At 67.3% G+C, this 115,343-nt stretch carries 74 protein-coding genes (2 of these 74 running past the window's edge); 44 read left to right on the top strand and 30 right to left on the bottom strand.

The annotated features are described in order from the left end of the window. Window positions 1-45, top strand: partial view of a DNA polymerase I gene (gene polA, locus KME82_RS23810; protein WP_215496224.1) — the 3' end only. The gene continues 2,739 nt to the left of window position 1, outside the view; the window shows 45 of its 2,784 coding nt (coding positions 2,740-2,784); the start codon falls outside the window, past its left edge; its stop codon occupies window positions 43-45. Between the two features lie 708 nt (window positions 46-753). On the opposite strand, the gene KME82_RS23805 is transcribed toward polA, so the two are convergent. After that, complete coding sequence (locus KME82_RS23805; RefSeq protein WP_215496223.1) at window positions 754-2,766, bottom strand: TonB-dependent receptor domain-containing protein; 2,013 nt, start codon at window positions 2,764-2,766, stop codon at window positions 754-756. Between the two features lie 344 nt (window positions 2,767-3,110). Here KME82_RS23805 and KME82_RS23800 point away from each other — a divergent pair, with 344 nt between their 5' ends. Beyond that, the gene (locus tag KME82_RS23800) at window positions 3,111-3,587 is read left to right on the top strand and encodes a DUF421 domain-containing protein (protein WP_215496222.1); all 477 of its coding nucleotides are present in this window, start codon (window positions 3,111-3,113) and stop codon (window positions 3,585-3,587) included. Window positions 3,588-3,765: 178 nt separating this feature from the next. On the opposite strand, the gene hemF is transcribed toward KME82_RS23800, so the two are convergent. Continuing rightward, window positions 3,766-4,680, bottom strand: a complete 915-nt coding sequence (gene hemF / locus KME82_RS23795; protein WP_215496221.1) for an oxygen-dependent coproporphyrinogen oxidase — start codon at window positions 4,678-4,680, stop codon at window positions 3,766-3,768. 809 nt (window positions 4,681-5,489) lie between these two features. Beyond that, window positions 5,490-7,883, bottom strand: a complete 2,394-nt coding sequence (locus KME82_RS23790; protein WP_215496220.1) for a S9 family peptidase — start codon at window positions 7,881-7,883, stop codon at window positions 5,490-5,492. 649 nt (window positions 7,884-8,532) lie between these two features. Between KME82_RS23790 and KME82_RS23785 the strand changes: the two genes are divergently transcribed. From KME82_RS23785 to KME82_RS23770, 4 genes are all read left to right on the top strand, one after another. Next, window positions 8,533-9,933, top strand: a complete 1,401-nt coding sequence (locus KME82_RS23785) for a cytochrome ubiquinol oxidase subunit I (RefSeq protein WP_215496219.1) — start codon at window positions 8,533-8,535, stop codon at window positions 9,931-9,933. Between the two features lie 117 nt (window positions 9,934-10,050). Continuing rightward, entirely contained in the window at window positions 10,051-11,055 is a 1,005-nt protein-coding gene (gene cydB / locus KME82_RS23780; protein ID WP_215496218.1) for a cytochrome d ubiquinol oxidase subunit II, read from the top strand. Window positions 11,056-11,304: 249 nt separating this feature from the next. Then, the gene (locus tag KME82_RS23775) at window positions 11,305-11,577 is read left to right on the top strand and encodes a YcgL domain-containing protein (RefSeq protein ID WP_215496217.1); all 273 of its coding nucleotides are present in this window, start codon (window positions 11,305-11,307) and stop codon (window positions 11,575-11,577) included. Then, on the top strand, window positions 11,570-14,920 hold the full coding sequence (locus KME82_RS23770; protein WP_215496216.1) for an ankyrin repeat domain-containing protein: 3,351 nt from the start codon (window positions 11,570-11,572) through the stop codon (window positions 14,918-14,920). Before KME82_RS23775 ends, KME82_RS23770 begins: the two co-directional genes overlap by 8 nt. A gap of 259 nt (window positions 14,921-15,179) precedes the next feature. Here KME82_RS23770 and KME82_RS23765 read toward each other — a convergent pair whose 3' ends face one another. Beyond that, window positions 15,180-17,015 carry a monovalent cation:proton antiporter-2 (CPA2) family protein gene (locus KME82_RS23765; RefSeq protein ID WP_215496215.1) on the bottom strand — a complete coding sequence of 612 codons (1,836 nt, stop codon included), beginning with the start codon at window positions 17,013-17,015 and terminating at the stop codon, window positions 15,180-15,182. 216 nt (window positions 17,016-17,231) lie between these two features. Between KME82_RS23765 and KME82_RS23760 the strand changes: the two genes are divergently transcribed. From KME82_RS23760 to KME82_RS23750, 3 genes are all read left to right on the top strand, one after another. Further along, complete coding sequence (locus KME82_RS23760) at window positions 17,232-18,113, top strand: energy transducer TonB (RefSeq protein WP_215496214.1); 882 nt, start codon at window positions 17,232-17,234, stop codon at window positions 18,111-18,113. Window positions 18,114-18,467: 354 nt separating this feature from the next. Beyond that, a complete protein-coding gene (locus tag KME82_RS23755) occupies window positions 18,468-18,659 on the top strand; it encodes a hypothetical protein (RefSeq protein ID WP_215496213.1) in 192 nt (63 codons plus the stop codon). 202 nt (window positions 18,660-18,861) lie between these two features. Then, window positions 18,862-20,664: an XVIPCD domain-containing protein gene (locus KME82_RS23750; protein WP_215496212.1), complete on the top strand. Its 1,803-nt coding sequence runs from the start codon at window positions 18,862-18,864 to the stop codon at window positions 20,662-20,664. Between the two features lie 126 nt (window positions 20,665-20,790). On the opposite strand, the gene rho is transcribed toward KME82_RS23750, so the two are convergent. Both rho and trxA read right to left on the bottom strand, forming a co-directional pair. Beyond that, window positions 20,791-22,584 carry a transcription termination factor Rho gene (rho, locus tag KME82_RS23745; RefSeq protein WP_430538868.1) on the bottom strand — a complete coding sequence of 598 codons (1,794 nt, stop codon included), beginning with the start codon at window positions 22,582-22,584 and terminating at the stop codon, window positions 20,791-20,793. Between the two features lie 294 nt (window positions 22,585-22,878). Beyond that, window positions 22,879-23,211 (bottom strand): thioredoxin, encoded by a 333-nt coding sequence (gene trxA, locus KME82_RS23740; protein WP_036113311.1) that lies wholly within the window; start codon window positions 23,209-23,211, stop codon window positions 22,879-22,881. Between the two features lie 257 nt (window positions 23,212-23,468). Between trxA and rhlB the strand changes: the two genes are divergently transcribed. Beyond that, window positions 23,469-25,274 carry an ATP-dependent RNA helicase RhlB gene (rhlB, locus tag KME82_RS23735; RefSeq protein ID WP_215496210.1) on the top strand — a complete coding sequence of 602 codons (1,806 nt, stop codon included), beginning with the start codon at window positions 23,469-23,471 and terminating at the stop codon, window positions 25,272-25,274. Window positions 25,275-25,812: 538 nt separating this feature from the next. On the opposite strand, the gene KME82_RS23730 is transcribed toward rhlB, so the two are convergent. Beyond that, entirely contained in the window at window positions 25,813-26,253 is a 441-nt protein-coding gene (locus tag KME82_RS23730; RefSeq protein WP_215496209.1) for a hypothetical protein, read from the bottom strand. Window positions 26,254-26,578: 325 nt separating this feature from the next. On the opposite strand from KME82_RS23730, the gene ftsE reads away from it, so the two are divergent. The 4 genes from ftsE (at window position 26,579) to ung (ending at window position 30,223) form a co-directional block, all read left to right on the top strand. Then, window positions 26,579-27,265, top strand: a complete 687-nt coding sequence (ftsE, locus tag KME82_RS23725; RefSeq protein ID WP_036113185.1) for a cell division ATP-binding protein FtsE — start codon at window positions 26,579-26,581, stop codon at window positions 27,263-27,265. Next, on the top strand, window positions 27,262-28,260 hold the full coding sequence (ftsX, locus tag KME82_RS23720; protein ID WP_215496208.1) for a permease-like cell division protein FtsX: 999 nt from the start codon (window positions 27,262-27,264) through the stop codon (window positions 28,258-28,260). The genes ftsE and ftsX overlap by 4 nt, the downstream gene beginning before the upstream one ends. A 404-nt stretch (window positions 28,261-28,664) precedes the next feature. Then, window positions 28,665-29,522: a response regulator gene (locus KME82_RS23715; protein WP_215499186.1), complete on the top strand. Its 858-nt coding sequence runs from the start codon at window positions 28,665-28,667 to the stop codon at window positions 29,520-29,522. Continuing rightward, a complete protein-coding gene (gene ung, locus KME82_RS23710; protein WP_215496207.1) occupies window positions 29,519-30,223 on the top strand; it encodes a uracil-DNA glycosylase in 705 nt (234 codons plus the stop codon). The genes KME82_RS23715 and ung overlap by 4 nt, the downstream gene beginning before the upstream one ends. Window positions 30,224-30,335: 112 nt before the next feature. Here ung and KME82_RS23705 read toward each other — a convergent pair whose 3' ends face one another. Beyond that, entirely contained in the window at window positions 30,336-30,962 is a 627-nt protein-coding gene (locus KME82_RS23705) for a helix-turn-helix domain-containing protein (protein ID WP_215496206.1), read from the bottom strand. A gap of 635 nt (window positions 30,963-31,597) precedes the next feature. Here KME82_RS23705 and KME82_RS23700 point away from each other — a divergent pair. The 3 genes from KME82_RS23700 to KME82_RS23690 all read left to right on the top strand — a co-directional run bounded on the left by KME82_RS23700 (window position 31,598) and on the right by KME82_RS23690 (window position 52,556). Then, window positions 31,598-48,319, top strand: a complete 16,722-nt coding sequence (locus KME82_RS23700; RefSeq protein ID WP_215496205.1) for a DUF7507 domain-containing protein — start codon at window positions 31,598-31,600, stop codon at window positions 48,317-48,319. A gap of 11 nt (window positions 48,320-48,330) precedes the next feature. After that, window positions 48,331-52,074 carry a hypothetical protein gene (locus KME82_RS23695; RefSeq protein ID WP_215496204.1) on the top strand — a complete coding sequence of 1,248 codons (3,744 nt, stop codon included), beginning with the start codon at window positions 48,331-48,333 and terminating at the stop codon, window positions 52,072-52,074. A 266-nt stretch (window positions 52,075-52,340) separates the two neighbouring features. Beyond that, window positions 52,341-52,556: a transcriptional regulator gene (locus KME82_RS23690; protein ID WP_036110112.1), complete on the top strand. Its 216-nt coding sequence runs from the start codon at window positions 52,341-52,343 to the stop codon at window positions 52,554-52,556. A gap of 407 nt (window positions 52,557-52,963) precedes the next feature. Here KME82_RS23690 and KME82_RS23685 read toward each other — a convergent pair whose 3' ends face one another. Then, window positions 52,964-53,827, bottom strand: coding sequence for a LysR family transcriptional regulator (locus tag KME82_RS23685; protein WP_215496203.1), 864 nt, complete (start codon window positions 53,825-53,827; stop codon window positions 52,964-52,966). A 131-nt stretch (window positions 53,828-53,958) separates the two neighbouring features. Here KME82_RS23685 and KME82_RS23680 point away from each other — a divergent pair, with 131 nt between their 5' ends. Further along, window positions 53,959-54,369, top strand: coding sequence for a tautomerase family protein (locus KME82_RS23680; RefSeq protein WP_215496202.1), 411 nt, complete (start codon window positions 53,959-53,961; stop codon window positions 54,367-54,369). 270 nt (window positions 54,370-54,639) lie between these two features. On the opposite strand, the gene gcvA is transcribed toward KME82_RS23680, so the two are convergent. Continuing rightward, a complete protein-coding gene (gene gcvA, locus KME82_RS23675) occupies window positions 54,640-55,536 on the bottom strand; it encodes a transcriptional regulator GcvA (protein ID WP_215496201.1) in 897 nt (298 codons plus the stop codon). A 171-nt stretch (window positions 55,537-55,707) separates the two neighbouring features. Here gcvA and KME82_RS23670 point away from each other — a divergent pair, with 171 nt between their 5' ends. The 4 genes from KME82_RS23670 to KME82_RS23655 all read left to right on the top strand — a co-directional run bounded on the left by KME82_RS23670 (window position 55,708) and on the right by KME82_RS23655 (window position 58,892). Next, the gene (locus KME82_RS23670; RefSeq protein WP_215496200.1) at window positions 55,708-56,400 is read left to right on the top strand and encodes an FMN-dependent NADH-azoreductase; all 693 of its coding nucleotides are present in this window, start codon (window positions 55,708-55,710) and stop codon (window positions 56,398-56,400) included. A 175-nt stretch (window positions 56,401-56,575) separates the two neighbouring features. After that, a complete protein-coding gene (locus tag KME82_RS23665) occupies window positions 56,576-57,352 on the top strand; it encodes a HipA family kinase (RefSeq protein ID WP_215499185.1) in 777 nt (258 codons plus the stop codon). After that, window positions 57,330-57,731, top strand: coding sequence for a DUF3037 domain-containing protein (locus KME82_RS23660; RefSeq protein ID WP_215496199.1), 402 nt, complete (start codon window positions 57,330-57,332; stop codon window positions 57,729-57,731). The genes KME82_RS23665 and KME82_RS23660 overlap by 23 nt, the downstream gene beginning before the upstream one ends. Window positions 57,732-57,995: 264 nt before the next feature. Further along, the gene (locus KME82_RS23655) at window positions 57,996-58,892 is read left to right on the top strand and encodes an EcsC family protein (protein WP_215496198.1); all 897 of its coding nucleotides are present in this window, start codon (window positions 57,996-57,998) and stop codon (window positions 58,890-58,892) included. A gap of 30 nt (window positions 58,893-58,922) precedes the next feature. Here the strand turns inward: KME82_RS23655 and KME82_RS27285 are convergent, their stop codons facing one another. From KME82_RS27285 to KME82_RS23645, 3 genes are all read right to left on the bottom strand, one after another. Then, window positions 58,923-59,147 carry a hypothetical protein gene (locus tag KME82_RS27285; protein ID WP_430538867.1) on the bottom strand — a complete coding sequence of 75 codons (225 nt, stop codon included), beginning with the start codon at window positions 59,145-59,147 and terminating at the stop codon, window positions 58,923-58,925. 87 nt (window positions 59,148-59,234) lie between these two features. After that, complete coding sequence (locus KME82_RS23650; protein ID WP_215496197.1) at window positions 59,235-60,557, bottom strand: sensor histidine kinase; 1,323 nt, start codon at window positions 60,555-60,557, stop codon at window positions 59,235-59,237. Continuing rightward, window positions 60,541-61,251, bottom strand: a complete 711-nt coding sequence (locus KME82_RS23645; RefSeq protein WP_215496196.1) for a response regulator transcription factor — start codon at window positions 61,249-61,251, stop codon at window positions 60,541-60,543. Before KME82_RS23645 ends, KME82_RS23650 begins: the two co-directional genes overlap by 17 nt. A gap of 369 nt (window positions 61,252-61,620) precedes the next feature. Between KME82_RS23645 and KME82_RS23640 the strand changes: the two genes are divergently transcribed. Together KME82_RS23640 and KME82_RS23635 are read left to right on the top strand one after the other, a co-directional pair. After that, window positions 61,621-62,421, top strand: coding sequence for a phosphatase PAP2 family protein (locus KME82_RS23640; protein WP_252255503.1), 801 nt, complete (start codon window positions 61,621-61,623; stop codon window positions 62,419-62,421). Beyond that, the gene (locus tag KME82_RS23635) at window positions 62,418-64,091 is read left to right on the top strand and encodes a phosphoethanolamine transferase (protein WP_215496195.1); all 1,674 of its coding nucleotides are present in this window, start codon (window positions 62,418-62,420) and stop codon (window positions 64,089-64,091) included. Before KME82_RS23640 ends, KME82_RS23635 begins: the two co-directional genes overlap by 4 nt. Window positions 64,092-64,368: 277 nt before the next feature. On the opposite strand, the gene KME82_RS23630 is transcribed toward KME82_RS23635, so the two are convergent. From KME82_RS23630 to KME82_RS23620, 3 genes are all read right to left on the bottom strand, one after another. After that, entirely contained in the window at window positions 64,369-65,640 is a 1,272-nt protein-coding gene (locus KME82_RS23630; protein ID WP_215496194.1) for a patatin-like phospholipase family protein, read from the bottom strand. 425 nt (window positions 65,641-66,065) lie between these two features. Continuing rightward, window positions 66,066-67,460, bottom strand: a complete 1,395-nt coding sequence (locus KME82_RS23625) for a glycosyltransferase (RefSeq protein ID WP_215496193.1) — start codon at window positions 67,458-67,460, stop codon at window positions 66,066-66,068. 31 nt (window positions 67,461-67,491) lie between these two features. Continuing rightward, a complete protein-coding gene (locus tag KME82_RS23620; protein WP_215496192.1) occupies window positions 67,492-71,508 on the bottom strand; it encodes a non-ribosomal peptide synthetase in 4,017 nt (1,338 codons plus the stop codon). Window positions 71,509-72,390: 882 nt separating this feature from the next. Here KME82_RS23620 and KME82_RS23615 point away from each other — a divergent pair. After that, entirely contained in the window at window positions 72,391-73,011 is a 621-nt protein-coding gene (locus tag KME82_RS23615; protein WP_215496191.1) for a TetR/AcrR family transcriptional regulator, read from the top strand. A 66-nt stretch (window positions 73,012-73,077) separates the two neighbouring features. Here KME82_RS23615 and KME82_RS23610 read toward each other — a convergent pair whose 3' ends face one another. From KME82_RS23610 to KME82_RS23600, 3 genes are all read right to left on the bottom strand, one after another. Beyond that, a complete protein-coding gene (locus KME82_RS23610) occupies window positions 73,078-73,569 on the bottom strand; it encodes a hypothetical protein (RefSeq protein WP_215496190.1) in 492 nt (163 codons plus the stop codon). An 89-nt stretch (window positions 73,570-73,658) separates the two neighbouring features. Further along, window positions 73,659-75,023, bottom strand: coding sequence for an ATP-binding protein (locus KME82_RS23605; protein WP_215496189.1), 1,365 nt, complete (start codon window positions 75,021-75,023; stop codon window positions 73,659-73,661). Beyond that, entirely contained in the window at window positions 75,024-75,722 is a 699-nt protein-coding gene (locus KME82_RS23600) for a response regulator (RefSeq protein ID WP_215496188.1), read from the bottom strand. Between the two features lie 1,035 nt (window positions 75,723-76,757). Here KME82_RS23600 and KME82_RS23595 point away from each other — a divergent pair. From KME82_RS23595 to KME82_RS23585, 3 genes are all read left to right on the top strand, one after another. After that, complete coding sequence (locus tag KME82_RS23595) at window positions 76,758-76,976, top strand: hypothetical protein (protein WP_215496187.1); 219 nt, start codon at window positions 76,758-76,760, stop codon at window positions 76,974-76,976. 126 nt (window positions 76,977-77,102) lie between these two features. After that, a complete protein-coding gene (locus tag KME82_RS23590) occupies window positions 77,103-77,561 on the top strand; it encodes an SRPBCC family protein (RefSeq protein ID WP_215496186.1) in 459 nt (152 codons plus the stop codon). Window positions 77,562-77,571: 10 nt separating this feature from the next. Further along, on the top strand, window positions 77,572-77,898 hold the full coding sequence (locus KME82_RS23585; protein WP_252255501.1) for an ArsR/SmtB family transcription factor: 327 nt from the start codon (window positions 77,572-77,574) through the stop codon (window positions 77,896-77,898). A 248-nt stretch (window positions 77,899-78,146) separates the two neighbouring features. Here the strand turns inward: KME82_RS23585 and KME82_RS23580 are convergent, their stop codons facing one another. The 3 genes from KME82_RS23580 to KME82_RS23570 all read right to left on the bottom strand — a co-directional run bounded on the left by KME82_RS23580 (window position 78,147) and on the right by KME82_RS23570 (window position 80,448). Beyond that, window positions 78,147-78,620: a cupin domain-containing protein gene (locus KME82_RS23580; RefSeq protein WP_215496184.1), complete on the bottom strand. Its 474-nt coding sequence runs from the start codon at window positions 78,618-78,620 to the stop codon at window positions 78,147-78,149. Between the two features lie 120 nt (window positions 78,621-78,740). Next, a complete protein-coding gene (locus tag KME82_RS23575; RefSeq protein ID WP_215496183.1) occupies window positions 78,741-79,544 on the bottom strand; it encodes an MBL fold metallo-hydrolase in 804 nt (267 codons plus the stop codon). 208 nt (window positions 79,545-79,752) lie between these two features. Beyond that, window positions 79,753-80,448: a glutathione binding-like protein gene (locus KME82_RS23570; RefSeq protein WP_215496182.1), complete on the bottom strand. Its 696-nt coding sequence runs from the start codon at window positions 80,446-80,448 to the stop codon at window positions 79,753-79,755. 88 nt (window positions 80,449-80,536) lie between these two features. Here KME82_RS23570 and KME82_RS23565 point away from each other — a divergent pair, with 88 nt between their 5' ends. After that, window positions 80,537-81,991 (top strand): PLP-dependent aminotransferase family protein, encoded by a 1,455-nt coding sequence (locus tag KME82_RS23565; RefSeq protein ID WP_215496181.1) that lies wholly within the window; start codon window positions 80,537-80,539, stop codon window positions 81,989-81,991. Between the two features lie 32 nt (window positions 81,992-82,023). Here the strand turns inward: KME82_RS23565 and KME82_RS23560 are convergent, their stop codons facing one another. The 8 genes from KME82_RS23560 to KME82_RS23525 all read right to left on the bottom strand — a co-directional run bounded on the left by KME82_RS23560 (window position 82,024) and on the right by KME82_RS23525 (window position 98,045). Continuing rightward, window positions 82,024-82,476 carry a hypothetical protein gene (locus KME82_RS23560; protein WP_215496180.1) on the bottom strand — a complete coding sequence of 151 codons (453 nt, stop codon included), beginning with the start codon at window positions 82,474-82,476 and terminating at the stop codon, window positions 82,024-82,026. A 65-nt stretch (window positions 82,477-82,541) separates the two neighbouring features. Then, window positions 82,542-82,895: a hypothetical protein gene (locus tag KME82_RS23555; RefSeq protein WP_215496179.1), complete on the bottom strand. Its 354-nt coding sequence runs from the start codon at window positions 82,893-82,895 to the stop codon at window positions 82,542-82,544. A 75-nt stretch (window positions 82,896-82,970) separates the two neighbouring features. Beyond that, window positions 82,971-84,314, bottom strand: coding sequence for an FAD-dependent oxidoreductase (locus tag KME82_RS23550; protein ID WP_215496178.1), 1,344 nt, complete (start codon window positions 84,312-84,314; stop codon window positions 82,971-82,973). A gap of 40 nt (window positions 84,315-84,354) precedes the next feature. After that, window positions 84,355-85,170, bottom strand: coding sequence for a DUF6875 domain-containing protein (locus KME82_RS23545; RefSeq protein WP_215496177.1), 816 nt, complete (start codon window positions 85,168-85,170; stop codon window positions 84,355-84,357). Between the two features lie 252 nt (window positions 85,171-85,422). Continuing rightward, complete coding sequence (locus KME82_RS23540) at window positions 85,423-86,766, bottom strand: MFS transporter (RefSeq protein ID WP_215496176.1); 1,344 nt, start codon at window positions 86,764-86,766, stop codon at window positions 85,423-85,425. After that, a complete protein-coding gene (locus tag KME82_RS23535) occupies window positions 86,763-91,322 on the bottom strand; it encodes a non-ribosomal peptide synthetase (RefSeq protein ID WP_215496175.1) in 4,560 nt (1,519 codons plus the stop codon). The genes KME82_RS23540 and KME82_RS23535 overlap by 4 nt, the downstream gene beginning before the upstream one ends. 28 nt (window positions 91,323-91,350) lie before the next feature. Then, a complete protein-coding gene (locus KME82_RS23530) occupies window positions 91,351-94,695 on the bottom strand; it encodes a non-ribosomal peptide synthetase (RefSeq protein ID WP_215496174.1) in 3,345 nt (1,114 codons plus the stop codon). After that, window positions 94,692-98,045, bottom strand: a complete 3,354-nt coding sequence (locus KME82_RS23525) for a non-ribosomal peptide synthetase (protein ID WP_215496173.1) — start codon at window positions 98,043-98,045, stop codon at window positions 94,692-94,694. The genes KME82_RS23530 and KME82_RS23525 overlap by 4 nt, the downstream gene beginning before the upstream one ends. Here KME82_RS23525 and KME82_RS23520 point away from each other — a divergent pair. The 15 genes from KME82_RS23520 to KME82_RS23450 form a co-directional block, all read left to right on the top strand. After that, entirely contained in the window at window positions 98,028-99,485 is a 1,458-nt protein-coding gene (locus KME82_RS23520; RefSeq protein WP_345777955.1) for a class II aldolase/adducin family protein, read from the top strand. The two genes, KME82_RS23525 and KME82_RS23520, sit on opposite strands and share 18 nt — an antisense overlap. A 35-nt stretch (window positions 99,486-99,520) precedes the next feature. Then, a complete protein-coding gene (locus tag KME82_RS23515; RefSeq protein ID WP_215496171.1) occupies window positions 99,521-101,179 on the top strand; it encodes an NTP transferase domain-containing protein in 1,659 nt (552 codons plus the stop codon). Beyond that, entirely contained in the window at window positions 101,176-102,366 is a 1,191-nt protein-coding gene (locus tag KME82_RS23510; RefSeq protein WP_215496170.1) for a glycosyltransferase, read from the top strand. Before KME82_RS23515 ends, KME82_RS23510 begins: the two co-directional genes overlap by 4 nt. Next, window positions 102,363-102,947 carry a phosphatidylinositol-specific phospholipase C/glycerophosphodiester phosphodiesterase family protein gene (locus KME82_RS23505; protein WP_215496169.1) on the top strand — a complete coding sequence of 195 codons (585 nt, stop codon included), beginning with the start codon at window positions 102,363-102,365 and terminating at the stop codon, window positions 102,945-102,947. Before KME82_RS23510 ends, KME82_RS23505 begins: the two co-directional genes overlap by 4 nt. Then, window positions 102,944-105,022, top strand: a complete 2,079-nt coding sequence (locus tag KME82_RS23500) for a glycosyltransferase 87 family protein (RefSeq protein ID WP_215496168.1) — start codon at window positions 102,944-102,946, stop codon at window positions 105,020-105,022. Before KME82_RS23505 ends, KME82_RS23500 begins: the two co-directional genes overlap by 4 nt. After that, a complete protein-coding gene (locus tag KME82_RS23495) occupies window positions 105,019-105,777 on the top strand; it encodes an HAD family hydrolase (protein ID WP_215496167.1) in 759 nt (252 codons plus the stop codon). Before KME82_RS23500 ends, KME82_RS23495 begins: the two co-directional genes overlap by 4 nt. 87 nt (window positions 105,778-105,864) lie before the next feature. Then, window positions 105,865-107,430 (top strand): glycosyltransferase family 87 protein, encoded by a 1,566-nt coding sequence (locus KME82_RS23490; RefSeq protein WP_215496166.1) that lies wholly within the window; start codon window positions 105,865-105,867, stop codon window positions 107,428-107,430. Further along, window positions 107,430-109,652: a carbohydrate binding family 9 domain-containing protein gene (locus KME82_RS23485; RefSeq protein ID WP_215496165.1), complete on the top strand. Its 2,223-nt coding sequence runs from the start codon at window positions 107,430-107,432 to the stop codon at window positions 109,650-109,652. The genes KME82_RS23490 and KME82_RS23485 overlap by 1 nt, the downstream gene beginning before the upstream one ends. A gap of 263 nt (window positions 109,653-109,915) precedes the next feature. After that, window positions 109,916-110,668 (top strand): class I SAM-dependent methyltransferase, encoded by a 753-nt coding sequence (locus KME82_RS23480; RefSeq protein ID WP_215496164.1) that lies wholly within the window; start codon window positions 109,916-109,918, stop codon window positions 110,666-110,668. 4 nt (window positions 110,669-110,672) lie between these two features. After that, on the top strand, window positions 110,673-111,845 hold the full coding sequence (locus KME82_RS23475) for a peptidogalycan biosysnthesis protein (protein ID WP_215496163.1): 1,173 nt from the start codon (window positions 110,673-110,675) through the stop codon (window positions 111,843-111,845). Between the two features lie 20 nt (window positions 111,846-111,865). Next, on the top strand, window positions 111,866-112,216 hold the full coding sequence (locus KME82_RS23470; RefSeq protein WP_215496162.1) for a hypothetical protein: 351 nt from the start codon (window positions 111,866-111,868) through the stop codon (window positions 112,214-112,216). After that, window positions 112,213-112,908, top strand: coding sequence for an N-acetylmannosamine-6-phosphate 2-epimerase (locus tag KME82_RS23465; protein ID WP_215496161.1), 696 nt, complete (start codon window positions 112,213-112,215; stop codon window positions 112,906-112,908). The genes KME82_RS23470 and KME82_RS23465 overlap by 4 nt, the downstream gene beginning before the upstream one ends. A 521-nt stretch (window positions 112,909-113,429) precedes the next feature. Beyond that, entirely contained in the window at window positions 113,430-114,308 is an 879-nt protein-coding gene (rpoH, locus tag KME82_RS23460) for an RNA polymerase sigma factor RpoH (RefSeq protein WP_056106881.1), read from the top strand. Window positions 114,309-114,494: 186 nt separating this feature from the next. Beyond that, complete coding sequence (locus KME82_RS23455) at window positions 114,495-114,962, top strand: DUF1203 domain-containing protein (RefSeq protein WP_036110214.1); 468 nt, start codon at window positions 114,495-114,497, stop codon at window positions 114,960-114,962. 267 nt (window positions 114,963-115,229) lie between these two features. After that, window positions 115,230-115,343, top strand: the beginning of a protein-coding gene (locus KME82_RS23450) for a hypothetical protein (RefSeq protein WP_215496160.1). It continues 315 nt past the right edge of the window; the window shows 114 of its 429 coding nt (coding positions 1-114); its start codon is at window positions 115,230-115,232; the stop codon falls past the right edge of the window.

Genomic DNA, 115,343 nt, shown 5'->3' with positions numbered 1-115,343 from the left:
GTTGTTGACACCGGTATCGGTATTAACTGGGACGAAGCGCATTAAATATCGTGAAAGCCTTGATTTTGCTGGGTTTGGTAGAATGAATCGGTCCTGAATCCAACAATTTATTAACTCTGATCTTCACGAACTATCCATGTGCCAGGTGGTCATATAGGTCGCGACAGATGCAACGTCTGTCGCCGATCTCTCCCTCCCCTGGAGTGATCCCCCGGAGCGAACGCCCCCTCCCCAGGGCACGCTCCACCAGCCCCGCCGGCCCCCCCTGCCTGCGGGGCTTTTTATTTGTGTCGCCGAAAGCCGCCTTGCTGTGCAGGGCGGCTTTTTGTTTGGGTTGTGTGTTTGGAGCGACGACGTGTCGTTCTGGTGCGTGCATGCGGCCGCATAGGCTGCACAGGGGGCTCGATGCTTGAGCGCTGTAGATGGGCGCACTCGTGATCTCCCAAATCGTCATTCCCGCGAACGCGGGAATCCAGTGACTTTGCTCTATGAGTGCGAAGGCTTTCGCGAGACTTCGTGCGCTTTCGCGAAAGTCGCTGGATTCCCGCGTTCGCGGGAATGACGGTGGGTGGGGTCGTCGATGCGGGTAGTCCGTCGCTTCGGGTGCCAAGCGAATGACCAAATCAGGTAAGTAATGACATCAGACAAGTAACGACATCAGGCAAGCAACGACATCAAGCGAGTAACGAGATAAACAAACCGGATGCCCGGAAGATCTCCGGACATCGGCGACTACGCAAAATTTAGAATTACTTAGAACCGATACGTCACCGACAGCGACAACTCGCGCCCCGGCGACGGAAAACCGATATACGTGCCCGAGCCGGCCTGATAACCGTAGGTGCCGTGGTCGTAATAGAACCGGTCGAACAGGTTGTTGACCGCCGCGCCCAGCTTGATCCGGTCGTCGCCGAGCAGGTTCCAGTTGGCCATCACGTCCACCACCGCGTAGCCGGGCTTGTCCGGCGCGTTCGGCGCGATCGAGTTGCGCTCGTCCTCGACCAGACGCGCGCGCACCGCGTAGTTGGCCTGCTGTGACGCGGGCTGCCAGTCCAAGCGCGCGGTCCAGGTGCGGCCGATGCGGGTGCCCAGGCCGAGGTCGGCGTCGTTGAGCGGGCGGTCGTTGAACGTGTTGTCCGAATTCCACACGCCGACGCTGACGCCCATGCGCTGCCAGCGCTTGCCGATCTCGGCTTCGTAGCCGTCGACCTTGGCGGTGCCGATGTTCTCCCAGTAACCCCAGGCGGCGCCGCCGTCGTAGACCGCGGAAATGTAGTGCTCGATGCGCTGGCGGTAGGCGGTGGCGCGGGCGAAGTAGCCGTCCTTTTCCCAGGACACGCCGAATTCGACGTTGTCGGCCTGCTCGCCGTCCAGATCGCCGCGATGGGTGTACAGCGCGCTGAAGAAGGCTTCGCGGATGGTGACGCCGCGGAAGGCTTCCGAATAGGCCAGGCGGAAGGTCAGCGGCTCGATCGGGGTCCATTCGATCGAGGCATTGGGGCTGGCCTTGGCCTGGCTGTTCTTCGCGCCGGCGCTGACCCCGGACTTGCCTTCGTGGCGGTAGTCGTCGTAACGCAGGCCGGCCGACAGCTTCCATTGCGGCGACAGCGCCCAGTCGCCCTGCGCGTACGCGCCGAACACCCGCGCGGTCTGTTCGGTGCGGCCCCAGAACGGCGGCGGCGTGGCCTGCTGGCGCGCGTGCAGGCGGTCGCTGCGGTAATCGATGCCGTAGGTCAGCGACAGCGCGTCCCAGGTCGAGGTGTTGCGCAGGTCCATGCCGGTGCTGGTCTGCTCGCCCCAGCTGTACAGGAGGCCGGTGGTGTTGCGGCGGTTCTCGTAGCTGCTGCGGGTGCGGTAGGCGGTGAAGCGCGCGTCGACCGCGTCGCCTTCGGGATCGAAACGGTGTTCGTAAGACACCGTGTCGCGACGCATCTGGTGATCGGACAGGATGTAGCGACCGGTGAAGTTGGTCATGTGCGGCCGTTCGTAGTACGTGCCGGTGTCGTCGAGGTGTTCGGCCGACAGGTCGAAGCGGTGGGCGTCGAACACGCCGCTGAGCTTGAACTGGGCGCGCTCGTGCTCGAACGCGGTCGGCCTGACCCGGTCGCCGTGGCCGTCTTCGTAGTCGCCGCCGTCCTGGTAGACGTAGGTCGCCAGCACGCCGAGATGATCGGACAGGCGGCCGTACCCGGCGAGCACGCCCTTGCTGCTGTTGCCGCCGTTGAGGCCGGCCGCGCCCTTGATCAGGAAACCGGCGTCCTGGCCCGGACGCAGCAGGTCGAAGGCGTCGCGGGTGCGCACGCGCATCGCGCCGACCAGCGCGCCGGCGCCCTGGGTGGCCGCGCCGGCACCGGCGTCGAGTTCGATCGACTTGATGAATTCGGGTTCGATCTGCACCCGGGTCTGGTGGTGATACAGCTCGGCCGGTTCCTGCGCGCCGTCGATGGTCACGTTGAGCATCGTGTCTTCGAAGCCGCGTACGTAGACCTTCTGCGCCACCGGCGAACCGCCGCCGACCGCGACGCCCGATTCGTTCGACAGCAGGTCGCTCAGGTCCGAGGCCTGGGTGAGTTCGATCTCGCCGCGGTCGAGGTCGAAGTTGCCCGGCTCGCGCTGCGCGACGACGGTGATCGAATCCAGGGTGCGCGCGGTGTCTCCGAGGTCGGGCGCATCGGCGGCATGGACGGCGCCGGCGAACGGCGCGCAGGCGAGCAAGGCGCAGGCGAGGGCGGCCGGGCGGAGCGGACGGGAGACGGAAACGGACATGGGCGGGCGATCCTTCGGGTCAGGCGCAGCGCGGCGCGGCCGGGCCGTGAGAGGCCGGTCGGGGGCGGGTGCGATAAGGGGAAGGCTTCCGCTGGCTGCTGGTGCGCGGGGCGCTGGGGCGGGCGAAGCGTGCGCATTCTGCGGGCGCCGGGCCGATGTTGCAAATGCGAGCGGCTATCAACTCGGCGGGCGTGCGGAAGGGTAACGGTGGCCGCTCCAGCTTCCGCGCTTCGTCGTCCGCGCTCGCGCAGGCCTGCATCGGAACGAACGCCTCGGCCGTAACGCGCGTTGCACGCGCGCACGCGCCACAATCGCCTTCACTACCCGCCCCTGGAGCCCGCCCGATGTCCGACGCCTTTCATCTGTCGATGCCGTGGTGGGAGTACCTGGTACGCGCCTGCATCGTCTACTTCGTGCTGCTGGGCATGATCCGGGCGTCGGGCAAACGCTCGATGGGCCAGTTCACCTCGTTCGACATGCTGCTGGTGGTGCTGCTCGGCAACGCGGTGCAGAACGCCTTGCTCGGTTCCGACAATTCGGTCACCGGCGGATTGATCCTGGCGGCGACCTTGATCGTGCTGAACTGGACGGTCGGCTACGTCGCCTCGCGCAGCGCGCGCGCCGAGCGGGTGCTGGAGGGCGAGCCGGTGGTGCTGGCGCGCGACGGCCATGTGTTCCGCAACGTGCTGCGCCGCGAGCTGGTCAGCCGGGCCGATTTCGAGAAGGCGATGCGCGAGAACGATTGCGACGAGATCGACCACATCGGTCTGGCGATGCTGGAGACCAATGGGCATATCACGATCTTGACGAAGGCCAAGTAGCCGGGCGGAAAGCTTTCGTATCCGCAAGTCGCGACGTCGCTGCGATAGCGCCCTGTAGGAGCTGCGCAAGCTGCGACCGCGACATCAGGCTTGCGACGTCGCTGCGATGTCGCGGTCGCAGCTTGCGCAGCTCCTACAGGGAGATACGAAACGGTGCGGCGTTGGGTGAGCTACGAACTCAGGCTTCGGTTTCGCCCAGCCAATCGCGCGGAACCAGATACCGCGCCAGCTTCGCCTCGTCGCTGTCGGCCTGCGGGCTGAAGCCGTATTCCCAGCGCACCAGCGGCGGCAGGCTCATCAGGATCGATTCGGTGCGGCCGCCCGATTGCAGGCCGAACAAGGTGCCGCGGTCGAACACCAGATTGAATTCGACGTAGCGGCCGCGGCGGTACAACTGGAATTGACGTTCGCGTTCGCCGTACGGGGTGTCGCGGCGACGTTCGACCAGCGGCAGATAGGCATCTAGGAAACCGTCGCCGACCGCGCGCTGATAGGCGAAGTCGCGTTCGAAATCGCCGTGCAGGTCGTCGAAGAACAGGCCGCCGACGCCGCGGGTTTCGTTGCGGTGCTTGAGGAAGAAGTACTCGTCGCACCAGCGCTTGTGCGCCTGGTAGCGTTCCTCGCCGCCGAACGGTTCGCACAGCGCGCGCGCGGTGCGATGCCAGTGGCGGACGTCTTCGTCGAACGGGTAGAACGGGGTCAGATCGAACCCGCCGCCGAACCACCACGCCACCGTCTCGCCGTCGCGCATCGCGCGGAAGTGGCGCACGTTGGCGTGGGTGGTGGGCAGGTAGGGATTGTTAGGATGAAACACCAGCGACACGCCGACTGCGCGCCACGAGGCGCCGGCCAGCTCCGGCCGAGCGGCCGTCGCCGAGGGCGGCAGTTTCGTGCCCGATACATCGGAGAAGCCGATGCCGGCCTGTTCGAACACCTTGCCGCCGCGCAGGATGCGGGTGCGTCCGCCGCCGCCTTCGGGGCGTTGCCAGAGGTCTTCGGCGAAGCGCGCTTCGCCGTCGGCGTGTTCGATGGCGGCGCACAGGCGGTCCTGCAAGCCGGATAGATATTCGCGTACGCGGTCGAAGTCGCTCATGGGCGCATTCTAGCGGGGGTGGGTATTGCTTGGCAGGGCTTTCGGGTGGCGTGATTGCGCGGTTGGCGCAATCTGGAGGCGGTGGGCGTGCGCTCGCCTTCGCAGGACCTTCGTCGTAGTCGCGATGGCGCGGTCGCGGCTTGCGCCGCTCCTACAGGGAGGCAATGTCGCTTTCGCTTGAGTTTGAAGCCGCGCAGTTCATCCAGCGCCGCGAGGCCTGAACTCGCGTTAGCAACAGCACACCCGGAGGGCGGCGCACATGGATGTGCGCCGTGCGCCACCGAGACAGGATGTCTCGTGTGGCGCATGCCTGCGTCGGCACCGATCGTGCGGCTTTTGACTCGAAACAGGAACGCCTTTTTCTTTGGTGACTTTCTTTTGTGGCTCTGGACAAAAGAAAGTTACCCGCCGCTTCAGTGGCGGAAGCTTTTGATCCTGCTTGCAGCTTTCAAAGCTTTGAAGCTTTAGAGCCTTTGAGGCAAAGGCAAAGGCTTTCGTCCGCAAGCGGCCGAGTTACTTTCTTTTGTCAAAAGCGACAAAAGAAAGGTAACCAAAGAAAAACGCTTTTCTTTGAATCAAAGGCCCGCAAGTGCGGTGCTTACGCGGGCACGCGCCACACGGGACATCCATGTCCCGGTGGCGCGCGACGCGCATCCATGCGCGTCGCCCTCCGGGTGTGCGTTTGCTAACGCTAGTTACAGGCTTCGCAGCGCTGGTGGATCAGCAGTGGAGCGCTAGAGCGTTAGCGATAGTCTTCGGTGCGGCATAAGTGACAAAAACGTTGCGAGCGGTCTTCGTCACCGATGCGCTCACTTCAACGTCCGCTCAAACAACTCATAGATACGCCGATACTCGTCGTACCACGCATCGGCATGCACGAAACTGTGGCGTTCCAGCGGATACGGCGCGATCTCCCACTTGTCCTTGCGCAGCTCGATCAGCTTCTGGGTCATCATCACCGAGTCCTTGAAGAACACGTTGTCGTCGATCATGCCGTGGGCAATCAGCAGATTGTCCTTGAGGCCGGCGGCGTACTCGATCGGCGAAGACTTCTTGTAGGCCTCCGGATCGAGCTCGGGCGTGTTGAGGATGTTGGCGGTGTATTCGTGGTTGTACTGCGACCAGTCCGAGACCGGGCGCAGCGCGGCGCCGGCCTTGAACAGGCCCGGGGCGCGGTACAGCGCCATGAAGGTCATGAAACCGCCGTAGGAGCCGCCGTAGATGCCGGCGCGGTCGCGGTCGCCGTGCTTGTTGGCGACCAGCCAATCCAGGCCGTCCTGGTAATCCTCGAGTTCGGGATGGCCCATCTGCCGGTAGATCGCGGTGCGCCAGTCGCGGCCGTAGCCTTCGGAGGCCCGGTAGTCGAGGTCGAGCACCACGTAGCCCTTGTCGACCAGCAGGTTGTGGAACATCTGCTCGCGGAAGTAGTTCGGGTAGCGCGTGCTGACGTTCTGCAGGTAACCGGCGCCATGCACGAACATCACGATCGGGTACTTCTTGTTCGGGTCGTAGTTCTTCGGACCGTAGAACTTGCCCCACACCGTGCCGGCGCCGTGCTTGGACGGGACCTGCACGTACTCGGGTTGAATCCACTCGCGGTTCTTGAACTCGGGCTTGCGTGTGTCGGTGAGCTTGACCGCGTCGCCGCCGGCGGCATCGACCACCGCCAGTTGCGGCGGCAGGTAGCTTTCCGAATAACGCGCCAGCACCTTGCGGCCGTCGGGCGAGAGGGTGAAGCTCTCCACGCCGTCGAGCGCGGTGACTTCGCGCACCGCGCCGCCGTTGCGGTCGACCGCGCAGACTTCGTAATCGCCCGGCCACTTGCGATTGCACAGGAAGAAGAAGGTCTTGCCGTCGGCGGCCAGTTCGGGTTCGGAGACTTCCCACTTGCCCGAGGTGAGCGCGCGCGGCGCGGCGCCGTCCTGGCTGAGGTACAGGTGCGAGTAGCCGCTTTGTTCCGACAGCAGCCACAGGTCGCCCGCGCCGCCCTTGCCGCTGTCGGGCAGCCAGCCGAAATCGTTGAAATTCCAGTTGATCCAGGCCTTGTCGGTCAGGCGGTGGCGGGTCTCCAGGCGGGTCTTGGCCAGGTCGACCGAGGTCAGCCAGCGGTCCTTGTTGTCGATCGCGCGCACCAGCACCGCGGCATGGCGGCCGTCGTCGCTCCAGCGGATCGACACGCCGCCGCCGTCGCCGTCGGATTCGATCCGCACCGGGCGCTCGCCCTTGAGCGGGTCCTGCTTGGCGGCCTTGCGCAAGGCGGCGAGCGGGTCGTCCTTGATGCCCGGCAGGCCGTCGAAGCCGAGTTCGGTGACCTTGGCGTTGGCCACGTCGACCAGCCACAGCTTCTGCGGCAACGGGTCGTTGCGGCCGACGCGGGTGCGGACTTCCTCGAATTCCTCGTAACCCGATTCGGTCACGTACTTGGGCATCTTGCCGCCGGTGCCGGCGTCGCCTTTCTTTTCCTGGGTCACGACCAGCAGCCAGCGCGCGTCGGGCGACAGGGCGCTGTCGATGATCTCGACTTCGTCGCCGAGGTACACCGGCTTGGGCGCGCGGCTGCCGTCGCCGCGGCGCCAGGCCTCGTCCTGTTCGCGCGCGGCGTCGCGCTGGGCGCGGACGTTGCGCAGGGTGTCGATGGTGGCGAGCTGATAGTCGCGCAGTGCGTCGGCCTTGGGCGGCTGCGCCGGGTCTTTCTCGGCGCGGACCTGCGCGGCCTGGCTCAGGCCCTGGCCGGCGCGCCACTGGTACCACTGGTTGTCGACCCGGAACACCAGGTTGCCGTCGCGGCTGAATTGCGGACGCGATTCGGTGTCGTTGCTGCGGGTGACCTGGGTCAGCGCGCCGCTGCGCAGATCGCGCACGAACACGTCGCCGTTGCGCACGAACGCCATGCGCGTGCGCTGCGCGTCGAACGCCGGGTTGACCGCGTCGAGTTCGTTGCGCGCCGCGCCGTCCAGGCGCTGCGGCGTGCCGCCGGCGACGCCGGTCTGCCAGGTGTCGCGGATGATCCCGTCGTCGCGTTTGATCTGGTACTGCACGCGCTGGCCGTCCCAGGCCCACCAGGCGCGCTCGACCGGCGGTCCGATCCAGTCGGGATTGGCCATGGTGTCGGCGAGGGTCAGCGGCGCGGCGGTCTGCGCGAACGCAGCGGTGGACAACAGCGCCAGGGGCAGCGCGGCGAGCGTGGCAAAGGAGATGCGCATCGAGCGGGCTCTAGGACAAAAGTGGGCGCAGGTTAACAGTCCGGGGCCGGGCGCCGGGCCGGCCGTTGGTCATGGGCGTGGGGATGGGCGATGTATTGCGCGGCGAGAACCTGCGGGTTTTGCCGGATCGGTGATTTCAAGGCGGTCGCGGCGGACCCGCCACGGCATGTGTATCGCTGCGATCGGCGTAGAGCCCCTCTCCCGCTTGCGGGAGAGGGGTTGGGGTGAGGGCAAGGATGCAGCGGCCCCTCATCCGCCCTTCGGGCACCTTCTCCCGCTCGCGGGAGAAGGGAAAATCCCATTGGACAAATCGTCTCAGGTGAGCGGAGGTGAGCGACACGGGTGGTTGCGGCGAGCGATAAAACGCTTCATCGCCTTGCCGCGTTTTGTCGCAGTCCGCATGCTGCGTCGAACCACGGAACACGAGGCGATCATGAGACAGTGATGCCCGCGGTCGCCGTCCAAGTGCTTGTTCCAACAAACCCGCGCGCCGATACGGCGCCGAAAACCGAGCCGCTGAACGCCACCACCACGTCACGCTCACCGCCTTTGCGGTTTATGTGATTCCACCGAGCCGCCGCTGCGCGTGCATGTTGCGGCGCAAAATGAACCCGCTGGCGCGATGTTCCGTGCCATGGAGGCAATGCACGTGGACGCCCTGTTGCTGTCGCGGATCCAGTTCGGCTTCGTGATCTCGTTCCATATCCTGTTCCCGGCCTTCACCATCGGCCTGGCGAGTTGGCTGGCCTTCGTCGAATGGCGCTGGCTGCGCACCCGCGACACGCTGTGGCGCGATCTGTATTTCTTCTGGACCAAGGTCTTCGCCGTGTCGTTCGGCATGGGCGTGGTCTCGGGCATCGTGATGAGTTTCCAGTTCGGCACCAACTGGGCGGTGCTCAGCGAGCAGGCCGGCAACATCCTCGGCCCGCTGCTGTCGTACGAGGTGCTGACCGCGTTCTTCCTGGAAGCGACCTTCCTCGGCGTGATGCTGTTCGGCTGGAGCCGGGTCGACGAGCGCATGCATTTCCTCGCGACCTGCATGGTCGCGCTGGGGACGCTGATCTCGACGTTCTGGATCATCTCGGCCAACAGCTGGATGCAGACGCCGACCGGTTACAAGATCGTAAACGGCGTGTTCGAACCCGCCGACTGGTGGGCGATCATCTTCAATCCCTCGTTCCCGTACCGGCTCGCGCACATGGTGCTGGCCGCGTTCATCACCACCTGTTTCGTGATCGGCGGCGTCGGCGCCTCGTACCTGCTGCGCGGGGTGCATGTCGAAGCGGGCAAGCGGATGCTGCGCGCGGCGGTGATCTTCGCCGCGATCACCGTGCCGATGCAGGTGTTCGTCGGCGATCTGCATGGCCTCAACGTGCGCGAGCATCAACCGATCAAAGTCGCGGCGATGGAAGCGCATTGGGAGTCGGGCGAACCGGGCGAGGGCGTGCCGCTGATCCTGTTCGCGATACCCAACGAGAAGGCCGAGCGCAACGACTATGAGCTCGCGGTTCCCAAGCTCGGCAGCGTGATCCTCACCCACACGCTCGACGGCGATATCCAGCCGCTCAAGTCGGTGCCGGCCAGCGAGCGCCCGCCGGTCAAGCCGGTGTTCTACGCGTTCCGGGTGATGGTCGGCCTGGGCATGGCGATGCTCGCGTTGGTGCTGGTGTCGCTGTTGCTGCTATGGCGCAAGCGGCTGTATGAATCGCGCGCGGTGCTGTGGGGTTGGCGAGTGCTGACCATGAGCGGCTTCGTCGCGATTCTCGCCGGTTGGTACGTGGTCGAGATCGGCCGCCAGCCGTATGTGATCTACGGGTTGCTGCGCACCGCCGATGCGGTCAGTCCGATCGCGGCGGCCAGCGTGATGACCTCGCTGATCGTGTTCGCGCTGGTGTATTTCACCGTGTTCGGCGCGGGTTTCCGCTATCTGGTCAAGCTGATCCGCAAGGGCCCGCATCCGCACGAACCGCCGCCGCGCGCCGGCTTGGGCGACAAGACCCCGGCGCGGCCGCTGTCGGTGCCGGACGAATCCAGCGAGACCGGCGCATGAACCTGACGGTCCGACGCGCACTGGCAACCATCGCACTGGGCGCGCGTGTTCGCGCCGGCGCAAACGCACGCAACGGTCGCTCGATCGCGACCTTGCCCAGCAAGACGGAGTAGGACGATGGAATACTGGCTGCCGGTGATCTGGTTCGGCGTGATCGGTTTCGGCGTGTTGATGTACGTGCTGCTCGACGGCTTCGTGCTCGGCCTGGGCATCCTGGCGCCGTTCGCCGAGGACGAGGCGCAGCTCGACCACATGATGAACACCGCCGCGCCGATCTGGGACGGCAACGAAACCTGGCTGGTGCTCGGCGGCGCGGGCCTGCTCGCGGCGTTTCCCAAGGCGTATGCGCTGGTGTTGTCGGCGTTGTACCTGCCGGTGTTGTTGATGCTGATCGCGCTGGTGTTCCGCGGCGTCGCATTCGAGTTCCGGTTCAAGGCCAGGCGCGCCAAATCGGCCTGGGGCGCGGCGTTTTCGCTCGGTTCGCTGCTGTGCGCGTTCGCCCAGGGGGTGATCCTCGGCGCGATCATGGAAGGCATGCCGCTGCAGGGCGGCAAGTACGTCGGCGGCATCTTCGACTGGTTCAGCCCGTTCTCGATGCTGACCGGCGCGGCGGTGGTGTTCGGCTACGCCCTGCTCGGTTCGACCTGGCTGATCCTCAAGACCGAGGGGCGCATGCAGTTGATCGCGCGGACCTTGGCGCGGCCGCTGGTGTTGGTGGTGGCGGTGTTCATTGGCTTGGTCAGCGCGTGGCTGCCGTTTTTGGATTCGCGGATCATGGCGCGCTGGTTCGAGGACGGGAATTTCTACTGGCTGTTCCCGGTGCCGCTGCTGGTCGTCGCCAACGCCTGGGCGCTGTGGCGCTCGGTGATGCGAGAGGGCCGCGACGGGCATCCGTTCGTGTACGCGCTGCTGTTCTTCGTGCTCGGCTTCGCCGGACTGGTGCTGGGCATCTGGCCCAACATCGTGCCGGGGCTGACGATCTGGGACGCGGCCTCGCCGCCGTCCTCGCAGGGCTTCGTGCTGGCCGGGCTGGTGGTGCTGTTGCCGGCGATCCTGGGCTACACCTACTGGTCGTACCGGGTGTTCAGCGGGAAGATCGCGGCCGACGCGGGGTATCACTGAGGGGCGGCGGCGGTCGAATGCGGGCAGGGGACATCGGTGGCTCGGCCCGGGTGCCGCGCCCTGGCAGCGGCCGCGAATCACGGAGGCGGACAGGCGTCCCCCGATCGCCGCACAGGCCGGCGGGCCTTACCACCCCCGTCCGGGCCTTGCGCTGAATATGAAAGTTCGCGTAGCGCGAGTGGGCAGGTATGCTGTGCATCACATCTGCGACGCAGAAAAACAGTCTCCCCCGGCTGTATCGCCCGCCCCATGCAAGCCTACGTATACAAAAGTCTCCGCAAGGCAGACACCTACGTTTTTCTGAGCGCGCGCGACGATTTCGCGCGCCTGCCCGACTCGCTGCGCGCGCAGTTGGGTTCGTTGCAGTTCGTGCTGGATCTGGAGCTGAGCGAGCAGCGCAAGCTGGCCCGCGCCGACGCCGCCCAGGTGCGGCAGAACCTGATCGCCAACGGCTTCCATCTCCAGCTGCCGCCGTCGGTGGACGCGCCGTATTTCGCCGAGGCGCCGACGCCCGATGCCTGACGCCCCCATTGCGCGCGGCGGTGCCCGCAACCTCGGCCTGGCCCTGGCCGCCGGCCTGGTGCTGGCGCTGGCGACCGGTTTCGGCGGCAGCATCGGCGGCGCGGCGATCGCGCTGATCGGCGGCGCCCTGGCCCAGCCCGCGTTCGCGCTGGCCGCGCGGCTGTGGCGGCGCCGCGACGCGGCGATCGACTGGAAACCCGAACTGGGCGCGCTGGCCGTGCTGTGGTGCGGCGCGACCGCGGCCACCGCGGCGCTGGTCGCCTGGCCGCTGAGCGCGCTGTTGCAAAGCGGTTCGTTGCTGGCGGTGCTCGGCCTGAGCGTGGTCGCCGGCCTGATCCTGCTCGGCCTGTGGCGGCTGTGGCCGCTGTGGCAGGCGGCCGAGCGCGACGGCGCGGCGCTGGCGCCGCAGTGGGCGCGCCTGGGCGATCTCGACGTCGGCGCCTGGCGCGGCCTGGGCGTGGCGGCGATCGTCGCCGGCCTGTCCGGGCTGGCGCTGGTGCTGGCCTGGCCGGGATTGTTGAGCGAGACGGTGCGCTGGGCGCTCGCGGCCGTGTTCGCGCTGGCCTCGCCGGTCTTGCACGTGCTGCTGCAGACGATCGCCCCGGCGCAGGCGCTGCCGGGCGTGGAGTTCGACCCCGAGCTCGACACCGTCCAAAACGCCGACGAACTGCTCGGCGAGGACGACCCGCTGGAGCCGGCGCTGTACGCCGCCGCCCGCGCCGGCAAGGTCGAGCGCGCGCTGGAACTGATCGAGCAGGGCGCCGATGTCGACGCCGCGCCGGTCGGTGACGAGCGCGACCGCCGCAGCCTGCCGGTGCTGGCCGCGGTGTTGCCGGACCTGCGCCTGCTGCGCGAATTGATCGCCCGCGGCGTCGATCTCAACGCCGCCACCGCCGGCATGACCCCGCTGCTGGCCGCGACTCGCGACAGCTGGCACGGCCGCCCCGACGCGGTCATGACCCTGCTCGCCAACGGCGCCGATCCGCGCCTGGCCGACCTCGACGGCAACACGCCGCTGCACCACGCCGCGCGCAGCTCCGACCCGGGCGTGGCCGCGCTGCTGCGCGACGCCCAGGCCGACCTGGACCCGCTCAACCGCGACGGCCTGTCGCCGCTCGGCGTGGCCTGCGCCAGCGGCAATTGGCGCCTGGCCAAGTTCCTGCTCGAGCGCGGCGCCAAGACCGAACAGGCCGACGGCGTGCCGGCGCTGCTGGCCGCGGCCGGCGGCGAAGAGGACGATCCGGCCGGCGCGCTGCTGCTGCTCAAGCACAAGGCGCGGATCGACGCGCGCGACGGCCAGCGCCGCAGCGCCTTGCATGCGGCCTCGTTCGCCGGCCATCTCGACATCGTCACCGCCCTGCTGGCGGCCGGCGCCGACGCCAACGCGATCGACCGGTTGCAGCGCACGCCGCTGCTCGAGGCCGCGCGCGGCGGCCGCGCGGCGGTGCTGGAACGTCTGCTCGAACATCTTCCGCAGGGCGGCGCGGCCGAGGCCAAGGCGCTCGACGCCGACGGCGCCAGCGCGCTGATCCTGGCCTGCCAGGCCGAAACCGCCTCGCCGCCGTTGGTGGTGCGTCTGCTCGACCTGGGCATCGACCCGGAACTGCGCGACCGCACCGGCAAGCGCGCGGTCGATCGCGCCGCCGAGGCCGGTCGCTGGTCGCTGGTCGCCGCGCTCGATCGCGCTTATCCGCTGCCGACCGCGGTCAGCGGCGAGGGCGACAGCGACGCGCCCGACGGCGAGCGGGTGATCGTCGATCGCATGCCGGCCGCGCTGCTGCGCGACGGCCTGCGCGACGGCCGCGCTTCGGAACTGACCGGGCTGGCCAAGCTGCTGAGCCCGGCCGAACTGGGCGCGCAGTTGTTCGAAGAAGACGGCCACGTGCCGACCGCCGAACGCATCGACTGGCTGCTCGGCCAGGGCGCCGACGCCAATGTCTACGACGCCCACGGCGATACCGTGCTGTTCGCGCTGCTCGGCCAGGCCCCGGCCTCGTTGCCGGCGCTGCAGGCGTTGCTGCGCCACGGCGTGTCGCCGGCCGGCCGCGGCGGCCTGGGTCGGTTCCTGGCGACCTGCTCGGCCGGCGATCAGGCCGCGCGCGGGCTGGAACAGTTCGCGCTCGATCTGCTCGAACGCGGCGCCGATGCGTTTTCGCGCACCCCGGTCGGCGATCCGCCGCTGGCGATCGCGGTGCGGCTGGGTTGGTCGCGCCTGCTCGATCGCCTGCTCGCCGCCGGCGTCGACCTCAACACCCGCGACAGCCACGGCATGAGCGCGCTGCATCTGGCCGCCGCGCTCGGCCGCGAGGGCATGCTCAAGCGGCTGGTCGCGCACGGCGCCGACCCCAATCTGCTCGCCGCCGACGGCCAGACCCCGCTCGGCGTGGCCCTGGCCTCGGGCCGGCGCGACCTGGCCGACTGGCTGGACTGGCGCGGCTGGGCGCTGCCGCGGCGTCCGCTGCAGGCCGCCGACGTGCCGGCCGCGGCGATCGTCGGCGATGCCGACGCGGTGCGGCGCTTGCTCGACCTGGGCCTGTCGGTCGATTCGCCCGACAGCCAGGGCTGCACCGCGCTGCTGCGCGCCGCCGGTGGCGGCCATCGCGCGGTGGTCGACCTGCTGCTCGCGCGCGGCGCCGACCCGCAGCGCGCGGCCAATTCCGGCGCGACCCCGCTGTCGGCGGCGGTCAGCATGCGCCACGGCGAAATCGTCGACCGGCTGGTGTCGGCCGGCGCCTCGCTGGAACAGCGACTGCCCGGCGACCTGACCGTGCTGATGGTCGCGTGCGCGCTCGGCCTCACCGACCTGGCCGCGCGCCTGCTCGCCGCCGGCGCCGACGTCCAGGCGCGCGACGCGCAAGGCCGCATGGCCCTGCATTGCGCGGCGATGTTCGGTTTCACCGCGCGCGAGCGCAGCCGCCTGGTCGCCTTGTTCGACACCTTGCTGCTGGCCGGCGTCGACGCCGACCAGTCTGCCGCCGGCGCGACCCCGCTGCTGCTGCTGCTCGGCGCGCGCGCCGAACCGGGCACCGCGGCCGACGAGGACGTGCTGATCGCCGGCCTGGAACTGCTGCTCGACCACGAAGCCTCGCTCGACGTGCAGGACCCGCGCGGGTTCGGCCCGCTGCACCTGGCCGCGCTGCATGGCCTGTTGCGGGTGGTGCAGCGCCTGCTGCGCAACGGCGCCAACCCGGACCTGCGCGATGCGCTCAACCGCACTCCGCGCGAGATTGCGGTGATGCGCGGTTTCGTCGATATCGCCGCCGAATTCGCGCCGAGCACGCCGTCGGGCAATGCCGGCAACGGGGTGTCGATGGCGCGGTTCTTGCGCGGGCCAGGGAATTGAGGGTTTGGTGCGAAGCGATCGGGTGTGAGCGGGCGCGTCGCGGCTGAGTTCGCGGCGGCTGTCGAGGCTTGCGCAGGCGTTTGAAGTTTCGTGGTCGCGGCTTGCGCCGCTCCTACAGGGGTTGCGTGATAGGACGAAGCGACTGTAGGAGCGGCGCAAGCCGCGACCGCGACACCTCGCCGACCGACGCAACGATCAGGCCGTCAACCGCACCCGCCGATCACGACCGCCGCAACCAAACCCACGTGCCACCCGTCCCTCAATGCCGCGTCGCATTCTCCGGCGCCGGCGTCGCCCGCTTGTCGACCATGTCGGCCAACATGCCCTCGCCGCGATCGGCGTTGAACAACTCCTCCAGTTCCTTGCGCGCATCGCGCGCGGTCTGGATCAACGCGTCTTCGTCGTCGTGGACCAGGTACTGCGCCTCGAGCATGCGTTCGTCGAGTTCGCGGAACCGCTCGACATGGTCGCGCGCGGTCTCGGCCTCCACGCCCAGCTCGATCAGCACGTCCTCGCCCAGTTTCAGGCTGGAATGGAAGGTCTCGCGCATCGGTTCGGCGCCCAGGTCCATCAGGTCCCAGGCATGCCGGCGATCGCGCGCGCGGGCGAACACCTTGGCCTTCGGGTACAGGCGCCGGATCGTGCGCACCGTGCGGATGCCGCTGTCGCGGTCGTCGATCGCGATCACGAAGATCTTGACCTGGGCCGCGCCGGCCGAACGCAACAGCTCGGGCCGGGCCGGGTCGCCGTAGTAGATCGCATTGCCGAAGCGGCGCATGAAATCGACCTGCTCGGCGCTGTTCTCGATCGCGATGAACGGGGTGCGGTGTGCGACCAGCAGGCGCGCGATGATCTGGCCGAAGCGGCCCATGCCGGCGATCAGCACCTGCGGGTGATGATCGGGAATCTCGTCGAACGGCCGCTTGGGCTTGGCCGCGGGCGCGGCGTCGAGCATGCGTTGCGCGCCGATCACCAGCAGGGGGGTCAGCGCCATCGACACGCCGACCGCGGCGATCAGGCGGTCGCGGGTCGGATCGTCGAGCAGATTCGCCTTGACCGCTTCGTTGAACACGATGAAGGCGAACTCGCCGCCCAGCGACATCACCGTGGCCAGCTGGAACGCGCCGCGCTTGTCCAGGCCGCCGGCGCTGATGCCCACGCCGAACAGCAACAGGAACTTCACCGTCAGCAACGCGGCCACGATCGAACCGATCAGCAGCGGCTCGTTGAGCACGCGCTGCAGGTCGATGCTCATGCCCACGGCCATGAAGAACAGGCCCAGCAGCAGGCCCTTGAACGGTTCGATCTGCGATTCCAGCTCGTGGCGGAATTCCGAATCGGCCAGCAGCACGCCGGCCAGGAACGCGCCCAGGCCGGCCGACAGCCCGGCGGTCTGCAGGATCCAGGCCGACCCCAGCACGGTCAGCAGCGCCGCGCCGGTGAACACCTCGGGCATCTGGGTGCGCGCGACGATCCGGAACACCTGGCGCAGCAGCACCCGGCCGCCGAACACGACCGCCGCGATCGCGCCGACCGCCTTGGCCACCGCGATCCAGTTCAGGCCCTCGACCGCCGCGGCCTTGCCGAGCAGCGGAATCGCCGCCAGCAGCGGGATCGCCGCCAAATCCTGGAACAGCAGGATCGCGAACGCGAGCCGGCCGTAATCGGCGGCCAGGCCTTTGCGTTCGGACAACAATTGCAGGCACACCGCAGTCGACGACAGCGCCAGGCCCAGGCCGACCACGGTCGCCGCCTTCCAGCCCAGGTTGCCGCCGAACATCGCCAGCGCGCCCAGGGCCAGGCCGCTGAGCAGCACCTGCAGGCCGCCGGCGCCGAACACCGGCTTGCGCATCACCCGCAAGCGCGCCGGCGACAGCTCCAGGCCGATCACGAACAGCATCATGACCACGCCGATTTCCGAGGCCGCGAGCACCGGTTCGGCGTCGCTGATGACTTTCACGCCATACGGACCGAGCACCACGCCCGCGGCCAGATAGCCGAGCACCGCGCCGAGCCCGAACTTGCGGAACACCGGCACCGCGATGACCGCGGCGAGCAGAAACAACAATGCGAGTTCTAGACCGCCACCGTGCATGGGCACCTCCTGGGGGGATTATGGCGTGCTGCGCCGAGGCTGAGGTGGCGGAACGGACGCTGTGGATGCAACGCATCGTAACGAGGGCGGATGACGCCGGTGGTTTGCTATGGTTGCCGGCTCGGCGGATTTCAATCGCCGGCGACGTAATCGCGCCGCGAGAGGTGCTGAATTTGCACGCTGGTAAATGGCGTTGGCACAACCAAGGACACAAGCATGATCCATCACAGGATGTGGAATTGCGTTGCGATGGGGCTGGCGATGGCGTTGGTGTTCGCGCCGTCGGCGTTCGCGGCCGGCAAGGGCCCCGGCGCGGTGCGCAAGCAGGCCGAAATGAGCATGGTGGTGACCGGCCAGGTCCGCATCGCCGCCGACGGTCGGGTCGAGGGCGTTCGGATCGATCGCGAAAGCGAGATCCCCACGGCGGTTGCCGACCTGATCCGGCAGAACGTTCCGCAATGGCGGTTCGAGCCGCTCGCATCGCCTGGCGCTGTGGTTGATGCCGATACGCCGATGAACCTGCGCGTGGTCGCGCGCCGGCTGTACGAGCAGGCCGGCGAGGCCTTTGAGCTGCGCGTGGGCAGCGCCCATTTCGGCCGCGACGAGCCCTCGCATCTGCCCCGTCAGGCGCAGATGCGGCCGCCGGCGTATCCGGAGCAGGCCGCGCGCTCCAACGTGTCGGGCCTGGTCTACGTGGTGGCGCGGATCGGCCGCGACGGTCGGGTCGAAGACGCCTTCGCCGAACAGGTCAATCTCCATGCGGTCGGCAGCGAAACCCAGATGAAGCGGTTCCGCGAACAACTGGCCCGGTCCACGCTGGCCACCGCCCGGCAGTGGCAGTTCGCGCCGCCGACCCAGGGCCCGTATGCCGGCGAAGCGTCCTGGCTGGTCCGGGTGCCGGTGGCCTATCAGCTCGAGCGCGACAGACCGACGGCTTACGGGCAATGGGATATCTACATCCCCGGCCCGCGCCAGCGCGCGCCGTGGGTCGACGCCGATCGCGATACGACCGCCGGCGTCGATGCCTTCGGCGACGAGCGCCTGCAATCGGTCGGTCGGGGCCGGCGCCTGCTCACGCCGATCGACCGCAACGGCTGAGGCTGGCGCCGTCGCGACGACGGCTGCGCAACGGGCAATGTCGATACGCGCAGCGCGTCATACCGGCCATCGTCCGGTAACTCGCGGCTTTGCGATCTTCGATGCGCTGCGCATGAAACAAGCGCCTCCTTCGGGAGGCGTTTGTTGTTGCGCGATATGAATCGGGCAGCGACGCACGGCGCCGATCACGCGCGATGGCGACACGAACCACTGCATCCCAGTAACGCAATCGCATCGCCGCCATTCGCAGGCTGAGCGACGACGTCGCAGCAAAATAACAGGCGAGCCACCGGTCGCCACGGCGATGCCGGTGAAGCGCAGGAGCGCGGTATCTCGTCTACAGGGAGGTTCACCATGAAGAAGCTGGCGTTGGTGTTGGCGATATCGATGTTGAGCGGTTGCAATCCGGCGATGGACGAATATTCGCCGCGGGACTTTCCTTTCGCGGGCGTGCGCGCGGCGATGGATGCGCCGCGCACGGTCGAGGTCCAGGCGTTGCGGCGGACCGAGACATGCCGGCCCGCGACGCCGGACTGGTTCGACTGACACCTAGGCCTCGCACGTCGCGGTGCGTTCGATTCGCCCGCGGCGTGCGGCCCAGGCGCCGTACGGAAAAGCCAAAAACTGCATGGAAATCAGCGCGGAATTGCTCTCGTTCAGCGACGGGGGCATCATGCGAGTCCGCCCGCGGACCTGCCGCCGGCGCTCGGGGTCATGGGGATGACCCCTCCGACATGGAGCCGTGCATATGAATGCAGCAGTCGATTCGATCCTGGACGCCCACCTGCCGCGCAGCGATGCCGCCGCCCAGCCGCGTCATTACGCCGGGCAAGGCGCCGCGCAGGAACACGCGCAAACCTACACCGCGCTGCTGCCCGCCGACGCCGAGTGGTCGCGCGACACCGTGCTGCGCGCGTTCGTCGCCGATGCGCTGCAACGCAACGGCCAGGTGGTCGACGAGGACACGCTCGAAGCGACCATCGCCTCGGCGTCCGCGCCCGGCGGCGCGCTGGCCGATGTCGACCTGACCTGGAAACTGCATCCAGGCGAAACCCGCGCCGACGGCCGCGCCGCGCCGCCGTTCCACGGCTACGAAGTGGAGCTGCCGGCGAACGCGCAGAACGCGCTGGTCGAATATTCCAAGACCTGGTCCGCGGAGCGCGATGCCAAGGGGCCGGCGCCGGTCGACGAGCACCTGCGCGAACTCAAGCAACTCGCGGTCAACGGCGGCCACGGCGACATCACCCAGACCCTGGAAGCGCTGGACGCGGCGATCAAGTCCGGCAACGCCGCCCATCTCAACGGCCAGCCGCTCGATGCGGCGGCGATGGCCGCGGTGCTGGAGTTCGCCAACCGCACCGGCCGCGAACGCGAAGCGGCGAAGATCCTCGAGCGCTACAGCGCGATCAAGGACGTGGCGCACGACGTCAGGGACATCGGCCAGAACGCCGGCCGCGTGTTCAACGGCCGCGACCCGCTGACCGGCATGCCGCTGACCACCAACCAGCGCGTGGATTCCGCGTTCGACCTGCTCAACGGCGGCTTCAAGACCGTCGGCAACATCGGCAACATCGCCACGATGTTCGGCGCGCGCAACGCCGGGCTGGTCGGCGGCCTGATCGGCATCGCGCCGATCGGCATCGCGGTGGTGGCGTTCGCCGCCGGCGCCTTCGAATTGATCAAGCACGCGCGCGAAGCGCTGCTCAAGCCGCGCTGGGACGAGTTCCGCGAGCGGTTCCCGTTCGGCGAGGGCCTGGAACCCAAGCAGGCGATCAACGGGGTGATGCGCAACATCGCCGGCATGCCGACCGATGGCGCCAACGCGTTGTCCACCGCCACGCGCGTGCTCGAAGGCCTGGGCCAGAACCCGGAAACGCGCGAGCGCTTCCTGTCCTTCCTCAAGCAGAAAGTGCATCCCGAATCGCTGGTCGACGCCTTGGCTTCGGGTCAGGGCCTGGACAAGCTGACCACGCCGCAGGCGGTGCAACTGGCGCAGTCGGCCAAGGGTTCGGCGAAGGAGTTCCTCGATCTGGAGCTCAACGACGTCAAGCGCTACGTGCGCGATCGCGATGGCGAGCGCGAGCGCGGCACCTACCTGCTGCCGCCGGAACTGCGCGATGCGGCCAACCGCAACACCAACAAGGTCGGCGGCACGCTCGAGGAAGGCCTGCGCGTGGCCGGCATTCTCAGCAGCAGCGCGAACGCCTTGAACGGCCAGTACCGCGACATGCTCGACAAGGTCAAAGGCACCGAGATCCCGCAGAACCGGCTCAGCGAGCAGCAGCAGAAGAACCTGGCCGCGGCGCTGGTCCCGGCCGCGCGCGACGGCGGCCTGACCCAGGTCGACCATCTGCTCGCGAGCAAGGACGGCAGCAAGCTGTTCGCGGTGCAGGGCGACCTGCAATCGCCGGCGCGGCGCATGGTGGCGCTCGATGTCGCCAGCGCTTCGCATCAGAGCGTGGAGACGAGCAGCCAGCTCGCCGCGCGCCACACCGCCGCGACCGAAACGCCGACGCAGCAGCAGGCGACGCCGGGCGGCCGCGGGTTCTGATCGCGGGTCGCAGGTCGGACGTGCGTATCGATCGGTACGCACGTTCCCGGCCCGAGCGATCGCCGCAAACAAAAACGCCCCGCGATGCGGGGCGTTTTCTTTGCGGTCTTCGTCGATCCCGCGCGGTCAGCGCTTCATCGAACTGAAGAACTCGTCGTTCGACTTGGTGGTCTTCATCTTGTCGAGCAGGAACTCCATCGCGCCGATTTCGTCCATGCCGTGCAGCAGCTTGCGCAAGATCCAGATCTTCTGCAGCAGTTCGGGCTCGATCAGCAAATCTTCGCGACGGGTGCCCGAACGGTTGATGTCGATCGCCGGGTACACGCGCTTCTCGGCGATACGACGGTTCAAGTGGACTTCCGAGTTGCCGGTGCCCTTGAACTCTTCGTAGATCACCTCGTCCATCTTGCTGCCGGTGTCGATCAGGGCCGTGGCGATGATCGTCAGCGAACCGCCTTCCTCGACGTTGCGCGCGGCGCCGAAGAACCGCTTCGGACGGTGCAGGGCGTTGGCGTCGACGCCGCCCGACAGCACCTTGCCCGAACTCGGCACGACGTTGTTGTAGGCGCGGGCCAGGCGGGTGATCGAGTCGAGCAGGATCACCACGTCCTTCTTGTGTTCGACCAGGCGCTTGGCGCGCTCGATCACCATCTCGGCGACCTGCACGTGGCGCGCGGCCGGTTCGTCGAAGGTCGAGGAGACCACTTCGCCGCGCACGGTGCGCTGCATTTCGGTCACTTCTTCCGGACGCTCGTCGACCAGCAGCACGATCAGGTGCACGTCGGGATGATTGTGGGTGATCGCGGTGGCGACCTGCTGCATCATCATCGTCTTGCCGGCCTTGGGCGGCGAGACGATCAGCGCGCGCTGGCCTTTGCCTTGCGGCGCCATCAGGTCGAGGATGCGGCCGGTGATGTCTTCGGTCGAACCGTCGGCGCGCTCAAGCTTGAACTTGCGGCGCGGGAACAGCGGGGTCAGGTTCTCGAACAGGACCTTGTTCTTCGACGCTTCCAGCGGCTCGCCGTTGATGCTGTCGACGACCGACAGGGCGAAGTAGCGTTCGCCGTCCTTCGGGAAGCGGATGCGGCCGGACAGATGATCGCCGGTGCGCAGGTTGAAGCGGCGGATCTGGCTGGGCGAGATGTAGGTGTCGTCCGGGCCGGCGAGGTAGCTCGCCTCGGCCGCGCGCAGGAAGCCGAAGCCGTCGGGCAGGATTTCCAGCACGCCGTCGGCGGCGACGCCTTCGCCGTGGCGGGTCAGCACTTTCAGCAGGGCGAAGATCACGTCCTGCTTGCGCGCGCGGGCGACGCCTTCCTGGATGCTCAGCTGGTCGGCCAGATCCATCAGCTTCGGCGCGGGCATGCGCTTGAGGTCGCCCAGCGAGTACTGCGGGAAGCCCTCGGGCACCTGCGGGTGCGGACGCGGGACGAAGTTCTCGCCGTTGTCGAAATCGTCATTGCCGCCGCGCTGCTGCGGACGATTGTTGCCGCCACCACCGCCACCGCCACCACCGCCATTGCGATCGCGGTCGCGGCGGTTGCGGAAGCGGTCGCGGCGGTTGTTGCCGCCGCGGTTGGCGTCGTAGGCGCCGTCGCGCTGCTGGCCCTGCTGGTTTTGGCCTTGCTGGCCGCCGTTGCCGTCCTGGCCGTGCGAGGCGGACGAATCGCTGGCGCCGGAGGCGGCCGGAGCGGAGTCGCCGCCGGCATGCGCGGCCGGAGCAGGGGCTTTGGGCGCGACGGGCGCGCTGGAGGATTCGGGTGCGGCGGCGGCCGGAGCCGGGGCGGCGGGTGCGGGTTTGGCCGGCGCGGGCACGACAGGCGCTGGCGCGACGGGGGCCGGTTTGGCCGGAATCAGTGGGCTGGCATCGCTCACGACGGCCGGAGCGGCGTCGGCGGTTTTGCTGGCGCGCGGTTTACGCACGCGCTTCTCGGCGGTATCGCCAGCGTCGGGGGTCTTATCGGACAAGCGGAGGTTCCTCGCTAAGCGGCGAGCGCTCGCATCGGGCGAGCGGGACGTCAGGGACGTGGGTTGATGATGAGTATCTAGACGGGGTGCGGCGTGGGGACGCGAAGTCCGACGCCGGGTATTGCGAAACTAGCACTGCCGCCGCGTGGCGGCAAGCTTCCCGGGCTATACCGTTCACGTTGCCGGGCCGGGCCCGGAACGCACGCGCCCGGGGCGGGCGCATGCGTCACGCGGTTCAGATCACGCGCTTCAGATGGCCTTGTCGATCATCTGGGTGAGCAGCGACTTGATGTTCGGCGGCGCGCCCAGCTGGCTGGAATGGACCTGGCCGTCCTTGAACATCAACAGCATGGGAATGCTGCGCACGTTGTAGCGAACGCCCAGCGAGGGGAATTCCTGCACGTCGACCTTCACCACCTTGGCCTTGCCCTGGTACTGGTCGGCCAGTTGCTCGACGATCGGGCCGATCGCCTTGCACGGGCCGCACCACGGGGCCCAGAAATCGACCAGGACGGGTTCGGACGACTGCAGCACGGTGGCGTCGAAGTCGGAATCGCCAGCATGCAGAACTTTTTCGCTCACGGGGGTCTCCTGCGGGGGCGCGAGATCCATACGGATCAAGCTATTCTAGAATGGATCCCCGGGCGGCCCATGCCGGGCGGGGGCTTACGCTAAACTGGGGCGTTTCGCGGCACCTTCAAGGGCTGCGCCACGGCCTCATCGAGCCTGCCTTCAGAGTTCAACTCGGGCGCCGGCTCGGCCCCGGCAGTCTGCTTCGCCGACGCCACCCACGCAAGCGACACTCTACGGCGCCTGATCGGCGCGGACTTCTGAAACGCATGAGCGACAAGCCTTTAACCGATATCACTTTCTCCTCGTTCGACCTGCACCCGACCCTGTTGGCCGGCCTCGAAGCCGCCGGGTTCTCGCGCTGCACGCCGATCCAGGCCCTGACCCTGCCGCTGGCGCTGACCGGGCGCGATGTCGCCGGCCAGGCGCAGACCGGCACCGGCAAGACGCTGGCGTTCCTGGTCGCGGTGATCAACCGCCTGCTGACCAGCCCGGCCCTGGCCGAGCGCAAGCCCGAGGACCCGCGCGCGCTGATCCTGGCGCCGACCCGCGAACTGGCGATCCAGATCCACAAGGACGCGGTCAAGTTCGGCTCCGACCTCGGCCTGAAATTCGCCCTGGTCTACGGCGGCGTGGACTACGACAAGCAGCGCGAAATCCTGCAAAGCGGCGCCGACGTCATCATCGCCACGCCGGGCCGCCTGATCGACTACGTCAAGCAGCACAAGGTCGTGTCGCTGCACGCCTGCGAGATCTGCGTGCTCGACGAAGCCGACCGCATGTTCGACCTGGGCTTCATCAAGGACATCCGCTTCCTGCTGCGGCGCATGCCGATCCGCACCGAGCGGCAGACCCTGCTGTTCTCGGCCACGCTGAGCCATCGCGTGCTGGAGCTGGCCTACGAGCACATGAACGAGCCCGAGAAGCTCGTGGTCGAGACCGAGTTCATCACCGCGGCCAAGGTCCGGCAGAAGGTGTACTTCCCGTCCGACGAGGAAAAGATCCCGCTGCTGCTGGGCCTGCTGTCGCGCAGCGAAGGCGCGCGCACCATGGTGTTCGTCAACACCAAGGTGTGGGTCGAGCGCGTGGCGCGTTCGCTGGAGCGCGGCGGTTATCGCGTCGGCGTGCTGTCGGGCGACGTGCCGCAGAAGAAGCGCGAATCGCTGCTCAACAAGTTCCAGAAGGGCCAGCTCGAAATCCTGGTCGCCACCGACGTGGCCGCGCGCGGCCTGCACATCGACGGCGTCAGTCATGTCTACAACTACGATCTGCCGTTCGACGCGGAAGATTACGTGCATCGCATCGGCCGCACCGCGCGCCTGGGCGCCGAGGGCGACGCGATCAGCTTCGCCTGCGAACGCTATGCGATGAGCCTGCCCGACATCGAGGCCTACATCGAGCAGAAGCTGCCGACCGCGCCGGTCGACGCCGAACTGCTGGTGTCGCTGCCGCGCACGCCGCGCGAAGTGCCGGCGGGCGAGGAAGGCGAGGAAAACGAAAGCATCGGCGCGATCTTCAAGGAAGCGCGCGAACAGCGCGCGGCCGATGAAGAACGCCGTGGCGGCGGCCGCAGCCGCAGCGGTTCGGGCGGTCCCGGCGCCGGCCGTGGCGGGCGCAGCGAAGGTCGCCGCGATGGCGCGCCGCCGCGGCGTCCGCGCAGCGAAGGCGGCCCGGCCAGGAGCGCCGACGCCAAGCCGGTCGAAGGCGTTCCCGCGCAAGACGGCGCGCCGGCCGCGCCGCGTCCGCCGCGCAAGCCGCGGGTCGAAGGTGCGGCGGTCAATCCCGATGCCGCAACCGCCAACCCCACTGCCGCCGAAGGCGAACGCGCGCCGCGCAAGCGTCGTCGCCGTCGTGGCGGTCGCCGGATCGAAGGCGCCGAAGGCGCGCAGGCACCCGCGGCCGCGAATGCGGCGGCGCCGACGGCCAAGCCGGTTGCCGCCAACAAGCCGGCCGCGGCCAAGCCTGCGGCGGCGTCGGCACCGGCGGCGTCGGGCGACGGCAAGCCGTCGTTGCTGGGCCGGATCGGTCGCAAGCTCAAGTCGCTGGTCGCGCGTCCGCCGCGTACGCAGCACTGATCGGCGACGAATGCCTCGGTCGCTTTTATGCGGCCGGGGCTTCGGTTTCTCATCGGATGATTGCGATTGCGTCAGCTTTATAGCGCAGCAAAGTCAAACACCTAAAGCTTCCGCCACTAAAGCGGCGGGTAACTTTCTTTTGTCCGAAGCGACAACAGTACGTCTGGATTCCCTTCGGTCAAAAGTCACCGAAGAAAAACGCATTTCGCCAGAGCTCCCTTGCGAGTTCGGTGCGCGCGCAGGGATTTTTCGATAAGACATCCCTGTCTTATCGAAAAACGGCGCACGTCCTGTGCGCCGCCCTTCGGGCCTGCCTTGGTCTCGCGAGCTCGGTTCTGCGCTGGGCAAGAGCTAAGGTTGAAAGCGTGGCTTTTGGCTACAACCGTACAGAGTCAGGATCGGCCAAGAGCTGGATGGTTGCGCTTAGCTGTGCCGCAAACGCCGCGACAGTGAGGCACGCTGACTCGCCACTGCCGCCGCATTCGGCCAGCGAGGCTTGAACGAGGCTTGCGCCATCGCTGCGAGCTCATCGCCGGACTTATTGGGTGCGGCTCAAGAACACCGACCAGGTATTCGGCGAGGTTTCCAGCAACTGGAACACGTCCAGGTCGCCGTCGCTGTCGACGTCCAGCAACTGGTACTGGTTGCTGTGATTGGGCGAAGCCGGCCAGCCCACGCCGAACGAACCGCCTGCGTACGGCCAGGCCACGAACACGCCGCCGACGCCGGGTTCGAAATGGCCGCGGCGGCCGCTGCCAGCGGCGCTGCACCAGATCGTCATGCGGTAGTTCGGCACGGCGTTGGTGAAGAACGGAAACACGATGAAACGGGCGTTGCCGTAACCGGTGGAACCGGCCGGGCAGGCCAGGGTGCCGATGTTGATCGGCGCGTCGTACTGTTCGGCGCGCGCGCCGCCGCTGGGCAGCAGGCCCAGGGCGAGCAGGGCGGCGAGGGCGAGCGAGGTCTTGGTCGTGAGCATGGCGTCTGACTCCGTTGAAGGATGGCAAGCGGTTCCGATCGGCCCGGCGGGCCGAGGGCGTGCATTCCAATGTCGGACGTCTGCGGTGTTGCGAGTGCCGCGCGGGCAGGGCGTCGCGCGCGGCGGCGCGGCCCGTTGCGGTGTGGCCGTAACGGCAATGTCGCGGTCGTGAAGCGGGTGCCGGCCTGTGGCGCCCGCGAGGGCGGCCGGTCGATGTCGTCGATGCGCGTCCGCGTGGCTGCGACGACCGCAGCGCGAACATAGGCCAAACGCAAAAGCCGAAACGTGATGATTTCCGGCGATTCGCTCTGCGATACTCCCGTCCATGACCGTATTGCGCTTCGACAACGTCAGCAAACGCTACAGCAGCGGCCACGAGGCCTTGAGCGAAGTCAGCTTCGAGGTGGCCCCGGGCGAAATGCTGTTCGTGACCGGCCACTCCGGCGCGGGCAAGAGCACCTTGCTCAAGCTGATCCACCTCAGCGAGCGGCCCAGCCGCGGCGCGGTGCTGTTCGGCGAGCGCAATCTGCTCAAGGTCGGCGGGCGCCGCATCGCCCTGCACCGGCGCGAGGTCGGCGTGGTGTTCCAGGACCACCGCCTGCTCGCCGATCGCAGCGTCGCCGACAACGTGGCCCTGCCGCTGTTGCTGCGCGGCCTGCGCCGCGCCGACATCGGCCGGCGCGTGCGCACGACCCTGGAGAAAGTCGGCCTGGGCGCGCGCGCGACCGCGCTGCCGGGCGAGTTGTCGGCGGGCGAGCAGCAGCGGGTGGGGATTGCGCGGGCGATCATCGGCGAACCTCGCCTGTTGGTCGCCGACGAGCCCACCGGCAACCTCGACCCGACCCTGTCGGCCGAGATCATGACCTTGTTCCAGTCCTTGCCCGAGCGCGGCACCAGCGTGCTGGTCGCCAGCCACGATCTCGCGTTGGTCAAGCGCATGCGCAAGCGCGTGCTGGTGTTGAACCACGGCCGCCTGGTCGACGATATCGCGCCCGAGGACCTGGCCGAATGAGCAGCGTGAATCCTTCCGGGGCGAATTCAGATCCGGTTGCCGGCGCCGACCGCGAGATCGACATCGCGATCGATGCCGCGCCGCAGTCGCGTTTCGGCGCGTGGCTCGATCACCATCTCTACAGCCTGGTCGCCAGCCTCGGCCGCCTGCTGCGCAAGCCGTGGGCGGCGCTGCTGACCATCGGCGTGATGGCGGTCGCGCTGGCCCTGCCGCTGGGCCTGTGGGCGGCGTTGAACAACGTCGAACGCTTCGCCGGCGACGTCCAGCGCTCGCGCCAGATCAGCGTGTTCCTCAAGCCCGAGGTCAAGCTCGATCGTGCCCGCGCCCTGGCTGAGGAATTGCGCGCGCGGCCGCAGGTCGGCGCGGTCGATCTGCGCACGCCCGAACAAGGCCTGGCCGATCTGCGCGAGAAGAGCGGCCTGGGCGACACGCTGTCGGCGATCGAGGGCAACCCGCTGCCGAGTCTGCTGGTGGTGACGCCCAAGGGCGACGAACTGGCCCTGGCGCAATCGCTGGAGCAACTGGCCGAGGCCGATCAGGTCCAGCACGACGCCGGCTGGCGCCAGCGCCTGGACGGCTGGCTGCGGTTCGGCAGCCGCCTGGCCTGGGTACTCGCGGCGATGCTCGGCCTGGGCGCCTTGCTGGTGGTCGGCAACACCGTGCGCCTGGACATCCAGTCGCGGCGCGACGAAATCGGCGTGCTGCAATTGCTCGGCGCCACCGACGGCTTCATCCGCCGTCCGTTCCTGTACCTGGGCGCCTGCTACGGCCTGGCCGCCGGCGCGGTCGCGCTGGCCCTGCTGACCGTGGCCGACCACAGCCTGCGCGAGCCCTTGACCGCGCTGGCGCTCAGCTACGGCAGTCACTTCCAGTTGCAGGGCTTCGACCTGGGACCGGCGCTGGCGATCCTGACCGGCGCCGCCGCGCTGGGTTGGCTGGGCGCGGGGCTGGTGACCGGGCATTACTTGCGTCAAACCCGCGCCGGGCAGGGCTGAGCCGGCCGCGGAGCCCGCCGAGTTTTTCGTGGGAGGGGCTTGAGCCCCGACGCTCTTCGCTCAGGTCGCCATGGCAATGGGGCGAGATCGGGCCGAAACCATCGGCTTGAAGCGCTTGCCGCAAACGCCGTAGCCACCCAAGCGCGACCCGCGCGCGTTTCGAAGCGCCGTCGGCGCATCCGGCCGAGCGCGGCCCGGCCATGGCATCGCCGCGGCACCGCGTGCCGCAACTCGACACAAGGCCGGTTTCGCCGACACACGGTTGCCATGATGCTGCGCAAGGCTCGGAATCGAACCCCGCTTGCGCCTAGAATCGTGCTCCCCCGCATGATCCTCACTCGGTTCCGCGCCGGCGTCCCGCGCCCCGCCTGTTCCGCGTCGCCGAGACGGTATTGTCCACACGTATGCACAGCCAGAATCTTCGCCACTTCGATAACACCTCGCCCCGCGTGATGGTGGTCGACGGTTCCAAACTGGTCCGCAAGCTCATCGCCGATGTGTTGCTGCGCGAATTGCCCAACGCGCGCATCGTCCAGTGCGGCAGCATCATCGAGGCGCGGGTCGCGCTCGATCACGGCGAAGTCGATCTGGTCACCACCGCGCTGGTCCTGCCCGACGGCGACGGCATCGCACTCGCGCGCGCGGTGCGCGAGGCGGCCACCCAGGCCTACGTGCCGGTGATCGTGGTGTCCGGCGACGCCCAGTCGCACCTGGAAGCGCGCCGTTTCACCGAAGACGTCACCGACTATTTCGACAAATCGCTCGGCCCCAGCGCGCTGGCCGAATTCATCCGCGGCTACGTGCAGCCGCAGGCGATTCCGGGCGCGCGGGTGTTGTACGTCGAAGACAGCCGGGTGGTCGCGGTCGCGACCAAGCGCATGCTCGAACGCCATTCGCTGCAGGTGCTGCATTTCATCGGCGTGGAGGAAGCGCTGGAGCATCTGGAGGCGCACCGCGCCAGCGGCACGCAGGGCGGCGACGCCGGCGCCGATCTGGTGCTGACCGACGTGTATCTGAAGGGCGAGCTGGGCGGCAAGGACCTGCTCGCTCGGCTGCGCAACGACTTCGCCTACGGCAAGCGCCGTCTGCCGGTGCTGGTGATGACCGGCGACGCCAACCGCGACAACCAGAGCGAATTGCTGCGCGCCGGCGCCAACGACCTGGTGCTCAAGCCGATCGAGGAGCGTCTGCTGGTGACCAAGACCTTGTTCCAACTGCGTCTGGCGCGCCTGTCCGAACCGGTCGCGGCGGTGACCGCATGAGCGACGGCGATCGCGGCATCAAACTCGAACCCTCGTGGAAGCAGCGCGTCGGCGACTGGTTCGCGCGCGACGACATGCAGGCGCTGTCGGCCTTCCTGCGCGAGCGCAAGGCCGCGGGCGCGCGGATCTTCCCGCCGGGGCCGCAGATCTTCGCCGCGTTCGACGCCACGCCGTTCGAGCAGGTGAAGGTGGTGATCCTCGGTCAGGACCCGTACCACGGTTACGGCCAGGCCCACGGCCTGTGCTTCTCGGTGCTGCCCGGCGTGTCGGTGCCGCCGTCGCTCGACAACATCTTCAAGGAAATCCACCGCGACCTCGGCATCGCCCGGCCCGATCACGGCTATCTGATGCCGTGGGCCCATCGCGGCGTGCTGTTGCTCAACGCGGTGCTGACGGTCGAGGAAGGCCGCGCCGGCGCGCACCAGGGCAAGGGCTGGGAAGGCTTCACCGATCACGTGGTCGACGTGCTCAATCGCGAACGCGAAGGGCTGGTGTTCCTGTTATGGGGCAGCTACGCCCAGGCCAAGGGCAAGGTCATCGACCCGCGCCGGCATCGGGTGCTCAAGGCGCCGCATCCCTCGCCGCTGTCGGCGCACCGCGGGTTCATCGGCTGCGGGCATTTCTCCGCCGCCAACGAGTACCTGTCCAAGCAGGGCCAGCCCGCGATCGACTGGACCCTGCCGCCGCGCAGCGCGCTATAGCCCCGCGCTCGCTCAGGCGCGCTTTCGCCGCCTGGCGCATGCGCCTGCGTAGCGCCGAACGACGCGGAGCCGCGCGCCGGCAGCGGCGTTGCCCGCGCCGCCCGCGCTTTTTTCAGGCTTCGTCCTGACTGGCCATCAACGACGCCAGCAGTTCCTCGTTGTCGTCCGACGAGCACACCGCCAGCACCGTGGCCGCGTCGCAGCCCTCGGCCAGCACATAGGCCTGGCCCATGTTCGAGTCGATGTAGCTGCCTTCGCCGGTCTGCAGCACCGTGGTGTCGTAGTACTCGGTGTGCAAGGCGACCGCGCCTTCGAGCACGTACACGAACTCCTCGCCCGAGCGGCGCACGAAGCCGCCGAATTCCTTGAGGTTGCGCGCGCGGATGTGGCTGATCACCGGCGTCATGCGTTTGCGCCGCAGTTCCGAGCACAGGTAATAGGAGTCGTAGTTCTTCCCGGTCACCCGCATCGCGTCGCGGATGCGGCCGATGCTGCGGCGGGCGGTGACCGTGCGGCGTGGCGGCGTGGGGGTTTCGGCGAACAGCTCGGACATGCTGATGTCCAGCCGCTGGCTCAGTTGCAGCAGCTTGTCGTAGGTGAGCGACAGCCGGTCGTGCTCGATCTTGGACAGGGTCGACAGCGGGATTCCCGAGTGGTGGCTCATCTGTTTCAACGTCCACTGGTTGCGGGCGCGCAGCGAGCGCAGCAGGCCGCCGATGGTCGGTTGTTGCGACGTCATCCTTATCTCCGGGTTGGCGGCGAGATCTGGACTGTCGGTCGGGACGAGGCCAACGGATATCGCCGGGACATCTGGGCGGTTTGAAGACATCAGCAAGTCATGCGATGTCCGCAGATAAAACGTACGCGGATCCGACTTGTTAAGTCTCTGTAGGAGAACTTTCTCACATTTAGTGATGCCTTGCTCCGTATGGCCTCGTTGGCTCCCTCTGTCTTCGGTGGCGTTGAGATAGGACCGCTGCTTTGCATCCTTGCGCAAGGGCCGTGGCGATCGATCGGCAAAGTCTTTCTTGACGCGAAAAATCGCTTCGGATTTGTCTGAATTTCCGGGGACGATCTGGGCCGTGCAGGCCCGAAATCTCGCTTTCGTCTCCATTTTCACGACATTTATTGTCAATAAATGACGTTATGCGTCATTTATATCGGGCCGTCGCGACTTTTTCGTCCGGAAAGAGACCGGCCTCCTTTTCTCGAAATTGGCACGAGATTTGCGCGAATGTCCTGTGCGGGGATAATTCTCCGATCAGGAGTATTGTGAGCAATGGCGACGCAAACGCGTCTGCCGCGGCTGCGCACTAGTCGATTTCAGTTTTAGGGGGCGTTGTGACCGCTGATTCCAAACGAGCCGTTCGGGCATTGCTGTGCCGTGTCAGCCAGTCGCTGTTGCTGGTGATGGCGACGGCCTTCGCATTGCCGGCGCTGTCACAGAACGCGGTCAACCGAGCCTCCGTCGCCCCGCCGACCGGGGTGACCAACACCGGAACGAGCTGCAACAACCCCGGCCAGATCTTCAGCGGTGGGGTATGCACCGCGGTGGACAGCGATCCGATCCAGCCCCGCCTGACCCTGATCAAGACCGTCACCAACGACAATGGCGGCACCGCGGCAGCCACGGCGTGGACGCTGGCGGCGGCAGGTCCGAGCAACATCAGCGGCGTCACGGGGACGCCGGCAGTGACCGCGGCGTCGGTCAACGTCGGCACCTACACCTTGTCCGAATCCGGCGGCCCGACCGGTTACACGGCCGGCACCTATAGCTGCGTCCTCAACGGTGGCTCGGCGGTCGTTGCCAATTCGATCACCCTCGCGGCAGGCGACAACGCGACCTGCACGATCAACAACAACGACCAGGCGGCGACGCTGACCTTGGTCAAGACGGTGACCAACGACAACGGCGGCACCGCGGTGGCTGCCGCGTGGACGCTGGAAGCCGCAGGTCCGACGAATATCACCGGCGCTACGGGTTCGGCCGCGGTGACCAATGCCTCGGTCAACCCGGGCAGCTACACCCTGTCCGAGACGGGCGGCCCGACCGGTTACACGGCCGGCACCTACAGCTGTGTGATCAACGGTGGCGCAGCGGTCGTCGCCAATTCGATCACTCTTGCGGCAGGCGATAACGCGACCTGCACGATCAACAACAACGACCAGGCGGCGACACTGACCCTGGTCAAGACGGTGACCAACGATAACGGCGGCACCGCGGTGGCGACGGCGTGGACGTTGGGGGCCGCGGGTCCGACCAACATCACGGGCGCCACGGGTTCGGCTGCAGTGACTAATGCCTCGGTCAACCCGGGCAGCTACACCCTGTCCGAGACGGGCGGCCCGACCGGTTACACGGCCGGCACCTACAGCTGCGTGATCAACGGTGGCTCCGCGGTCGTCGCTAATTCGATCACTCTTGCGGCAGGCGATAACGCGACCTGCACGATCAACAACAACGATCAGGCAGCGACGCTGACCCTGGTCAAGACGGTGACCAACGACAACGGCGGCACCGCGGTGGCGACGGCGTGGACGTTGGCGGCCGCGGGCCCGACCAACATCACGGGTGCCACGGGTTCGGCCGCGGTGACCAATGCCTCGGTCAACCCGGGTAGCTACACCTTGTCCGAGACCGGCGGTCCGGCCGGTTACACGGCGAGCACCTATAGCTGCGTCCTCAACGGTGGCTCAGCAGTCGCTGCCAATTCGATCACTCTTGCGGCAGGCGACAACGCAACCTGCACGATCAACAACAACGACCAGGCAGCGACGCTGACCTTGGTCAAGACGGTGACCAACGACAACGGCGGCACTGCGGTGGCGACGGCGTGGACGCTAGAGGCGGCCGGTCCGACCACCATTACGGGCGCCACGGGTTCGGCTGCAGTGACCAATGCATCGGTCAATCCGGGTAGCTACACCTTGTCCGAGACGGGTGGTCCGACCGGTTATACAGCGGGGACTTATAGCTGCGTGATCAACGGCGGCGCAGCTGCGGTGAGCAACACCGTGGTCCTGGTCGCAGGCGACAACGCAACCTGCACGATCAACAACAACGACCAGTCGGCGACGCTGACCCTGGTCAAGACAGTGACCAACGACAACGGCGGCACCGCGGTAGCCACGGCATGGACGCTGGAGGCGGCCGGTCCGACCAACATCGCGGGCGCCACGGGTTCGGCTGCAGTGACCAATGCATCGGTTAATCCGGGCAGCTACACCCTGTCCGAGACCAGCGGTCCGACGGGCTACACGGCGGGCACCTACAGCTGCGCGATCAACGGTGGCTCAGCGGTCGTCGCCAATTCAATCACCCTCGCTGCGGGCGACAACGCCACCTGCACGATCAACAACAACGACCAGTCGGCGACCCTGACCCTGGTCAAGACGGTGACCAACGACAACGGCGGCACCGCGGTAGCCACGGCGTGGACGCTGGAGGCGGCCGGCCCGACGAATATCACGGGCACCACGGGTTCGGCCGCAGTGACTAATGCATCGGTCAACCCGGGCAGCTACACCCTGTCCGAGACGGGTGGGCCGGCCGGTTACACGGCGGGCACTTATAGCTGCGTGATCAACGGTGGCTCAGCCGCGGGGGGCAACACCGTGGCCCTGGTCGCGGGTGATGCGGCGACCTGCACGATCAACAACAACGATCAGGCAGCGACGCTGACTTTGGTCAAGACGGTGACCAACGATAATGGCGGCACTGCGGTGGCGACGGCGTGGACTTTGGAGGCGGCCGGCCCAACCACCATCACAGGCGCCACGGGCGCCGCTGCAGTGACCAATGCATCGGTCAATCCGGGCAGCTACACCTTGTCCGAGACCGGTGGCCCGATCGGTTACACGGCGGGCACTTACAGCTGCGTGATCAACGGCGGCGCAGCTGCGGTGAGCAACATCGTGGCCCTGGTCGCAGGCGATAACGCGACCTGCACGATCAACAACAACGACCAGTCAGCAACGCTGACCCTGGTCAAGACCGTGACCAACGACAACGGCGGCACCGCGGTAGCCACGGCATGGACGCTGGAGGCGGCCGGTCCGACCAACATCGCGGGCGCCACGGGTTCGGCTGCAGTGACCAATGCCGCGGTCAACCCGGGCAGCTACACCTTGTCCGAGACCGGCGGTCCGACGGGATACACGGCGGGCACCTACAGCTGCGTCCTCAACGGTGGCTCCGCGGTCGTCGCCAATTCAATCACCCTCGCTGCGGGCGACAACGCGACCTGCACGATCAACAACAACGACCAGGCGGCGACGCTGACCTTGGTCAAGACCGTGACCAACGACAACGGTGGCACCGCAATGGCCACGGCGTGGACGCTGGAAGCGGCCGGCCCGACCAACATCACGGGCGCTACGGGTTCGGCTGCAGTGACCAATGCCTCGGTCAATCCGGGTAGCTACACCTTGTCCGAGGCGGGTGGTCCGACCGGTTATACAGCGGGGACTTATAGCTGCGTGATCAACGGCGGCGCAGCTGCGGTGAGCAACACCGTGGTGCTGGTCGCAGGCGACAACGCAACCTGCACGATCAACAACAACGACCAGTCGGCGACGTTGACCTTGGTCAAGACGGTGACCAACGACAACGGCGGCACCGCGGTGGCGACGGCGTGGACGCTGGAGGCGGCCGGTCCGACCAACATCGCGGGCGCCACGGGTTCGGCTGCAGTGACCAATGCATCGGTCAACCCTGGCAGCTACACCCTGTCCGAGACCGGCGGTCCGGCGGGTTACACGGCCGGTACTTACAGCTGTGTGATCAACGGCGGCGGAGCCGCGGTAAGCAACACCGTGACATTGGCGGCAGGCGACACCGCGACCTGCACCATCAACAACAACGACCAGGCAGCGATGCTGACTTTGGTCAAGACCGTGACCAACGACAACGGTGGCACGGCAATGGCCACAGCGTGGACGTTGGAGGCGGCCGGTCCGACCAACATCGCGGGCGCCACGGGTTCGGCTGCAGTGACCAATGCATCGGTCAACCCGGGCAGCTACACCTTGTCGGAGACCGGCGGTCCGACGGGCTACACTGCGGGCACCTACAGCTGTGTAATCAATGGCGGCGCAGCTGCGGTGAGCAACACCGTGGCCCTGGCCGCAGGCGACAACGCGACCTGCACGATCAACAACAACGACCAGTCGGCGACGCTGACCTTGGTCAAGACCGTAACCAACGACAACGGCGGCATCGCGGTGGCGGCCGCCTGGACGCTGGAGGCTGCTGGTCCGACGAATATCACCGGCGCCACGGGTTCAGCCGCGGTGACCGACGCATCGGTCAATCCGGGCAGCTACACCTTGTCCGAGACCGGCGGTCCGGTGGGTTACACGGCCGGTACCTACAGCTGCGTCCTCAACGGTGGCGCAGCCGCGGTGAGCAACACCGTGGTTCTGGTCGCAGGCGACAACGCCACCTGCACGATCAACAACAACGACCAGTCGGCGACGCTGACCTTGGTCAAGACGGTGACCAACGACAACGGCGGCATCGCGGTAGCGACGGCGTGGACGCTGGAAGCGGCCGGTCCGACCACCATCACGGGCGCCACGGGTTCGGCCGCAGTGACCAACGCATCGGTCAACCCGGGCAGCTACACCTTGTCCGAGACGGGCGGTCCGGCCGGTTACACGGCCGGCACCTATAGCTGCGTGATCAACGGTGGCTCAGCGGTCGTCGCCAATTCGATCACGCTCGCGGCAGGCGACAACGCGACCTGCACCATCAACAACAACGACCAGGCAGCGACCCTGACCTTGGTCAAGACAGTGACCAACGACAACGGCGGCACCGCGGTGGCCAACGCCTGGACGCTGGAGGCGGCCGGCCCGACAAATATCACGGGCGCCACGGGTTCGGCCGCAGTGACCAATGCATCGGTCAACCCGGGCAGCTACACCTTGTCCGAGACGGGCGGTCCGACCGGTTACACGGCCGGCACCTACAGCTGCGTGATCAACGGTGGCTCAGCGGTCGTCGCCAATTCGATCACCCTCGCGGCAGGCGACAACGCGACCTGCACCATCAACAACAACGACCAGGCAGCGACGCTGACCTTGGTCAAGACAGTGACCAACGACAACGGTGGCACCGCGGTGGCGACGGCGTGGACGCTGGAGGCCGCGGGTCCGACCACCATTACAGGCGCCACGGGTTCGGCTGCAGTGACCAATGCATCGGTCAACCCGGGCAGCTACACCCTGTCCGAGACGGGCGGTCCAGCCGGTTACTCGGCCGGTACTTACAGCTGTGTGATCAACGGCGGCGCAGCCGCGGTGAGCAACACCGTGGCCCTGGTCGCAGGCGACAACGCAACCTGCACCATCCACAACAACGACCAGTCGGCGACCCTGACCCTGGTCAAGACGGTGACCAACGACAACGGCGGCACCGCAGTGGCCACGGCGTGGACGCTGGAGGCGGCCGGCCCAACCAACATCACGGGTGCTACGGGCTCGGCCGCGGTGACCAACGCATCGATCAACCCGGGCAGCTACACCCTGTCCGAGACGGGCGGTCCGGCCGGTTACACGGCCGGCACCTACAGCTGCGTCATCAACGGCGGATCAGCTGCGGTGAGTAACACCGTGGCCCTGGTCGCCGGCGACAACGCGATCTGCACCATCAACAACAACGACCAGGCGGCGACACTGACCCTGGTCAAGACGGTGACCAACGATAACGGCGGTACCGCGGTGGCGACGGCGTGGACGCTGGAGGCCGCGGGTCCGACCACTATTACGGGCGCCACGGGTTCGGCTGCAGTGACCAATGCATCGGTCAACCCGGGCAGCTATACCTTGTCCGAGACCGGCGGTCCGGTGGGTTATACGGCCGGCACTTACAGTTGTGTAATCAACGGCGGCGCAGCTGCGGTGAGTAACACCGTGGCCCTGGTCGCAGGCGACAACGCCACCTGCACCATCAACAACAACGACCAGTCGGCGACGCTGACCTTGGTCAAGACCGTGACCAACGACAACGGTGGCACCGCAGTGGCGACGGCGTGGACGCTGGAGGCCGCCGGTCCGACCAACATCACCGGCGCCACGGGTTCGGCTGCAGTGACCGATGCATCGGTCAATCCGGGCAGCTATACATTGTCCGAGACCGGTGGTCCGGCGGGTTACACGGCCGGCACTTACAGTTGTGTAATCAACGGCAGCGCAGCTGCGGTGAGTAACACCGTAGCCCTGGTCGCAGGCGACAACGCCACCTGCACGATCAACAACAACGACCAGTCGGCGACGTTGACCTTGGTTAAGACGGTGACCAACGACAACGGCGGCACCGCAGTGGCGACGGCGTGGACGCTGGAGGCCGCCGGTCCGACTAACATCACCGGTGCCACGGGTTCGGCTGCAGTGACCAACGCATCGGTCAATCCGGGCAGCTACACCTTGTCCGAGACCGGCGGTCCGACGGGATACACGGCGGGCACCTACAGCTGCGTCCTCAACGGTGGCTCCGCGGTCGTCGCCAATTCAATCACCCTCGCTGCGGGCGACAACGCGACCTGCACGATCAACAACAACGACCAGGCAGCGACGCTGACTTTGGTCAAGACGGTGACCAACGACAACGGCGGCACCGCAGTGGCCACGGCGTGGACGCTACAGGCCGCGGGTCCGACCAACATCACGGGCATCACGGGCTCGGCTGCAGTGACCAATGCATCGGTCAACCCGGGCAGCTACACCTTGTCCGAGACCGGCGGTCCGGCGGGTTACACGGCCGGAACCTACAGCTGTGTGATCAACGGCGGCGCAGCGGTGGTGAGCAACACGATGGCCTTGGCCGCGGGTGATGCAGCAACTTGCACGATCAACAACAACGACCAGGCAGCGACGCTGACCTTGGTCAAAACGGTGACCAACGATAACCGCGGCACAGCAACGACAGCGGATTTCACGCTGACCGCTGCGGGGCCGACGTCGATCAGTGGTACGAGCGGTGCGCCAGCCGTGACCGATGCGCCGGTGAGTTCGGGTACTTACACGCTCACTGAGACCAATCTGGCCGGTTACGCCGCCGGTGCATGGTCGTGTACGGGCGGTACGTTGACTGGAAACAGCTTGGTACTGTCCAACGGTGATGACGCAGAGTGCGGCATTACCAACGATGACATTGCTGGACCTGAGGTAAGCAGCAGCAAATCGTCCGATCCGGCGACCGGCACCACGGTCAATCCGGGCACAACGATCACCTACACCTTGTCGACAACGGTGACTACGGCGGCATTGACGTCGGTCTACACCTTGACCGACACGATCAGCGGTGACCAGACGTTTGGTTCGGTGACCAATGCCGGTGCGTACACCTGTGCGGGCACTGGTCCGCTGGCTTGCACCCTGCCGGCCGGCACGTTGCCGGGCACCTATACGCTGACCTATACGACTACCGTCGACGCCGATGCCGCCGGTACGGTCGGCAACAGCGTGACCGGTACTGGCGGTGGCGATCCGGACCCGGAGTGCACCAACTGCACCACGACCCACACGGTTGCGGCGCCGGTGATCAGCAGCAGCAAATCCTCCGATCCGGCGACCGGTACCACGGTCAATCCGGGCACAACGATCACGTACACCCTGAGTACTACGATCAGCACGGCAGCGCTGACGTCGGTCTACACCCTGACCGACACGATCAGTGGCGATCAGACGTTCGGTTCGGTGACCAATGCGGGCAGCTACACCTGTGCGGGCGCCGGTCCGCTGGCCTGCACCTTGCCGGCTGGCACCTTGCCAGGCACCTACACGTTGACCTACACGACCACCGTCGACGCCGATGCGGCCGGCACGGTCGACAACAGCGTCGTCGGCAATGGCGGCGGCGATCCCAATCCGGAGTGCACGTCCTGCACCACGACCCATACGGTGGCGTTGCCGGTGATCAGCACCAGCAAGTCGTCGGATCCCGCCTCGGGTACGAACGTCAATCCGGGCGCGACGATCACCTATACCGTCACCACGACGGTCGGCACCGCGGCACTGACGTCGGTCTACACCTTGACCGACACCATCAGTGGCGATCAGACCTTCGCTGCAATCACCGCACCGGGCGCCTACACCTGCACGGGTACGGGTCCAGTCGTCTGCACCTTGCCGGCCGGTACCACGCCGGGCACCTACGCGGTCAGCTATACGACCACGATCAATGCCAACGCATCGGGCACGGTCGGCAACAGCGTCGTCGGCAACGGCGGCGGTGATCCCGATCCGGAGTGCACGTCCTGCACCACGACCCACACGGTCGCGTTGCCGGTGATCAGCACCAGTAAGGCGTCGGATCCGGTCTCGGGTACGAACGTCAATCCGGGCGCGACGATCACCTACACCGTCACCACGACGGTCGGCACTGCGGCGCTGACGTCGGTCTACACCCTGACCGATACCATCAGTGGCGACCAGACGTTCGCTGCAATCACCGCACCGGGCGCGTACACCTGTACGGGTACGGGTCCAGTCGTCTGCACCTTGCCGGCCGGTACCACGCCGGGCACCTACGCGGTCAGCTACACGACCACGATCAATGCCAACGCATCGGGCACGGTCGGCAATAGCGTCGTCGGCAATGGCGGCGGCGATCCCGATCCGGAATGCACGTCCTGCACCACGACCCATACGGTGGCGTTGCCGGTGATCAGCACCAGCAAGTCGTCGGATCCGGCATCGGGTACGAACGTCAATCCGGGCGCGACGATCACCTATACCGTCACCACCACGATCGGCACTGCGGCACTGACGTCGGTCTACACCTTGACCGACACGATCAGTGGCGATCAGACCTTCGCTGCAATCACCGCACCAGGCGCCTACACCTGCACCGGTACTGGTCCGGTGGTCTGCACCTTGCCGGCCGGTACCGCGCCAGGCACCTACGCGGTCAGCTACACGACTACGATCAATGCCAACGCATCGGGCGCGGTCGGTAACAGCGTCGTCGGCAATGGCGGCGGCGATCCCGATCCGGAATGCACGTCCTGCACCACGACCCATACGGTGGCGCTGCCGGTGATCAGCACCAGTAAGGCGTCGGATCCGGCCTCGGGCACGAACGTCAATCCGGGCGCGACGATCACCTACACCGTCACCACGATGATCGGCACTGCGGCGCTGACGTCGGTCTACACCCTGACCGATACCATCAGTGGCGACCAGACGTTCGCTGCAATCACCGCACCGGGCGCGTACACCTGTACGGGTACGGGTCCAGTCGTCTGCACCTTGCCGGCCGGTACCGCGCCGGGCACCTACGCGGTCAGCTACACGACCACGATCAATGCCAACGCATCGGGTACGGTCGGCAACAGCGTCGTCGGCAATGGCGGCGGCGATCCCGATCCGGAATGCACGTCCTGCACCACGACCCATGCGGTGGCGTTGCCGGTGATCAGCACCAGCAAGTCGTCGGATCCCGCCTCGGGTACGAACGTCAATCCGGGCGCGACGATCACCTATACCGTCACCACGACGGTCGGCACTGCGGCACTGACGTCGGTCTACACCCTGACCGACACGATCAGTGGCGATCAGACCTTCGCTGCAATCACCGCACCGGGCGCCTACACCTGCACGGGTACGGGTCCAGTCGTCTGCACCTTGCCGGCCGGTACCACGCCGGGCACCTACGCGGTCAGCTACACGACTACGATCAATGCCAACGCATCGGGCGCGGTCGGCAACAGCGTCGTCGGCAATGGCGGCGGCGATCCCGATCCGGAGTGCACGTCTTGCACCACGACCCATACGGTGGCGTTGCCGGTGATCAGCACCAGCAAGTCGTCGGATCCGGCATCGGGTACGAACGTCAATCCGGGCGCGACGATCACCTACACCGTCACCACCACGGTCGGCACCGCGGCGTTGACCTCGACCTACACCCTGACCGACACGATCAGTGGTTCGCAAACGTTCGGTGCGATCACCGCACCAGGCGCGTACACCTGCACGGGTACGGGTCCAGTCGTCTGCACCTTGCCGGCTGGCACCGCGCCAGGCACCTACGCGGTCAGCTACACGACCACCGTCGACGCCGATGCGGCCGGTACGGTCGGTAACAGCGTGACCGGTACTGGCGGTGGGGACCCCGATCCGGAGTGCACCAACTGCACGACGACCCACACGGTCGCGGCCCCGGTGATCAGCAGCACCAAGTCGTCCGATCCAGTGACCGGCACCACGGTCAATCCGGGCGCGACGATCACCTACACCTTGTCGACCACGGTGACGACAGCGGCGTTGACGTCGGTCTACACCCTGACCGACACCATCAGTGGCGATCAGACGTTCGGTGCAATCACCACACCGGGCGCCTACACCTGCACGGGTACCGGCCCGCTGGCCTGCACCTTGCCGGCTGGCACGCTGCCAGGTACCTACACGCTGACCTACACGACTACCATCGACGCCGATGCGGCCGGCACGGTCGGTAACAGCGTCGTCGGCACTGGTGGCGGCGACCCCGATCCGGATTGCACCAACTGCACAACGACCCATACGGTCGCCGCACCGGTGATCAGCACCACTAAGGCGTCCGACCCGGCATCGGGTACGAACGTCAATCCGGGCGCGACGATCACCTACACCATCACCACCACGGTGGGCACCGCGGCACTGACGTCGGTCTACACCTTGACCGACACGATCAGTGGTGCGCAAACGTTCGGTGCGATCACTGCGCCAGGCGCCTACACCTGCACGGGTACGGGTCCAGTTGTCTGCACCTTGCCGGCCGGTACCACGCCGGGCACCTACGCGGTCAGCTACACGACCACGATCAATGCCAACGCATCGGGCACGGTCGGTAACAGCGTCGTCGGCAACGGCGGCGGCGATCCCGATCCGGAATGCACGTCCTGCACCACGACCCATACGGTGGCGTTGCCGGTGATCAGCACCAGCAAGTCGTCGGATCCGGCCTCGGGCACGAACGTCAATCCGGGTGCGACGATTACCTACACCGTCACCACGACAGTGGGCACCGCGGCACTGACGTCGACCTACACCCTGACCGACACGATCAGTGGCGATCAGACGTTCGGTGCGATCACCGCACCAGGCGCGTACACCTGCACGGGTACGGGTCCAGTCGTCTGCACCTTGCCGGCCGGTACCACGCCAGGCACCTACGCGGTCAGCTACACGACCACGGTCAATGCCAATGCATCAGGTACGGTCGGTAACAGCGTGACCGGTACTGGCGGTGGGGACCCCGATCCGGAGTGCACCAACTGCACGACGACCCACACGGTCGCGGCCCCGGTGATCAGCAGCACCAAGTCGTCCGATCCAGTGACCGGCACCACGGTCAATCCGGGCGCAACGATCACGTACACCTTGTCGACTACGGTGACGACGGCGGCATTGACATCGGTCTACACCTTGACCGACACGATCAGCGGTGACCAGACGTTTGGTTCGGTCACCAATGCCGGTTCGTATACCTGCACCGGTACGGGCCCGCTGGCCTGCACACTGCCGGCCGGCACCTTGCCGGGCACCTACACGCTGACCTACACGACCACCGTCGACGCCGAGGCGGCCGGCACGGTCGGCAACAGCGTGGTCGGTAATGGCGGCGGCGATCCGGATCCGGAATGCACCAACTGCACCACGACCCACACCGTGGCGTTGCCGGTGATCAGCACCAGCAAGTCGTCGGATCCGGCCTCGGGCACGAACGTCAATCCGGGCGCGACGATCACCTACACCGTCACCACGACGGTCGGCACTGCGGCACTGACGTCGGTCTACACCTTGACCGACACCATCAGTGGCGATCAGACCTTCGCTGCAATCACCGCACCGGGCGCCTACACCTGTACGGGTACGGGTCCAGTCGTCTGCACCTTGCCGGCCGGTACCACGCCGGGCACCTACGCGGTCAGCTACACGACCACGATCAATGCCAACGCATCGAGCACGGTCGGCAACAGCGTCGTCGGCAACGGCGGCGGTGATCCCGATCCGGAATGCACGTCCTGCGCCACGACCCACACCGTCGCGTTGCCGGTGATCAGCACCAGCAAGTCGTCGGATCCGGCATCGGGCACGAACGTCAATCCGGGTGCGACGATCACCTATACCGTCACCACCACGATCGGCACTGCGGCACTGACGTCGGTCTACACCTTGACCGACACCATCAGTGGCGATCAGACCTTTGGTTCGGTGACCAACGCCGGCAGCTACACCTGCACGGGTACCGGTCCGCTGGCCTGCACCTTGCCGGCTGGCACGCTGCCAGGTACCTACACGCTGACCTACACGACCACCGTCGACGCCGATGCGGCCGGCACGGTCGGTAACAGCGTGACCGGCAGCGGCGGTGGTGATCCGGACCCGGAGTGCACCAACTGCACCACGACCCACACGGTCGCGGCGCCGGTGATCAGCACCACTAAGGCGTCGGATCCGGTCTCGGGTACGAACGTCAATCCGGGAGCGACGATCACCTATACCGTCACCACGACGGTCGACACTGCGGCACTGACGTCGGTCTACACCTTGACCGACACCATCAGTGGCGATCAGACGTTCGCTGCAATCACCGCACCGGGCGCGTACACCTGCACGGGTACTGGTCCGGTGGCCTGCACCTTGCCGGCCGGTACCGCGCCAGGCACCTACGCGGTCAGCTACACGACCACGATCAATGCCAACGCATCGGGCACGGTCGGCAACAGCGTCGTCGGCAACGGCGGCGGCGATCCCGATCCGGAATGCACGTCCTGCGCCACGACCCACACGGTCGCGTTGCCGGTGATCAGCACCAGCAAGTCGTCGGATCCGGCATCGGGCACGAACGTCAATCCGGGTGCGACGATCACCTACACCGTCACCACGACAGTGGGCATCGCGGCACTGACGTCGACCTATACCCTGACCGACACTATTAGTGGCGATCAGACGTTCGCTGCAATCACTGCGCCCGGTGCCTACACCTGCACGGGCACCAGTCCGGTCGTCTGCACCTTGCCGGCCGGTACCACGCCAGGCACCTACGCGGTCAGCTACACGACCACGATCAATGCCAACGCATCGGGTGCGGTCGGCAACAGCGTCGTCGGCAATGGCGGCGGTGATCCCGATCCGGAGTGCACGTCCTGCACCACGACCCACACGGTGGCGTTGCCGGTGATCAGCACCAGTAAGTCGTCGGATCCGGCATCGGGTACGAACGTCAATCCGGGCGCGACGATCACCTATACCGTCACCACGACGGTCGGCACTGCGGCACTGACGTCGGTCTACACCTTGACCGACACCATCAGTGGCGATCAGACCTTCGCTGCAATCACCGCACCGGGCGCCTACACCTGTACGGGTACGGGTCCAGTCGTCTGCACCTTGCCGGCCGGTACCGCGCCAGGCACCTACGCGGTCAGCTACACGACCACGATCAATGCCAATGCATCGGGCACGGTCGGCAACAGCGTCGTCGGCAATGGCGGCGGCGATCCCAATCCGGAGTGCACGTCTTGCACCACGACCCACACGGTCGCGTTGCCGGTGATCAGCACCACCAAATCGTCGGATCCGGCATCGGGTACGAACGTCAATCCGGGCGCGACGATCACCTACACCGTCACCACCACGGTGGGCACTGCGGCGTTGACGTCCGTCTACACCCTGACCGACACGATCAGTGGCGATCAGACGTTCGCTGCAATCACCGCACCGGGCGCGTACATCTGCACGGGCACCGGTCCGGTGGTCTGCACCTTGCCGGCCGGTACCACGCCGGGCACCTACGCGGTCAGCTACACGACCACGATCAATGCCAACGCATCGGGCACGGTCGGTAACAGCGTCGTCGGCAACGGCGGCGGCGATCCCGATCCGGAATGCACGTCCTGCACCACGACCCACACCGTGCTGGTCAACCCCGCGCTGACCCTCACCAAGACCGCCGGCGCGCCGACGACGAACCTGGGCGCCAGCGCGACCGTGACCGATGCGGGCGACACGATCGGCTACACCTTCGTGATCACCAACACCGGCAACGTGAACCTGACCAACGTGGTGGTGAACGACGCCAAGCTGGACGCGCCCGCGGCCTGCAACGCCACCACGCTGGCGCCGAATGCGAGCACCACCTGCACCGGCACCCACACCATCACCCAGCAGGAAGTGAACGCCGGTACGTCGGACAACACCGCGACCGCGACCGGTACGCCGCCCAGCGGCACGCCGGTGACGTCGGCGCCCGCCTCCACCCAGACCCCGCTGCCGCGCAACGGCGAGCTGCGTTCGACCAAGGCGATGACCGCCAATGCCGACGAAGACGGCAGCGGCTCGGTGACGGTGGGCGACACCCTGAGCTACACGATCACCGTGACCAACATCGGCAACGTCGATCTCAGCAACGTGGTGGTGACCGACGACAAGATCACGCCGAACACGACGACCTGCGCGATCGTGGTGCCGGGCGCGACCTGCGTGCTGACCGGCACGTATCGGGTCACGCCGGCCGACGCCAACGCGGGCACGATCCGCAACGCCGCCACGGTGGTCGATACGCCGCCTCCGGGTGGCCAGCCGGTCTGCCCGGTCGGTTCGGCCGATCCGAAATGCAACCCGCGCGTCGATGTGCCGGTGACCCAGATGCCGAATCTGGGCTCGGCCAAGGCCATGACCGGCAACGCCGACGAGGACGGCGACGGACGGGTGAGCGTGGGCGACACGCTGACCTACACCGTCACCGCGACCAACACCGGCAACATCGATCTGACCGACGTGGTCGTCAGCGACGACAAGATCACGCCGAACACGATCACCTGCGCCAGCGTCGCGCCGACCGGCACCTGCGTGCTGACCGGTACCTACAAGGTCGTGCAGGCCGACGCCGACAATGGCTCGGTGGTGAACACCGCGACGGTGGCGACCAGCACGCCGAACGTCTGCCCGGCCGGTTCGACCGAAGCGCGTTGCCATCCCACCGTCACCGTGCCGATCCAGGCGCGTCCGGCCGTGGCCATCGTCAAGGTCGCGACCCTGACCGTGGACGAAGGCAAGAAGGGCGTGGGCAATGTCGGCGACGTGATCACCTATGCGGTGCGCATCAGCAACACCGGCAACGTCACTCTCAACGACATGGCCACCAGCGACGTGCTGGAGAACTATCCGGCCACCACGTTGAGCTGCGGCGCGACCTCGCTGGCGCCGGGCGCGAGCACGGACTGCAACACGTACACACACACCATCACCCGCGAGGAAGCCAACGCCGGCGGCACGCTGGACAACGTGGTCAAGGTGACCGCGCGCTACGGCAACGTCGGTGGCGCCAGCGGCACCGCGAGCGCCGATGCGACCGCGATCGTCCAGGTCGAACCCGAAGCGAGCAGCGATCTGTTCGTGACCAAGCAGGCCAATCCGCGCGACGTGAAGATCGGCGACCTGGTCCGCTACACGCTGACGATCAAGAACGTCGGCCAGGTCGACACGATCGACGCGACCCTGACCGACACGCCGCCGGCCGGCTTCACCCTGGTCGAAGGCAGCCTGCAGGTGGCCGATCGCGACGGTGGCGGCCGCCAGGTCGGCAGCTACCCGATCAAGGTCGACCAGATCGACATCAAGGCCGGCGAAAGCGCGACCGTGATGTATCTGCTGCGGGTCGGCGCGGGCGTGCGTCCCGGTACCCACGTCAACCGCGCCTATGCGCAGGACGGCGACGTGCGGTCGAACGAGGCGACGGCCGAAGTGCAACTGGTCGCCGATCCGCTGCTCGACGAATCGCTGCTGCTCGGTACCGTGTTCGACGACCGTGATAGCGACGGCTGGCAGGACTCGGCCGACCTCAGTGGGGTGCGGGTGCACGGCGGCTTCGCGGCCGACGCCTATGTCGCCCACTCGACCACGGTCGATCGCGGCGACGGCGCCAAGCCCGAGCCCGACGCGAGCTCGCCGATGCTGCACGGCATCGACCTGGGCAAGATCAGTGCGCGCCAGTCCGAGGCCGATCCGGTCGCCGACCATCGCGTGGTGATCAGCCAGACGCTGCGCGAGCCCAAGTTCGACGACGGCTTCGCGCTGACCACGGCGCAGGGCATCACCGTGCGCATGGATGCGGCCGGCAACACCCGCACCGAGCTCAGCGGCGACGCGGCCAAGCACCTCACGGCCGCCGAGCCGAAGGTCGAACGCCAGGTCGCGCAGACCGCCGAGGGCTACCGCGTCGACTACATCGTGAGCAATCACGGCATCGACGAACGCGGCATCCCCGGCGTGCGCATCGCCTCGGTCGAAGGCCTGTTGATCGAAACCGACCAGTTCGGCCGTTACCACCTCGAGGGCGTGGCGGGCGGTCCGTGGGAACGCGGCCGCAACTTCATCCTCAAGGTCGATCCGGCCACCTTGCCGCCGGGCGCGACGTTCACCACCGACAACCCGTTGGTGCGGCGTCTCACGCCGGGCATCCCGGTGCGCTTTGACTTCGGCGTCAAGCTGCCGCCGGGCGAAATCCCCGGCACGCAGGAACAGGTCGAGATGCGGATCGGCGAGGTGATGTTCTCGCCGGGCAGCGCCCAGGTCACGCCGCAGTACCTGCCGGCGATCGAGAACATGGCGTCGAAGATCAGGCAGTACGGCGGCGGCGAGATCGTCATCACTGCCAACGGCGAGAACGAGACGCTGGCGATGGACCGTGCCCTGGCGGTACGCAAGTCGCTGGAGACCCAGGTCGACCCGCAGCTGTTCAAGGCCTTGCAGATCAGTGTCCGCACCGATCCGCAGGACCCGGCCACGATGGTGGTGGGCTTCGCGCAATGGCCGCTGCTGGGCACGGTGCTGTTCGATACCGACAAGGCGACGATCAAGCCCAAGTACCTGCCGGTGATCGCCAAGGTGGCCGCGGCGCTGGAGCAATTGCGCGGGACGCGTGTGGTCATCACCGGCCACACCGACCTGCGTGCTTCGGACGAGTACAACGTCGCGCTCGGCATGCGCCGCACCAAGGCGGTGTTCGAGGCGATCGTCGCCCACGCCAGTCCGGAGCTGCGCCAGCACCTGCGCGTCGATATCAGCAACGACCCGGCAGCCCCTGCCGATAAGCCGGGCAAGTGAAGGGGCCTGCCATGAAAATGAAACTGCTCGATTACACCCTCATCTGCATCCTCAGCGGTCTGGTCAAGGTCGCCGGCGCGCAAACCGCGCCGCCGGCGACCCCGCCGGCCGCGGCGCCGGACAAGGCGCAGGACAGCGGCGAGGTCGAGTGCAACGCCGCCGGTTGCGACAGCGATCAAGGCGTGCTGTTCGAACTGCGCACGCGCGGCAAGCGTCAGCCGGTCACCCAAGGCACCAGCGAACGGTCTTCGTCGGAAACGTTGCAACCCGACCGCCGGGTCACGATCGAAGCCGAGGACAGCAACTCGACCTGGCAGCAGACGCCGGTGCCGGGCAAGGCGGTGGTGGTCGGCAAATGGTCGATGCAACTGCCCGGCGGCGGCGTGATCTGGGCGACCGAGGATCCCAACCTCGGCCGTCCGGAAATGACCGTGTCGGCGCCGTCGCTGGTCGCCTTCGACGGCAGCAGGATCGTCAAGCCGGTGCGCTTCTATGCGTACAACAACTACGCCGCGTTCATCAAACGCGCGGAGGTGCTGATCTACCGCGCAAGCGATTCCGACCTAGTCAGCCCGATCGCGACGGTGCCGATGCCGCTGGCGTCGGTCAGCGACGTCGAATGGGACGGCGCCTTGCCGGCCGAACTCAGGCTGCGCGCGGACGACGAACTGATCTACATCGTCCGTGCCTACGGCGAGGACGGCAGCTTCGACGAGACCTTCCCGCGGCGGATACAACTGGTCCGGCCCGAAGAGGCCGAACGCGGCGCGCAGATCCTGCGCGATGCCACCCAGAAGCAATTCGGCGCCTCGCTGAGCGTGCAGGACGCCGAACAGCGCAGCCAGATCGACAGCATCTTCGGCCAGGACAACCTGCGCCAGCAGAACATCCCGATCTACGGCTCGCGCGTGCGCCTGCAGGGGCGCAACATCCCCGACGGCATGTCGATCAAGATCAACGGCCGCATGCATCCGGTCGATCTGGAGCGCAAGCTGGTCGCCGAGTACCTCGTGCCGGTCGGCCAGCATCGGTTCGATATCGAAGTCGGCGGCCGCAAGGACGAACCGGCCCTGCACCACGCGATCGACGTCGACGTCACCGGCCGTTATCTGTTCGCGGTGGCGATGGCCGATGTCACCGTGTCGGGCAACAGCGCGTCGGGTTCGGTCGAACCGGTGACGCCGGACGATCGCTACGACGACAACTTCCTGATCGATGGGCGCCTGGCGTTTTATTTGAAGGGCAAGGTCAAAGGCAAGTACCTCGTTACCGCCCAGGCCGACACCCAGGAACGCGAGATCAGCGAGCTGTTCAACGGCTTCTGGAACGCCGACCCGCAGGACGTGTTCCGCCGCCTCGACCCGGACCAGTATTACCCGGTGTATGGCGACGATTCGGTGACCTACCGCGACGTCGACACCATGGGACGGCTGTACCTGCGCGTGGACTGGGACAAGAACCAGGCGCTGTGGGGCAACTTCAACACCGGCATCACCGGCACCGAATACGCCCAGTACAACCGTTCGCTGTACGGCGGCGCGCTCGATTGGCGCAGCCGCCGCACCACCGCGATCGGCGAAGCCGGCTCGCAGCTGCGCGTGTTCGGCTCGCAGGCGCAGACCGCGCCGGGCCACACCGAATTGCTCGGCACCGGTGCGCGCCTGTACTACCTCAAGCACGGCGACGTGTTGCCGGGCTCGGAGAAACTCACCGTCGAGGTGCGAGACCCCACCACCGGCCGGGTCGAGAACCGCGTCGATCTGGTGCGCGGCGCCGATTACGAAATCGACGAGCTGCAGGGCCGCATCCTGCTCGACAAGCCGCTGTCGCAAGTGTCGCGCGAAGGCCTGCGCACGCTCACCCACGACACCCCGCTCGACGGCTATCAGCAGATCCTGCTGGTCGATTACGAATACGTGCCCGACGGCTTCGACGCCGACGACATGGCGACCGGTTTCCGCGGCAAGCACTGGTTCGGCGATCACGTCGCGGTGGGCGGCACCTACATCGACGAAAAGCGCTCGGGCGAGGACTACCGCCTCAAGGGCGCCGACCTCACCCTGCAGGCCGGCCGCGGCACCTACCTCAAGCTCGAACAGACCCAGACCCAGGCGACCAGCGCGCCGGTGTTCTTCTCCGACAACGGCGGCTTGAGCTTCACCGAGCTCAACTCCGGCCTCAAGGACCGCGAAGGCAAGGCGCGCTCGGTCGAGGCGCGGGCCAACCTGCGCGAACTGGGTTGGACGCAAAGCGACTGGACCGTGGGTTCGTGGTGGCGCAAGGTCGACGCGGGTTATTCGATTTCGCGTTACGACACCGGCGAGCCGATCGAAGAGCGCGGCTTCGAGTTCAACGGCGAACTCACTCCGGCGCTGCGCCTGTTCGGTCGCTACAGCGTGGCCGAACGCGGCAAGGAGTCGTTGACCCAGGCCCAGCTGACCGGCGAATGGCGTCTCAGCGACGACATCAGCGTCAGCGGCGAAGTGCGACGGGTGCAGGAGCAGCGCCTGGGCGGCAGCGCCAACGGCACCTTGGCCGCGCTCGAGTACCGTCAGCAGATCGGCGCCCAGCTGGAGCTGTTCGGCACCGCGCAGGTCACCGTCGACGACGACCACGGCAAGTACGCCGACAACGACGCCTTGAGCGTCGGCGCCAAGTACCTGTTCGGCGAACTGTCCAGCGTCGGCGCCGAACTCACCACCGGCGACCGCGGCGACGCGGCCAAGGTCAACGCCGAATACCGCCTCGCGCCCGATCACAGCCTGTACGGCAGCTACACCTATTCGACCGACACCACCGAGCACGACCCGCTGTTCAACGACCGCCTCAACAGCGGCTGGACCCTGGGTCAACGCTGGCGCCTGTCGAACCAGGTCAACTTGTTCAACGAAAGCCAGTTCCTCAAGGCGCCCAACGAATCCGGCCTGGCCCACACCTACGGCATGGACTTCTATCCCGGCGAAGGCTGGAACCTGGGTTTCACCTTGCAGGAGGCGACGCTCGACCGGGCCGCCGAACTCGGCCAGGTCAATCGCCGCGCGGTCAGCCTCAGCGGCGGACGCAATTCGGTCGATACCCAATGGTCGAGCAAGCTCGAATGGCGGCGCGACAGCGGCGCGGAACGGCGCGAGCAGTGGACCTCGAGCAACCGTTTCCTGCACAAGCTCAACGACAGCTTCCGCATCGCCGGGCGGCTGAATTATTCGCGCACACGCGACCAGATCAACCGCGACGCCGGCGCCAAGTTCGTCGAAAGCAACGTCGGCTTCTCGTGGCGGCCCTACAACGACACGCGCTGGGCGCTGCTGGGCAAGTACACCTTCCTGTACGACGTTTCGGCGCTGGAGCAGGTCGGCCCCAACATCTCCGATTACGATCAGCGCAGCCAGGTGCTGGCGTTCGAAGGCATCTACCACCCGAACCATCGCTGGGAATTCGCCGGCAAGCTGGCGCGGCGGGTGGGCGAAGTGCGCTTCGGCCGCCTGCAGGGCGAGTGGGCCGATTCCTCGACCACCTTCGCCGCGGTGCAGACGCGCTACGAGTTCAAGGAAGTCTGGCACGGCCTGGCCGAATACCGCTGGCTGGACGTCAAGGACGGCGGCCAGAAACAGGGCGCGCTGATCGGCATCGATCGCGACGTCGGCAAGAACTTCCGCGTCGGCGTGGGCTACAACTTCACTCAATTCAGCGACGACCTGACCAATTTCGATTACGACCATCGCGGCTGGTTTCTCAACATGGTCGGGAGCTACTGATGCGTCGGTCCGCGGGTCCAGCGTCGCTGGCTCGCGGCGATGCCGATTTTCCGGAAGCGGCCGCTCGTCGGCCGTGGACGTGTGGGCCTTTGCGCCCACGATGCGGATGGGCTCTCCGGTGACACACGGCGAGCGCGTGCGTATGGCAAGTGCGACACCCTGCAGGGAAGACAAGCAAGAGAACAGGAGCGACAAGTCGATACCTTCGGTCGCGCCAGGCAAGGCCGCGACTTATGGCCAATTCAGCTAAACAACGAGGTGTACCAATGAAAGAGACCCGGCGCCGTATGACCCTTAATCTGGCAGGCAGCGAGATGCAATTTCTCGAAGAGCTGTGTGTGCGCAAGGGCGTCAGCAAGACCGCGGCCATCCGCCAGGCGCTGCGCCTGTACCAGGTGGTCGAGGATCGTGCCGACAAGGGCAAGAAGATGTTTTTCGTCGACAACAGCACCAAGGAGCGTTCCGAGCTGATGTTGTTGTGACCTGCATGACCTGACTATGGCCCCGCCGCATTCCGGAAGATGCGGCGGCATTGCATGACAGCTTCAGGCCCGATCGCTACCCATCGAATCAGGCTCGATCATCGCAATCGAGCCGGCGATGGCCGACAACGAACGACGATGCGCCGTGCGGCCGCGATGCGGCCCGGCCCGTGCGAGCGGGTTGCGGCAAGTGAATTACGATGGATCGGTTCCGATGAGCCGGTCGAAAAGAGCCGACTCCGAGGCGCCGGTTGGCGCCGCAAACAGGGCATCGTCGGCTGCCGCGCGTGTCCGCTTATCGATGGATTCGTCTGGAAACATCAAGCGTGCGAGCGCCGCGCCGGCCCGCGCATTACGCTTGATTGCGCGCCTGCTCGGCAGGGGTTCGTCGCCACGCGCGATCGCAGCTAGCGAAAGAATGCCCGCAGTACCGCGTCGGCTTCGCGCAAGCCCGACGCCGCGTCGTCGGGCGGCGGCAACAGCACGAAGCGGCAGCTCGGCAAGCTGGGCAGGCGCGTGGAGCGCGCGATCGCCAGTCCCGGCGCGATCGCCGAGGTGTTGAGGCAGCCCAGACCCAGCCCGGCGCGCAAGGCCGCCTGCACGCCGGCGACGCCGCTGCCGACATGCGCGATCCGGTAGTCGACCCGCTGCTGCTGCAAACGCCGCACCGCGATCTGGTGCAGGCTGCAACTGGCCGGCAGCAGGATCAGCGGCAGTTCGGATTCGCCGCGAAGGTCCAGGCCGGGCGCGGCGACCCAGGCTAGCGGTTCGCGCCGCAGCACGTCGGCGCGGTTGCGCTGGCGCGCCTGCGCGGGTGTTTCCAGGTCCATGGTCAGGGCCAGATCGAAGCCGCCTTCGGCATGCGTGCGCGCGAGCGTCGCGCTCTGGCCCATCGTCACCTGCAGCTGCAACTGTGGGCAGTGGCGGGCGAGGTGGCCGAGCAGGGCGGCGATTTCGTCGGGCCGGAAATAATCGCTGATCGCCAGCCGCACCTGGGTGCGGTGCAATTCGCGGCGTACGTCGTGCAGCGCCAGTTCGCCGAGCGCGAGCATCTGCCGCGCATGCCCGAGCAGGCGTTCCCCCGCCGGAGTCGGCACGACGCCGTTGCGCGAGCGCAGCAGCAGCGGCACGCCGGCCGATTGTTCGAGCTTCTGGATCTGCTCGCTGATCGCCGACTGCGAGCGGAACACCTGGCCGGCGCCGCCGGAAATGCTGCCGGCGTCGGCGACCGCGACCAGGGCGCGGAGCTGTTCGAGATCGAGGCTGCGCATGGATGCTCCGTCTATCGGTTCGGCCGATGGATGAGGTCATATATTCCCGCTATTCCGATGGTCGACGCAAGCCTAGTCTGGGCCTGCATCCCGGGGCCGAGTCATGCCGGCCCGCCTCAGAGCCCGCCGCCATGCCGCACCTGAACCTGCAACTGTCCGGATCGCCGGACCCCGACCTCAGCCGCCGCGCCGCGGCCTTGATCGCCGACCTCACCGTCGAGGTGCTCGGCAAGCCGCGCGAGTTGATCGCGATCGCGATCCATTACGTCGACCGCGCGCATTGGTTCATCGATGGACGCTCGCTGGCCGACTGGGGCCGCGATGCGTTTCACCTCGACATCAGCATCACCGACGAAACCAACACCAAGGGCGAGAAGGCGCGTTATCTGCAGCAAGTGCACGCGCAACTATCGGCGCTGATCGGCGAGGTGCATGAGACCTCGTATATCCATGTGATCGATGCGCGGGCGGCGGCTTACGGCTATGGCGGGTTGACTCAGGAGCGGCGCTATCAGCTCGCCCAGTCGAGTGCGAAGGGTTGATCGAGCCAGTCTCCGAGTTCTGCCTGACCCTTGTGATCGACCCGATGCCCGAGGTTTTTTGTGGGAGGGGCTTCAGCCCCGATGCTTTCCGATCAGACGCTGCGATCTGAAAAAAAGCATCGGGGCTGAGGCCCCTCCCACGGAGACCTCGCGAGATCGACTATGTCCGCGGCTATTGGCTGGCAAATTCGTTTCAGATCGCCGCGCCGGATCGGACAGCATCGTGGCTCAAGCCCCTCCCACAAAATACCTCGCGACATTCGCGGCGCATCAAACCGAATCCCCCAGCGCCACCTGCGCCCGCAACCAATCGCGCAAGGCCCGCACCTGCGGGCTGGGATTCGCATCGGCATGCACGAACCAGTGCGGGTGCCCCTGCAACGCCGGCCCGAACGGCTGCACCAGCGTGCCCGCGGCAAGGTCATCGGCGACCAGGGTCAGGCTCAGCAAGGCCACGCCGTGGCCGGCGATCGCCGACTGGATCGCGTGGCTTTCGTCGGTGAAGCGCAGCCCGGCGTCGACATCGAGCCCGTCCAGCCCGGCCTGCAGGCACCAGCCGCGCCAGGTCGGCGAATCCTGGGTCGGGTGCCGCCACTCCGAATGCAGCAGGGTATGCCGGCGCAGATCGTCGGGGCCGCGCAGGTCCAGTCGCGGGCTGCACACCGGCGCGAAGCGGTTGTCGATCAAGGCTTCGGCGACCAGGCCCGGATACGGGCCGCGGCCGTAGCGGATCGCCGCGTCGGCGACGCCGCCGTGCAGGTCAACCGCATCGTCGGAGGCGTGCAGGCGCAGGTCCAGGTCCGGATACGCGGCGTGGAACGAGGCCACCCGCGGCACCAGCCATTTCGCGGTGAACGACAAGGTCGCCGAGATCGTCAGCGCCTGCCGCCGCGGGCGCGCGGTCAGTTCGGCGATGGCCTGCGCGAAGGCGTCGAAGCCGTCGCGCAGCACCGGGTACAGCCGCTCGGCCTCGGCGGTCGGCCGTACCCGCCGGGTCTCGCGTTCGAACAGGCGCAGGCCGAGCTGCGCTTCCAGCGCGCGGATCTGGTGGCTGATCGCGGTCGGGGTGACCGACAACTCCTCGGCGGCGCGCTTGAAGCTGCGCAGCCGGGCCGCGGCCTCGAAGGCGCGCAGGGTGCCTAGCGGGGGCAGGCGGCGTCCGCTCATGGATGAAATTCACTCATGCGTTGGCTGAGAAATCGGAGTTTGTCGGCCCGCGCAGCCGGATACAACATGCATCCATGCCCGCCATTGCCGTTCTGACGGCAATTGCACCTCATCCGTTGCCGCTCAAGCGGCAATCAGACCTCATCGATCACCGCCTCGGAACCCATCCCCATGACCCGCCTCCTGCACATCGACGCCAGCGCCCGCCTGCACGGCTCGGACAGCCACGCCCACGGCTCGCACAGCCGCCGCCTGAGCCAGCGTTTCGTCCGCCGCTGGCGCGAACTCAACCCCGCCGACGAGATTGTCGTGCGCGACGTCGGCCTCGCCCCGCCGACCCCGGTCAGCGACCGCTGGATCCATGCCGCCTTCACCCCGCCGGCCCGGCGCGAGCCGTGGATGGCGCAGGTGCTGGCCGAAAGCGACGCGCTGGTCGACGAGCTGCTGGCCGCCGACCTGATCGTCGCCGGCGTGCCGATGTACAACTTCGGCGTGCCCGCGCCGTTCAAGGCCTGGATCGACAACGTGGTGCGGGTCGGCCGCACCTTCGGCTTCGACCGCCAGCGCGAGGGCGAGCCGTACTGGCCGATGCTCGGCGACGCCGGCAAGACCCTGGTGCTGCTCAGCTCGCGCGGCGATTACGGCTACGGCGCCGGCGAACGCCTGGCCCACATCAACCATGTCGAACCGGCGGTGCTGACGCCGATGCGTTACCTCGGCATCACCGACAGCCACGGCGCGGCGGTGGAGTACGACGAATTCGGCGGCGAGGATCTGCGCGTCTCGATCGAGCGCGCCGAAGCGCAGGTGGACGGCCTGGTGCGGCGGCTCAGCCACGAACGCGCTGCGCGGGCCGCCGCATGATCGATCCCGCGCGATCGGCTCACCCATGATCCACGCCGGCGCGATCCGCGCGCGACGGCGCGCAACGGCCGGCCCGGGCTTGGACTTTTCACCGCCCGGACCTAAGGTGGGCGACCGGATCGCGTCGCCCGCCGCGATCGCCGTCGTGCGAGAACCGATCGATGACACCGCCGTGCTGAGAACCGTGTGCGCCACCCGTTACGTCACCCCGCTGCGCGAAGGCGGCTCGCTGCCGGCCGTGGTCGAGGCCGACGACGACGGTTTGTACGTGATGAAATTCCGCGGCGCCGGCCAGGGCCGCAAGGCGTTGATCGCCGAGATCATCGGCGGCGAACTCGCACGTCGGCTCGGCCTGCCGGTGCCCGAGATCGTGCTGATCGAACTCGACCCCGACATGGCGCGCACCGAACCCGACCCGGAAATCCAGCACCTGATCCGCGAAAGCGCGGGCCTCAATCTCGCCCTCGATTATCTGCCCGGCTCGGTCAACTACGACCCGCTGGTGGATCGGCCGAGCGCGGAACTGGCTTCGCGCATCGTCTGGTTCGACGCGTTCGTGACCAACGTTGACCGCACCGCGCGCAACACCAACATGCTGCTGTGGCACCGTCGCCTGACCCTGATCGATCACGGCGCGGCGCTGTACTTCCATCACAACTGGGCCGGTGCGGCCGATGCCGCGGCGAGCCGCTTCGCGCCGATCAAGGACCACGTGCTGCTGTCGCTGGCCGACCAACTCATGCAGGCCGACGAGGCACTGGCCGCGCAGATCACTCCAGATCTGGTGCAAGCCATCGTAGAACTGATTCCCGACAGCTGGCTGATCGACGAACCCGGCTTCAGCGACGCGCACGAACACCGCCGCGCCTATGCCGACTACCTCAACCGCCGCGCCCGCGCGCCGCGTGCTTTCGTCGAGGAGGCGCTGCATGCCCGTTCGCTCCAGCTATGACTATGCAGTGATCCGCGTGGTGCCGCGGGTCGAGCGCGAGGAATTCGTCAACGTCGGCGTGCTGGTCTCGTGTCCGCAGGCCACGTTGCTGGTCGCCGGCATCGAGCTCGATCCACAGCGGTTGCTCGCGCTCGATCCCCATGTCGACATCGACGCGGTGCGCCTGCACTTGCAGGCGATCGAGAAGATCTGCGAAGGCGGCGTTGATTCCGGTCCAATCGGCCAGTTGCCGCCGCGCGCGCGCTTCCATTGGCTGACCGCCAAGCGCAGCTCGATCATCCAGCTTTCGCCGGTGCATACCGGACGCTGCCTGCAGGCCGATGCGATCGTCGAGCATCTGCTGGAACGGATGGTGCGGGTGGCCAAGCCGCGCGATTGAGGGACGCGATTGCACGGCACGGCTGAAGAATGCGATCGCGTGGCGTAATCGAGCAGCGCGACCCGGTGGTCTGATCGATCGGGAGAGCCCGAATACGACGGCAGGCTCACGCCGCCGTCTGAGGCCGCGCCCGACACGTTGCGCCGTGAACCGAACGGGCGGGCGTGGCCGCGTCGACCTTGCCGTACCCGGCCATCGTCCCTATGTTTCACAGGTCCAGGCCGCCCGGCCGCGGCAGCGTGCGGCAGGAGCGAGCGAAGCGACATGAGCCAAAGCGATCCGATCGAGCAGGGACCGAACCTTTTCGACGATGCGCGCGACGCATCCGACCTCAAGCGCGCGGTCGCGCTGCTGGAAACCCCGTCGCTGACCGCGCGCATGGCCGCGCTGGCCGGGGCGCCGATCGAATTCGGCATGTCCAAGCTGCCCAAGTTCGCTCACCGCGGCATTCAGAAGACCGTGCACGCGGCCTTGCACAAGGCCGCCTCGGCGGCGTTGTGGACGGTCAAGGACGTGCCGAACAAGGGCTCGTCGACCAAGACCCACAAACTCGCCGCCGCGGCTTCGGGCGTGGCCGGCGGCATGTTCGGCGCGCTCGGCTTGACCCTGGAGCTGCCGGTCACCACCGTGATCATGATGCGTTCGGTCGCCGACATCGCCCGCAGCGAGGGCTTCTCGGTATCCGAGCCGTGGGTGCAGGCGGCCTGTGTCGAGGTGTTCGCGTTCGGCGGCAACAGCAAGGACGACGATGCGTCGGAGTCGGGGTATTACGCCTCGCGCGGCGTGCTGTCGGAGTTGACCAAGAACGCCACCCGCGAGCTGGTGCATCTGGCCGGGCATCGCGGCGCGCACCAGGTCACTCATGCCTATGCCAAGAAGCAGGGCGCGGCGTGGATGGCCAAGCTGATCGACGCGGTGGCCACGCGCTTCGGCGTGATCATCACCGAGAAGACCGCCGCGCAGCTGGTGCCGGTGATCGGCGCGGCGACCGCGGCGACGATGAATGTGCTGTTCACCAATCACTATCAGGACATGGCGCGCGGGCATTTCATCGTCAAGCGGCTGGAGCGCAAGTACGGCGCGCAGGTGGTGGAGCAGGCTTATCGGCGGATCAAGGCGGGCGAGGACGCTTTGCCGGTGTTGGAGCACGGCGGCGAATGACGCGGCGATCTGAGCCAAGAGCGTCGGGGCTCAAGCCCCTCCCACAATAGACTTCGGGCATTCGCGCCCTGACGAAACTTGTCGACACTCGGCAAGCTGATACGCGCATGTCGATATTGCAGCAAGCCGACAAGCGCTGATCGATGCGGCGACGGCTTTTGTGGGAGGGGCTCGAGCCCCGACGCTCTTCGCTCGGATCGCCGCGAATCCAACAGCAGCCTCACTGGCTGCCGCGTAATCGCCGCAACCTGACAGGCGCCGGTCGATGCGGCGACAGCTTTTGTGGGAGGGGCTCGAGCCCCGACGCTCTTCGCTCGGATCGCCGCGAATCCAACAGCAGCCTCACTGGCTGCCGCGCAGCACCAGGGTAGTCCGCGTCCCGCGCTCGGCCTTGTCGAAGCGCAGACGCCAGCCCAGGTGCTCGCACAGGCGCGAGATCAGGTCCAGGCCGATGCCGCCGCCTTCGCGGCCGCCGCGCGCGACCCGGGTGTAGAGCGCGCTGATTTCTTCCGGGGTCATGCCATGGCCCGGGTCTTCGATCACCACGGTGGCTTCCGGTTCCAGGCGTATGAAAATCTCGCCGCGGTCGCTGTTCTCGATCGCGTTGCGCAGCAGGTTGCCGATCGCGGCCTGCACGATCGGCAGCGGCGCGACGATTTCGCAATGGCTCATCGGCGCCAGCACCACGGTCAGGTCCTTGTCGCGGGTCAGGTGGCGATGGTCCTCGATGATTTCCGGCAGCAGCTGATCCAGCGAAAACCGGTCGCTGTTCGCGGTCAGCCGCTTGGGGTCCTTGGCCAGCACCAACAGCAGCGAAATCAGCTGCTCGACATCGCGCGCGGTGCGGTGGATGCGGCCGAGCTGATTGCGCGTGGCCGGCGACAGGTCGGGCTGGTCGAGCGCGATTTCGGTCGAGCCGGCGATCACCGCGATCGGCGTGCGCAGTTCGTGGCTGGCGCTGTCGATGAAGGCGCGTTCGCGCGCGACGAAGCGGTCGTGGCGCTCGACGTAATCGTTGACCGCGTCGGCGATCACGACCAGTTCCGAACTCGCCGACTCCGGCACCTCGATGCGCTGGCCGGCGCGGTCGGGCTGCAAGGTGCCGATGCGCTTGGCCATGTTGCTCAGCGGCCGCACCAGCCGATGCACGCCCCAGCCGATCACCGCGCACAGCAGCAGCAAGGTGGTGATCGCCGAGCCGGCGATGGTCAGGGCGAGATCGAACTCGCGGTGCTCCATGTCGTCGATGTCGAGCGCCAGGGTCAGCCGGCGGCCGTCGACATCGCGCACCAGGGCGACGTGCTCGTTGCCGTTGACCACGATCTCGTCGTGGACGCCCGGGCCGAGCGCGCGCAGTTCCGGCGGCGGCGGGCGGGTGGCGTCGTCGTACAGGTTCAAGGCCGAGGTGTCGGTCCAGCGGTAATCCGGATCCAGGCGGCTGCGCTCGATGAAATGGTCGAGCTCGGTGTCCATCAACGAGGTCCACACCAGGTGCTCGGCGTGTTCGTTGACGATCACGCCCTGCACGACCACCGCGATCGACAGCAGCGCGGTGTAGCCGAACAGGCCGAACAGGATGCGGTTGCGCAGGCTCGAGCGCGGGTTGCGCGCGCTGGGCGTGTCGGCGGTTGCGGTGCTCGCGGTGGAATCAGCCGGCGTCGTCATCGCTCGCATGGTCCGCGGCCGGCGGGATCGCGAGCCGGTAGCCCACGCGCGGCAAGGTCTGGATCAGTTTGATCGGGTAGGGGCCGTCGACCGCGCGGCGCAATTCGTAGATATGCGAACGCAGCATGTCGCCGTCGGGCGGGCTGTCGCCCCACAAGGCGTGTTCCAGGCGCTCGCGGGTGACCGCGCCGGGGCTGGACTGCAGCAACACTTCCAGCAGCTTGCGGCAGGCCGGGTACAGGTGCAGGGCGCGGCCGCCGCGGCTGACTTCCAGGGTGGTCAGGTCGAGCTTGAGGTCGGCGACCTGCAGCACCCGGCTGCGGCCGCGGCCGGCGGCGCGCGCGGCCAGCGCTTCCAGCCGCACTTCCAGCTCGGGCAGGGCGAAGGGCTTGGTCAGGTAGTCGTCGGCGCCGGCGCGGAAGCCGGCGATCTTGTCGGGCAGTTCGTCGCGCGCGGTCAGCATCAACACCGGGACGTCGGAGCCGGCTTCCTCGCGCAGGCTGCGCAGCACTTCGCGCCCGTCCAGGCGCGGCAGCATCCAGTCCAGCACGATCGCGTCGTAGCGCTGGGTCACCGCCAGGTGCAGGCCGGTCGGGCCGTCGGGCGCGGCGTCGAGGGTGTAACCGCGCGCTTCGAAATAATCGAAGAGATTGGCCACCAGGCTGCGGTTGTCTTCCACCACCAACAGGCGCATGCGCCGAGTTCTCCTGCCGCGGGAGCGGCGATTGCGATAGTGCCCCATCTGCGGGGCCGCCGGGGCGCCCACATCGGAACAGTCAGGGAACGGTCCGGGCCGGATGTGGCGTCAAACCAAACTGCCAGCTTGCGATCGCAGCCGTCGGAGCCTTGTCGGAAATTGGCGTGAGTTCAGCCTGGCGAGGCCGATCGCCGCCCACAGCTGAACGAACAGCCTCGTTTTTTGAGCGTGCGGGACGGTTTTAACGAAGCGACAACCCGGCTCCGACCGCTCTCCGACAGCGCGGTTTCGATCATCACGGCATCCGGTTCCACGACGTCCGTGTGTTGCACCGGCCCCCTCGCCGCTTCGAGCCCGCTGCTGTCGATGAACCGTCTCGCTTCCTGGCCCCGCTCGACGGCGGCCACTTCGCCTGCCTTGCCCGGCTTCGCGCCGAGTCTGTCGCCCCGTGTATTCCTGCTTCGCCATGCGTTGTGGCCGCTGCTGGCATGGCTGGCGCTGTCGCTGCTGAGCATGGGCCTAGGCGGCGACTTCTGGCTCGCCGACCGCTTCTACGCCTGGCAGGGCGGGCAGTGGAGCCTGCAGAACGCGTTTCTGACCGAGCACGTGATCCATCGCTTCGGCCGCGACGCCAGCACCGCGGCGTGGATCGGCGTGTTCGCGTTCTGGCTGTTCGCCCGCAGCCGTCCGGCGCTGGCGCCATGGCGCCGGCCGCTCGCCTATCTGCTGCTGTCGACCCTGATCGCGATCGTGCTGGCCTCGGGCCTGAAGTCGCTGACCAATATGGACTGCCCCTGGGACCTGACCCGCTACGGCGGCAGCCGCGAGTTCTTCGGCTTGTTCGACGCGCGGCCGGCCGCGCTCAAGCGCGGCGTGTGCTTCCCCGCCGGCCACGCCAGCGCGGGCTATGCCTGGGTCGCCTTGTATTTCTTCTTCCTGATGGTGCGGCCGCGTCTGCGTTGGGCCGGGCTCGCGACCGGGCTGGGGATCGGCCTGCTGTTCGGGTTCTCGCAGCAGTTGCGCGGCGCGCATTTCCTTTCGCATGACGTGTGGACCCTGGCGATCAGCTGGTTCGTCGCGCTCGCGCTGTATCTGGCGATGGCCCGGCGCGAGGCGCCGGCGGCCGTGCGCGATGCGGTGCCGCTGCTGGGAGGCGCCGGACGATGAACGTCATGGCACGCCCCCAGGTGCGTTGGCCGGCCTGGCTGTCGTATCGGCCCGAACTCGGCGTCGACTTGCTGGTATTGCTGGCCAGCGTGTACTTCGCGGTGTTCGCCAACAACGCGTTCTGGCGCGCGGTCTCGGCGACCGGCGTATTGAGCAGCGCGCACGGCGTCTGGGTCGCGGTCTGCGTGTTCGTGGCGGTGGTGGCGATCACCTTCCTGCTGCTGGGCGTGTTGCTCAATCGATGGACCGCGAAGCCGCTGCTGACGGTGTTGCTGCTGGTCACCGCGGGCGCCGCCTATTTCATGAGCAATTACGGCGTCTACATGGACACCGGCATGATCCGCAACGTGCTGCAGTCCGACACCAAGGAATCGCGCGAGCTGATCACCGGCGGCATGCTGGTGTCGGTGCTGCTGTACGGCCTGCTGCCGGCGGTGCTGCTGTGGCGGGTCAGGCTGAAGACGCGCGCCCTGGGCCGCGCGGTGCTGATCCGCGTGGGCCTGCTGCTCGCCTCGCTGGTGATCGCCGGGCTGGCCCTGCTGGGTTCGTATCAGGACATCTCGGCACTGCTGCGCAACCACAAGGAAATCCGTCATCTGGTCACGCCGGCCAATTACCTGGTCTCGCTGGCCCGGGTCGCGCTGGACGATTCGGCCTCGCGCGTGCGCGGACGCACGCCGATCGGCACCGATGCGCGCGTCGCCGCGCGGCCGGCGGGCAGCAAGCCGCGCCTGCTGGTGATCGTGGTCGGCGAAACCGTGCGCGCGCAGAACTGGGGCTTGAACGGCTATGCGCGCCAGACCACGCCGGAACTGGCGCGGATCGGTCCGATCAATTTCCCCGACATGACCGCGTGCGGCAGTAGCACCGAGGTGTCGGTGCCGTGCATGTTCTCGCCGTACGGCCGCGAGAACTACGACAAGGACCGCATCCAGGGTTCGGAATCGCTGCTCAACGTGCTTGAGTACGCCGGCATCCAGACCTTGTGGCGCGACAACCAGACCGGCTGCAAGAACGTGTGCAAGGGCCTGGCGTTCGAATCGTTCGAACACGGCACCGATCCGAAGTTCTGCACCGCCGAGGGTTGCTTCGACGAAGTCATGCTGCAGGGCCTGCGCGAGCGCATCGACGCCAAGCCCGGCGACGCGGTGGTGATCCTGCATCAGCTCGGCAACCATGGCCCGAGCTATTACCTGCGTTATCCGCCGCGCCTGCGCCGCTACACCCCGACCTGCGAGACCAGCGAACTGGGGCAGTGCAGCCAGGAACAGATCGTCAACGCCTACGACAACGCGGTGCTGGCCACCGACGAATTCCTCGCCCGCACGATCCGTTATCTGGCCCAGGACAACTCGCGCGACACCGCGATGATCTATCTGTCCGATCACGGCGAATCGCTGGGCGAGAACGGCCTGTACCTGCACGGCGTGCCGTACGCGATCGCGCCCAAGACCCAGACCCGGGTGCCGATGGCGATATGGTTCTCGCCGGGCTTCAGCGCCGCGCGCGGGTTGGATCTGCAGTGTCTGCGCAACGAAGCGGCCAAGCCGGCGAGCCAGGACAACCTGTTCCACTCGGTGCTGGGCCTGATGCAGGTCAATACCCGGGTGTATGAGAAGCGCAAGGATCTGTTTGCGCCGTGCCAGCGCGGCGCGGTGGCGCAAGGGTGATTCGCCGAGCTTGCATCAAGTGCGTTATTCGAGATTTGCACTGGGTTTTGTTCGATCCGGTGCGATGATCTGAGAGAAAAGCATCGGGGCTGAAGCCCCTCCCACAAGAGACCTCGCGGCTTTCGTGGTTGGCGTGTGCGACCAGTTGTCGCTTCTACGTCAGACTCTCACGCGAGTCCGTGCAGCACGAAGTCTTTTGTGGGAGGGGCTTGAGCCCCGACGCTTTCCGCTGCGGCGCGATGATCTTGAACAGCAGTGCCGGAACCGAACCCTCGCCTCAACTCGCGCCCCACCAGCGCCGATGCAGCACGCGCCGATGGCTGAAACGCAGCCAGCGCCGCACCTGACTTTCGTTGGATCGCTGCGGATACGGCCACGCCGCGGCCGGCGTGGTCGGCGAGACCCAGTCCTGTTGCCGCCACAACGCGTCGACACAGGCGAAATAGCCGTGGTTGACCAGCACCTCGAACTCCGGGTCGAGGAAGCGATCCAGATCGGTGCGGATCTGCCCGATCACATCGCGCACCAGCGCCGGGCTGTAACCGTCGGCGCCTTCGTCGCGGTCGCCGGTCAGGCCCCAATACACGCCGATCATCGCGCCGCTTCCGGCCTGGCCGAAGAACAGCCGCTTGCGCAGCGCTTCGGCCTGGTTGCTCATCACCTGGGTGTAGCGCATCAGCTTTTGCAGCCACCAGCGCTTGGTTTCGAACACGAACGGGCCGCCCGCGTCGGACACCAGCACTTCGCGATAACGACGCAGGCTCGGCTCGGTGGCGAGGTTGTCATACACGCCGCCGTCGCTGAGTTCGATGCGCGAGCGCAGCAGCGGCGCATCGTCGCCTTGGTAATTGCCGCGCTGATAGTCGCCGGGCGCGGCTTCGAAGCGTACCGGGCCGAACACCGGCGGGAACGACGAGGACGCGGCGACCGCGGCGCTCAGGCGCGTGCGCCGCGCACCGTCGCGCAGGTAGCCGGCGAGGTAGTCGCCGACCCGGCGGCGCGAGAATTCCCAGTTCACCCCGAAGGTCAGGTCGGTGGCGCAGAACACGAACGCCGGCGCGTCGGGCAGATCGTCGAGCGTGCGTTCGCCGAGCGCACAGATGTAGCCGCGTTCGAGCAGGGCGATGCGGTGCGAGGGCGCGAGCCAGTTGTGGGCGAGGGTGGCGAGCACCGGCCAGGTGCGCAGGTCGCGCGCGGCCACCGCGCGGAACGGCTCGACCACGATCGCGCGGAAATCGATGCGATCGCTCCAGGCGGCGAAGGATTCGTCGCTGGAGGTGCGCGTGTCGAGGTAACGGCAGGCCAGCCAGGCCGAGACGATGCTGCCGCCGGACACCGAGCTGAATAACGTGGTGCCGGCGAGCAGGCCGGTTTCGTGCAGCCGCAGCAGCGAGCCCAGGTGGAACAGCGCGGCGCGGTAGCCGCCGCCGGACAGGCACAGCGCGCGGCCTTCGCGTTCGGTCGCGCGGGTGGTGTCGGCGGCCAGTTCGGCGCGCAGCGCCTCGCGGCGGATGCGCAGGCGTTCGAGTTCGACATCGGTGCTTTTCATCGCAGACGCCTCGCGGTTTGCGGCGCGGTGGGGGAGCGCGCTGGCAGCCGGTTATTGTCCGCCAGGGGTGTCGCTGAGGCTGCGATTTCGATGCGTCTTTCCCTCACCCCAACCCCTCTCAGCCCTGCACTCCCTTCGGTCGCCGCAAGCGGGAGAGGGGCTAAAGGGAGTGCGGCGATGTCCCGATTCTCCCTGTAGGAGCGGCGCGAGCCGCGACCGCGTCACACGGCTTGCCGTCGCGCACGGCCAGCGCCGGACGGAATTCGGATTCGTCATTGAAGCGGCGTCGTCAGCCTGGTTTCGCGGTCGCGGCTTGCGCCGCTCCTACAGGAGGCATGACGGGCAAGACGATGTGCTTGCCGCGCTGCGGCCTCTGTCGTGCAAGACAGAGGCCGCAGCGCTCGCGCCCAGGCCGGCGCGGTCGCTCAGGCCACCTGCACCAGCGGCTCGCTGGTTGGCGCGGTTGCCGGCGTCGCCGCCTCGTGGCCGCCGCGCAATGGCGGCAGCAGGCCCCACTCCCCCAAGGTTCGCACCGCGGTCGCGTTGCCGTTCTCGGCGCGGATTTTTTCGCCCAATACGTGCGCGGCGTCGACGCGCTGAGGTTCCAGCGCCTGCGCGATGGCCTGCGCCATCTGCGCCGCGTCGACCGTGCGACGGTCCAGCGCCGGCGGCGCCACGCCCAGTTCGTTCATGCGTCGCGCCCAGAACGGCTGATCGCCGAAGAACGGCACGAACACCGACGGGATGCCGGCGCGCGCGGCGGCCACCGTGGTGCCGGCGCCGCCGTGATGCATCGCCATCGCCATGCGCGGGAACAGCCAGTCGTGCGGCGCGGCTTCGATCACGTAGATCTGATCGTCCATGCGTCCCGGCTCGCGACGCAGACCGCCCCAGCCGGTCGCCAGCACCGCGCGGCGGCCGCTCAGGCGCACCGCGTCGACCACGATGTCGGTGAAGGCTTCGGCGTTGTTGGCCAGCATGCTGCCGAAGCCGATGTAGATGGGTTTCTCGCCTTCGGCCAGAAAGTCGGTCAGCGACTGCGGCGGTTGCCATTCGCCGGCCTGATCGAGGAACCAGCTGCCGGTGACGCAGACCTGTTCGGGCCAGTCGTCTGGCCGCGGCAGGATGTGCCGGCTGTAGCCGTACAACACCCGCATGCGCTCGGGGTCCTTGTCGAAGTACGGGCCGTACCACGGATACAGCGGCAGCCCGAGCTGCGGGCGGATCGCGCCGTTGACCGCCGGCTTGAGCGTGTACCAGGCCAGCAGCTTCATCACCGAGAACAGCCCCATGTTGAGCCAGCCGGGGAATTCGCGCTTGGACCAGAACGACAGCGGCGAGAGTTTGCGCGACGGCGTGAACGGCTGCAGATGCGCTTGCAGGAACGGTACGTTCTCCGCTTCGCCCAGCGCCTTGGCGAGTTGGGTGACGATGCCGGTGCCGATCAGCAGCGCCGCGCCCTTGCACACCGGGCGCGCTTCCTTGGCCCAGGTCGCCGCCCACTCGGCGAATTTCGCCCGAGTGTGCTTGACCAGGAACCAGGGATTGAGCGCCTTGTCGACGGTCTCGGGGTTGTTGGTCAGCAGATCGCTGAAGTCGGCGCTGATCGCGCAGAACTCCAGCCCGGCCTCGCGCACCAGCGGGGCGAAGTTCGCGCTGGTGACGATGCGCACCGGATAACCGGCGCGGTGCAGCGCCTGGCCCAGGCCGATGCACGGGCGCGCGTCGCCCTGGGTGCCAACGGTGAAGATCACGATCGCGCCGGGTTGGACCGGGCCGTCGACGCTGTGGTCGTTGGCGGCCGGGCCGACGGCGGGCATGGCTAAGGTCGGTGCGGACACAGTCGTCTCCTTACGAGTAAGCGGCGATCGCGCGCGGCGCGGCGCCGGGCAGGGCGTTCGGCAACGGCGGCTCCAGGCGTTGCGGCTCGGCCTGCGGCGGTTGCAGGCGCTCGCGCAGCAGGCGGGCGATCTGCGCGGCGGCGCGCGGCTCGAGCATGCTCTGGTGATGGCAGTCGATGTCGTGCACGTCGATGCGTCCGCCGACGAAGGGCTGCCAGGCTTTCGGGTGGTAGTGCAGCAGGCCGTCGAGGTCGACGTGCTCCTTCAGGCGCGCGTTGAAGAACACCACGTCGGCGTCGATCGCGGTGGGCCGGTAGCGTCGCGCGAGCATCAGGTTGTTGCGGGTCACCGCGGCGACGTTCTCGATCAGCCGCGTATCGGCCTTCATGATTTCCTGCACCAGCGGAATCGAGAACACCTCGTACTCCTGGCACAGCAGATCGGCCAGGCTGCGCATGTCCTGCGGCGGGTTCTCGCGCGCGCGCTGGTGGAAGCCGAGGAACTTGAGCACGGCCAGCGCCTGTTGCGCCTCGTTGGCCTCGGCGTTGTCGGCGACGAAGGGATACGAATCCATCATCGCCAGCAGCTCGACCCGCTCGCCGTTCGCCTGCAACTGCGCGGCGATGGCGTGGCCGATCAGCCCGCCCAGCGACCAGCCGAGCAGGCGGTACGGCCCGTACGGCTGCACCTTGCGCATCTGCGCGATGTAGTCGGCGGCGATCTCCTCGATGCTGCCGGGCAACGCGCCGCCGCCGCGCAGTCCGCGCGACTGCAACGCGTACACCGGCATGTCGTCGAGGTGGCGCAGCATGCCGGCGTACGACCAGCTGAAGCCGGTGACCGGATGGATGCAGAACAGCGGCCGGTCGCGTTCGGACGGACGCAGCGACAGCAGGCCGGCGAGCGGGTCGTTCTCGCCGCCGTTGCGTTCCAGATGCGCGGCCAGTCCGGCGATGGTGGAGCCTTCGAACAAGGCGCCCAGCGACAGCTCGCTGCCGAAGTGGCGCGGGAACGCGGCGACCAGTTCGGCGGCGCTGAGCGAATCGCCGCCGAGTTCGAAGAAGTTGTCGTGGATGCCGACCTGCTCCAGGCCGAAGATCTGCTGCCAGATCAACGCGAGCTTGTGCTCGGTCTCGCTGCGCGGCGCCACGTAGCGCGCGCTGCGGCTGCGTTCGGGCGGCGCCAGCGCCTTGCGGTCGAGCTTGCCGCTCGCGCTCAGCGGCAGTGCGGCCAGTTCGCTGTACACGCTCGGCACCATGTAGTCGGGCAGTTTCAGCGCCAGGCGGCGGCGCAGCGCGTCGCTGTCGAGCCGCGCGCCGGGCGCGGGCACCACATACGCGGCGAGCAGGGCGTGACCGGCCGCGTCGGTATGCAGCGCGACCGCGGCTTCGGCGACGCTCGCGTCGGCGCCGAGCAGGGTTTCGATCTCGCCCAGTTCGACCCGGTGGCCGCGGATCTTGACCTGCTGGTCGGCGCGACCGAGGTATTCGATCACCCCGTCGTCGCGCCAGCGCGCCAGGTCGCCGGTGCGGTACATGCGCGCGCCGTCGCCGGCGAAGGGATCGTCGAGGAAACGTTCGGCGGTCAGATCGTCGCGGTTGAGATAGCCCTGGGCCACGCAGGCACCGCCGATGTACAACTCGCCGACGCTGCCGGTCGGCACCGGCTGCCACTGCGAATCGAGCACGTAGGCGCGGGTGTTCAACAGCGGCCGGCCGATCGGCGGCGCGGCGCCGTCGGCGACGTCGAGTGCGCTCAGTTCGATCGCGCTGGCCCACACCGTGGTTTCGGTCGGTCCGTACAGATTGGTGACCCGTGCGGCCGCGGCGATCAGGCGCTGGGCCAGTTCCGGCGGCAACGCTTCGCCGGTCGACAGCGCATGCACGCCGTCCAGGCGCACGTCGGGATTGGCCAGCAGCATGCGCCACAGCGACGGCGTGGCCTGGACGAAATTGAGCGCGTGCTCCGAAATCAGGCGGCCGAGCGCGAGCGGATTGCGGATCACCTCGGCGGTGGTCAGCACGATCCGCGCGCCGACGCTGAGCGGCAGGAACAGCTCGAAACAGGCGATATCGAAAGCGACCGTGGTCTGGGCCAGGAAGCGGTCGGCCGAGGTCGGCGCGAATAGACGCTGAGTCGCGAGCAGGAAGTTGCTCAAGTTGCCCTGACTGACGCGCACACCCTTGGGCCGTCCGGTCGAGCCGGAGGTGTAGATCAGATAGGCGTCGGCCTCGGCGCGGGTGGGCGGCAGCGGCACCGCGGCATCGGCGTCGTAGCGCTCGTCCTGTTCGTGCGCGAACAGCAACGGCACGCCGTGCGCGCCGAACGCGTCGGCGAAATTCGCCGTGGTCAGCAGCAGGCTCGGCGCGGCATCGTCCAGGGTCATCGCGATGCGTTCGATCGGCGCTTCCGGGTCCAGCGGCAGGTAGGCCGCGCCGGCCTTCCACACCGCCAGCAGCGCGGCGATCAGGATTTCGTCGCGCGGCAGCGCGATCGCGACGATCGCGCCGGGTTGCACGCCGCGCGCGATCAGGCGCTGGGCCAGGCGCGTGCTGCCTTCGTCGAGTTCGCGATAGCTCAGGCTGGTGTCGCCGCTGATGACCGCGACCGCATCGGGCGTGCGCGCGGCCTGCTGCTGGAACTGCGCCAGCGCGCTGGCTTCCGGCAACGGCGCGTCGGTGTCGTTCCAGCCCAGCAGCAGACGTTCGCGTTCGTCCTGGCCGAGGATGTCGATCGCCCCTAGCGTGGCGTCGGGATGTTCCAGCACCGCGTCGATCAGGCGCATCAGCCGGCGCAGGTGTTCGTCGAGTTCGGCCGCCGGATACAACGTCGGATTGGCGTCGAAATCGAAGCTCAGCCCGTTGCCGTCGAGGCGGTCGAACACGAACACGGTCAGGTCTTCGGCGGTGCCGTTGTGCAGGTTGCGGCCGCTGGCGCGATGGCCGCCGAAGCTGCCGTAGTCGTAGGGTTCGATGTTGATGCCGAGCCAGGCCATGTGCTGGTCGGTGTTGACCAGGCCCAGGTCGCGGCGCAGGTCTTCGTAACGGTACTGCTGATGACGCAGCGCCGACTTGACCACGCGCGAGACCTGTCCGAACAGCTCGCTCATGCCCATGTCCGGACGCATCGCCAGGCGGATCGCGACCACGTTGGCGACCATGCCCGGAGTGTTGCGCAGCGCGTGATTGACGCGCCCGGTCACCGGCATGCCGAACACCAGGTCGTTGGCGCCGCTGGCGCGGTGGTAATACGCCGCGATCAGCGAGATCAACACCTGCGGCAAACTGACGCCGCAGTCGCGCGCGATCTGCGAAAGCCGTTCGCGCGCATGCTCCGGCACGTGTCCGCTGACCCGGCGCAGGCCGCCGTTGTTGCGCACGCGCCGACGCGCGAGCGTCACCGCTTCGGGCAGGTCGGCGAGTTGTTCCAGCCAATACTCGCGGTCGCGGCGGCAGCGCTCGGACTGGCGATAGCCGGCCTCGGCTTCGACCAGCGAGGCCAGCGTGCCGTAGCTGCAAGGCTCGGGTTCGCGGCCGTCGAGGTAGGCGCAATACAGTTCGTTGATCCGCTTGGCCGACATGCCGCCGCTGAACCCGTCGTAGACGGTGTGATGCGCGCGCTGATACCAGCAGAACAGGTCGTCGGCGAATTTGAACAGCGCGCCGACCCACAGCGGATCGTGGACCAGATCGACCGGCTTGACGATTTCCGCCTGCATCCAGCGCTCGGCCGCGGCGCGCGGATCGGCTTCCTGGCTCACGTCCAGGTAAGGGAAATCGAATTCGTAGTGCTCGCGCACGATCTGATAAGGCAGTCCGCCTTGCTCGACGATGCGCACCCGGGTGGCCTCGGCCTCCTGGGTGAATTGACGCAGCGCGCGCAGGAACAAGGCCGGTTCGATCGGCCCGTGGATCTCCACCGCTTCGGCGATGTTCAACGTGGCTTCGACCGAAGCGAGTTTGTGCCCGACCCACAGGCCGCGCTGGGCGGTGGTGAGGGGCAGGCCGGGGGAATGGAGTTCGTTCATTGCGCTTCCTCTGAGCGACCGTGGGGCCGCACGCCACCGGCGGCCGGCGGACACTGTCCGACGGCACGTGTGTTCGACGCGCGCGAGCCTACGGCCAACTCGTTCTTACGAGTGGCCCCCTCTCCATGTGTCTTGCGATTCAAATACCGCCATGGCCGCGGCGCAGCGCGCCTGGGCATGGCCCTGTCCGTATGCATCCAGCGCGCTTGCGCGCGAACGGCGGGCCTGAGTTCTTATTGGTGTGCTGACGGTCCTGCGTGGTGCGTGCTCGGGGGCGGTGCATCTTCAGAGCGCGGCGTGCAAAAAAGCGGCTCGCTTCCAAAGCGGTGATTTGCAACTGGCTTATCGGCAGTGCCGTACGCCACCTGCGGAATCAATATCCCCGAGCGCTCAGGCCGTGTCCATCGAGATCGGTGAGAGCCGGATCACAAGTCGAGTATTTACGAAGCGTGCGGTGAGAGCCGGATCACAAGACGGATATGTGAAGCTTTTTATACAGCCATCGACTGCGTCGCGGATAATCCGGACAAGCCGTCGTGCGTCGCGTTTTTCCCTGAAAAATCGCGGGTTTCTTCGTGCGCTCGCAAGCACGTTAGAGTTCACGGAATGGTTGTGATGATTTCGGATTTGTTTCCGGCGAACGCCAATCGGTTTTCTCGCGCGCGAATGGATTTGTCTCATGCGAATATCGATCGCCGTCGCAAACGTCGGTGAGCAATGGTGAAAATTTATCGGCGCGGGAAAATCGGTTCGCGATCGATCGGCGATTGCGGGCGCGTGCGCCGACGGCGAGTACGACAGATGCGACCCGTCCAGGCCGGTCGGACACAACACTGTTGAATCGGCTATGATGAGAACCATTCTCATTTGAAGGCTGCTCCGATGACGACGTCCCGGTCGTCCGCGCTCGCCGTTTCGCCGCCGCCTGCCGCGCCACCCGCCGCGGCCGCGTTGATGGACGCCGCCGAGCGCTTGTTCATCGAACGCGGGGTCGAGCGCGTCGGCCTGGCCGAAATCGCTGCCGCCGCCGGCCTGCCGCCGCGCACCGCGCGCGAGCACTACGCCACCCGCGAGCAATTGCTGCAGGCCATGCAGGATCGCTTCGTGAGCGATTACTGCGCGCACCTCGACGCGGCGATGGCGCGCTGCCCGCCGGGCGACTGGGGCGCGCGCCTGCGTACCTTTGTGCGCACCGGCGTCGACGGTTACCTGGATCACGTCGCCTTGCACGACGTGGTCTTTCACGACCAGCGCAGCCACGACCGCCACGCCTGGCAAGAAAACCCGGTGATCGAGCGGCTGGTCGAACTGCTCGAAGGCGGGATCGCCGCGCGCGTGTGGGTCGCGCCGGACCCGCGCCTGACCGCGGTGATCTTCTTCACCGCGCTGCACAGCGCGGTCGACCGGGTGATCGCCAGCGGCGAACCGGCCGACCGGCAGCGCCTGAGCCAGACCTTGATCGGTTATTTCGAACGCTCGGTGCAGTGGTGGACGCGGTTTTGAACCGCCTCGCGCATCTTCGCGTCGGTTGGCCCGGCTGAGGCGGCGACCAACCGCGTCGCGCGCCGCTCAGGCCGCGCGGGTCTGCGCGAGCAGATCGGCGATGGTCTCGCGCAGGGACGGATCCAGCGCTTCGAAGAAATCGCCGCCGATCAGCGAGCGCGCCTCGCGCAGTGCGTCCAGCGCCGCGTCGACCTGGCCGCTGCGCAGCAAGGCCTGGCCGAGCAGCAAGGTCGCCAGCGGCGCCTGCTGTTGCAGGCACCACGCCCGCGCCTCGCGCGCGGCGTGGATGCAGGCCGCGTCGTTGCCCAGTTGGAAATAGGCCTCGGCGACGCCGCTGCGCAACCAGAAGCGGATTTCGTCCTGCGGCAGGCCGGCGTCGGCCAGCGCGATCGCGCGCGCCCAGTGCTGGGCGGCCTGGCGGGGTTGTTCGCTGGCGAGGTAGCCGATCGCCTGATTGGCCAGGTCCAGCACCTGCGATTCGACATCGTCGAACAGCAACTCGGTGGCGCTGCCGTCGTGGCGGGCGTCGTCGGGGAACGCATTCATATCCATATGCATGAGAAGTCCTTTGGGGTTCCTTCCTGGAAGCCGGTAGGGCGGTAGTGGGAGCTTGCGTAACAAATAACGCCGCTTGCGCCGAAAAAGGGTCATTGAATGTGGAAGGAGTGCTCCAGCTCGTCCAGGTCCTCGGCCTCGCCGCGGTTGCGGCCGGCCCACAGGCCGGGCTGATGGCGCGGCAAGCGCGCGACGAAACGCGCGCCGCCCAGGCTCGAGCCGTCGACCTCGATCTCGCCGCCGTGGCGTTCGATCACCTGGCGCACGATGCTCAGGCCCAGGCCGAAGCCGCCGGTGGCGCGGTCGCGGCTACGGTCCAGGCGGTAGAACGGTTCGAACACCCGGCGCCGGTCCTCGACCGGAATGCCCACGCCGTCGTCCTCGACGATCAGCCGCCAGGCCGCGCCGTCGCCCTGCGCGCTGACCCGGATCGTGCTGTCGGCATAGCGCAGCGCGTTGCGCATCAGGTTGGAGAAGGCGCGGCTCAGGCTGCGCGGCTCCACCGCGATCTGCTCCAGGCCCGGCGCGATCGCCCATTCGATCGTGGTCGCGCGAATCCGCAGTTCCTCGGCCGAGACGCCGGTGGAGGCGCGCAGCAGCGTGCCCAGGTCGACCTGCTCCAGGGTCGGCAGCGGGCCGTTGCGCTCCATCATGCCCAGGGTCAGCAGTTCGCCGACCAGCAGGTCGAGTTCCTCCACATCGCAGCGCAGCGCATGCACGCGGGCGCGCGCGACCCGGTCGTCGAGGGTATCGGCCAGATTGGCCAGGCCGAATTCCAGCCGCATGATCGGCGTGCGCAGCTCGTGCGAGGCGGCGTTGACCATGTCGCGCTGCGACTGGATCAGCCGGCCGATCTGGTCGGCCATGTTGTTGAAGTACATGCACAGATGGTGGATCGAGGAACCGCCGCGCAATCGCGCGCGCGCGCTCAGGTCGCCGTCGCCGAAGCGCGCGGCCGCGTCGCGCAGGCGCTCCAGGTCGCGCCAGTGCGGCTGCAGCCAGATCATCAGTCCCAGCAGCACCATCGTGAACACGGTGAAGTAGGCGATGTAGCGGATCGGGAAATCGCCTTCGTCGTAACCGATCTGGATCACTTCGCCGCCGCGCAGGCGCAGATAGACGTGGTGGTGCTCGCTGTTGCCGTGATCGCTGGCGGTATCAGAGCGGCGCAGGTCGTCGCGCACCTGCGCCGACAATGCGCTCAATCCCGATGCCGGCAGCAAGCGGTAGCGATCGGCGGTGACGCGGTTGAGCGCGGCGACGCGGGCGCGCAGTTGCTCGCCGCTCGCGCCGGCCAGACGCTCGCGCAACAGGGCCAGTTCGCCGACGAATTCTTGCCGCGCCGATTCGCCGTACTGATCCGGGAACACATACGGAAACACCTGCTGCACCAACAGGAACGAGCACAGCAGCAAGCCGGCCACGGTCAGGTACAGCCGCACCAGCATCTGCAGCATTCAGTCCTCCCAGGCGATCGGGCTGAACAAGTAGCCGCGGCCCCACACCGTCTTGATCTTGCGCGGCTCGTGCGCATCGTCGGCGAAGTGCCGGCGCAGCCGCGAGATGCTGACATCGACGGTGCGATCGACCCCGTCGAAGCCGATACCGCGCCAGCGCCGCAGCAGTTCGTCGCGGCTGAGCACGCGGCCGGCGGCCTGGGCGAGGATCACGAACAGGTTGTAGTCGGCGGTCTTCAGGTCGATCTCCTCGCCGCGCCAATACACCTGGCGCGCGCTCATGTCGATCTGCAACCCGCCGTAGCTCAACAGCGACGGCATCGCGGCCTGCGGCTGCGCCTGGCTGCGGCGCAGGATCGCGCGCAGCCGCGCCAGCAGCAGCCGCGGTTCCACCGGCTTGAGCACGTAATCGTCGGCGCCGACTTCCAGCCCGGTCACCTGATCGAACAGATCCGCGCGCGCGGTCAGCATCACGATCGGCAAATCCGATTGCTTGCGGATCTGGCGGCAGACATCGAAGCCGTCCATGCCCGGCAACATCAGGTCGAGCACGATCACGTCGGGCGGATCGGCCTCGATCGCGGTCAAGGCCTGGTCGCCGCGCAGCACCACGCGGGTCTGAAAGTCGTAGCGTTGCAGGTATTCGGAGATCAACCCGGCCAGACGGGCGTCGTCCTCGATCAGCAGGACTTTGTTCATGGCCACCTCATGCGAGCCGGCATGGTAGCGCCGGCCGATGCGGTCGGTCGGGGCAATACAAACAAACACATCCGACGTAAATCTCCGCGTCAGGCGGCATGCAAGCGGACGGGCGATCGCGCGAGCGGGGACGGCGGACGATGCGTCGAGGGGACGAGCCGCGCGGCTCGCCATCGTATCGGTGACGCGGCGATGGGGGCATCCAGTATCGGTCTGGCGGGGGAGTTGATAGTGGTGATGCCGAGAGCGGCGTATCGGTTGCAATCTCGGCCTGCGAGCGTTTGCGCGAGTCCGAAGCGAACGAAGGCCCGCGCATTGTATGCGCGGTGACGCTTGCATTGAGGCGATGCCGGCGATCTGGCGCGGTGCAGTGGCGATCGATGACAAACGTCATGCGGTCGGCGCGCGATCGAGCGGCGTTCCGGCATTTCGGCGTTCGCGCGCGTGTCGGTCGATTGCGTTGGAATGGCCGCGGATGGAACCGATCGGCACCTCGACCGGATGTGCGCTTGGAACACAGCGCGACATCCATCGCGGATGGTTCTGAAATGGCGACCGCGAGGCGGTCGGGGCCTGCGCGCCAGGCGCGCCGGGCCGCGCTCGTTCCGTCCATGGCCGGCATACTATTGAGCCGCGGCGCCATCAATCGGCCGGTCTGCGGAGCGAGCCCGAGGAGGGATCTGGCAGCGGAGGATTCTCAGGCCGCCCAGGTCCGACCCTTTATCGGCAATGCCGGATTGCCAAGGACGTGGCTTGCATGAAGCATCAGAAAATCGATCGGCTTGGGCGCTTACCTGCTCCAGGTCGATCTGTCCCTACATCGGGCATTCGGCCGTCCGCGTCACGTACTGACGGACTATCTGCGCGATCACAGCGCGGTGCCCGGCGAAGTGTGCGTTTTTTCTGGAGCGGCGTCCGCTTGGATGCGGGCGATCGACTCAGCTCGGTTCCGCGGCTGGTGTGGCTGAGGTTGATGAATCGGTTTCGGCGCGATCGGATCGTCAGCGCCTGGTTGTTTGCGCTGGCGAACGACATATGCGCGAGATCGCGAACTACCTCGACGACGGGCAGGCACGCATAGGCGGGAAGGCCAGTGAGCCGCGCATGACGGTCGCCCATCTCGACGAGGAACTGCGGTGTACGCTTGGATCTGCGAATTCTCGCACCTGCGACCGTGTGGAGCGCTTCAATCAATGCGACCACAAGCAGCATCGGTCGATCGACGAGATCGCAGGCAGGAAGTGGCCGCTCTGATCGTTCGCGCAGGTTCGGCGTCGACATCGCGCGGAGCAATCCGGCGAATATAAACAGGCAACTTGACGGTTGCATTTAGGCCGTGGCAGCATGCCGGCACGAAATGCACCCAGGAGGTTGCCTGTCATGAACGCATCATCTACCGACCGTATCGAACGCCAGATCCTGCTCAAGGCCCCGCGCGCCAAGGTCTGGCACGCGTTGACCGACGCCGAGTCCTTCGGCCAGTGGTTCGGCGTGAAGTTCGAGGGCCAGCGCTTTGTCCCCGGGGAAGTCACCCAGGGATACATCACCTATCCGGGCTACGAGCATCTGCTGATGCGGGTGGTCGTGCGCGAACTGCAGCCGCAGCGGCTGTTCTCGTTCAACTGGCATCCGTATGCGGTCGATCCGGCGGTCGACTACTCCAAGGAGGAGCCGACGCTGGTGGAGTTCACGCTCGAAGAGGTCGAGGGCGGGACGCTGCTTCGCACGGTCGAGTCCGGCTTCGACAAGGTGCCGGCGGCGCGGCGCGAGGAAGCGTTCCGGATGAATTCCGGCGGCTGGGACGAGCAGATCAAGAACATCGAACGCTATGTCAGCTAAGCCGGCGGCGTTGAAGGCGCCCGCGCTGCGCAAGTCGGCGCGGGTGTTCGGTGCGCTCGGCGACGAGACGCGGCTCCGCTTGCTGGTGGCCTTGTGCGCGGGCGGGGCGTTTTCGATCGCGCAGTTGACCGCGACCACGCAGATCAGCCGGCAGGCGGTGACCAAGCATCTGCAGGTGTTGGCTGAAGTGGGACTGGCACGCGACCTGAAGGTCGGGCGCGAACGTCTGTGGGAGTTCGAGCCCGCGCAGATCGATGAGGCGCGACGTTCGCTGGAGAGCATCGCCGGGCAGTGGGAGCAGGCGCTGTTGCGGTTGCAGGCGTTCGTCGAGGGTTGATCGCAGCCAATCCCGATCGCGCGTGCAACCGCGGGATCTCGTGGGAGGGGCTTGAGCCCCGACGTTTCTCGATCCGTAATGGTGGATGCTGCGATCTGAGTGAAAGGCGTCGGGGCTGAAGCCCCTCCCACAAAAAAACTCGAAACCTGCGCAGTCGTTGGTGGTTGCGATGCTCCGGATTCGGATCGAACGTCCCAAACTCTAATCGATTCCCGATTCCCGATTCCCGATTCCCGATTCCCGCCGACCTACCGATCGGTCAGATCCAGCACCGTCCGCCGATGCTCGCGGCAATACCGCTCGTACTCCGCGCGCTGGGTCGTGGCGTTGGCACGCGCACGCACGCTGCCGCCCGGGCCGAGAAATTCGACCGTGCCCATCACCACCACCAGCGCGATCATCGGCTCGTTGCCGACGATCTTCCACCAGTCGACATTGCCGGACGGTTCGAACACGTAGTCGCCAGGGCCGATCAGTTCGCCGGTGCATAGCTGGCGGGTGCCGCTGAGGTTGTAGGCGTGGATCTCACCGGTGTGCCGGTGCAGCGGCATGGTCACGCCGGGGTCCATGCGCAGCAGTTCGACGAAGCCGCGGTCCTCGGCGAAGAAGCGCAGCGGCTTGGCGTACTTGCCGCGGGTAGCCGAGGGAATCCACGGCAGGTCGGCGCTGGCGCTGATGCGCGCCGGCAGGTACTGATGCAATGTGTCCGGACCAAGCGTCATGGCAATAGCTCCAGCAAAAAAGTCGAAAACTCAGAAGGGACCGAAGAACCCCATAAACGACGCGGCATCCATCAAGCGTGCCGCGGTCGCTCAGGCAACATTCGATCGAACGCCCACCGCTCAAGCCGCAATCGCGGCAAAGTAACGTTCGAACGACGCACCCACCGCCTCGCGTCCGCCGCCGACGATGTTGCGTCCCCAGGTGTACCCGTACACATCCTCGAACCCGTAGCGCGACACGCGCTGTTGCATCGCCTGCACGTCGCTCGGCTTCATCGGGATGTAGTTCGGGTAGCTGTACATGAAGGTCACATGGCGGCGGTCGGACACGACCTGCAGCGCGTCGCCGGGGAACAGCGCATCGCCGCGTTCGCCGCCGCGACGCCAGTGCAGCGCGGTGCTGCCGGTGAAATGGCCGCCGCAGCGGATCAGGGTGACGTCGGGCGACAGCGGCAGTTCGTCGCCGCTCCAGTAGCGGATCAGCGGCGAATCGCGCTGCACCCATTCGCGGTCGGCCTCGTGCAGATAGATCGGCACGCCGCCGAGCGCCTGGCTCCATTCGACCATGGAGGCGTAGAAGTGCGGGTGCGAGATCGCGATCAGGTCGACGCCGCCGCGCGCCTTCAATTCGGCCACGGCGTCCTCGGTGACCAGGGTCAGGCACTCCCACAGGATGTTGCCGGCGTCGGTCTGCAGATAGATCGCGCGTTGATTGATGGCGAAGTCCGGGCTCAGGCCGATGCCGAGCACGCCGGCGTCGTCTTCGAAACGCAGGCTGTAGCGTTCCGCCATCGCCTCAAGGGTGGTCCAGCGCTGGCCGTTCCAGCCGACGTACTGGCGTTCGTCTTCGCAGATCGGGCAGCGCTCGGGCGGCGCGGAGGATTCGGCGAATTGGGTGCCGCAGGTTTCGCAGATCGGATGCATGGCGGGCCTCGTGGAGGTGGCGATGTGGTTTCTGGTTCGAGCGGGCAAAGCGTTGCCATGACGGCCTGGGCCGTCTTGCGTTCGATTCGTTGTTTCGATTCCGGCATTCCCGCAGATACGAACGGGCGGGAATGCGATGTGTCGCTATTGACGCGGTGGAGCGGTGCCGGTGTCCGAACCGCGTTGTCGCCTGCGTTGAAGTCGCCGCTTACTTCTGCGCGCCTTGCCCGAACAAGACCTTGCGTTCGGCGTCGCTGAAGTTCGCCGTCTTCGCATACGGATCGTCGACGCCCTGGTACGCGCGCTGCGTCGCCGGCCGCGCGCGGATGCGTTCGAACCAGGCCTGCAGGTTCGGCGTGTCGGCGAGGGTCTGGCCCAGCCCGGCGTGCGGCACGATCCACGGATAGCAGGCGACATCGGCGATGGAGTAGGTCTCGCCAGCGATGAAGTCGCGTCCCTGCAATTGCCGGTCAAGCACGCCGAACAGACGCTTCACCTCGCGGGTATAGCGCTCGATCGCATACGGCACCGCTTCGGGCGCGTGGGCGCGGAAGTGCCCGGCCTGGCCGGCCATCGGGCCGAGCCCGGCCATCTGCCAGAACAGCCACTGAGTGGCCTGCAGCTGCGCGCGTTCCTCGCGCGGCCACAGCAGGCCGGTCTTGCGTGCGAGGTAGAGCAAGATCGCGCCGGATTCGAACACCGCCAGCGGCTCGCCGCCGTCGGCGGGGGCGTGGTCGACGATCGCCGGGATCTTGTTGTTCGGCGAAATCGCCAGGAAGTCCGGCTGGAACTGCTCGCCGGCCGACAGCTTGACCGGCACCACGCGGTGGGCCAGGCCGGTCTCTTCCAGGTACAAGCGCAGCTTGAGGCCGTTGGGCGTGGCGGCGAAATACAGGTCGATCATGGGGGCGCTCCGTGCGGCGGGGGCCGCTTTCATGGGGTCAGCTTAGGGGTAAGCTGGTGCCTTGGTTGGTCCAGCCTGGGGAGATTTGATGGAACCAGTTTTCCAGTTTCCGCTGGCCTTGCCGGACCGCGGCCAGGGCACCCTGACCCAGGCGCTGCACCAGCAACTGCGCGCGGCGATCCTCGACGGCCGGCTGGCCGCGGGTTCGGCCTTGCCGGCCACGCGCCAGGTCGCCAGCGCGCTCGGGATCGCGCGCAACACGGTGGTGACCGCGTACGACCTGCTGATCGCCGAGGGCTACGTGACCCCGCGCGCCGGCGCCAAGGCGGTGATCGCCGACGTCGCCGGACGCCGCGACCGGCGCGGGCCGCGCTCGCTGGCGGCCGGCATCGAAGACCCGCGGCTCAATCCGTTGTGGCGTACGCCGTTCCTGCGCCCCGGCCCGCCGCGGCAACTGCCCGAGCGCTGCTTCCGCCTGGGCATTCCCGATCACCGCCATTTCCCCCACGACGTGTGGCGGCGTTTGTCGGCGCAATCGCTGCGCAGCTGGTCGAAGAGCCGTTTCAGCTATCCGCCGTCGGAAGGCATCGCGCCATTGCGCGAGGCCATTGCCCAGCACGTCGCGTTCGCGCGCGCGGTGGCGTGCGTGGCCGACGATGTGATCGTGACCTCCGGCGCGCAGCAGGCGTTCGATCTGCTCGCGCGTTTGCTGGTGACGCCGGGCGTCACCAAAGTCGCGGTCGAGGAGCCCGGTTATCCGCCGGTGCGCGCCGCGTTCGCCGCGGCCGGTGCGCGCCTGGTGCCGATGCCGGTCGACGACGAGGGCCTGTGCGTGGAGCAACTGCCCGAGGACGTGCGGGTGATCAGCGTGACCCCGTCGCATCAGTCGCCGACCGGCGTGGCCTTGTCGTTGTCGCGGCGGCGCGCCTTGCTCGACTTCGCACGGCGACGCAACGCGATCGTGATCGAGGACGATTACGACGGCGAGTTCCGCTTCGGCGGCCGTCCGCTGGATGCCTTGCAGACGCTGGATCGCGATGCGCTGGTGTTCTACGTCGGCACGTTTTCCAAGAGCCTGTTCCCGGCGCTGCGCAAGGGCTTCGTCGTCGCGCCGGCGTGGGCGCGCGATGCGCTTATCTCGGTCAAGCACTGCGCCGATTCGCATTGCGACACCGTCAGCCAGTCGGTGCTCGCCGCGTTCATCCGCGACGGCCATCTGGCCCGGCATGTGCGGCGCATGCGCGCGATCTACGGCGAGCGGCGCGATGCCTTGCTGGTGGGATTGCGCGACGAACTCGATCCGTGGATGCAGCCGATTCCGTCCGAGGCCGGCCTGCACCTGGCCGCGCGCATCCGCGATCCGGCGCTCGCGCCGGCGGTCCTGGCGCGTGCGCTGCCGCTGTTGCCGGGCGCGGAGTCGATCGACGATTACGCGATCGCGCCGTTGTCGCGGCCGGCGATCACCTTCGGCTATGGGGTGATCGATGCCGAGGAGATCGGCGTGGCGCTGCGGCGGGTGCGGCGGGCGCTGGAGTCGCTGTAGCCCGTCTATTTGTCGCGGTGAGCGTGTCGCGATTAGTCTGCGCGAGCAGGCACTGGAAGGAAGCTGCGGCAGCGCATCCGGCGCAGATCGGTGCGGCGCTCGCTGCACACGCGCGGATTGGGGTCGAGCACGTAGCCGCCGTGGTCGTCGTGGAGGTACACCACCCAATGCCAGTTGCCGTCGCGCGGGTTGGGGTTGATGCCGAGAATGCCGTCGCTGTCGAGCGCATCGGCGCGTTCGAGCATGCGCTCGCGGCCGGGACGCGCGCCGAGCAGGCGCAGCATCCGCGCCAGTTCGTTGGCGCTGGTGTAGTAGGCCTTGCGTCTGTGACGAGCGTTGCCGCCGCTGGCTTCGCCCGACGTTTTCGGCACGATGCCGAGCTGGCGCGCGAGCGAACGCGCTTGCGCATAGCCGATATGGCCCAGCATGGCCACGCAGGCCAGGCCGCAACCGGTGCTGTCGAGCTGGGTCTTGCGGTGGATCATCGATCGGTACGCGATGGCGGCGGTTTAGACGCCGTCAGTGTAGTCGCGCTTCGCCGCGGCCGGACTCAGCAGGCCGCGTCGGCGGTTCGCGGCCGCGCGTCGCGCAGACGCCGGCGGGTGCGGATGAAATCGACCGCGAGCAGGCTCAACGGGCGAGTACGCGCATCGATGCCGAACGCGGCCAGCAGCAGCGCGCGCTCATCGTGGCTCAAGCCGCCGCCCAGGCCTGGGTCGGCGCCGCCATGCGACGGCATCCGGATGGCCGCGTCGTCGCGCGAGCCACGCAACGCGCGCAACAGCCCCAGTTCGCGCTCGCCGCAGCGGGCGAGTCCGTCCTGGCTCAGGCCAGTTTCGATGCCTTCGGCGTCGGTCAGGGCGGCCTGGGGCAGGCGGGCTTGGATCGCAGAGTTCTCGTTCATGCCGATATCCTTATCGCAAGATCGTGTCGATCCGATGAAAGCCGCTTGCGCAAGCGGCTCACCGGTGGCGCCGACTCAGAGCAGCCGGCCCACCCACACGCCCGCGCCGACCACCACCAAGGCCAGCGCCGACACCGCGCCGAGCAGGATCTTCTCCTGCTGCCGCGAGCGCTTGAGCGCGTCGCCGTACGGCATGGTGGTGTGGGCGATCATGGTGTACAGCGGCAGCCAGGTCTTGGGCAGCAGCCGGTTGAGCGCGGCGTCGACGCGCTTGCGCGCGAGGAACCAGAACGACTGCACCTTCTGCTTGAGCTCGATGAAATTGGCCTTCGACAGTTCGGCCAGGGTGTCGGTATGCGGCCGCCGCGACTGCTCATAGGCGATAAAGGCGGCGCGGCGGTCGCGCGGGTGCGCGGCGAACGCGGCCATCAGCGCCGAGCAATCCTCGAACGCCGAGTTCATGCCCTGGCCGTAGAACGGATACACCGCGTGGCAGGCGTCGCCGACCAGCACGATCCACTCGTCCATGCTCCACGGCGCGGTGCGGGTGGTGATCAGCGAGCCGGTCGGGTGGCTGACCCAGTCGTCGACCAGGTTGGGCAGCAGCGGGATCAAGTCCGGGAAATACTTGCCGAACAGCGCGCGCACCTCATCCGGCGTACGCGTGGTGGCAAAACTGTCCGGCCCTTCATGCGGCAGGAACAAGGTCAGCGTGTGCGACCCATCACGGTTGGGATGGGACACGAAGAAGCAATGCACGCGCGGCCACACGTGCAGCGCTTCGAGTTCGATCTGCGAACCGCCGCCGGGCAGCGCCGCCAGGCTCAGTTCCTTGTAGCCCCACTCCAGGTATTCCTGGTGATAGTCGGCGCGTTCGCCGCGCTGCATTTCCTGGCGCGCGCGCGAGAACGCGCCGTCCGCGCCGACCACCCAGGCCGGCTGCGCGCGCACTTTCTCGCCGTCGTGATCGAATTCCAGCTCGCGCCGGGCCTTGTCGATCCGGTCCAGGCGATGGTTGAAATGCAATCGCACCTGCGGATGGCGCTGGGCGTGATCGAGCAGCAGCCGGTTGAGTTCGTTGCGGTCGATCGAATGCAGCACTTCGCCGCGGTCCTTGCCGTAGGGCTGGAAGCGGGTGCTGCCGTCGGGCGCATGGATCACCCGGCCGCCCATCACCACCGACAGCGGCATCACCTGGTCGATCAGGCCGACCTCGGTCAGCGCCTGGATGCCACGCTTGGACAGGCCCAGGTTGATCGAGCGCCCGCCCTCGCTCAGGCCGACGCGCGGGTCCGGGCGCCGTTCGTACACGTCCACGCCCACGCCCTGGCGCGCCAGCGACAAGGCCAGCAGCGAACCGGCCAGGCCGCCGCCGACGATCGCCACGCGTCCGCCGGCGTTGATGTCTTGCTCAGTCATCGAAGTCAGTATCCGTACATTCGAAGGTGTCGGCGGCGCCTCAGGCGCGCACCGGTTTGTCGGCTTTGTCGGCCTTGTCGGCCGTCTTGTCGGCCTTGGCCCGCTTCAGCGCGCGCACTTCCAGTTCCGCATCGACCAGCGCGGTGAGCGCCTGCTCGAAGTAGTTGCGCCGCACCGTGGGGCCGAGCCGGCGCAGGTAGGAACGCAGGTACTGGCCGCGCACCTGCGGCGTGTCCAGCGAGCGGCGCAGGAACGGCAGGTCGGTTTCGACCATGTGCCGGATCGCGAGCATCGGCACCGGGCTGCGCAGCGGACGGAAGTCCGGATTGCGCAGCCCGGGGCTTTCGTTGGTCGCGTGGAACTCGCCGAGCATCAGGCCCAGGTCGACGAAGCTCGGCTTCAACTGCTGCTGCACTTCGTCGATGAACGCCGCCGCTTCGTCGCCCAGGTGCGGGAACACGATCAACACGGTTTTGTTGATCGCCACCTGGCCGGTGCGCGGTTCGATTTCGGCGAACAGGTCGCGGTATTCGCCGATCAATTGGGTAATCCTGTCGACGCTGACATCGCGGTCGTGGATTTCCGCCAGCCAGATCGTGTCGAGCGCGAGCGCGGTCGGCGTGAACGGACACACCGGTCCCGGCCGGCCCACGTCCGGGTGCGGACGGGCGAGGAAGGTGCGGATCCACGCCACGGTCTGCGGCAGCGGCGCGCTGGGGTCCTGTTCGCGTTCGACCACGGAGGCCTGCAGCAGTTTGCCGCGCACCGCGGCGATCGGGCTCTCGACGAAGGCCTGTCCCTGCATCAGCAGGCGGTCGGAGTCGATGACCGAAGTCGAGTCGTTGTCTGGGGTCATTGCCATTTCATCCCTGCATCACTTGGCTTAGCTCAGACCGCGCCGCACGGTGTGTGCGTGCGCGAGTCCGTCCATAACTCGCCGGCATCGGCGAGGCACTGCGTTTGGATCCTTACCCGCGTTCGCCGCCGGCGAACGCATCGTCGAGCGGCGGTGTACAGCGTCGGTCGCGATGGTCGCGTACCGCGCGATACGGCCCTGGGTCGATGGCTGGGTCTTGCATGAACGACTCCTTGTTGATGCCTGAGCGACTCAGGCCACGCATTTGATGGGGGTTTCGTCGATCTCGCCTTGCTCGGCCGCGACCGGCGCGTCGGGCAACTGCTGTTCGACTTCGCGAATGGAACGCACCGACCAGGCGACCGCGGCGATCGCCACCATCGACAACCCCAGTACGATGAACATCAGGCTCAGGCCACGGCCGGGGCCGGTGCCGATCAACAGGCCGATCGATCCGGCGAGCGCGCCGTCGACCGCCATCAACGGTTCGAACACGTGCTCGGCCAACGGTCCGGCCAGGCAGAACGCCAGCGGCATTGCCGCTTCGGCGAGCACGCGCTGGATCGCGAAGCAGCGGCCCTGCAGATCGGCCGGCACCTTGCTCTGCCACAGCGTGGCGTTGCTGGCGTTGATGATCGGAACGCTGAGGAAGAACAGGAACCCGGCCACCACCACCAGCGCGAACGACGGACGCAGCCCGTGCGCGGCGAGGAACAGGCCGGCCAGCATCGAAAATCCGAGCACGCCGACCACGCGCCGGCGCGGCCCGCCCCAGGTCGTCATCGCCACGCCGCCGATCAACAGGCCGACGCCGCCGATCGCCATCTGCATGCCGAGCAGCGCCGGATCGGCCAACGACAGGATCAGCGGGGTGATCGCGATGCTGGCGATGCCGAACATGAAATTGCTCAGGCCGAACACGATCAACAGGCCGAACAGGCCGCGACGATCGCGCACGTAGGCGAAGCCGGTCGCCGCTTCGTGCCACAGGCCGCGCTCGTCGTCTTCCAAGGTACGTTGCGGCCGCGGTATCCGCGCCCATACCAGCGCCAGCAGGCCGGTCACGAAGGTGAGCGCGTCGACGATCAGCACGCCCTGCATCGAGATCGTGCTGACCAGGATGCCCGCCAGCAGCGGACCGCCGACCTGGGCGATCGCGAAACCGGTCTGGACCAGGCCGTTGACCCGGGTCAGCTGATCGGAGGTGGCCAGCAGCGGAATGCTCGCCGCATAAGCCGGTTGCAGGAACGCGTTGGCCAGCGCGGTGATGCCGACGCCGGCGTAGATATGCCACATCGCCAGATGACCGCTCGCGAGCAGGCCGGCCATCGCGAGCATGGTGGTGGCCGAGATCGCTTCGCACGCGATCATGGTGCGGCGCCGGTCCCAGCGGTCCACCAAGGCGCCGGCGATCGGCGAGATCAGCAGCGACGGCACCGCCATCGCCACGAACACCATCGCAAAGCGCGTGGTCGAGCCGGTGCTCTGCAACACCCACACGCCCAGCGCGAACGCGGTCAGGCGCGAGCCGACGCCCGAGACCAGCTGGCCGAACCAGATCAGCAGGAAGTTGCGCAGGCCGGCCCACGGATTCATGCGCTCACCTCGGCGGCGACCGGGAAGAAATCGCGTGATTGCAGGAAACGCACGTACAAGCGCAACAGCGCGGCGTCGGCCGGCGGACAGATCAGCCCGAGCGGCTCGACCGCGCGCGTGGTCGCGCTGCAATCGAAGCTGGGTTCGCGCGGATCGGGATGGGCCGGGAACAAACCGGCGAACGGCGCCAATGCGTTTTCGCGCGACACCGAGGCCTGCGCGAGCAGTTCGCGCCGCCACTGCTGATAGTCGATTTCCTCCAGCGCCAATCCGGCTTCGCGCAGGGTCGCCACGGCGGTCGGGATCGGCAGGCGGCGGCGGTTGTAGAAATGGAAGTTGCCGTTGGCCTCGCCCGCGCCGAGCGCGATGCGCACGATCGAGCGGCCGACGTAGTCCACCGGCGCCATGTCGAAGGCTTCGTTGGGCAGATGCGGCGCGCGGCCCATCTGCACGCAGCCCTTGAGCCAGGCGTTGAAGTAATCGCCCAGGTTGCTGGCGCCGGTGTGGCTGTCGCCGGTGATGCGCGCCGGCCGATAGATCGCCACCGGCAGGCCGCGTTCGCGCGCGACCAGCGCCAGTTGCTCGCCGACCCACTTGCTCTGGTTGTAGCCGCCGTATTGTTCGTCGGCGCTCGGCGGCGGATCGGATTCGAACACGGTGCGGTCGAGATTCGACGCGGTCAGGCACACGCCGAGGGTGGAGACCAGATGCACCGGCTTGAGCCGGTGCAAGGTCGCCAGCCGCAGCACTTCGCGGGTGCCGCCGACATTGGCCGCTTCCAGGTGCTGATACGGCGCGAGGAAATTGACCTGGCCGCCGTTGTGGAAGATCACCTCGGCGCGCTGCGCGAGCGCATCGAACGCGGCTTCGTCCAGGCCCATGCGCGGCAATGCGAGATCGCCGAGCACGATCGCCAGGCGCGCTTCGTCGCCGGCGCGCCACAGGCCGTAGCCGTGCAGGTTGGCGCGAATGCGGGCCAGCCCTTCGCCGGTGTCGGCAGCGCGCACGAGGCACACGACTTCGGCGCTGGTCACGTCGAGCAGCTCGCGCACCATGTAGGCGCCGAGGAAACCGGTGGCGCCGGTGATGAAGGCCGAGCGCGGGTTGGCGCGCGAGGCCGCCGGCAATGCGGCGTTGCGCGGATGGATATCGTCGGCGAGTTGCACCTGCGCGGCCAGATCGAATTCGTCGACCGCTTCGCCCGACAGCAGTTCGTCGATGCGGCGCGCCTGCGCGGCCAGGGTCGGCGCGGCGAACACCGAGGCCAGCGGCAGCTCCACGCCGAGCGCGGCATGCAGCTTGAACACCAGCGGCAGGGTCATCAGCGAATCGCCGCCGATCGAGAAGAAATCGTCGTCGGCGCTGATCTCGTCGCGGCCGAGCACCTCGCGCCAGACCGCGAGTACGGCGCGCTCGGTGTCGGTCTGCGCTTCGATCATGGTGCGTTCGACCAGCAACTCGGCGCTCGGTTCGGGCAGCGCCTTGCGATCGACCTTGCCGTTGCGGTTGAGCGGCATCGCCGGCAGACGCACGTAGGCCGACGGCAGCAACGCTTCGGGCAGGCTGCGGGCGAGATGCTCGCGCCACTGGTTCGGGCCGCTGGCTTCGTCGGCGACAACGTAAGCGACCAGGCGCTTGTCGCCGGGCCGGTCTTCGCGCAGCAGCACCACCGCGGCCTCGACCTGCGCATGCGACTCCAGCGCGGTTTCGATCTCGCCCAGTTCGATGCGGAAGCCGCGCAGCTTGATCTGGTGATCGCGGCGGCCGAGGAATTGCAGGCTGTCGTCGCTGTTCCAGCGGGCCAGATCGCCGGTGCGGTACAGCCGGCCACCGGTCGCGAAAGGATCGGGCGGAAAACTCGCCGCGCTGAGTTCGGCTTGATTGAGATAGCCGCGCGCCACGCCGAGACCGCCGATGCAGAGCTCGCCGACCACGCCGCGCGGCGCCAACGCGCCGTGCGGATCGAGCACGTACAGGCGCACGCCCGGCAACGGACGACCGATCGGCAGCTCGCGCGTCACGTACTCGCTGGCATCGGTCGTGCTGAGCATGGCCGCGCACACCGAGGTCTCGGTCGGGCCGTAGTGATTGCTCAGCGCGACCCGGCCGTCGGTGATCTGGGCGAAGCGGCGCACCTGTTCGACCGCGACGCTCTCGCCGCCGATCATCATCAGGCGCAGATGCGGCAACAGCGGCTCGCTGCGCACGATCGTCGACCAACCTTCGCTCCAGCGACGCCACAGCGCGGCCGGCGCGTCGATCGCGCTGATCCGGTGCTCGCGGCAGAACGCTTCGAGTTCGAACGGGCCCAGCTCAGTCGGATTGGGATGCAGCACCAGCGCCGAACCGCTCGCCAAGGCCGGGAACACATCGCCGACCGAGGCGTCGAACACCAGCGGCGGGATCATCAACAGGTGCTGGTCCTTGAAATCGTGCCGTGCCATGAAGCCACGGGTCAGATTCGCCGCGCCGCGGTGTTCGATCACCACGCCCTTGGGCTGGCCGGTCGAACCGGAGGTGTAGATGACGTAGGCGGCGTGCTCAGGCGCGAACTCGACCGCGGGCGCGCTCGCCGACTCGGCGGCTTCGTCGCTGACCAGTACCGGCACGCGCAGGTTCAAGGCATCGGCGCGCGCGCGCCATTGCGGCGGCGCCACCAGCGCCAGCGCGGCGGCGTCGTCGAGCAGGAAATGCAGGCGTTCGTCCGGATGCGCCGGGTCCAGCGGCAGATAGGCCGCGCCGGCGGCGAGCACGCCGAGCACCGCGACCAGCGCTTCGATCGAGCGATCGGTCAACACGCCGACCCGCGATTCCACGCCGACGCCGAGCGCCTGCAACGCAAGGCCCAGGCCGTTGGCGCGTTGCAGCAGCTCGCGATAGGTCAGTTCGCGGCCCGGTTCGATCAAGGCGATCGCATCGGGCGTGCGCAGCGCTTGCTGCGCGAACATCGCGTACAGGTGCTCGTTTGCAGCGTCGAGTTCGTTATCGAGTTCGGCGTCGCCGCCATGTCCCAGGCGCAGCAGTTCGTTGCGATCGGCGGCGTCCAGCAGCGCGAGCTGCGACAGCGGTCGATCGGGATGCGCGACCGCGTCGCCGAGCAAGTGTTCGAACTGGCGCAGCAGGCGCTGCGCGGTGCCGGCGTCGAACAGGTCGATGTCGTAGTCGAGCACGCCGTTGATGCCGTCGGAACCGGCGGCCAGCGACAAGGTCAGTTCGAAGCGCGCGGCCTGGGTCTGCGGATTGATCCAGTCCAGCTCCAGGCCCGGCAGCGTCAGCGGCGCGCCGACCGCGTTCTGCAATACGAACATGGTCTGGAACAGCGGCGTGCGGCCGGGCACGCGCTCGATCCGCAATTGGTCGACCACGCGTTCCAGCGGCGCCTGCACGTGTTCGAACGCATCCAGGCAGTGCGAACGCGTGCGCGCCAGCAACTGGCGGAACGAGGGATCGCCGCTCAGATCACCGCGCAGCGCCACGGTGTTGACGAACAGGCCGATCAACGGTGTCGATTCGGCCAGGCCGCGGTTGGCGACCGGCGAACCGACCACGATGTCGTCCTGGCCGCTGTGACGCGCGAGCAGGGTCTGGAACGCGGCCAGCAAGGCCATGAATAGAGTCGCGCCTTCGCGGCGCGCCAGCTCGGCCACGCCGTCGGCCAATGCCTTGGGCAGTTGCAGCGATTGCCGGCGTCCGCGTCCGAGCGCGGTCGCCGAACGCGGCTGGTCGGTCGGCAGATCGAGCAGGCCGGCGTGGCCGGCCAGCGCGTCGCGCCAGAAGGTCATGTGCGCGGCGAGGCGTTGTTCCTGCGCCGGCTCGCGCTGCCACAGCACGCAGTCGCCGAACTGCACCGCCAGTTGCGGCAGCGCCGCGTCGAGCGCATCGGGCGACGCGCCGTCGAGGCCGGCCGCGTACAGGCGGCCGAGTTCGTCGTAGATCACCCCGATCGACCACGCGTCGGAGACGATGTGATGCAGCACGACCATCAGCACGTGGTCGTGCGCGTCGACCCGCAGCAGGCTCGCGCGCATCAGCGGCGGCTTGCCCAGGTCGAACGGGCGCTCGGTCTCGGCATCGACCAGGCGCTGGATTTCCTGCTCGCGCAGTTCCGGCGCCAGTCCGCTCAGGTCGATCATCGGAATGTCGAAGGCCACCTCGTCGAACACGGTCTGGCGCGGTTCGCCGGCGACTTCGCTGAAGCCGGTGCGCAAGGTGTCGTGACGATGCACGATCCGCGCGAACGCGTTGCGCAACGCGGCGACATCGAGCGCGCCGCGCAGGCGCAGGTGATCGCAGACGTGATACGCGCCGGTGCCCGGCTGGAACCGTTCGAAGAACCACATCCGCTGCTGCGCTGGCGACAACGGCAACGGCGTGCCGGCGACGCTGCGACGCGTCACCGCGTCGGGTTTCGGCGCGGCCGCGGCGTTGCGCGCGGCGAGCTGGCGCAACAGCAGTTCGCGCTGTTGCGGGCTCAGTCGCGCCAGGCGCTCGGCCGCCGCGTCGGAAACGGCGGTGTCGGCGGCGGAGTCGGCGGGGTTGGAAGAAGACGGGTTCATGCGGTGCGGTTCGTCCTTGAAGGTGCGATCAAGCGCCGGCGTCGGCGAGCAGGGCCTGGATTTCGTCGTCGGACAAACCTTCGAGCTGATCGAGCATGCCGAGCAGATCGTCGGCATCGACGCTGTCGACCCGCTGTTGCATCAGCCACTGCGCGAAGCCGGCCACGGTCGGCGCTTCGAACAAGGCGCGCAGCGGGGTTTCGCCGCCGAAGGCCTTGTTGATGCGGGTGACCAGCTGGGTCGCGAGCAGCGAGTGGCCGCCGAGTTCGAAGAAATCGCCGTCGATGCTGACGCGTTCCAGGCCCAGCACTTCCGCCCACAGACCGGCGAGCGTGGCCTCTTCGCCGTTGCGCGGCGCGAGGTAGCGATCGGCGTCGAGGGCGCCGGCTTCCGGCGCCGGCAGGGCGAGGCGATCGACCTTGCCGTTCGGCGTCAGCGGCAGTTGCTCCAGCACGACCCAGGCCGAAGGCAGCATGTAGTCGGGTAAGCGCTGGCGCGCGGCGTTGCGCGCGGCGGCGGTGTCGAACGCGTCGCCGCCGCGCGGCACGATGTAGGCCACCAGGCGCTTGTCGCCGGGACGGTCTTCGCGGCAGATCACCACCGCCTGCAGCACGTCGGCTTGTTCGGCCAGCACCGATTCGATTTCGCCCAGTTCGATGCGGAAGCCGCGCAGCTTGACCTGATGATCGATGCGGCCGAGCACTTCCAGGCGACCGTCGCGGCGCCAGCGGGCGAGATCGCCGGTGCGGTACAGGCGCGCGTCTGCGTCCGCGCCGAACGGATCGGCGATGAACTTTTCGTCGGTCAGTTCGGGCCGGTCGAGGTAACCGCGGGCGACGCCGAGGCCGCCGATCAGCAATTCGCCGGGCACGCCGGCCGGAACCGGCTGCATCTGGCGATCGACGATGTAGACCTGGGTGTTGGCGATGGGCTTGCCGATGCTGATCGCCTCTTCGCCGGCGCGCACGCGTTCGACCGTCGACCACACCGTGGTTTCGGTCGGGCCGTACAGGTTCCACAGTTCGCCGCAGCACGCCAGCAAGCGATCGGCAAGTTCGCGCGGCAGCGCTTCGCCGCCGCACAGCAGGCGCAGGTGCGGCGCGCCGCGCCAGCCGGCGTCGAGCAGCATGCGCCAAGTGGCCGGCGTGGCCTGCATGACGGTGCTGGCCGAGCGTTCGATCAGGCGCGCCAGGGCGGCGCCGTCGCCGACGGTGTCGCGATCGGCGAGGACCACGCGCGCGCCGACGGTGAGCGGCAGCATCAGTTCGAGCAGGGCGATGTCGAACGACAGCGTGGTCACCGCGCAGACCGCGTCGCCGGTGCTCAGGCCGGGTTCGCGCGCCATCGAGGTCAGGAAGTTCGCTGCGGCGCGATGCGGAATCTGCACGCCCTTGGGGCGGCCGGTCGAGCCCGAAGTGAAGATCACATAGGCGATGTCGTCAGGTCCGACGCCCGCGGCGGTGCGTTCGCCCGCGAGCGCGGCGAGCGCGTCCTCGAGGGCGAGGGTCGGGCTTGTCGATGCGGGCAATTGCGCGAGCAGGGCGCGTTCGCCCAGGACCACGCGCGGCGCGGCGTCCTCGAGCATGAAGCGCAGCCGTTCGCTTGGATAACTCGGGTCCATCGGCACGTAGGCCGCGCCGGCCTTGAGCGCGCCGAGCATCGCCGCGAGCATGCGCGGGCTGCGTTCGACGAACAGGCCGATCCTGTCGCCGCGCGCGGTGCCGCGCGCGATGAGCGCGCGGGCGATGGCGTCGGCCTGGGCGTCGAGTTCGGCGTAGCTCACGCGCACGCCGTGCTGCTCGACCGCGATCGCGTCGGGCGTGCGCGCGGCCTGGGCTTCGAACAGCGCATGCAGGGTCGGCTCGGCCGGCAGCTCGCGCGCGGTGTCGTTCCAGTCGCGCAGCAGTTGCCGGCGTTCGTCGTCGCCGAGGATGTCCAGTTCGCTCAGGCGCTTGGTCGGATCGGCGACCACCGCGCGCAGCAATTGGATCAGATGGCGCGAGAACGCGGCCACCGTGGCTTCGTCGAACAGATCGGTCGCGTACTCGAAGAACAGCTGCAACGCGCCGAAGTGTTCGCTGGCGAACAGCGACAGGTCGTTGCGCGCGGTGCCCTGGTTGATCGCGTCGAAGGTCACCGGGCTCATGTCGAGGCCGGACACGCGGTTGGATTCGCCGGGGAAATTCTGGAAGAACAGCATCACCTGGAACAACGGCGAATGGCTCAGCGCCCGGTCCAGATCCAGTTCTTCCATCAGCCGTTCGATCGGCAGGTCCTGGTTGGACTGGGCGTTGAGGGTGTTGTCGCGCACCCGCGCGAGCAGCTCGCGGAAGGTCGGATCGCCGGACAGGTCGTTGCGCACCGCCAGGGTGTTGACGAAGAAACCGACCAGCGCTTCGAGTTCCTGGCGATTGCGGTTGGCGATGCCGACGCCGACGATCTGGTCGGACTGGCCCGAATAACGCATCAGCAGCGTGTTGAACGCGGCCAGCACGGTCATGAACGCGGTCGCGCCTTCCTGTCGGCTCAGCCGCTTCACGTCCTCGTACAACTCGACCGGCACCGCGTCGCGGAACACCCGGCCGCGATGGCTCTGCAGCGCCGGACGCGAGCGGTCGCCCGGCAATTCCAGCACCGGCAGGCGCCCGGACAGCTGCTGCTTCCAGTAATCGAGCTGCTTGGCCAGGGTCTGGTTTTCGAACAGATCGCGCTGCCACAGCGCGTAATCGACGTACTGCACCGTCGGCTCGGCCAGCGGCGAAGGACGCTCGTCGCGGTAGGCCGCGTACAGCTGCTGCAATTCGTCCAGCACGATGCCGAGCGACCAACCGTCGACGGCGATGTGGTGGGCGTTGACGGTCAACAGATGGCGCTCGTCCTCGATCCGGCTCAGGCAAGCGCTCAACAGCGGGCCGTTGTGGATGTCGAACGAGCGCGCCGCCTCGGCGCGCGCGAGTTCGAACGCCGCCGCTTCGCGCGCCGGTTCGTCCAGATGGCGCAGGTCCTGCTGCGCCATCTGCACCGTCGACGGCGGCAGCACCACCTGGAACGGGCCGTCGTCGTCGGCGCGGGCGACCGAGCGCAGGCTTTCGTGACGGCGCACGATCTCGTCGAGCGCGCGCTGGATCAGCGCGGCGTCGAGCGGGCCGCGCAGCCACAGGGTCAGCGGCACGTTGTAGACCGCCGAGCCCGGGTCGAGCTGATCGAGTATCCACAGACGCTGCTGGGCGAACGACAACGGCAGACGCGCCGGCCGCTGCCGGCGAACGATGTCCTGCTTGTGGGCCGCATTTTGCTTGCGGCCCAGTTGCTGCAACAGCAGCGCGCGTTTTTCCGGCGACAGGCCGGCCAGACGTGCGTCGAGCTCACTCATGATGAAGCTCCGGGCTGCGAGGCCGCATTCAACTGCGCGCTCGCTTCTTCGTCGCTGAGGTTTTCCAGGCTGGCGAGCAGGGCTTCCAGATCGTCGGGCTGGAACTGCGCGCGCGCATCGGCGACGCACACGGCCAGCTGTTCCAGGGTCGGCGCCGCGAACAGGGTGCGCAGCGGCAGTTCGACGCCGTAGGCCTGATCGATGCGCGACAACAGCCGGGTCGCCAGCAGCGAATGGCCGCCCAGGTCAAAGAAATTCGCCCGCACATCGACGCTGCGCAGATTGAGCAACTGCTGCCACAGCTCGACCAGCATTTCCTCCTCGGGCGTGCGCGGCGCGAGCACGTCGGCCTCGCCGTCCTGCGCGCCGGTCGCGGTTTCCGGCGCCGGCAACGCGCGCCGGTCGACCTTGCCGTTCGGCGTGAGCGGGAATTGCTCCAGCACCACGAACGCGCTGGGCACCATGTAGTCGGGCAGGGCGGCGCGCAGGTGATCGCGCAACGCGGTCAACGCAGGCGCCGCGCCTTCGGCGGTCACGTAGGCGACCAGGCGCTTGTCGCCGGGGGTGTCTTCGCGGCAATGCACGACCGCCTGGGTGACGCCGTCGTACTGCGCCAGCACCGATTCGATTTCGCCCAGTTCGATGCGGAAACCGCGCAGCTTGATCTGGTGATCGATGCGGCCGATCACCTCGATCGTGCCGTCGCGGCGCCACAGCGCGAGATCGCCGGTGCGGTACAGGCGCGCGCCGGGAACGGCGCTGAACGGATCGGGGATGAACTTCTCTTCGGTCAGGTCCGGACGCCCGCTGTAACCCGCGGCCAGGCCGTCGCCGCCGATCAGCAACTCGCCCGGCACGCCGACCGGCAGCATCTGCATGTTGCGGTCGACGATGTGGATCTGGGTGTTGTCGACCGGCTTGCCGACCAGGATCGGGCCTTCGCCGGCATGCACGCGGCACAGCGCCGAATACACCGTGGTTTCGGTCGGGCCGTACAGGTTCCACAGCTCGCCGCAGCACGGCAGCAGGCGGTCGGCGAGTTCGCGCGGCAGCGCTTCGCCGGTGGAGATGATCTTGATCGTGTCGTTGCCGCGCCAGCCCACTTCCAGCAGCATGCGCCAGGTGGCCGGGGTGGCCTGCATGACGTCGAGATGGGCGTTGTCGACCAGACGGCGCAGGCTCATGCCGTCGCGCGCGGTGTCGCGATCGACCAGCACGATGCTCGCGCCGACGGTCAACGGCAGCACCAGCTCGAACAGCGCGATGTCGAACGACAGCGTGCTGATCGCGCACAGCTTCTGGCCCTGGGCCAGGCCGGGTTCGCGCGCGACCGAACGCAGCAGGTTGACCGCCGAACGGTTGCGGATTTCCACGCCCTTGGGCTTGCCGGTCGAGCCGGACGTGAAGATCACATAGGCCAGGTCGTCTTCGCTCGCGCCATCGGCCGGCGGATGATCGGCGTTGTCGCCGAGCGCCGCGTCGGCGTCGGCGAGCACGACTTTTTCGACCTCCGCCGGCGGCGTGGCGGCCAGTTCGCGCTGGGTCACCAGCACGCGCGAGGCCGAGGTTTCCAGCATGTAGGCCAGGCGATCGACCGGGTAGGTCGGGTCCAGCGGCACGTAGGCGCCGCCGGCCTTGAGGATGCCGAGCAGGCCGATCAGCATCTCCGGCGTGCGTTCGACATACAGGCCGACCAACGCACCGGCGACCACGCCGGCCGCGCGCAATTCATGCGCGAGCGCATTGGCGCGGTGGTCGAGTTCGCGATAGCTGATCTCGCGCGCGCCGAAGCTCAGCGCGATCGCGTCGGGCGTGCGTTCGACCTGGGCCTGGATCAAGGTCGACAAGGTGCGTTGCGCGGGCAATTCGCGCACGGTGTCGTTCCAGTGCGCCAGTTCGGCCTGCTCGGCGGCGTTCATCAGGCGCAGCTGCGCCACGCGCGTGTCCGGAGCGGCGACCGCATGCTCGAGCAGGGTCAGCAGATGCTCGGCCAGGCGTTCGATGCGCGCCGCGTCGAACAGGTCGGTGCTGTATTCGAACACCATCTCGCGCTTGGCGTCCTGGGTCACGAACAGGCTCAGGTCGCCCTGCGCGTTGCCCGGCTGCAGTTCGGTCAGCGGCAGCGATTCGACCCGCAGACCGGTCAATTCCGATTCGATCGCGGGGTAGTTCTGGAAGAAGAACATCACCTGCGCCAGCGGCGTATGGCTGGACGAGCGCGGCAGGCGCAGGCTTTCGAGCACCTTGTCCAGCGGCGCGTCGCCGTTCTCCATTGCCGCCAGCACGCTTTCGCGCACGCGCTCGAGCAACTGGGCGAAACTCGGGTCGCCTTCGAAGGTGGTGCGCAGCGCCAGGGTGTTGACGAAGAAGCCGACCACCGATTCGAGTTCGATCCGGTTGCGACCGGCGATGCCCATCGCGACAGTGATGTCGTCCTGGCCGGTGTAGCGCGCGAGCAGCGCCTGGTAGGCGGCCATGAACACCATCGACAGGGTCGACTTGCTCTCGCGCGCGAAGGCTTCGATGCGCTCGTTGAGCGCGGCCGGGATCTCGACGCGATACAGCGCGCCGCGGAAGCTCTGCACCGCCGGACGCGGCCGGTCGGCCGGCAGATCCAGCGTGGTCGCCGCGCCCGTCAGGCGCTCGCGCCAGTAGTCGAGCTGCGGCTGCAGGCCGGTTTCGCCGAGGGTTTCCTGCTGCCACAGCGCGATATCGGCGATCTGCAGCGGCAGCGCGTCGAGCTTGGGCGCTTCGCCGGCCATGCGCGCGTTGTAGACCGTATACATCTCGTCGAGCAGCTTGCTGATCGACCAGCCGTCGATGGCGATGTGGTGGAAGGTCAGCACCAGCAGATGCAATTGCGGTTCGACTTCGATCAGCGCCGCGCGCAGCATCGCGTCGGCGCTCAGGTCGAAGGTGCCGCGGATTTCGGCGCGCGCGATGTCGAGCGCGGCCTCGCGCCGCGCCTGCGGCGTCGCGCCATCCGCGCGCAACTCGCGCCACGGCGCCTGCACTTGATCGAGAATTCGCTGGAACGGTTCGCCGTCGTGCTTGCGGTACACCGTGCGCAACGCTTCGTGGCGATCGGCCAGCGCCTGCACGGCCGCATGCAGCGCATCGCGATCGAGCGTGCCGTCCAGCCACAGCGCGGCCGGCGAGTTGTACGCGGTCATGCCGGGCGTGAATTGATCCAGCCACCACAGGCGGCGCTGACCGAAGGTCAGCGGGATCCGCTCGGGCCGTGGCCGGGCTTGAATCTGGTTGGTACCGCGTTGGCGCGCCGCAATCTGGCGCAGCAGTTCCCGCTTCGCCGGGGACAACCCTGCGATGCGATGGTCAATCTCGCTCATCCCTCTACCTTCCTTGTGACGACTCTCGTCAGCCGACCTACCCTGTCGGCGTTTTTATGGCACGCACTATTCGCAAACCATGAGATGTTGTTACGCACGGCGTATGGCCGCTATCATCCTAGGCATGCTGTTGGCTGTGCCCCCCGCGTATATCCTATCCACATAACGGGGCTTAGGCACAAAGCGGGCCGCAATCGGTTGTCGGGACCTCGAGTTCCCGGCAGGGGAAACGATTACGGTGCCGACCAACGGCGCGCTGCAGGGAACGGACGGGGGCGTCCGATTCTCAAATACCGCTGCGTTAAGGGGTTTTCAGGAGTTTTTTTTAGCCGGGGGGCTATGCATGGAATGGCTGTTCATACAGGCGCGAAACGTGCCGGAAACAAGCATTGCCCATGGGTGGGTGATGTGGCCAACATCGACTTTTTGACCGATCTAATCGACCTGTCTGCGCGGATCGGAGCCGATCCGTTGTTGGTGCAGGGTGGTGGCGGCAACACATCGCTTAAACGCGATGATGTGCTGTGGGTGAAGGCTTCAGGCACGTGGCTTGCGCATGCGCGCGAGCGCGACATCTTCGTCTCGCTGCCATTAGCTAAGGTGCGCGAGGCGCTGCGCCACGAAGACGGCGAAGCCCGTCTGGCCCAACTCGGCAGCGGCCTGGCGCTGCGTCCGTCGATCGAAACCTCGCTGCACGCGCTGCTGCCGCATCCGCTGGTGGTTCACGTGCATTCGGTGAATACGATCGCGTGGGCTATACGCACGCACGCGCAAGCGCAGCTGGCGACGCTGCTCGATGGCCTGAATTGGGCATGGATTGCGTATCAACGACCTGGCTATCCGCTGACCCGCGCGGTCGCGCAAGTGCTGTCCACGCGCGCACCCGACGTGCTGGTGCTGGCCAATCACGGCCTGGTGATCGGCGCGAACGACCGCGTTCAGGCCGATGCGCTGCTGGCCGAGGTCGAACGCCGCGTGGCGATCGTCGAACGAATCGCGCCGCCGTCGCAGCCGCAGCGACTGGCTGCGGTCAATGATCTGCAGTGGGCGCTGCCGGGCACCGAATCGGTGCACGGCCTGGCGACCGATGCGCAAGCGCTGCAGATCGCGCGCGACGGCGTGCTGTACCCCGATCACGCGGTGTTCCTGGGCCATTGCGCGGCCGTGGTCGGCGACGGGGAGTCGCTGTCGCAGGCGGTCGAACGCACCACCCGCGACAGCGGCGTCGCGCCGGCGTTCGCGCTGGTGCCCGGCGCCGGCGTGCTGACCGTGCCGGGCCTGTCGGACGGTGCGCAGGCGATGTTGCAGTGCCTGGCGCTGGTCGCGCTGCGGGTGCGCGAGGACGACGGACTGGTGCGGTTGGGCGAGGCCGACGTGGCCGCGCTGATCGACTGGGACGCCGAGAAATACCGACGTTCGCTGGTGCGGACACACAACTGATCCATCCATCGCGAACAGATCCACGGAAGGAATCCATGCAGATCGTAGTTCCCATGTCCGGTTTCGGCGAACGCTTCAGGCGCGCGGGCTATCGCGTGCCCAAGCCGCTGATCGAAGTCGACGGCAAGCCGATCATCGCCCACGTCATCGACCTGTTTCCGGGCGAAACCCAGTTCGTCTTCATCTGCAACCAGGAGCATCTGGACGAACCGTCGTACCGCATGGCCGAACTGCTGGCGCAGTACTGCCCGACCGGCCGCATCGTCGGCATCGCGCCGCACAAGCTCGGTCCGGTCAACGCGGTGTTGCAGGCGATCGATCACATCGATCCGGCCGAGCCGACGGTGGTCAATTACTGCGATTTCACCTGCAGCTGGGACTACGCCGATTTCAAGGATTTCGTCCTGAGCAGCGGCTGCGACGGCGCGATTCCCTGCTACACCGGCTTTCATCCGCACATGATGGGATCGACCAACTACGCCTACGTGCGCAGCGATCGCGGGCGGGTGTTGGACATCCAGGAAAAGCAGCCCTACACCGATCAGCCGCGCAGCGAATTCGCCTCCAGCGGCACCTACTACTTCGGCTCCGGCGCGCTGATGCGCGACGCGTTCGAACGCACGATGGCGCGGCCGGACCTGATCGTCGGCGGCGAGCGCTATGTCAGCCTGGCCTACAAGCCGGTGCTCGAGGACGGCCGCCGCATCGCGGTCTACGAACTCAACCACTTCATGCAGTGGGGCACCCCGCAGGACCTGGAGGAATACCGCTACTGGTCCGGCGCGTTCCGCGGCCTGGCCGATCCGGCGCGCGCGCAGCCGCCGCCGCGCCAGCGCGGCGCGGTGATGGTGCCGATGGCCGGCCTGGGCTCGCGTTTCAGCGCCGAAGGCTATGCCGACCCGAAGCCGCTGATCGACGTATCGGGCGAGCCGATGGTGGTGCAGGCCGCGCGCGATCTGCCCGAGCCGGCGCAGCGCGTGTTCGTGCAGCGTCGCGACATTCCCGGCCGCGGCCGCATCGCCGACGCGCTGCGCAGCCGTTTTCCCGATTGCGTGCTGATCGACCTGGAGCGGGTCACGGACGGCCAGGCGCGCACCTGCCTGCTCGGCCTGGACGGGATCGATCCGCAGCAGCCGCTGACCATCGGCGCCTGCGACAACGGCGCGGTGTTCGACGCGCAGGCGCTGTCGACCTTGCTCGACGATGCCGATACCGACGTGCTGGTGTGGGTCGCGCGCGGCTATCCCGGCGCGGCGCGTCGGCCGACGCATTACGGCTGGGTCGATGAAGCCGACGGCGCGGTGCGCTCGGTCTCGGTCAAGCAGCCGCTGGCCGATCCGGCGCGCGATCCGATCGTGCTGGGCACCTTCACCTTCCGTCGCGCGGCCGATTTCGTCGCCGCGGCCGAGGCGATGATCGCGCGCGACGGCCGCGTCAACGGCGAGTTCTACGTCGACACCTGCATCAACGACGCGCTGGCGCTGGGCTTGAAAGTGCGGGTGTTCGAAGTCTCGCACTACCTGTGCTGGGGCACGCCGGACGATCTGCGCACCTACGAATACTGGCAATCGTGTTTCCACAAATGGCCGGTGCATCCGTACCGGATCGAGCACGACCCGCGCATCGCCGAGCCGGCGCGCGCGGCGCTGGCCGAGCGCTTCCGCATGCGTCAACCGGAGCGCGCGACGTGGTGAATGCGTTGTCCACCGCCGCATCGGGCCGGTTGCGCGGCGAATTCGCGCGGTTCCTGCTGGTCGGCATCACCTCGGTGGTGATCGACTTTGCGGTCTACCGCGGCCTGCTGGCCCTGGCGATCGCGGTGCATCCAGCCAAGACCGCTGGCTTCGTCGCCGGCGCGGTGTTCGGCTACTTCGCCAATCGCAGCTTCACCTTCCGCGTCGGCGCGCAATGGCGCCGGCGCGAACTGTTGAGCTTCATCGCCGTGTACCTGATCGCGCTGGCCGCGAACGTGGCGGTGAACTCGCTGGTGCTGGCGCTGCTCGGACGCAGCGAGAGCACACTGGCCCTGGCCTTCGTGGCCGCGACCGGGGTGTCGGCGGCGATGAACTTCGTCGGCTTGAAGCTGTTCGTGTTCGGTGTGAGCGATGCCGGCGCGAACGCTTCGGCGCAGGTCCCGGCGACGTCCACGAGCGCCGGCGCAGCGGACCGGCCGAGCCTGTCGCTGGTGATTCCCTGCTACAACGAAGCGGCCAATCTGCCGCTGCTGGTCGCGCGCCTGCGCGAAACCTTCCTCGACGATCGCGCCGAAGTGGTGCTGGTCGACAACGGCTCGACCGACGATTCGCCGGCGGTGCTCGCGCAGTTGCTGGCCGGGCAGCAACGCATCCGCAGCGTGCGGGTCGAGGTCAATCAGGGCTACGGCTACGGCATCCTGACCGGCCTGCGCGCGGCGCGCGGCGACGTGCTCGGCTGGACCCACGCCGACATGCAGACCGATCCGCAGGACGCCCTGCGCGGGCTGGCGCTGTACGACCAGGCCGCCGATCCGGCGCGTTTGTTCGTCAAGGGCCGCCGCTACGGCCGCCCGGCCGCCGATGTCGCCTTCACCGTGGGCATGTCGGTGTTCGAGACCGTGCTGATGAGCCGGCGCATGTGGGACATCAACGCACAGCCCACGCTGTTTCCGCGCGCCTTCTTCGAACGCTGGCGCGAGCCGCCGCACGATTTCGCGCTGGATCTGTACGCGTATTACCAGGCCCTGCGCGAGGGTTTGCGCGTGCGGCGCTTCGCCGTGCGCTTCGGCGAACGCGCGCACGGCAGCTCGCACTGGAACGTGAACTGGCAAGCCAAGCTGCGCTTCATCAAGCGCACCGTCGATTTCAGTCTGCGCCTGCGTCAGGGCCTGCAGGAGCGCGCATGATCATCGTCCGTCACCGCCGCAACACCCTGGAAGAACTGCGCGCGACGCCGCAGGACCTGGGCATCGAACTGGACCTGCGCAGCCGCGGCGAAGAACTGATCATCCACCACGACGCCTTCGTCGACGGCGAACGCTTCGAGGAGTGGCTCGACGGTTATCGCCACGGCCTGCTGATCCTCAACGTCAAGGAAGAGGGGCTGGAGGACAGGCTGATCGCGCTGATGCGCGAGCGCGGCATCGAGGAGTATTTCTTCCTCGATCAATCCTTCCCGTTCCTGGTGCGCACCGCCAGGCGCGGCGAATCGCGCTGCGCGGTGCGGGTCTCGGAATTCGAATCGATCGACACCGCGCTGAGCCTGGCCGGAAAGATCGATTGGGTGTGGGTCGATTGCTTCACCCGTTTCCCGCTCGACGGCGCGCAGGCGCGACGCCTGCAGGACGCCGGTTTCAAGCTGTGCTTGGTCTCGCCGGAGCTGCAGGGACGCAGCAGCGATGAAATCGCCGAACTGCGCGCGCTGCTGGCGCGCGAGGGCATCGCCGCCGAAGCGGTCTGCACCAAGGAGCCGGCGCTTTGGCGATGAACGCGAACCGGATCTGGCGCGATCCCGTCTTCCGACTCGGCCTGCTATTCAAGGTCGCGCTGGTGGTTTTGCTCGTGCCGCAGATCCAGCAGAGCTGGTTCGTGCCGTTCGTGCAGCACGCGATCGCGCATCCGTCGCTGGACCCGTGGTCGAGTTTCCTCGCCGGCGGCGGCGATCCGATGGCCTATCCGTACGGGCCGGCGATGCTGCTCGCGCATCTGCCCGGCACCGCGCTGGGCATGATCGCCGCGGCATTGAGCGGATCGGACTATTTCACCGGCATGGGCTTGCGCGTGGGCCTGCTCGGCGCCGACATCGCGACCTTGTACCTGCTGTCGCGGCTGTGGCCGGAACGTCCGCGGCTGCTGCTGTGGCTGTACTGGTGGTCGCCGATCGCGCTGTACGTGACCTACTGGAACGGGCAGACCGACATCGTGCCGGTCGCGCTGTTGCTGTGGTCGCTGCTGTTGCTGCGCAACTATCGGGTGCGCCTGGGCGGCGTCGCGCTCGGGCTGGCGCTGGCGGCGAAGTTCAGCATGCTGCTGGCCGCGCCGTTCGTGGCGATCTATCTGTGGCGCAATAAACGCCTGCGCGGATTGATGCGGCCGTTCGCGATCGCCTGCGGCGCGACGGCATTGATTTCGGTGGTGCCGTGGCTGGCCTCGCCGGGTTTCGTGCGCATGGTGTTCGGCACGCCCGAATCGCTGCGGTTGTTCGACCTCGCCCTGCCGCTGGGCAACGACCTGCGCCTGTACCTGACCCCGCTGCTGTATCTGCTGGCGGTGTACGGGCTGTGGCGGCTGCGCCGGATCAGTTTCGAGCTGCTGATCGCCGCGATCGGCCTGTCGTTCTTCCTGGTGGTGCTGGCCACGCCGGCGCCGCCGGGCTGGTACCTGTGGCTGGTGCCGTTCCTGGTCGCGCATCAGCTCTTCAGCGATCGCAGCGCGCGCCTGCTGACCGGCATGTTCTCGGCGCTGCTGATCGGCATGCACCTGATCTATTCCAGCGGCGCAGCGCTACCGCTGCTGCGCCTGGACCCGGCGCCGGCCATCGCCCGGCTCGGCGCGTTGATGAGTCCGCACCTGCATTCGCTGGGCTACACCCTGATCGTCGCCGCCGGGCTGGTGCTGCTGGTGCAGATGCTGCGCGAGCGGGTGTCGCGCAACGACTACTACCGCATCGGCCAGAAGCCGGTGACGCTCGGCATCGCCGGCGATTCGGGGTCGGGCAAGGACACCTTGAGCCGCGCGCTGGCCGGGATCTTCGGCGAGCATTCGGTGGTGCATGTGTCGGGCGACGACTATCACGTCTGGGATCGCTACGCGCCGATGTGGAAGGGCCTGACCCATCTCAATCCGCGCGCCAACGACTTGCAGCGCTTCAACAACGACGTGCTGGCGCTGATGGACGGCAAGGCGATCATGTGCCGCCGTTACGATCACGGCGCCGGCCGCTTCACCCCGCCGACCTTGCTCGACAAGAACGACGTGGTGATCGCCTCGGGCCTGCATGCGCTGCACATGCAGCGGCTGCGCGAGCGCTTCGACGTCAGCATCTTCCTGGACGTGGACGAAGACCTGCGCCGGGCCTGGAAGATCGAGCGCGACGTGCATCAGCGCGGCCACGCGCTGGCCACGGTGCTGGCCTCGATCGAAAAACGCATGGCCGATTCGCGCCTGCACATCCATCCGCAGCGACGCGACGCCGGCCTGGTGCTCAGGCTCGCGCCGGTCAACGCGCATCAGCTCGAATCCAATACCGCGATGGGCCAGGTGCGGCTCAAGCTGGTCGCGCTGATCCGCAACGGCACCTCGCACGAGCGCATGGCGCGGATCCTGATCGGCATCTGCGGCCTGCACCTGGACGTGCAGCCCTCCGAAGACGGGCGCGAAGTCGAAATGACCATCGAAGGCGAAGTCGCCGCCGAAGACATCGCCATGGCCGCGCGGCAGTTGGTGCCCGGCCTGCAGGAAATGCTCGATATCCACCCTCAATGGGAGGACGGCATGAGCGGGATCATGCAATTGCTGGTCCTGATCCAGATCGAAGAATCGTTGAAGAGCCGGATCAAATGACCCTGAGAATTCACAACTCGGACAAGGTCCTGCGCGCGCCGCAGGCGATTATTTTCGACACCGACAACACCTTGTACGCCTACGACCATCCGCATACCCAGGCGCTGGCGGCGGCGGAAAGCAAGGCGGTGCGGTTGCTCGGCGTCGATCCGGGCGAGGTGCGCAAAGCGTTCGCCCAGGCGCGCGAGGACGTCAAGCGCCAGCTCGGCAAGACCGCCAGCTCGCACAGTCGTCTGCTGTACTTCCAGCGCGGCATCGAGATCCTCGGGCGCAAGACCCAGCTGGTGATCACGCTCGATCTGGAGCAGACCTACTGGCGCACCTTCCTCGCCCACTGCGAGCTGTTTCCCGGCGTGCGCGATTTCCTGCTGGCCCTGCGCAGCAGCGGCATCGGCACGGCGATCATCACCGACCTGACTTCGCAGATTCAGTTCCGAAAGATCATCTACTTCGGCCTGGACGATTGCTTCGACTACGTCGTGACCTCGGAGGAGGCCGGTGCCGACAAGCCGCAGGAAGCGCCGTTCCGTCTGGCCATCGACAAGCTCGGCATCGACCCGGCGCAAATCTGGATGATCGGCGACCACCCGGTCAACGACATCGCCGGCGCGCGTCCGTTCGGCATCAGCACGCTGTTGCGGGTGGACCGCAGCCACGAGGCCAAGGGCACCGGTTGCGATGTCGAATTCGACGATTTCACTGAACTGCATCACTACTTTTTCTCGGGGAAGGTCGATGGCATCCAGAAACGTTAAGACCGGCGCGCGCGCAGCGCATGCGGCGCCGCGCCCGGCGTCGTCGCGCGCATGCCATGACGATCGGCCACAGGAGCGCGCAGCGCGATGAACACCGCAGCCGTAAAAATTTCCGTTGAACGTTCCGTTGTCGCGGCGCTGACGTTGGCGCTGGCGTGGCCGATGCTGGCGTCGGCGCTGGCCGGATTCGGGCTGTCGTTCGCGGTCGCGTTGATCGTGGCCGCGGTGCCGTTCGTGGCGGCGTGGTTGCCGCTGGCGCGGCGCCTGCCGAAGCAGTGGGATGGGCAGCGCCGCAGCCACGGGCTGGCCAGCGCGGTGTTGCTCGTGGTCGGTGTGCTGGCAATCGCGCGATTGCTCGGCGTGTCCTGGTACATGGCCGACGTCAAGCACCCGGAATTCTCCGCGTTCTGGTTCGATCCGTTCTACATCGGCCACAGCTGCTATTCGGCGTACTGGCAGGCGGCCGAGCTGGCGCGCGAAGGCGTGGCCAATCTGTACGACACCGCGCTGTACACCGGCTCGGTCGATCACATCAAGCTCGACGAGTTCATGTACCTGCCGCAGTTCGTGCTGCTGCCGGAAATCGGCCTGTTGCTCGGCGGCGATTTCTACAGCATGCGCGCGGTGTGGTTCGGCCTGGAAGCGGCGATCACGATGGCCGCGTTATGGTCGCTGGCGCGCTGGATCGGCGCCGGCGTGGGTCGGCGCGCGTGGCTGCTGATTCCGGCGGTGATGCTGTCCAGCCCGATCCTGGTGACCTTGCAGGTCGGCAACTTCCAGCTCGCCGCGATCGCGATGTCGGTGTTGGCGATGATCCAGTTCGAGCGCGGCCGCAACGCGCTCGGCGGGGCGATGCTCGGTTTCGCGATCTTCAAGCTGTTCCCGGGCCTGCTCGGCATCTACCTGTTGGTGACCCGGCGCTGGCGCGCGGCGATCTGGACCTTCGCGTTCTCGGCGCTGTATACCGCGATCGCGTGGCTGTGGCTCGGCGCGCATCCGTTCGAAGCGTTCTTCCACTATCAGGCGCCGCGCATCGCCAGCGGCGATGCCTGGGCGTTCCTGGAGATTCCGGGGCTGGAATGGGTCAGCGCGCTCAATCAATCGGTGCCGGGGCTGGTGTTGAAAGCCAAGATCCTCGGCCTCGACGGCATGACCCGCGCGACCATGGGCACGGTCGCCTGGGTGTGGACCGCGATCGCGGTGGTGCTGACGATCGTCGCGGCCCTGCGCAACGCCTCGATGTCGCGGCTGGAGCGCGCCGCGGTGTGGGTCGCGGTGCTCGGCCTTGCGACCATGCGCAGCCCGTTCCTGCCTGATCACAGCGGACTGATCGCGCCGATGTGGCTGTGGAGCCTGATCGCCGCGGCGACCGTGCTTACGCCGCGCAAGACCGTGCTGCTGGTGCTGGGCTGGCTGGTGTGCACCGCGGTGATCCCGGTCGGCGGCATCGAGCTGCCCGAAGTGCATACGCGCATCGTGCTGGCCCTGGCGATCCAGGTGATCGCGCTGGCGCTGTGCGTGTGGGCGGTGCTGCGCAAGCCGCGCGCGCTGCGCGCGGGCGCCGCAAGCCATTCCTGGCGCAACGACGATTCCACGGCCGCAGCGGCGGCCGACGAAGATTTCTTTTCTCTTAATACGAAGGTGGCAACGTGATGCGTCGTAATACTCTGTGGGCGGTCATGCTCGCGCTGTTGGGCAGCGCGTTTTCGGCGCAGGCCCAGGACACTTTGAACATTCCGCGCGCGGAACACGCGCCCAGGCTCGAAGACTATGTCGGCGGCGTCCCTGCCGATGCCGGCATCGAGGTCAAGGATTTCGTCCAGAACAAGCCCGGCGACGGCAATCCGGCCACCCTGGAGACCCGCGCCTACCTTTCTTACGACGACCACAATCTGTACGTGGTGTTCGTGTGCAAGGACGATCCCAAGCAGGTGCGCGCGCGCATCGCGCGACGCGACGCGGTGTTCGGCGACGACGGCGTGCAGCTGATGCTCGACACCTACCACGATAAGCAGCGCGCGTTCGTGTTCACGGTCAATCCCTACGGCGCGCAGATGGACAGCCGCTACACCGAGGGCCTGAGCTACGACTTCAACTTCGACACCCAGTGGACCTCCGACGGCCGCCTGACCGACGACGGCTACGTCGTGACCATGCAGATCCCGTTCAAGAGCCTGCGTTTCGAACGCGGCAACGTGCAGGATTGGGGCATCGCGGTCAACCGGATCATTCCGCGCACCAACGAATTCGTCTACTGGCCCTACATCACCGAGCGCAAGGAAGGGTTCGTCGCCCAGTTCGCGCACGCGCGCATCGACGATTCGATCCAGCCGGGCCGCAACATCCAGGTCATCCCGCACATGACCTTCCGCGACGCGCAGACCCTGGGCGTGGATTCGGCCGGCAATCCCTCGATGCGCGGTCATCAGCGCAGCGAGCTCGGCGTCGACGCCAAGTTCGTGATCAAGGATTCCGTCGCGGTCGACCTGACCGTCAACCCCGATTTCAGCGAAGTCGAGACCGACGAGCCGCAGGTCATCGTCAACGAGCGCTATGAACAGAACTTCCTCGAGAAGCGGCCGTTCTTCCTCGAGAACAGCGGCATTTTCGGCCTGCCGGTGCCGTTGTTCTACTCGCGCCGGATCGTCAACCCGCAGTACGGCGCGCGCGTGTCCGGCCGCCTGGGCCGTTGGGCGATCGGCGGCCTGCTGATGGACGACGAATCCGCCGGCCTGACCGTGACCGGCGACGACTTCGGCAAGACCGGCAATATCGGCGTGGCGCGCGTGCAGCGCGACATCGGCCAGCAGTCCAACGTCGGCGTCATGCTGACCGACCGCACCGTCGGCGACCAGTTCAATCGCGTGTTCGGCGTCGATTCGCGGGTCAAGTTGAACGACAACTGGAGCGTCAACGGCCAGCTGGCGCGCAGCGAGTCCGAAGGCGCCAACAATCTCGACTACGACGGACGCATGGTGTTCCTGCAGGCGATCCGCGGCGGCCGCGATTTCAACTTCGACGGCCAGTACTTCGACGCCACCGACAACTTCGAATCCCAGCTCGGCTTCGTGCCGCGGGTGAACATCCGTCAGTTCTATCAGAAGTCGTCCTACCTCAAGCAGTTCCCCGATGCGCCGTGGCTCATCAACATGGGCCCGACCCTGCTCGCCCAGCACACCTGGGACCAGGACGGCGAAGTCCAGGACTGGAATTTCGAACCCGGCTTCGTGGTCAACGGCCTGCTGCAGACCAAGTTCGAAGGCAGCCTGATCCGCGGCTTCGAATACTTCGGCGGCAAGAAGTTCTACATGGACGGCTTCACCCTGGGCGCCAGCACCGAGTGGTGGCGCTGGCTGACCGCCGAGGCCAAGATCATCGTCCGCGACAAGATCAACTACCTGCCGGCCCCGGGCGTGGAACCGTTCCTCGGCGACCAGCGCCAGGCGATCATCAAGCTGACCGTCAGCCCGTTCGCCCAGCTACGCATCGACCAGTCCTTCATCTGGGACGAACTGCGCACGCAGTATTCGATCGCCGGCCGCGACTCGGATTCCAAGGTGTTCCGCGGCATCCAGTCGCGCACCAAGGTCAAGTACCAGTTCAGCCGCTTCTGGGCCGCGCACGTGATCTTCGACTACCGCGCGCTCGACAGCGACACCGCCTTGTTCCTGATTCCGCGCGACAAGACCCTGGTCACCGACCTGCTGGTCAGCTATTCGCCCAACCCGGGCACCTCGTTCTATCTGGGCTACACCGACCAGCAGAAGAATCTGCGCATCAACCAGAACCCGAACATCGTCATTCCCACGCGCGATCTCGACCTGCATAACGGCAAGCAGCTTTTCATGAAGTTCAGCTATTTGTTCAATTTCTGATCGCTTGCGCGAGCGCGATCGATAGTCACGAATAGGCCGGCGCTAGCCGGCCTGTTCGTTTCTGGACGCCTGCGGCCGCGTGCGTTGTTGCAGATTTGAACGCACCCGGCGGCCGCTGCGGCGCCATGCACGATCGCCGTCCCAGTGTGAGCATCGGTTAGCCGCGCCGCGCGGGAAACGTGATTGCCGGCGCGACCGCGCGCGCTCGGATTTGCCTAACTCATGCCTCGAACAAGACGATCCGTCGTCGCCGGGAGAGCCCGATGAGCAAGGAAGTCGCCGCGCAATTCGATGAGCTGGCCGGGTTGTACGAAGACATGGCGAGCTGGCCGTTTCGCCACGACATCGAGACGCCGAGCGTGGTCGCCGCGCTCGGCGACTTGCGCGGCCTGGACGTGCTCGACTTCGGTTGCGGCAGCGGTCTGTATTCGCGCCTTCTCAAGCGCAGCGGCGCTCGATCGGTGGTCGGCTACGACCTGGCCGACGGCATGCTCGGTTACGCCCGGCGCCGAGCCGAGAAAGAGGGATTGGACATCGAGTTCGTATCCGAACTGCAGCCGCGTTTCGCCGGCCGTTTCGATGTGGTGCTCAGCGTCTACGTATTGCCTTACGCCACCAGCGTGCGGGAGTTGGGGCAGATGTGCGGCGCGCTCGCCGGCCTGTTGCGTCCCGGCGGGCGGCTGGTCGCGTTGCCGATCCATCCGGACTATCAGCCCGATCCGGACTATTACCAGGCCTATGGTTTCCGTTTGATTCCCGACGACGACAACGATCGAGCGCCCCGCACGGACGGCGCGCGCATCCGCCTGGAGCTGTGCCACGGCCGCTATCAGGCGAGCGTGCATGCGTGGTACTGGTCGCGCGCGGCGCTGGAGACGGCGTTGCGCGAGGCCGGCATGATCGATCTGGTCTGGCGCGATCCGAGTACCGCGTCCGCCCCGTCCGCGGCGGCGCCGTTGCTGCGCGCCTATCTGGACCGTCCGCATGCGGCGCTGATTCTCGCGCGCAAGGCTTGAGGCCGTGCGTGCTTGTCTGCGTCAGTCGCGGGTCGAATGCGGCGGCTCGGCGGATGAGACGCTGAAGGTGTCGGTGTATCGCGGCGTCGCCGCCGTCGACGAGCACGAATGGGATGCGCTGGTCGGCGATCGGAATTTCTACAACAGCCACGCCTGGCTGGCCGGGCTGGATCATGCCCTGGGCGCGTGCGAGGTGCTTGCGGTCTGGAGTCCGGCCGGATTGCTGGCCGCATGCCCGCTGTGGGACGGCGGACGCGATGACGGGCTGTTCGAACTCGGCGCTTTTTTCGCCGATGTTCGCGGCCCGTGGACGCGCGGCTTCGTCTGGGGCGGCGGGCGGCGTTCGACTCACAACGAGATCGCGGCCATCCGTGGCCGCCGTCGGCCGCAGGTGGTGCGGCGCCTGCTGCAGTCGATGAACGAGCAAGCGCGCGAGCGCGGTCTTGCCGGCGTGGTGATGCCTTACATGCCGTTGGCGGCGGCGCAGGAGCTTGCGCAGACCGCCGGCGCCAGCGTGTTGCTGCATTCGGCCGAGGCGAACATGGACGTTCCGACCGATGGTCTGGCCGGACTGATGGCACGATGGAATGCGCACGATCGCGGGCAGTGCAAGTCGGAGATCGCGGCGTTCGCGCGATGCGGCAATCGGGTCGAGTGCGGCCGGATCGATGCGGCCAATCAGGCGGTGGCGGCGGAGCTGATCGCACGCAACCGCGCCCGCCATGGCAGCGCGCAGGGCGGGGCGTGGATGCAGTCATTGTTCGATGGACAGCGCCGCGCCGGGCTGCTGGCGTCGTCGATCGCGTTCGTCGCACGGCGCGAGCAACGCATCCTTGCGGTGTGCGTGTGCTATCGCTTCGGACGCGCGCTGCACGTGCGCTACTTCGGTTGCGACTACGACCTGGACGATCGCGATTTCCGCTACTTCGTCCTGACTTGCTACGAACCGATCGACTACGCCGCGCGTCAAGGACTCGGCGAACTGCGCTTGTCGACCTCGGCCCTGCACGCGAAAGCCGGGCGCGGCGCGCGTATCGAGCCGCTGGCCGCGGCGGTGCTGCTGACCGATCGCGCGCTCGATCCGATCGCGGTACATCGGCACAACCGGCGCTTCGCCGAGCGTCATCGTCGCGAGCTGGGCGCGCACCTGGGCCCGGCCTGGCAAGCGTTCCTGTAATCCATACGCGTGGAGCCGACATGCTGCATCTGATCTACACCTTCCGCCCGACCGCCGCCGCGCGCGCCGACCTGCCCGCGTTCTGGCGCTGGGTCGGCGAGCGCGAACGCTGGTTCTACGACGGCCTGGACATGGCCCGCGATCCGCGCTGGTACGTATGCACGGTCGGGCCGGGCGTCCACACCCTGGAGCATTGGATTTCGTTCGCCGACGAGGCGGGGTGGGGCGACTACCGCGGCGAGGTATCGCGTCGGTCCCGCGACCCGGCCTGGGAACAGCGCAGGATCGAGCAGGATCGCTGGTGGGAGATCCTCGATGCGCGCCTGCTCAACGACGCGCCGCTGCCGCCGGTGCGTGACGCCGAGCGATGAACCGCCTGTTCGAACGCCTGCGCGGCGGGTTGGTGGTCTCGTGCCAGGCCTTGCCCGGCGAACCCCTGCACGGCTGCATGCCGGCGATGGCGCGCGCGGCGATCGAGGGCGGCGCCTGCGGGGTGCTGGCCAACGGCGCGAACGACATCGCCCGGATCCGTGCCGCCGTGGACGCGCCGCTGATCGGCGTGCTCACCCAGGTCTATCCGGATTGCGAGATCGCGCTGACCCCGACCCTGGCGGAGATCGACCAGGTGGCGCAGGCCGGCGCCGACATGGCCGGCCTGGACGCGAGCGATCGCCGCCGCCCGGGCGGCCAGCGCCTAGGCGACTTCCACGCCGCGATCCGCAAGCGCCATCCGGGCTTGCGGCTGATGGCCGAAGTCGCGACCACGGTCGAGGCGCTGCGGGCGCAGGCGCTGGGTTTCGACTGCGTGTCCAGCGCGGCCTTCGGCCATACCGAGGCCACCCGGGGCCAGCGTCTGTCGGACGACGACTTCGCCGCGTTCCGCCGCATGCGCCGGGCCGTGGACGGTTGCCTGCTGGTGGCTGAAGGCGGTATCGACACGCCGCGGCAAGCTGCTCGTGCGCTGCAACTCGGCGCGGATTTCGTGGTCATAGGCAGTGCCATTACCCGGCCGCAGAACATAACGGCGCGCTTCGTCGGCGAAATGAAGGCGATCGAACGCTAATTGTTGCCTTTGGCGTCGATCGGGCAACCTGGAAGATGCCGGAAACGGCCCGGTTTTGCGGTCGATCTTGGTCGTGATAGATGACGGCCGGGAGCCTGCGAAGGGCTGGTAGAGCGGCTGTGACGCCCGTTCTTAATAATCTTTTAATTCATAAGGTTCAAATAGTTATCCCGCTCGCCGGCATGCCGCGAAAAACCGCTGGCGTAACCGCCGATAAAGGGATTCGGCTCAAATTGGCAATAAACCGCCGAGTTGGATGCCCGGCAGTGCCGAATAACGCACGCCAGATTCGGCCGGGATGCCGAAAGATTCACAAAGCCCCTCTGGCTGTATTTTGTAACATGTTGATGTTGTTGAATTTTCGACTCGATCTCGTGGTTTTGACCGGAATTTCGGCCAAGGCCCGTTCTGGCGAATGCGAGAGACACCCCACGATCGCGTTCGTGCGTTCCAATCCCGCAACACAGCGGAACCTTTTCCCCCTTTAGCAGTCCTATATGCCGACTGCTAAGATGACGCCCATGACCTCTATTGCCCAATCCGCTGCTCTCGTCACCAACAACCTGCCTGTGCCCAGCGCGCTCGGTTCGCTGGACGCGTATATCGGCGCGGTGCATCAGATCCCGGTGCTGACCGCCGAGGACGAGCAGGCCCTGGCCCGCCGTTTTCGCGAAGGCGAAGACCTCGACGCGGCCCGTGAACTCGTCCATTCGCATCTGCGCTTCGTGGTCCACGTGGCCCGCGGCTACAACGGCTATGGCCTGCAGATCGGCGACCTCATCCAGGAAGGCAACATCGGCCTGATGAAGGCGGTCAAGCGCTTCGACCCCGATCAGGGCGTCCGTCTGGTCTCGTTCGCGGTGCATTGGATCCGCGCCGAGATGCACGAGTTCATCCTCAAGAACTGGCGCATCGTCAAGGTCGCCACGACCAAGGCGCAGCGCAAGCTGTTCTTCAACCTGCGCAAGAGCAAGAAGCGCCTGGGCTGGATGAACGCCGAAGAGGTGAGCCAGGTCGCCAAGGACCTCAATGTCTCCGAGCGCGAAGTGCTCGAGATGGAATCGCGCCTGTCCGGTCGCGACATCGGCTTCGACGCGCCGTCCGACGAGGACGACGATCACGCGCCGCCGTCGCCGGCCGCCTACCTGCGCGCCGCCGAGGAAGACCCGTCGCAGTCCTACGAGCGCGAAGACGAAGAAGACAGCAAGCTGGGTCTGCTGCGCGAAGGTCTGTCCGGCCTGGATGCGCGTTCGCGCGACATCATCAAGCGCCGCTGGCTCGACGACGACAGCAAGATCACCCTGCAGGAACTGGCCGACGAATACGGCGTCAGCGCCGAACGCATCCGCCAGATCGAAGCCAACGCGCTGAAGAAGATGCGCGGTCTGTTCGCGGCGTAATCCAGCGGCGAATGACGCGATGCGATCCAACGGCCCGGGACACCGGGCCGTTTTTTTTTGTCCGATCGACTGGCCCGGAGGCGGCGTATCGGCGAAGTATCGGCGAATGCGGCCGCGGCAAGATCCGGATATCGAGCGCGCCGAGCGCTGGCTATCGTGGCATCGAGCCTTCGCCTGGAGTCGCCCATGAACGCCTATCGCATCAGCGGCCTGTCGCCCGAACCGTTCCGCCCCTTGTTCGCGCTCGACGACGACCGCCTGCGCGCCCACGACATGCGCCGTGTCGTCGCCGATTCGCCGCGCGGCTATCCCTGCCGGGTGTCGCTGACCGACGCCGCGGTCGGCGAGACGCTGTTGCTGCTGCCGTACGAACACCATGCGCTGGGGCCGTACCGCGCCAGCGGTCCGATCTTCGTGCGCGAGGCCGCGCTGCAGGCGCCGACGTATCGCAACGAACTGCCGCCTATCCTGGCGACCCGGTATCTGTCGCTGCGCGCCTACGACCGCGACGGCTGGATGCGCGATGCGCGCGCGGTCGAGGGCGCGGCGGCGCAGGACGAACTGCAGTCGCTGTTCGCGATCGACGGCGTGGTCAGCGTGATGGCGCACAACGCGCGGTTCGGCTGTTTTCTGTGTCGGATCGATCGGCACTGAGTCTGCGTCCGGACCGTCATCGGCCGGTGCGATCGGCGTGCGCCCGACGATGGCCGGCATGCTGCACGTGCGATGCAATCTAGCCAGGACGTGCTGCGCATCGAGATAAAGTGGAAGCCGCATCGCACTCCTGCATACGCTTGGCGCGCCGTGCGTCCGCGTCCCCGCGGGCCTGTCTAGACTCGCGCTCGAAGCCGCCGGGACCGGCGGTTTCTCGAATCGCGCGGGCCGACCGCGGCCCGCGTCACGCAGACCAATGGAGGGTGTATGCAAGCCAACAAGCTATGGGCGGTAGGCGCGTTGATTTCGGTTCTGGGGCTGGCGCACAGCCAGCCGGCACGAGCGGGCGACATGAGCAATGCGGTGGTGACCTGCTTCGTC

Origin of the sequence: Lysobacter capsici, from assembly GCF_018732085.1 — a bacterium.
Lineage (GTDB): Bacteria > Pseudomonadota > Gammaproteobacteria > Xanthomonadales > Xanthomonadaceae > Lysobacter > Lysobacter capsici_A.
This window is presented reverse-complemented; position numbering and strand designations above follow the sequence as displayed.

Bases quoted from the DNA above. Each gene is read 5' to 3' on its own strand.
- hemF (WP_215496221.1), bottom strand. From the start codon at position 4,680: ATGAGCGACTTCGACCGCGTACGCGAATATCTATCCGGCTTGCAGGAC.
- KME82_RS23570 (WP_215496182.1), bottom strand. From the start codon at position 80,448: ATGATCGACCTGTATTTCGCCGCCACGCCCAACGGCCTCAAGCTGCGC.
- KME82_RS23535 (WP_215496175.1), bottom strand. From the start codon at position 91,322: ATGAACCCGTCTTCTTCCAACCCCGCCGACTCCGCCGCCGACACCGCC.
- KME82_RS23655 (WP_215496198.1), top strand. From the start codon at position 57,996: ATGAGCCAAAGCGATCCGATCGAGCAGGGACCGAACCTTTTCGACGAT.
- KME82_RS23685 (WP_215496203.1), bottom strand. From the start codon at position 53,827: ATGCGCAGCCTCGATCTCGAACAGCTCCGCGCCCTGGTCGCGGTCGCC.
- KME82_RS23690 (WP_036110112.1), top strand. From the start codon at position 52,341: ATGAAAGAGACCCGGCGCCGTATGACCCTTAATCTGGCAGGCAGCGAG.
- KME82_RS23695 (WP_215496204.1), top strand. From the start codon at position 48,331: ATGAAAATGAAACTGCTCGATTACACCCTCATCTGCATCCTCAGCGGT.
- KME82_RS23640 (WP_252255503.1), top strand. From the start codon at position 61,621: ATGAACCGTCTCGCTTCCTGGCCCCGCTCGACGGCGGCCACTTCGCCT.
- ftsE (WP_036113185.1), top strand. From the start codon at position 26,579: ATGACCGTATTGCGCTTCGACAACGTCAGCAAACGCTACAGCAGCGGC.
- KME82_RS23680 (WP_215496202.1), top strand. From the start codon at position 53,959: ATGCCGCACCTGAACCTGCAACTGTCCGGATCGCCGGACCCCGACCTC.
- KME82_RS23515 (WP_215496171.1), top strand. From the start codon at position 99,521: ATGCAGATCGTAGTTCCCATGTCCGGTTTCGGCGAACGCTTCAGGCGC.
- KME82_RS23625 (WP_215496193.1), bottom strand. From the start codon at position 67,460: ATGCCCGCCGTCGGCCCGGCCGCCAACGACCACAGCGTCGACGGCCCG.
- KME82_RS23490 (WP_215496166.1), top strand. From the start codon at position 105,865: ATGAACACCGCAGCCGTAAAAATTTCCGTTGAACGTTCCGTTGTCGCG.
- KME82_RS23530 (WP_215496174.1), bottom strand. From the start codon at position 94,695: ATGAGTGAGCTCGACGCACGTCTGGCCGGCCTGTCGCCGGAAAAACGC.
- KME82_RS23520 (WP_345777955.1), top strand. From the start codon at position 98,028: ATGGTCAATCTCGCTCATCCCTCTACCTTCCTTGTGACGACTCTCGTC.
- KME82_RS23465 (WP_215496161.1), top strand. From the start codon at position 112,213: ATGAACCGCCTGTTCGAACGCCTGCGCGGCGGGTTGGTGGTCTCGTGC.
- KME82_RS23555 (WP_215496179.1), bottom strand. From the start codon at position 82,895: ATGAACGAGAACTCTGCGATCCAAGCCCGCCTGCCCCAGGCCGCCCTG.
- KME82_RS23470 (WP_215496162.1), top strand. From the start codon at position 111,866: ATGCTGCATCTGATCTACACCTTCCGCCCGACCGCCGCCGCGCGCGCC.
- KME82_RS23620 (WP_215496192.1), bottom strand. From the start codon at position 71,508: ATGAACGAACTCCATTCCCCCGGCCTGCCCCTCACCACCGCCCAGCGC.
- KME82_RS23755 (WP_215496213.1), top strand. From the start codon at position 18,468: ATGAAGAAGCTGGCGTTGGTGTTGGCGATATCGATGTTGAGCGGTTGC.
- KME82_RS23765 (WP_215496215.1), bottom strand. From the start codon at position 17,015: ATGCACGGTGGCGGTCTAGAACTCGCATTGTTGTTTCTGCTCGCCGCG.
- KME82_RS23800 (WP_215496222.1), top strand. From the start codon at position 3,111: ATGTCCGACGCCTTTCATCTGTCGATGCCGTGGTGGGAGTACCTGGTA.
- KME82_RS23495 (WP_215496167.1), top strand. From the start codon at position 105,019: ATGACCCTGAGAATTCACAACTCGGACAAGGTCCTGCGCGCGCCGCAG.
- KME82_RS23630 (WP_215496194.1), bottom strand. From the start codon at position 65,640: ATGAAAAGCACCGATGTCGAACTCGAACGCCTGCGCATCCGCCGCGAG.
- KME82_RS23635 (WP_215496195.1), top strand. From the start codon at position 62,418: ATGAACGTCATGGCACGCCCCCAGGTGCGTTGGCCGGCCTGGCTGTCG.
- KME82_RS23610 (WP_215496190.1), bottom strand. From the start codon at position 73,569: ATGCATATGGATATGAATGCGTTCCCCGACGACGCCCGCCACGACGGC.
- KME82_RS23615 (WP_215496191.1), top strand. From the start codon at position 72,391: ATGACGACGTCCCGGTCGTCCGCGCTCGCCGTTTCGCCGCCGCCTGCC.
- KME82_RS23455 (WP_036110214.1), top strand. From the start codon at position 114,495: ATGAACGCCTATCGCATCAGCGGCCTGTCGCCCGAACCGTTCCGCCCC.
- KME82_RS23650 (WP_215496197.1), bottom strand. From the start codon at position 60,557: ATGACGACGCCGGCTGATTCCACCGCGAGCACCGCAACCGCCGACACG.
- KME82_RS23715 (WP_215499186.1), top strand. From the start codon at position 28,665: ATGCACAGCCAGAATCTTCGCCACTTCGATAACACCTCGCCCCGCGTG.
- KME82_RS23590 (WP_215496186.1), top strand. From the start codon at position 77,103: ATGAACGCATCATCTACCGACCGTATCGAACGCCAGATCCTGCTCAAG.
- KME82_RS23500 (WP_215496168.1), top strand. From the start codon at position 102,944: ATGAACGCGAACCGGATCTGGCGCGATCCCGTCTTCCGACTCGGCCTG.
- KME82_RS23605 (WP_215496189.1), bottom strand. From the start codon at position 75,023: ATGCTGCAGATGCTGGTGCGGCTGTACCTGACCGTGGCCGGCTTGCTG.
- KME82_RS23485 (WP_215496165.1), top strand. From the start codon at position 107,430: ATGCGTCGTAATACTCTGTGGGCGGTCATGCTCGCGCTGTTGGGCAGC.
- KME82_RS23730 (WP_215496209.1), bottom strand. From the start codon at position 26,253: ATGCTCACGACCAAGACCTCGCTCGCCCTCGCCGCCCTGCTCGCCCTG.
- ung (WP_215496207.1), top strand. From the start codon at position 29,519: ATGAGCGACGGCGATCGCGGCATCAAACTCGAACCCTCGTGGAAGCAG.
- rhlB (WP_215496210.1), top strand. From the start codon at position 23,469: ATGAGCGACAAGCCTTTAACCGATATCACTTTCTCCTCGTTCGACCTG.
- KME82_RS23560 (WP_215496180.1), bottom strand. From the start codon at position 82,476: ATGATCCACCGCAAGACCCAGCTCGACAGCACCGGTTGCGGCCTGGCC.
- KME82_RS23505 (WP_215496169.1), top strand. From the start codon at position 102,363: ATGATCATCGTCCGTCACCGCCGCAACACCCTGGAAGAACTGCGCGCG.
- rpoH (WP_056106881.1), top strand. From the start codon at position 113,430: ATGACCTCTATTGCCCAATCCGCTGCTCTCGTCACCAACAACCTGCCT.
- gcvA (WP_215496201.1), bottom strand. From the start codon at position 55,536: ATGAGCGGACGCCGCCTGCCCCCGCTAGGCACCCTGCGCGCCTTCGAG.
- KME82_RS23525 (WP_215496173.1), bottom strand. From the start codon at position 98,045: ATGAGCGAGATTGACCATCGCATCGCAGGGTTGTCCCCGGCGAAGCGG.
- KME82_RS23545 (WP_215496177.1), bottom strand. From the start codon at position 85,170: ATGACCCCAGACAACGACTCGACTTCGGTCATCGACTCCGACCGCCTG.
- ftsX (WP_215496208.1), top strand. From the start codon at position 27,262: ATGAGCAGCGTGAATCCTTCCGGGGCGAATTCAGATCCGGTTGCCGGC.
- KME82_RS23770 (WP_215496216.1), top strand. From the start codon at position 11,570: ATGCCTGACGCCCCCATTGCGCGCGGCGGTGCCCGCAACCTCGGCCTG.
- KME82_RS23805 (WP_215496223.1), bottom strand. From the start codon at position 2,766: ATGTCCGTTTCCGTCTCCCGTCCGCTCCGCCCGGCCGCCCTCGCCTGC.
- KME82_RS23580 (WP_215496184.1), bottom strand. From the start codon at position 78,620: ATGACGCTTGGTCCGGACACATTGCATCAGTACCTGCCGGCGCGCATC.
- cydB (WP_215496218.1), top strand. From the start codon at position 10,051: ATGGAATACTGGCTGCCGGTGATCTGGTTCGGCGTGATCGGTTTCGGC.
- KME82_RS23760 (WP_215496214.1), top strand. From the start codon at position 17,232: ATGATCCATCACAGGATGTGGAATTGCGTTGCGATGGGGCTGGCGATG.
- KME82_RS23790 (WP_215496220.1), bottom strand. From the start codon at position 7,883: ATGCGCATCTCCTTTGCCACGCTCGCCGCGCTGCCCCTGGCGCTGTTG.
- KME82_RS23595 (WP_215496187.1), top strand. From the start codon at position 76,758: ATGCGCGAGATCGCGAACTACCTCGACGACGGGCAGGCACGCATAGGC.
- KME82_RS23705 (WP_215496206.1), bottom strand. From the start codon at position 30,962: ATGACGTCGCAACAACCGACCATCGGCGGCCTGCTGCGCTCGCTGCGC.
- KME82_RS23750 (WP_215496212.1), top strand. From the start codon at position 18,862: ATGAATGCAGCAGTCGATTCGATCCTGGACGCCCACCTGCCGCGCAGC.
- KME82_RS23575 (WP_215496183.1), bottom strand. From the start codon at position 79,544: ATGCATCCGATCTGCGAAACCTGCGGCACCCAATTCGCCGAATCCTCC.
- KME82_RS23660 (WP_215496199.1), top strand. From the start codon at position 57,330: ATGCCCGTTCGCTCCAGCTATGACTATGCAGTGATCCGCGTGGTGCCG.
- KME82_RS23565 (WP_215496181.1), top strand. From the start codon at position 80,537: ATGGAACCAGTTTTCCAGTTTCCGCTGGCCTTGCCGGACCGCGGCCAG.
- KME82_RS23600 (WP_215496188.1), bottom strand. From the start codon at position 75,722: ATGAACAAAGTCCTGCTGATCGAGGACGACGCCCGTCTGGCCGGGTTG.
- KME82_RS23480 (WP_215496164.1), top strand. From the start codon at position 109,916: ATGAGCAAGGAAGTCGCCGCGCAATTCGATGAGCTGGCCGGGTTGTAC.
- KME82_RS23775 (WP_215496217.1), top strand. From the start codon at position 11,305: ATGCAAGCCTACGTATACAAAAGTCTCCGCAAGGCAGACACCTACGTT.
- KME82_RS23550 (WP_215496178.1), bottom strand. From the start codon at position 84,314: ATGACTGAGCAAGACATCAACGCCGGCGGACGCGTGGCGATCGTCGGC.
- KME82_RS23645 (WP_215496196.1), bottom strand. From the start codon at position 61,251: ATGCGCCTGTTGGTGGTGGAAGACAACCGCAGCCTGGTGGCCAATCTC.
- KME82_RS23540 (WP_215496176.1), bottom strand. From the start codon at position 86,766: ATGAATCCGTGGGCCGGCCTGCGCAACTTCCTGCTGATCTGGTTCGGC.
- KME82_RS23670 (WP_215496200.1), top strand. From the start codon at position 55,708: ATGACCCGCCTCCTGCACATCGACGCCAGCGCCCGCCTGCACGGCTCG.